Annotated in this window: 108 protein-coding genes, 4 tRNA genes and 3 pseudogenes (2 of these 115 cut by a window edge); 64 read left to right on the top strand and 51 right to left on the bottom strand. The window is 67.6% G+C overall.

Features of this window, described 5'->3' with window-relative positions:
- From ACFQBT_RS15295 to ACFQBT_RS15280, 4 genes are all read right to left on the bottom strand, one after another.
- A protein-coding gene (locus tag ACFQBT_RS15295; protein ID WP_377823941.1) for a hypothetical protein crosses the window boundary here: on the bottom strand, positions 1-160 show its start. The gene continues 680 nt to the left of window position 1, outside the view; 160 of the gene's 840 nt are visible here — the first part of the coding sequence; it begins with the start codon at positions 158-160; its stop codon lies off the left edge, out of view.
- 122 nt (positions 161-282) lie between these two features.
- Positions 283-355, bottom strand: a tRNA-Arg gene (locus ACFQBT_RS15290).
- A 113-nt stretch (positions 356-468) separates the two neighbouring features.
- The gene (locus ACFQBT_RS15285) at positions 469-1,749 is read right to left on the bottom strand and encodes a lipase family protein (protein ID WP_377823939.1); all 1,281 of its coding nucleotides are present in this window, start codon (positions 1,747-1,749) and stop codon (positions 469-471) included.
- Positions 1,750-1,840: 91 nt separating this feature from the next.
- Complete coding sequence (locus tag ACFQBT_RS15280) at positions 1,841-2,464, bottom strand: TetR/AcrR family transcriptional regulator (RefSeq protein WP_377823937.1); 624 nt, start codon at positions 2,462-2,464, stop codon at positions 1,841-1,843.
- Between the two features lie 179 nt (positions 2,465-2,643).
- Here ACFQBT_RS15280 and ACFQBT_RS15275 point away from each other — a divergent pair, with 179 nt between their 5' ends.
- The 10 genes from ACFQBT_RS15275 (at position 2,644) to ACFQBT_RS15230 (ending at position 13,650) form a co-directional block, all read left to right on the top strand.
- Positions 2,644-4,140 (top strand): MFS transporter, encoded by a 1,497-nt coding sequence (locus ACFQBT_RS15275; protein ID WP_377823935.1) that lies wholly within the window; start codon positions 2,644-2,646, stop codon positions 4,138-4,140.
- Positions 4,119-4,979 carry an MBL fold metallo-hydrolase gene (locus tag ACFQBT_RS15270; RefSeq protein WP_377823934.1) on the top strand — a complete coding sequence of 287 codons (861 nt, stop codon included), beginning with the start codon at positions 4,119-4,121 and terminating at the stop codon, positions 4,977-4,979. Before ACFQBT_RS15275 ends, ACFQBT_RS15270 begins: the two co-directional genes overlap by 22 nt.
- Positions 4,976-5,398 carry a Zn-ribbon domain-containing OB-fold protein gene (locus ACFQBT_RS15265; protein WP_377823933.1) on the top strand — a complete coding sequence of 141 codons (423 nt, stop codon included), beginning with the start codon at positions 4,976-4,978 and terminating at the stop codon, positions 5,396-5,398. The genes ACFQBT_RS15270 and ACFQBT_RS15265 overlap by 4 nt, the downstream gene beginning before the upstream one ends.
- Positions 5,395-6,543 (top strand): thiolase C-terminal domain-containing protein, encoded by a 1,149-nt coding sequence (locus ACFQBT_RS15260; RefSeq protein WP_377823932.1) that lies wholly within the window; start codon positions 5,395-5,397, stop codon positions 6,541-6,543. The genes ACFQBT_RS15265 and ACFQBT_RS15260 overlap by 4 nt, the downstream gene beginning before the upstream one ends.
- A gap of 167 nt (positions 6,544-6,710) precedes the next feature.
- Positions 6,711-8,051 carry an MFS transporter gene (locus tag ACFQBT_RS15255; protein ID WP_377823930.1) on the top strand — a complete coding sequence of 447 codons (1,341 nt, stop codon included), beginning with the start codon at positions 6,711-6,713 and terminating at the stop codon, positions 8,049-8,051.
- A 54-nt stretch (positions 8,052-8,105) separates the two neighbouring features.
- On the top strand, positions 8,106-8,867 hold the full coding sequence (locus ACFQBT_RS15250; RefSeq protein WP_377823928.1) for an SDR family oxidoreductase: 762 nt from the start codon (positions 8,106-8,108) through the stop codon (positions 8,865-8,867).
- A 28-nt stretch (positions 8,868-8,895) separates the two neighbouring features.
- Positions 8,896-10,068: an acyl-CoA dehydrogenase family protein gene (locus ACFQBT_RS15245; RefSeq protein ID WP_377823926.1), complete on the top strand. Its 1,173-nt coding sequence runs from the start codon at positions 8,896-8,898 to the stop codon at positions 10,066-10,068.
- Positions 10,061-12,208, top strand: a complete 2,148-nt coding sequence (locus ACFQBT_RS15240) for an acetate--CoA ligase family protein (RefSeq protein ID WP_377823924.1) — start codon at positions 10,061-10,063, stop codon at positions 12,206-12,208. Before ACFQBT_RS15245 ends, ACFQBT_RS15240 begins: the two co-directional genes overlap by 8 nt.
- Positions 12,205-13,056: a MaoC/PaaZ C-terminal domain-containing protein gene (locus ACFQBT_RS15235; protein ID WP_377823922.1), complete on the top strand. Its 852-nt coding sequence runs from the start codon at positions 12,205-12,207 to the stop codon at positions 13,054-13,056. Before ACFQBT_RS15240 ends, ACFQBT_RS15235 begins: the two co-directional genes overlap by 4 nt.
- A gap of 84 nt (positions 13,057-13,140) precedes the next feature.
- The gene (locus tag ACFQBT_RS15230; RefSeq protein ID WP_377823920.1) at positions 13,141-13,650 is read left to right on the top strand and encodes a gamma carbonic anhydrase family protein; all 510 of its coding nucleotides are present in this window, start codon (positions 13,141-13,143) and stop codon (positions 13,648-13,650) included.
- On the opposite strand, the gene ACFQBT_RS15225 is transcribed toward ACFQBT_RS15230, so the two are convergent.
- The gene (locus ACFQBT_RS15225; RefSeq protein ID WP_377823919.1) at positions 13,647-14,915 is read right to left on the bottom strand and encodes an AI-2E family transporter; all 1,269 of its coding nucleotides are present in this window, start codon (positions 14,913-14,915) and stop codon (positions 13,647-13,649) included. The genes ACFQBT_RS15230 and ACFQBT_RS15225 overlap by 4 nt on opposite strands.
- A gap of 183 nt (positions 14,916-15,098) precedes the next feature.
- Here ACFQBT_RS15225 and ACFQBT_RS15220 point away from each other — a divergent pair, with 183 nt between their 5' ends.
- The 3 genes from ACFQBT_RS15220 to ACFQBT_RS15210 are packed head-to-tail and all read left to right on the top strand — an operon-like array spanning position 15,099 to position 18,955.
- Positions 15,099-16,310, top strand: coding sequence for a hypothetical protein (locus ACFQBT_RS15220; RefSeq protein WP_377823917.1), 1,212 nt, complete (start codon positions 15,099-15,101; stop codon positions 16,308-16,310).
- Positions 16,307-18,703: a hypothetical protein gene (locus ACFQBT_RS15215; RefSeq protein WP_377823916.1), complete on the top strand. Its 2,397-nt coding sequence runs from the start codon at positions 16,307-16,309 to the stop codon at positions 18,701-18,703. The genes ACFQBT_RS15220 and ACFQBT_RS15215 overlap by 4 nt, the downstream gene beginning before the upstream one ends.
- Positions 18,704-18,733: 30 nt before the next feature.
- Complete coding sequence (locus tag ACFQBT_RS15210; RefSeq protein ID WP_377823915.1) at positions 18,734-18,955, top strand: hypothetical protein; 222 nt, start codon at positions 18,734-18,736, stop codon at positions 18,953-18,955.
- Between the two features lie 5 nt (positions 18,956-18,960).
- Here ACFQBT_RS15210 and ACFQBT_RS15205 read toward each other — a convergent pair whose 3' ends face one another.
- The 6 genes from ACFQBT_RS15205 to ACFQBT_RS15180 form a co-directional block, all read right to left on the bottom strand.
- Positions 18,961-19,389 (bottom strand): MscL family protein, encoded by a 429-nt coding sequence (locus tag ACFQBT_RS15205; protein ID WP_377823914.1) that lies wholly within the window; start codon positions 19,387-19,389, stop codon positions 18,961-18,963.
- Positions 19,390-19,741: 352 nt separating this feature from the next.
- Entirely contained in the window at positions 19,742-20,386 is a 645-nt protein-coding gene (locus ACFQBT_RS15200; RefSeq protein WP_377823912.1) for an SAF domain-containing protein, read from the bottom strand.
- Positions 20,383-21,201, bottom strand: coding sequence for an S-methyl-5'-thioadenosine phosphorylase (locus ACFQBT_RS15195; protein ID WP_377823910.1), 819 nt, complete (start codon positions 21,199-21,201; stop codon positions 20,383-20,385). The genes ACFQBT_RS15200 and ACFQBT_RS15195 overlap by 4 nt, the downstream gene beginning before the upstream one ends.
- A gap of 83 nt (positions 21,202-21,284) precedes the next feature.
- A complete protein-coding gene (locus tag ACFQBT_RS15190; RefSeq protein WP_377823908.1) occupies positions 21,285-22,184 on the bottom strand; it encodes an FmdB family zinc ribbon protein in 900 nt (299 codons plus the stop codon).
- Positions 22,118-23,209 carry a potassium/proton antiporter gene (locus ACFQBT_RS15185; protein ID WP_377823906.1) on the bottom strand — a complete coding sequence of 364 codons (1,092 nt, stop codon included), beginning with the start codon at positions 23,207-23,209 and terminating at the stop codon, positions 22,118-22,120. The genes ACFQBT_RS15190 and ACFQBT_RS15185 overlap by 67 nt, the downstream gene beginning before the upstream one ends.
- Positions 23,210-23,253: 44 nt before the next feature.
- Positions 23,254-23,817 (bottom strand): 5-formyltetrahydrofolate cyclo-ligase, encoded by a 564-nt coding sequence (locus ACFQBT_RS15180; protein WP_377823904.1) that lies wholly within the window; start codon positions 23,815-23,817, stop codon positions 23,254-23,256.
- A gap of 34 nt (positions 23,818-23,851) precedes the next feature.
- Between ACFQBT_RS15180 and galU the strand changes: the two genes are divergently transcribed.
- From galU to ACFQBT_RS15150, 6 genes are all read left to right on the top strand, one after another.
- On the top strand, positions 23,852-24,790 hold the full coding sequence (gene galU / locus ACFQBT_RS15175; protein WP_377823902.1) for a UTP--glucose-1-phosphate uridylyltransferase GalU: 939 nt from the start codon (positions 23,852-23,854) through the stop codon (positions 24,788-24,790).
- Between the two features lie 3 nt (positions 24,791-24,793).
- Positions 24,794-25,972, top strand: a complete 1,179-nt coding sequence (locus ACFQBT_RS15170) for a molybdopterin molybdotransferase MoeA (RefSeq protein WP_377823899.1) — start codon at positions 24,794-24,796, stop codon at positions 25,970-25,972.
- 82 nt (positions 25,973-26,054) lie between these two features.
- Positions 26,055-26,486: a cyclic pyranopterin monophosphate synthase MoaC gene (gene moaC / locus ACFQBT_RS15165; RefSeq protein WP_377825519.1), complete on the top strand. Its 432-nt coding sequence runs from the start codon at positions 26,055-26,057 to the stop codon at positions 26,484-26,486.
- Complete coding sequence (locus tag ACFQBT_RS15160) at positions 26,479-27,555, top strand: GNAT family N-acetyltransferase (protein ID WP_377823897.1); 1,077 nt, start codon at positions 26,479-26,481, stop codon at positions 27,553-27,555. The genes moaC and ACFQBT_RS15160 overlap by 8 nt, the downstream gene beginning before the upstream one ends.
- Before the next feature lie 78 nt (positions 27,556-27,633).
- A complete protein-coding gene (locus ACFQBT_RS15155) occupies positions 27,634-28,584 on the top strand; it encodes a hypothetical protein (protein ID WP_377823895.1) in 951 nt (316 codons plus the stop codon).
- A 59-nt stretch (positions 28,585-28,643) separates the two neighbouring features.
- Positions 28,644-28,719, top strand: a tRNA-Ala gene (locus ACFQBT_RS15150).
- A gap of 36 nt (positions 28,720-28,755) precedes the next feature.
- Here ACFQBT_RS15150 and ACFQBT_RS15145 read toward each other — a convergent pair.
- Positions 28,756-29,367 carry a tyrosine-type recombinase/integrase gene (locus ACFQBT_RS15145; RefSeq protein ID WP_377825517.1) on the bottom strand — a complete coding sequence of 204 codons (612 nt, stop codon included), beginning with the start codon at positions 29,365-29,367 and terminating at the stop codon, positions 28,756-28,758.
- Between the two features lie 603 nt (positions 29,368-29,970).
- Positions 29,971-30,135, bottom strand: coding sequence for a helix-turn-helix transcriptional regulator (locus ACFQBT_RS15140; protein ID WP_377825515.1), 165 nt, complete (start codon positions 30,133-30,135; stop codon positions 29,971-29,973).
- Between the two features lie 188 nt (positions 30,136-30,323).
- Between ACFQBT_RS15140 and ACFQBT_RS15135 the strand changes: the two genes are divergently transcribed.
- Positions 30,324-30,749, top strand: coding sequence for a hypothetical protein (locus tag ACFQBT_RS15135; protein WP_377823893.1), 426 nt, complete (start codon positions 30,324-30,326; stop codon positions 30,747-30,749).
- A gap of 26 nt (positions 30,750-30,775) precedes the next feature.
- On the opposite strand, the gene ACFQBT_RS15130 is transcribed toward ACFQBT_RS15135, so the two are convergent.
- Positions 30,776-31,360, bottom strand: coding sequence for a hypothetical protein (locus ACFQBT_RS15130; protein ID WP_377823891.1), 585 nt, complete (start codon positions 31,358-31,360; stop codon positions 30,776-30,778).
- Between the two features lie 126 nt (positions 31,361-31,486).
- The gene (locus tag ACFQBT_RS15125; RefSeq protein ID WP_377823889.1) at positions 31,487-32,365 is read right to left on the bottom strand and encodes a hypothetical protein; all 879 of its coding nucleotides are present in this window, start codon (positions 32,363-32,365) and stop codon (positions 31,487-31,489) included.
- A 138-nt stretch (positions 32,366-32,503) separates the two neighbouring features.
- Here ACFQBT_RS15125 and ACFQBT_RS15120 point away from each other — a divergent pair, with 138 nt between their 5' ends.
- From ACFQBT_RS15120 to ACFQBT_RS15110, 3 genes are read left to right on the top strand one after another with little or no spacing between them, the layout of a single operon-like run.
- Positions 32,504-33,232 carry a TIGR02391 family protein gene (locus tag ACFQBT_RS15120; protein ID WP_377823887.1) on the top strand — a complete coding sequence of 243 codons (729 nt, stop codon included), beginning with the start codon at positions 32,504-32,506 and terminating at the stop codon, positions 33,230-33,232.
- A complete protein-coding gene (locus ACFQBT_RS15115; RefSeq protein WP_377823885.1) occupies positions 33,229-34,050 on the top strand; it encodes a TIGR02391 family protein in 822 nt (273 codons plus the stop codon). Before ACFQBT_RS15120 ends, ACFQBT_RS15115 begins: the two co-directional genes overlap by 4 nt.
- A 15-nt stretch (positions 34,051-34,065) precedes the next feature.
- Positions 34,066-34,350 carry a hypothetical protein gene (locus ACFQBT_RS15110; RefSeq protein WP_377823883.1) on the top strand — a complete coding sequence of 95 codons (285 nt, stop codon included), beginning with the start codon at positions 34,066-34,068 and terminating at the stop codon, positions 34,348-34,350.
- Positions 34,351-34,414: 64 nt separating this feature from the next.
- Here ACFQBT_RS15110 and ACFQBT_RS15105 read toward each other — a convergent pair whose 3' ends face one another.
- On the bottom strand, positions 34,415-35,761 hold the full coding sequence (locus ACFQBT_RS15105) for a 5-methylcytosine restriction system specificity protein McrC (protein WP_377823881.1): 1,347 nt from the start codon (positions 35,759-35,761) through the stop codon (positions 34,415-34,417).
- Complete coding sequence (locus tag ACFQBT_RS15100) at positions 35,758-37,539, bottom strand: McrB family protein (protein ID WP_377823879.1); 1,782 nt, start codon at positions 37,537-37,539, stop codon at positions 35,758-35,760. The genes ACFQBT_RS15105 and ACFQBT_RS15100 overlap by 4 nt, the downstream gene beginning before the upstream one ends.
- A gap of 162 nt (positions 37,540-37,701) precedes the next feature.
- Between ACFQBT_RS15100 and ACFQBT_RS15095 the strand changes: the two genes are divergently transcribed.
- The 4 genes from ACFQBT_RS15095 to ACFQBT_RS15080 all read left to right on the top strand — a co-directional run bounded on the left by ACFQBT_RS15095 (position 37,702) and on the right by ACFQBT_RS15080 (position 42,325).
- The gene (locus ACFQBT_RS15095) at positions 37,702-38,592 is read left to right on the top strand and encodes a BglII/BstYI family type II restriction endonuclease (protein WP_377823877.1); all 891 of its coding nucleotides are present in this window, start codon (positions 37,702-37,704) and stop codon (positions 38,590-38,592) included.
- Positions 38,593-38,647: 55 nt separating this feature from the next.
- Positions 38,648-39,481 (top strand): MT-A70 family methyltransferase, encoded by an 834-nt coding sequence (locus ACFQBT_RS15090; protein ID WP_377823875.1) that lies wholly within the window; start codon positions 38,648-38,650, stop codon positions 39,479-39,481.
- Positions 39,482-39,596: 115 nt separating this feature from the next.
- Complete coding sequence (locus ACFQBT_RS15085) at positions 39,597-40,049, top strand: hypothetical protein (protein WP_377823873.1); 453 nt, start codon at positions 39,597-39,599, stop codon at positions 40,047-40,049.
- A gap of 875 nt (positions 40,050-40,924) precedes the next feature.
- Entirely contained in the window at positions 40,925-42,325 is a 1,401-nt protein-coding gene (locus ACFQBT_RS15080) for a helix-turn-helix domain-containing protein (protein WP_377823872.1), read from the top strand.
- A 657-nt stretch (positions 42,326-42,982) separates the two neighbouring features.
- Here ACFQBT_RS15080 and ACFQBT_RS15075 read toward each other — a convergent pair.
- Both ACFQBT_RS15075 and ACFQBT_RS15070 read right to left on the bottom strand, forming a co-directional pair.
- Entirely contained in the window at positions 42,983-43,213 is a 231-nt protein-coding gene (locus tag ACFQBT_RS15075) for a hypothetical protein (protein WP_377823870.1), read from the bottom strand.
- A gap of 392 nt (positions 43,214-43,605) precedes the next feature.
- Positions 43,606-43,848, bottom strand: a complete 243-nt coding sequence (locus tag ACFQBT_RS15070; protein WP_377823868.1) for a hypothetical protein — start codon at positions 43,846-43,848, stop codon at positions 43,606-43,608.
- Between the two features lie 85 nt (positions 43,849-43,933).
- Between ACFQBT_RS15070 and ACFQBT_RS15065 the strand changes: the two genes are divergently transcribed.
- Positions 43,934-44,143 carry a hypothetical protein gene (locus ACFQBT_RS15065; protein WP_377823866.1) on the top strand — a complete coding sequence of 70 codons (210 nt, stop codon included), beginning with the start codon at positions 43,934-43,936 and terminating at the stop codon, positions 44,141-44,143.
- Positions 44,144-45,594: 1,451 nt separating this feature from the next.
- Here the strand turns inward: ACFQBT_RS15065 and ACFQBT_RS15060 are convergent.
- The 8 genes from ACFQBT_RS15060 to ACFQBT_RS15025 all read right to left on the bottom strand — a co-directional run bounded on the left by ACFQBT_RS15060 (position 45,595) and on the right by ACFQBT_RS15025 (position 55,332).
- Positions 45,595-49,098 carry a chromosomal replication initiator protein DnaA gene (locus tag ACFQBT_RS15060; protein WP_377823865.1) on the bottom strand — a complete coding sequence of 1,168 codons (3,504 nt, stop codon included), beginning with the start codon at positions 49,096-49,098 and terminating at the stop codon, positions 45,595-45,597.
- Between the two features lie 21 nt (positions 49,099-49,119).
- Positions 49,120-49,365, bottom strand: a complete 246-nt coding sequence (locus tag ACFQBT_RS15055; RefSeq protein WP_377823863.1) for a hypothetical protein — start codon at positions 49,363-49,365, stop codon at positions 49,120-49,122.
- Positions 49,362-49,616, bottom strand: a complete 255-nt coding sequence (locus ACFQBT_RS15050) for a hypothetical protein (protein ID WP_377823861.1) — start codon at positions 49,614-49,616, stop codon at positions 49,362-49,364. Before ACFQBT_RS15050 ends, ACFQBT_RS15055 begins: the two co-directional genes overlap by 4 nt.
- Before the next feature lie 312 nt (positions 49,617-49,928).
- Positions 49,929-50,927, bottom strand: a complete 999-nt coding sequence (locus ACFQBT_RS15045) for a primase alpha helix C-terminal domain-containing protein (RefSeq protein WP_377825513.1) — start codon at positions 50,925-50,927, stop codon at positions 49,929-49,931.
- Positions 50,928-51,842: 915 nt separating this feature from the next.
- Complete coding sequence (locus ACFQBT_RS15040; RefSeq protein WP_377823859.1) at positions 51,843-52,415, bottom strand: NADPH-dependent F420 reductase; 573 nt, start codon at positions 52,413-52,415, stop codon at positions 51,843-51,845.
- Positions 52,416-52,495: 80 nt separating this feature from the next.
- Positions 52,496-52,921 (bottom strand): organic hydroperoxide resistance protein, encoded by a 426-nt coding sequence (locus ACFQBT_RS15035; protein ID WP_377823857.1) that lies wholly within the window; start codon positions 52,919-52,921, stop codon positions 52,496-52,498.
- Between the two features lie 54 nt (positions 52,922-52,975).
- Complete coding sequence (locus tag ACFQBT_RS15030) at positions 52,976-54,697, bottom strand: AMP-binding protein (RefSeq protein ID WP_377823855.1); 1,722 nt, start codon at positions 54,695-54,697, stop codon at positions 52,976-52,978.
- Entirely contained in the window at positions 54,694-55,332 is a 639-nt protein-coding gene (locus tag ACFQBT_RS15025) for a TetR/AcrR family transcriptional regulator (RefSeq protein WP_377823853.1), read from the bottom strand. The genes ACFQBT_RS15030 and ACFQBT_RS15025 overlap by 4 nt, the downstream gene beginning before the upstream one ends.
- A 50-nt stretch (positions 55,333-55,382) precedes the next feature.
- Here ACFQBT_RS15025 and ACFQBT_RS15020 point away from each other — a divergent pair, with 50 nt between their 5' ends.
- Positions 55,383-58,526 (top strand): acetyl-CoA carboxylase family protein, encoded by a 3,144-nt coding sequence (locus tag ACFQBT_RS15020; protein WP_377823851.1) that lies wholly within the window; start codon positions 55,383-55,385, stop codon positions 58,524-58,526.
- 14 nt (positions 58,527-58,540) lie between these two features.
- Here the strand turns inward: ACFQBT_RS15020 and ACFQBT_RS15015 are convergent, their stop codons facing one another.
- The 6 genes from ACFQBT_RS15015 to ACFQBT_RS14990 form a co-directional block, all read right to left on the bottom strand.
- Positions 58,541-59,017, bottom strand: a complete 477-nt coding sequence (locus ACFQBT_RS15015; RefSeq protein WP_377823849.1) for a GNAT family N-acetyltransferase — start codon at positions 59,015-59,017, stop codon at positions 58,541-58,543.
- A 10-nt stretch (positions 59,018-59,027) separates the two neighbouring features.
- Positions 59,028-59,720: a class F sortase gene (locus ACFQBT_RS15010; protein WP_377823848.1), complete on the bottom strand. Its 693-nt coding sequence runs from the start codon at positions 59,718-59,720 to the stop codon at positions 59,028-59,030.
- 74 nt (positions 59,721-59,794) lie between these two features.
- Positions 59,795-60,547 carry a hypothetical protein gene (locus ACFQBT_RS15005; RefSeq protein WP_377823846.1) on the bottom strand — a complete coding sequence of 251 codons (753 nt, stop codon included), beginning with the start codon at positions 60,545-60,547 and terminating at the stop codon, positions 59,795-59,797.
- Positions 60,433-61,305, bottom strand: a complete 873-nt coding sequence (locus ACFQBT_RS15000) for an anti-sigma factor (RefSeq protein ID WP_377825511.1) — start codon at positions 61,303-61,305, stop codon at positions 60,433-60,435. Before ACFQBT_RS15000 ends, ACFQBT_RS15005 begins: the two co-directional genes overlap by 115 nt.
- Before the next feature lie 29 nt (positions 61,306-61,334).
- Positions 61,335-61,895 carry an ECF RNA polymerase sigma factor SigK gene (gene sigK, locus ACFQBT_RS14995; protein WP_377823845.1) on the bottom strand — a complete coding sequence of 187 codons (561 nt, stop codon included), beginning with the start codon at positions 61,893-61,895 and terminating at the stop codon, positions 61,335-61,337.
- A gap of 130 nt (positions 61,896-62,025) precedes the next feature.
- Positions 62,026-63,396 (bottom strand): FAD-binding oxidoreductase, encoded by a 1,371-nt coding sequence (locus tag ACFQBT_RS14990; RefSeq protein WP_377823843.1) that lies wholly within the window; start codon positions 63,394-63,396, stop codon positions 62,026-62,028.
- Between the two features lie 82 nt (positions 63,397-63,478).
- On the opposite strand from ACFQBT_RS14990, the gene ACFQBT_RS14985 reads away from it, so the two are divergent.
- Positions 63,479-63,961: a PH domain-containing protein gene (locus ACFQBT_RS14985; protein WP_377823842.1), complete on the top strand. Its 483-nt coding sequence runs from the start codon at positions 63,479-63,481 to the stop codon at positions 63,959-63,961.
- The gene (locus tag ACFQBT_RS14980; protein ID WP_377823840.1) at positions 63,961-65,445 is read left to right on the top strand and encodes a PH domain-containing protein; all 1,485 of its coding nucleotides are present in this window, start codon (positions 63,961-63,963) and stop codon (positions 65,443-65,445) included. Before ACFQBT_RS14985 ends, ACFQBT_RS14980 begins: the two co-directional genes overlap by 1 nt.
- 125 nt (positions 65,446-65,570) lie before the next feature.
- Here ACFQBT_RS14980 and ACFQBT_RS14975 read toward each other — a convergent pair whose 3' ends face one another.
- Positions 65,571-67,214: a dolichyl-phosphate-mannose--protein mannosyltransferase gene (locus ACFQBT_RS14975; protein ID WP_377823839.1), complete on the bottom strand. Its 1,644-nt coding sequence runs from the start codon at positions 67,212-67,214 to the stop codon at positions 65,571-65,573.
- 52 nt (positions 67,215-67,266) lie between these two features.
- On the opposite strand from ACFQBT_RS14975, the gene rsmI reads away from it, so the two are divergent.
- Both rsmI and ACFQBT_RS14965 read left to right on the top strand, forming a co-directional pair.
- A complete protein-coding gene (gene rsmI, locus ACFQBT_RS14970) occupies positions 67,267-68,097 on the top strand; it encodes a 16S rRNA (cytidine(1402)-2'-O)-methyltransferase (RefSeq protein ID WP_377823838.1) in 831 nt (276 codons plus the stop codon).
- Positions 68,094-69,521, top strand: coding sequence for a DUF2079 domain-containing protein (locus ACFQBT_RS14965; protein ID WP_377823836.1), 1,428 nt, complete (start codon positions 68,094-68,096; stop codon positions 69,519-69,521). The genes rsmI and ACFQBT_RS14965 overlap by 4 nt, the downstream gene beginning before the upstream one ends.
- A 133-nt stretch (positions 69,522-69,654) precedes the next feature.
- Here ACFQBT_RS14965 and ACFQBT_RS14960 read toward each other — a convergent pair whose 3' ends face one another.
- Together ACFQBT_RS14960 and ACFQBT_RS14955 are read right to left on the bottom strand one after the other, a co-directional pair.
- Positions 69,655-69,990: a hypothetical protein gene (locus ACFQBT_RS14960; RefSeq protein WP_377823834.1), complete on the bottom strand. Its 336-nt coding sequence runs from the start codon at positions 69,988-69,990 to the stop codon at positions 69,655-69,657.
- Positions 69,971-70,570 carry a DUF4126 domain-containing protein gene (locus ACFQBT_RS14955; RefSeq protein ID WP_377823833.1) on the bottom strand — a complete coding sequence of 200 codons (600 nt, stop codon included), beginning with the start codon at positions 70,568-70,570 and terminating at the stop codon, positions 69,971-69,973. Before ACFQBT_RS14955 ends, ACFQBT_RS14960 begins: the two co-directional genes overlap by 20 nt.
- A 54-nt stretch (positions 70,571-70,624) precedes the next feature.
- On the opposite strand from ACFQBT_RS14955, the pseudogene metG reads away from it, so the two are divergent.
- The 11 genes and pseudogenes from metG (at position 70,625) to ACFQBT_RS14900 (ending at position 82,436) form a co-directional block, all read left to right on the top strand.
- Positions 70,625-72,411: pseudogene (metG, locus tag ACFQBT_RS14950) on the top strand (methionine--tRNA ligase).
- The gene (locus ACFQBT_RS14945; protein ID WP_377823831.1) at positions 72,408-73,256 is read left to right on the top strand and encodes a TatD family hydrolase; all 849 of its coding nucleotides are present in this window, start codon (positions 72,408-72,410) and stop codon (positions 73,254-73,256) included. The pseudogene metG and the gene ACFQBT_RS14945 overlap by 4 nt, the downstream one beginning before the upstream one ends.
- A gap of 395 nt (positions 73,257-73,651) precedes the next feature.
- Positions 73,652-74,458 (top strand): resuscitation-promoting factor, encoded by an 807-nt coding sequence (locus ACFQBT_RS14940; protein ID WP_377823830.1) that lies wholly within the window; start codon positions 73,652-73,654, stop codon positions 74,456-74,458.
- 347 nt (positions 74,459-74,805) lie between these two features.
- Positions 74,806-75,813: a peptidoglycan-binding protein gene (locus ACFQBT_RS14935; protein WP_377823828.1), complete on the top strand. Its 1,008-nt coding sequence runs from the start codon at positions 74,806-74,808 to the stop codon at positions 75,811-75,813.
- Positions 75,814-75,849: 36 nt separating this feature from the next.
- Positions 75,850-77,121 (top strand): 16S rRNA (adenine(1518)-N(6)/adenine(1519)-N(6))-dimethyltransferase RsmA, encoded by a 1,272-nt coding sequence (gene rsmA, locus ACFQBT_RS14930; protein ID WP_377823826.1) that lies wholly within the window; start codon positions 75,850-75,852, stop codon positions 77,119-77,121.
- Complete coding sequence (locus ACFQBT_RS14925; RefSeq protein WP_377825509.1) at positions 77,043-77,603, top strand: hypothetical protein; 561 nt, start codon at positions 77,043-77,045, stop codon at positions 77,601-77,603. Before rsmA ends, ACFQBT_RS14925 begins: the two co-directional genes overlap by 79 nt.
- Before the next feature lie 135 nt (positions 77,604-77,738).
- Positions 77,739-78,886 (top strand): annotated as a pseudogene (locus ACFQBT_RS14920) (ABC transporter substrate-binding protein).
- Between the two features lie 80 nt (positions 78,887-78,966).
- On the top strand, positions 78,967-79,857 hold the full coding sequence (locus ACFQBT_RS14915) for an ABC transporter ATP-binding protein (protein ID WP_377823824.1): 891 nt from the start codon (positions 78,967-78,969) through the stop codon (positions 79,855-79,857).
- Positions 79,854-80,702 (top strand): ABC transporter permease, encoded by an 849-nt coding sequence (locus tag ACFQBT_RS14910; protein WP_377823822.1) that lies wholly within the window; start codon positions 79,854-79,856, stop codon positions 80,700-80,702. Before ACFQBT_RS14915 ends, ACFQBT_RS14910 begins: the two co-directional genes overlap by 4 nt.
- Before the next feature lie 118 nt (positions 80,703-80,820).
- Positions 80,821-81,561 carry an ABC transporter permease gene (locus ACFQBT_RS14905; RefSeq protein ID WP_377823820.1) on the top strand — a complete coding sequence of 247 codons (741 nt, stop codon included), beginning with the start codon at positions 80,821-80,823 and terminating at the stop codon, positions 81,559-81,561.
- On the top strand, positions 81,525-82,436 hold the full coding sequence (locus ACFQBT_RS14900; protein ID WP_377823819.1) for a nucleoside hydrolase: 912 nt from the start codon (positions 81,525-81,527) through the stop codon (positions 82,434-82,436). The genes ACFQBT_RS14905 and ACFQBT_RS14900 overlap by 37 nt, the downstream gene beginning before the upstream one ends.
- Here the strand turns inward: ACFQBT_RS14900 and ACFQBT_RS14895 are convergent.
- From ACFQBT_RS14895 to ACFQBT_RS14885, 3 genes are all read right to left on the bottom strand, one after another.
- Positions 82,415-83,302, bottom strand: a complete 888-nt coding sequence (locus ACFQBT_RS14895; RefSeq protein WP_377823817.1) for a fructose bisphosphate aldolase — start codon at positions 83,300-83,302, stop codon at positions 82,415-82,417. The genes ACFQBT_RS14900 and ACFQBT_RS14895 overlap by 22 nt on opposite strands.
- Positions 83,303-83,321: 19 nt before the next feature.
- Positions 83,322-84,740, bottom strand: a complete 1,419-nt coding sequence (locus tag ACFQBT_RS14890; protein ID WP_377823815.1) for an HNH endonuclease signature motif containing protein — start codon at positions 84,738-84,740, stop codon at positions 83,322-83,324.
- Between the two features lie 130 nt (positions 84,741-84,870).
- Positions 84,871-85,185 carry a hypothetical protein gene (locus ACFQBT_RS14885; protein ID WP_377823813.1) on the bottom strand — a complete coding sequence of 105 codons (315 nt, stop codon included), beginning with the start codon at positions 85,183-85,185 and terminating at the stop codon, positions 84,871-84,873.
- Positions 85,186-85,361: 176 nt separating this feature from the next.
- Here ACFQBT_RS14885 and ACFQBT_RS14880 point away from each other — a divergent pair, with 176 nt between their 5' ends.
- Complete coding sequence (locus tag ACFQBT_RS14880) at positions 85,362-85,631, top strand: hypothetical protein (protein WP_377823811.1); 270 nt, start codon at positions 85,362-85,364, stop codon at positions 85,629-85,631.
- Between the two features lie 116 nt (positions 85,632-85,747).
- Here the strand turns inward: ACFQBT_RS14880 and ACFQBT_RS14875 are convergent, their stop codons facing one another.
- On the bottom strand, positions 85,748-87,511 hold the full coding sequence (locus ACFQBT_RS14875; RefSeq protein WP_377823810.1) for an ABC-F family ATP-binding cassette domain-containing protein: 1,764 nt from the start codon (positions 87,509-87,511) through the stop codon (positions 85,748-85,750).
- Between the two features lie 159 nt (positions 87,512-87,670).
- On the opposite strand from ACFQBT_RS14875, the gene ACFQBT_RS14870 reads away from it, so the two are divergent.
- Positions 87,671-88,105: a hypothetical protein gene (locus tag ACFQBT_RS14870; RefSeq protein WP_377823808.1), complete on the top strand. Its 435-nt coding sequence runs from the start codon at positions 87,671-87,673 to the stop codon at positions 88,103-88,105.
- A 128-nt stretch (positions 88,106-88,233) separates the two neighbouring features.
- On the opposite strand, the gene ACFQBT_RS14865 is transcribed toward ACFQBT_RS14870, so the two are convergent.
- From ACFQBT_RS14865 to ACFQBT_RS14840, 6 genes are all read right to left on the bottom strand, one after another.
- Entirely contained in the window at positions 88,234-89,331 is a 1,098-nt protein-coding gene (locus tag ACFQBT_RS14865; RefSeq protein WP_377823806.1) for an NAD(P)-dependent alcohol dehydrogenase, read from the bottom strand.
- Positions 89,331-90,839 carry an aldehyde dehydrogenase family protein gene (locus ACFQBT_RS14860; RefSeq protein ID WP_377823805.1) on the bottom strand — a complete coding sequence of 503 codons (1,509 nt, stop codon included), beginning with the start codon at positions 90,837-90,839 and terminating at the stop codon, positions 89,331-89,333. The genes ACFQBT_RS14865 and ACFQBT_RS14860 overlap by 1 nt, the downstream gene beginning before the upstream one ends.
- Entirely contained in the window at positions 90,836-91,237 is a 402-nt protein-coding gene (locus tag ACFQBT_RS14855; RefSeq protein ID WP_377823803.1) for an SCP2 sterol-binding domain-containing protein, read from the bottom strand. Before ACFQBT_RS14855 ends, ACFQBT_RS14860 begins: the two co-directional genes overlap by 4 nt.
- A 40-nt stretch (positions 91,238-91,277) precedes the next feature.
- Positions 91,278-92,819 (bottom strand): long-chain-fatty-acid--CoA ligase, encoded by a 1,542-nt coding sequence (locus tag ACFQBT_RS14850; protein ID WP_377823801.1) that lies wholly within the window; start codon positions 92,817-92,819, stop codon positions 91,278-91,280.
- Between the two features lie 102 nt (positions 92,820-92,921).
- Entirely contained in the window at positions 92,922-93,605 is a 684-nt protein-coding gene (locus tag ACFQBT_RS14845) for a TetR/AcrR family transcriptional regulator (RefSeq protein ID WP_377823799.1), read from the bottom strand.
- Positions 93,606-93,629: 24 nt separating this feature from the next.
- Positions 93,630-94,133 (bottom strand): MarR family winged helix-turn-helix transcriptional regulator, encoded by a 504-nt coding sequence (locus tag ACFQBT_RS14840; protein WP_377823797.1) that lies wholly within the window; start codon positions 94,131-94,133, stop codon positions 93,630-93,632.
- 85 nt (positions 94,134-94,218) lie between these two features.
- Between ACFQBT_RS14840 and ACFQBT_RS14835 the strand changes: the two genes are divergently transcribed.
- Together ACFQBT_RS14835 and ACFQBT_RS14830 are read left to right on the top strand one after the other, a co-directional pair.
- A complete protein-coding gene (locus ACFQBT_RS14835) occupies positions 94,219-95,001 on the top strand; it encodes a methyltransferase domain-containing protein (protein ID WP_377823796.1) in 783 nt (260 codons plus the stop codon).
- A complete protein-coding gene (locus tag ACFQBT_RS14830) occupies positions 94,998-95,354 on the top strand; it encodes a VOC family protein (protein ID WP_377823794.1) in 357 nt (118 codons plus the stop codon). Before ACFQBT_RS14835 ends, ACFQBT_RS14830 begins: the two co-directional genes overlap by 4 nt.
- On the opposite strand, the gene ACFQBT_RS14825 is transcribed toward ACFQBT_RS14830, so the two are convergent.
- Positions 95,351-96,004 carry a TetR/AcrR family transcriptional regulator gene (locus ACFQBT_RS14825; protein WP_377823792.1) on the bottom strand — a complete coding sequence of 218 codons (654 nt, stop codon included), beginning with the start codon at positions 96,002-96,004 and terminating at the stop codon, positions 95,351-95,353. The two genes, ACFQBT_RS14830 and ACFQBT_RS14825, sit on opposite strands and share 4 nt — an antisense overlap.
- Positions 96,005-96,091: 87 nt before the next feature.
- Between ACFQBT_RS14825 and ACFQBT_RS14820 the strand changes: the two genes are divergently transcribed.
- A tRNA-Gln gene (locus ACFQBT_RS14820) sits at positions 96,092-96,170 on the top strand.
- A gap of 50 nt (positions 96,171-96,220) precedes the next feature.
- Here the strand turns inward: ACFQBT_RS14820 and ACFQBT_RS14815 are convergent.
- From ACFQBT_RS14815 to ACFQBT_RS14800, 4 genes are all read right to left on the bottom strand, one after another.
- On the bottom strand, positions 96,221-97,276 hold the full coding sequence (locus ACFQBT_RS14815) for a zinc-dependent alcohol dehydrogenase family protein (RefSeq protein WP_377823790.1): 1,056 nt from the start codon (positions 97,274-97,276) through the stop codon (positions 96,221-96,223).
- Between the two features lie 130 nt (positions 97,277-97,406).
- Positions 97,407-97,958, bottom strand: coding sequence for a P1 family peptidase (locus ACFQBT_RS14810; RefSeq protein ID WP_377823789.1), 552 nt, complete (start codon positions 97,956-97,958; stop codon positions 97,407-97,409).
- Positions 97,856-98,266, bottom strand: coding sequence for a P1 family peptidase (locus ACFQBT_RS14805; RefSeq protein ID WP_377823787.1), 411 nt, complete (start codon positions 98,264-98,266; stop codon positions 97,856-97,858). The genes ACFQBT_RS14810 and ACFQBT_RS14805 overlap by 103 nt, the downstream gene beginning before the upstream one ends.
- Positions 98,266-98,949, bottom strand: a complete 684-nt coding sequence (locus ACFQBT_RS14800) for a Pr6Pr family membrane protein (RefSeq protein WP_377823785.1) — start codon at positions 98,947-98,949, stop codon at positions 98,266-98,268. The genes ACFQBT_RS14805 and ACFQBT_RS14800 overlap by 1 nt, the downstream gene beginning before the upstream one ends.
- 126 nt (positions 98,950-99,075) lie before the next feature.
- Between ACFQBT_RS14800 and glmU the strand changes: the two genes are divergently transcribed.
- From glmU to ACFQBT_RS14725, 15 genes and pseudogenes are all read left to right on the top strand, one after another.
- Positions 99,076-100,605, top strand: coding sequence for a bifunctional UDP-N-acetylglucosamine diphosphorylase/glucosamine-1-phosphate N-acetyltransferase GlmU (gene glmU, locus ACFQBT_RS14795; RefSeq protein ID WP_377823783.1), 1,530 nt, complete (start codon positions 99,076-99,078; stop codon positions 100,603-100,605).
- Positions 100,602-101,582, top strand: coding sequence for a ribose-phosphate diphosphokinase (locus ACFQBT_RS14790; RefSeq protein WP_377823781.1), 981 nt, complete (start codon positions 100,602-100,604; stop codon positions 101,580-101,582). Before glmU ends, ACFQBT_RS14790 begins: the two co-directional genes overlap by 4 nt.
- 308 nt (positions 101,583-101,890) lie before the next feature.
- Positions 101,891-102,556 (top strand): 50S ribosomal protein L25/general stress protein Ctc, encoded by a 666-nt coding sequence (locus tag ACFQBT_RS14785; RefSeq protein ID WP_377823779.1) that lies wholly within the window; start codon positions 101,891-101,893, stop codon positions 102,554-102,556.
- A gap of 22 nt (positions 102,557-102,578) precedes the next feature.
- The gene (pth, locus tag ACFQBT_RS14780) at positions 102,579-103,178 is read left to right on the top strand and encodes an aminoacyl-tRNA hydrolase (RefSeq protein ID WP_377823777.1); all 600 of its coding nucleotides are present in this window, start codon (positions 102,579-102,581) and stop codon (positions 103,176-103,178) included.
- Positions 103,175-106,713 (top strand): annotated as a pseudogene (gene mfd, locus ACFQBT_RS14775) (transcription-repair coupling factor). Before pth ends, mfd begins: the two are co-directional and overlap by 4 nt.
- An 11-nt stretch (positions 106,714-106,724) precedes the next feature.
- Positions 106,725-107,243, top strand: a complete 519-nt coding sequence (locus tag ACFQBT_RS14770) for a hypothetical protein (RefSeq protein WP_377823775.1) — start codon at positions 106,725-106,727, stop codon at positions 107,241-107,243.
- Positions 107,244-107,247: 4 nt separating this feature from the next.
- On the top strand, positions 107,248-107,664 hold the full coding sequence (locus ACFQBT_RS14765; RefSeq protein WP_377823774.1) for a hypothetical protein: 417 nt from the start codon (positions 107,248-107,250) through the stop codon (positions 107,662-107,664).
- Positions 107,601-108,170: a MazG family protein gene (locus ACFQBT_RS14760; RefSeq protein ID WP_377823773.1), complete on the top strand. Its 570-nt coding sequence runs from the start codon at positions 107,601-107,603 to the stop codon at positions 108,168-108,170. The genes ACFQBT_RS14765 and ACFQBT_RS14760 overlap by 64 nt, the downstream gene beginning before the upstream one ends.
- Before the next feature lie 54 nt (positions 108,171-108,224).
- Entirely contained in the window at positions 108,225-109,343 is a 1,119-nt protein-coding gene (locus ACFQBT_RS14755; protein WP_377823771.1) for an LLM class flavin-dependent oxidoreductase, read from the top strand.
- A 95-nt stretch (positions 109,344-109,438) separates the two neighbouring features.
- Entirely contained in the window at positions 109,439-110,719 is a 1,281-nt protein-coding gene (gene eno, locus ACFQBT_RS14750; protein WP_377823769.1) for a phosphopyruvate hydratase, read from the top strand.
- A gap of 228 nt (positions 110,720-110,947) precedes the next feature.
- A complete protein-coding gene (locus ACFQBT_RS14745) occupies positions 110,948-111,370 on the top strand; it encodes an FtsB family cell division protein (protein ID WP_377823767.1) in 423 nt (140 codons plus the stop codon).
- Positions 111,367-111,858: a DUF501 domain-containing protein gene (locus ACFQBT_RS14740; RefSeq protein ID WP_377823765.1), complete on the top strand. Its 492-nt coding sequence runs from the start codon at positions 111,367-111,369 to the stop codon at positions 111,856-111,858. The genes ACFQBT_RS14745 and ACFQBT_RS14740 overlap by 4 nt, the downstream gene beginning before the upstream one ends.
- A 25-nt stretch (positions 111,859-111,883) precedes the next feature.
- Positions 111,884-111,960 (top strand) — tRNA-Leu (locus ACFQBT_RS14735).
- A gap of 60 nt (positions 111,961-112,020) precedes the next feature.
- The gene (locus tag ACFQBT_RS14730) at positions 112,021-112,359 is read left to right on the top strand and encodes a hypothetical protein (RefSeq protein WP_377823764.1); all 339 of its coding nucleotides are present in this window, start codon (positions 112,021-112,023) and stop codon (positions 112,357-112,359) included.
- Positions 112,360-112,462: 103 nt separating this feature from the next.
- Positions 112,463-112,638 carry the beginning of a VOC family protein gene (locus ACFQBT_RS14725; RefSeq protein ID WP_377823762.1) on the top strand. It continues 724 nt past the right edge of the window, so only the first 176 of its 900 coding nucleotides appear in the window; the start codon lies at positions 112,463-112,465; its stop codon lies beyond the right edge, outside the window.

Here is a 112,638-nt window from a genome sequence, read left to right as displayed (position 1 = left end):
AACCCTGGCCCAGGGTCAGTAGAAAAGTACCGACGATGGGCAGTAGAACGACGACCAACGGTAGTAGCCACGACCACGGCCTCCGCCGGCGTGCTAGGCGTTCGTCGATCGTGAGTTGGATCGCCCAGCCGCCGCCTGCGCTCGAATTGGACTCGCTCACTCGCGCACGGTACTAGGTTCTACGGAAACTGAGGACTGATTGAGGATTGATCATCGGAAGGGGGAAGCGTCCCAGGTGCAGTCGGCCCAAGAATCTGCATGTTGGCGGTACCTCTTGGGAAGTGCCCCCGGCATGATTCGAACATGCGACACCCGCTTTAGGAGAGCGGTGCTCTATCCCCTGAGCTACGAGGGCGGGGAACGTACGCCGATCGCTCGCCATACGCGCCACCAAGAGTAACCGCCGCGCACAAGACGGCCCGACCCCGCTTGCAACCGAGAGGGCAAGCGAGGGCCAGGCCGAAGCGGCTACTTCAGCAGCGGCAGGAACAAGCAGTTGCCGTATTCCGGCACTCCCGCCAGGCGCGCAGACACCCAGTTCAACGCCGGCTGCCAGCTCTCGACCATTCCGGCCACGTGGTGCAGTGCGAGCTTGTCACCGTCCTGGACGTTCAGCCCGTACGTCGTGTAGTTGACCCGGGCGCCCTTTGCGCACCAATCGACGGCCAACTGCCGCACCTGGCTGTGCGGCACCGTCTGGTCGGCCAGGTCGGTGGTCAGCAACACCGGTGATGCCGGCCTGAGCCGTCCGATGCGCTGGGAGTCCACGATCTGTTGCGCAACCGGGTTCGCCGCGATGACGTCGCTGAGTGAGCGTCCGCCGGTGATCCACTGCGTGCTCTTCGCGCCACCGTAAGACAGCACGGTGTCGGCGATGCACTGTGTCGACAGCGATTTCAGCACTGCCTTGCCGGCGTCGTTGGTGTTCGCGTCGAGGATCGGCTGCAGCGCCGGGTAGGACCGGGCCAGGCCGTTGATCGCGTAACCGAGCACCCCGGCGATCGCATTGCCCTCGATGCCCTTGATGACGACCCCCAGGTCGGCCGGGGGAGCGCCGACGAATGATCCGGCCAACGGCACGTCGGGTGCGTAGCTGGGCTGCAACTCCGCTGCCGAACCCGTTGCGCCGCCACCCTGGCTGTAACCCCAGGTGGCGACCCGCGAGGATGTCGTGATGTCGGTGCCCGGCAGATTCCGGGCGGCCCGCACCGCATCGAGTACGGCGTGACCCTGGTCGAGACGGTTCATGTAGGTATGGACCCGGTCAGTGGTGCCGAGGCCGACGTAGTCAGTCACGACGACCGAATAGCCCCGGTTGAGAAGGTCGCCCACGAAAATGGCGTCATACCCCAGTGCCGTCGTGATGCCACCATTGCCGTTGCCGGAGATGCCGATCGGGTTCTGCAACAACTTGGACGGGGCGCATTGGTCGCCCTGACCGATCGTGCCGAATGCGTAGGACACCAGCGGGCGGGAGCCGGACCCTTTCCACGCAACCCTCGGCTGCAGGTACATCCCCGTCACGGCTACCGGTTGCCCGTTGGAGTCGATCGAGGAGTACATGATCTTCGTGGCGGTGGCCGCATAGTTGGTCGACACCTGCTGGGAATCGATCACCGTGCCGGGGGCAGACGGGATCGAGGGCGGCGGGTCGTAGAACGACGCGGCCGAAGCATTCGGCGCGAGAGCGGTGAGGCCTCCCGCGGCAAGGACTGCCGCGGCGGCGGCAGTGGAGACAGTGCGCAACATTGAGCAGGTCCTCTCCCTAGTTACCAAGTAGTAGGTAGCGTAGCGGAGAGTGACCCGCATCACAGTCTGCGCGCGGAAGGGGCCCCGTCGCCTACACCGCGACGCGGGCGATGAACTGCAGCGTCGCGTCCACGATCTGCGACATCTCCTCTTCGGATTCCAGCAGGATGATCTCCCGCGCCCCGTCGCCGACGATCGAGGTCAGCACACTCACCCGCACCCGGCTGAGGGGGCTGTCGTCGACGGCCAGCAGCATCGAGTTCTGCCGGATCCAGGTCTGGCTGCGTTCGCGTTCGAGCGCTCGCAATTGCGGAGGACCGTAGTCGGAGAGGAACATTCGCACTGCGACGCGGTTCTGCCACACGGCCAGCAGATACGCTTCGGCGCCGGCGGTGAAGAGCGCCGCCGGGGAGCGCTCGCCGCGAGCACGTGTCTGCGCCACGGCGGTGGCAGCGGCAGCGAAGTAGCCGTCCTGCGTGCTTTCCCACAGGGCGATGAACAGTTCCGGCTTGCCGCCGAAGTGGTGGTAGATGCTCCCGACGCTGCGCCCGGAGCGCCGCACGATGTCGGCGACGTTGGCCTCCTCGTACCCCGCTTCCAGGAACACCTCGAGCGCGGCGTCCAGGATCGCCGTACGGGTCGCCGACGTGCGACCCCACTGACGCGCGGGCCGTGGCGCCTGGTCGGCGCTCTCCGGCGTGAGGGCGGTGCTCATGATCCGGCCAGCCTATCGGCGGACAGGCCGGACCGAAGGCTGCAGCGGAATCCGCCGCCGCGCCCGCCTTCCACTGTGACCCACATCATGATAGAAGTCATTCTAGAACGCATTTCAAGTAGCGGGTGGCGCCGAACGGGTGCCAGCACCCGGGTTGCAGAGCTGAGGTCGGAGCAACGGTGCCGGAAGATGTCGGATACGCCTGGCGGGCGCTGTCGGTCGTCGGTCTCGCCAGCATCCTCACCTCCCTGAACGCCAGCGCACTCAACACCGCCCTCCCCGCGATCTCCGCTCACTTCCACGCTTCTGCCAGCGCGACGTCCTGGGTGCTGCTGTCCTATCTGTTGGTCGGGACCGCCTCGACCCTGGCGTGGGGCCGCTGCGCCGACCTCTTCGGTCGCCGCACGATGTACCTCGTCGGACTGGCCCTCTACACCGGCGCCAGCCTGGCCCTCGGTTTCGCTCCCAGCATTCAGATCCTGCTCGTCGCACGAGTCGTCCAGGCCGCCGCCTCCGCGATGCTGTTGACCAACAGCGCCGCGATCGTCAGCGCCGCCTTCCCGCCTCGTCTGCTGAGTACGGGGATGGGCATCTACCTGTCCTCCTTCTCCCTTGCGGCACTCGTCGGCCCCACTGTGGGGGGTGCGCTGGTGACGGTGTGGGGCTGGCAGTGGGTCTTCTGGTTCAACGTGCCCGTCGGATTGGCCTGTCTGATCTGGGGTTTCGTCGTTCTTCGTCGTACGCCGGGTGCGGACGGGCCGCGCAGCCTCGACCTTCGGGGCAATGCTCTCTTCGCAGCGGCCATCGTCGGTCTGCTGCTGGCCCTCTCGGAAGTCGGACTGGCCGGCTGGAACAGCCCGGTGGTACTGATCGGACTGGCTGTGTTCGTGGTGCTGATGCCCGCGTTCGTGGTGCTCGAACGCCGGATCGCCAGTCCCGTGCTCGACCTGCAGTTGCTCACCGACCGGACCTTCGCGATCGGCAACGCCGCGGCCTTCCTCAACGTGCTCGCCCGCTCGTCGGTCGTGCTGGTCGTGGCCCTGTACTTCCAAGCCGTGCGCGGCGACACCGCCCTGCACGCCGGCATCGCGGTCCTGCCGTTGTCGGGGGCCGTCGTGGTCGGGTCGTTGTCGATCGGCCGGCTCTCGCGCCGGTTCAGTCCGCGGGTCATCGCGGCGGGCGGCAGCGCAGTCGCCACGGTCGGGTTGCTCCTGCTCCTGGTCACCGTGGGCCCGCACGTCGACTACGCCCTGATGCTGCCCGGCATCCTGCTGGTCGGCCTGGGCTCGGGAATGTTCATGCCCGCCAACGTGACCGCGATCCTGGACGGCACCCCGCCGGACCGGCTGGGCGCCTCCAACGCGGTCCGGCTCGTCCTACAGAACACCGCGATGGTCATGGGCTCTGCCGTGTCCCTGACCCTGCTGGCCGCTCCCTTGCCCGCAGCCCAACGGGCCGCCGTGTTCACCGGTGGGCTGACCGGCGTCGACCCGCACACCGCCGCCGCCCTCGTGCGCGGTTACCGCGCGACGTACGTGTTCATGGTGATCGTCTCGTTGGCCGGCACCGCCCTATCAATCCTGAGCAGCCGCCGGTCGCCGGCGGAGGAAACCGACGCCGCGAGTGCGGCACCCGACGTCCGAGAGGGGACACCATGCGGCGTACCGACCCAGTGACCGGGCAATGGTTCGATATCGAACCGGGCACCGCCCACCAGGTAACCGACCACGCCGTCCACCTGTTGGCACCCAACGCCAGCGCGTGGACCTACGAGGGGACCAACACCTGGTTGATCGGTGCCCCCGGCGGAAACGCCTGTGCCGTGGTCGATCCCGGTGACGAGGCGCCCGAGCATCTGGCGGCGATCATCGACACAGCGCGCCGTCGCGGGTGGCAGATCGCGGCCATTCTGGTCAGCCACGGGCACCCCGACCACTTCGGCGGAGCCCGCCAATTGGCTGAGTTGACCGGCGCGCCCATCTACTCGGCCATCGTCGACGAGCGGGTCGTCCTGCATCTGCCGACCCGGCCCATCGGTCCTGCCTGGCAGCTGGACCTCGGCGGAGTGACCATCACGGCGCTGCGAACCCCGGGCCACTCCGACGATTCGCTGACCTTCCAGGTGCCCGGTGATGACGTCCTGCTCACCGGCGACACCATCCTCGGCGGGCGGTCATCAGCGGTTTTCGGACCGCTGGCGGACTTCCTGGATTCCCTGACCCTGATCCGCGCGGCGGCAGATTCCGGCAGTGCGGTCATTCTGCCCGGTCACGGCACCCCGGTCGGCGATCCGGTCGCGACCATCGACCGGCTCACCGAGGTCCGGCTGGCCCGCGTCGCCCAGATCGCCCAGTTGGTCGACGCGGGCGTCACGTCGATCGGGGCCATCACCGACGCGATCTACCCGCACCTGCCGGCCCAGCGCCGACCGGCGGCCGAAGCGTCCGTCCAGTCCCATCTCGCCTACCTGGTCACCACCCGTGACCGGTCCGACTCCGGAGGTGTGCCCGCATGACCCCACCACTGACCAAACTCCTTCCGGTGCCGACGCCGGAGACCCAGCCGTATTGGGACGCCGCTCGCGACGGCGAGCTGCGTCTGCAGCGGTGCCAGGAATGCGCAACCGTCCGCGCCTACCCGCAGAGCTCGTGTGCGACGTGCGGTTCCCAGAAGTACGACTGGTTCGCCGCCTCCGGGCGGGCCACCCTCTACTCCTACGTGATCAGCCATCGCCCAGCGCCCGGCTTCACCCCGCCGTTCGTCATCGCCCTGGTGCAACTGGAGGAAGGTCCGCGAATGCTCAGCAATGTCGTCGACGTGCCGCCCGATCCGGAGCACCTGCCGCTCGACCTGCCGCTCACGGTGCGGTTCGAGGATCGCGGCACCATCGTCGTACCCGTCTTCGCGCCCAGCGGGAAAGGGGACGCGGCATGAGCGCCGCCATCGTCGGCGCGGCCGAAACCGACCGCGTCGGCGTGCTGCCCGAGCACAGCACTCTCGAACTGCACCTCGAAGCCGCCCGCAATGCGCTCGCCGACGCGGGGCTCACCAAGGACGACATCGACGGCGTGGCCGGTGTCACCTCGCCCGGCCCGGTCACGGTCGCCTACTCGCTGGGTATCACCCCCACCTGGATCGACACCACGAGTGTCGGCGGCACGTCGTTCCTCTTCCACGTGCGCCACGCGGCTGCGGCCATCGCGGCCGGCTACTGCACCACGGTCCTGATCACCCACGGGGAGTCCGGTCGCTCGCGGGTCGGCGCCCCGCCGTACCGGATGGACCCCTCGTCGATCAGCGGCCAGTTCGAACTGCCGTACGGCGTGAGCGGGCCCCCGACGAGCTTCACCGTCCCCGCGCTGCGCTACATGAAGGAAACCGGGCTCACCCACGAGCAACTCGCGAACGTTGCTGTCGTGCAACGGAAATGGGCCGCGCTCAACCCCCGCGCCATGTACCGCGACGAGATCACGGTGCACGATGTGCTTGCCTCCAAGGTGATCGCCTACCCGTTCCACATTCTCGAGTGCTGCCTGGTTACCGACGGCGGGGGAGCACTGATCGTTACCTCCGCGGAGCGGGCCGCCGACCTGTCCAGCGGCCACCGGGCCGTGCACCTACTCGGTTCCGGTGAGGCCTGCGACGGGCCGGCGGTGTCGACGATGCCGGATCCGACCAGTTCCCGCGGTTTCCGGCTGTCGAGCCGCGCTGCTTTCGACAGCGCCGGGGTCAGCCGCGACGACATCGACCATCTGATGATCTACGACGCGTTCGCCCACGTGCCGATCTACGGGTTGGAGGACATGGGATTCGTCGGTCGCGGTGAGGCGGGTGCGTTCATCGAAGAGGGCCACACCGCGCCGGGCGGCCGGCTGCCGATGAACACCAACGGCGGCGGCCTGTCCTACACGCACACCGGGATGTACGGCATGTTCGCGATCCAGGAGGCGGTGCGGCAACTGCGGGGCGAGGCCGCAGCACAGGTGCCGGGTGCGCGGGTATCGGCGGTGCTCGGCAACGGCGGAATGTTCATGGCGGCCTCGACCCTGGTGCTGTCAGCCGAGTCCGAGGCGGCGTGAAAGAGGTGGTGTCCGCAGCAGCCGACAACGGCCGAAAACACACGCGTCAGAACCATTGACGTGATGTAGATCACGAGTAAGCTGAACGTATTCTAGAATTCGTTCTAGTCCGCTCCTCGCGAGCCATCCCCGAAAGTCAACGACGACTCACTGGAGGACTTCATCTCATGGCCGGACTGAAACGTCGGGAGCTGACCGTCTACCCGACCGGTGCTTATCGCTGGACCCTGCTCATCCTGACCACCCTGGTCACCGTCTCGCTGTACTACGTGCTCTACGTGTTGGGCTCGGTCAGCACCCTGGTCATCTCCGAGTTCCACTGGACGCTGGACACCTACGTCTACCTGGGCCTGATCTCCTCCTTGTGCGGGATGTTCAGCGCCGGCGCGGGCGGCCTGGGCGACCTGTTCGGACGCAGCAACCTGTTACTCGTCTCGACCGCCCTCAGCGTGGTCATCGCCTTCCTGCTCGGCTCGGCGGGTACCGGGCTGCAGTTCGGAATCCTCTACTGCCTGTTGGGATTCTGCGAAGGCTTCGCCCTGGTCATGAGCTCGGTACTGATGCGCGACTTCTCCCCACGCGTCGGTCGAGGCGTCGCCATGGCGATGTGGACGATCGGTCCCGTCGGCGGCAGCCTGCTGGCCTCCAAAGTGGCCTCGGCCGTGTTGTCCGACGGTGGCGACTCCTGGCGCACCCTCTACCGCATCTCGGGGACCGTGGCACTGATCGTCTTCATCCTGTGCCTGCTCTTCCTGCGCGACCTGTCGCCGCAACTGCGCAACGAGATCATCGTCAAGGCCGAAGCCGACGGTGCCGTCGACGTCGCGCGCAGCTCGGCGATGCGTCCGCGCACCTGGGGTGAGCGGATCCCGTTGCGGATCATCCTTCCGTCGCTGGGCGTCTCGTTGTACCTGCTGGTCTACATCACCGCGGTCTCGCTCTTCCCGCTCTACCTGGAGAGCCAGTTCGGCTTCACCCTGGCCACGGCCAACTCGATGATGGCCGGCTTCTGGCTGGTCAACATCCTCGGCGCGCTGTTCTTCGGAGCGGTGAGCGACCGCTTGCGGGTGCGCAAACCGTTCATCCTGGCCGGCGCCGTGCTGATGTTCATCGCCACGGCGATCTTCGCCAGCCGCCTGGGCAAGGAGACGAGCCAGGGCATGATGCAGGCCCTGCTGATCGTCATGGGCCTGGTCATCGCGTGCGGTTTCTCCCCGTGGCTGGCGGCGGTGAGTGAAACCGCCGAGGACCTCGACCCTGCCCGGGTCGCCGCCGGCATGGCGTGGTTCGGCACGGTCAACCGCGTTGTGGTCGCCGTCGCCTCGCTGATCCTGCCGCACGTGGTCACCTCGCAGAGCGGTTGGCGCGCCTGGTGGGTGGCCTGTCTGGTGGGCATCGTGCTCTTCATCCCGACCATTCCGTTGCTGAGCGGGTCGTGGCGGCGTATCCGCAGCGGACGCACCGGTGACGCCAGCAAACGGTCGGTGACCGCCACTGCCCACCCGTGAGCTCCAACGGATTCCGAAAACTCCACTCGCACAACGAAAGGACAGTCCAGCACCATGACTGATCTCAGCGGAAAGGTGGCTGTGGTGACCGGCGCCGGACGAGGTATCGGCGCCGCCGTCGCCCACCGGCTCGCCACCGACGGTGCCGCCGTGGCACTGCTCGACATCTCCGAAGCGGCCACCAAGGAGGCCGTGCAAGACATCGAAGGCGCCGGCGGCCGCGCAGTGGGGATCGGGTGCGACGTCTCGGACGAGACAGCGGTGCGGGACGCCTTCGACGAGGTCGCCGACCGGCTCGGTAGCGCCGACATCCTGGTCAACAACGCCGGGATCCTGCGCGACAACCTCATCTTCAAGATGAGCACCGATGACTGGGACCAGGTGATGGCGGTCCACCTGCGGGGCACCTTCCTGTGCTCGCGAACCGCGCAACGCTGGATGGTCGAGAAGAAGTGGGGTCGGATCGTCAACCTGTCCAGTACGTCGGCCCTGGGCAACCGCGGTCAGGTCAACTACTCGGCGGCGAAGGCCGGGATCCAGGGCTTCACCAAAGCGCTCTCGATCGAACTCGGACCCTTCGGTATCCGGGTCAATGCGATTGCGCCCGGGTTCATCGAGACCGACATGACCCGGGCCACCGCCCAGCGCGTCGGCGTCGACTTCGACCAGATGAAAGCGGCGGCCGAGCAGACGATCCCGCTGCGCCGGGCCGGACACCCCGAGGACATCGCCTCGGTCGCCTCGTTCCTGGTGGGTGAGGACTCGGCGTACGTCACCGGGCAGGTCATCTATGTCGCCGGTGGACCCAAAGCATGAGAAACATTGACACGAAAGGGGATTCAATATGATCGACTTCTCGCTCTCCGAAGAGCAACGCGAGGTCCGCGACACCATCCGGCGCTTCATCGAGCGGGAGGTGATGCCACTGGAGCCCCAGGTCCTACGCAACGAGCGTGCCGGCCTGCCCGGCATCGAGCGGGACCAGTTGCGTGAGCTGCAGGCCAAGGCCAAGAAGGCCGGCTACTGGGGGATCAACACCCCCGAGGAGTACGGCGGCATCGACCTCGGGCCGGTCATGTCGGCGATCGTGGCGATGGAGTCCGGCCGCACGTTCGTACCCTTCCGCTTCGGCGGATCGGCGGACAACATCCTCTACGCGGGCACGCCGGAGCAGAAGCAGGAGTACCTGATCCCGACGATCAACGGCGAGCGGATCAGCTGCTTCGCGATCACCGAACCAGGCGCCGGCTCCGATGCCCGCAACATCCGCACGCGCGCGGTCCGAGACGGTGACGACTGGATCATCAACGGCGAGAAGATCTTCATCACCGGTGGCAATGACGCCGACTTCGTCATGGTCTTCGCCGTCACCGACCCGGCCAAGGGCGCCAACGGCGGGGTCACGTGCTTCCTGGTCGATCGGGAGATGGGCTGGAAGTCCGATCCGATCCCCACGATGGGCGAGTGGGGCCCGGCCTCTCTGGTCTTCGAGGACGTCCGGGTGCCCTCGCGCAACATTCTCGGCGAGGAAGGGCAGGGTTTCGCCCTGGCCCTGCAGTGGATCGGTAACGGCCGCTTCATGATTCCCGCGGGAGCGATCGGCGGGGCCGAGCGCCTGCTGCAGATGGCGATCGACTACTCCAAGGTGCGCCATTCGATGGGTCACCCGATCGCCGACTACCAGGCCATCCAGTGGCAGATCGCCGACTCCTACGTGGAGATCGAACAGGTCAAACTGCTGACTCTGTACGCCGCGTGGCAGCTCGAGACCGGGCGCGACAACCGCCACGCCTCATCGGTGGCCAAGCTCAGCGGTGGTCTGATGGCCAACCAGGTCGTGGACCGGGTGCTGCAGATCCACGGCGGTATGGGATACACCAAGGAGCTGCCGATCGAGCGGTGGTACCGCGAGTTCCGTCTCCTGCGTATCTTCGAAGGCACCGACGAGATCCAGCGGCGCACCATCGCGCGCAACCTGCTGAAGGGTCACGTCCAGGTGGGAGGCATCGGTGACTGACCTCGCAACGCAGCGAACGTCCCAGTCCGCGCAGTTCGACGGCATCGACCGGGTGGCAAGGCTTTTCGCACCTCGTTCGATTGCTCTGATCGGTGCAACGGACAAGTCCTGGTGGTCCCGGGCGATCTTCGACAACCTGCACAACCACGGGTTCACCGGAGCCATCCATCTGGTCAACCCCAAGGGCATCGAGGTGCACGGCCAGCAGAGTGTGGCGGCGATCAGTGATCTGCCGGACGACGTCGACCTCGCCTTCGTGATGACTCCGACGCCGGTGACCCTGGAGGTCGTGCAGAAGGTGGCCGACCACGGGATCCGGTCCGCCGTCGTCCTCACCTCAGGTTTCGCAGAGGTGGGGGAGGAGGGAGCCCAGCTCGAGCGCGCCCTGGTCGACCTCGCTCGAGAACGTGACCTGACCATCCTCGGGCCGAACGGCAACGGGTTCATCAACGCGGCCGACGGCATCACGCCGTACGGGCTGACGATTCCGTCGCCGTTGATCAGCGGCCCGGTGGGCGTGGTCCTGCAAAGCGGTGCCCTGGCCAGCGCGGTGCTGGGGTTCGCCCAGGCGCGCAACGTCGGGATCAGCCTGCTGGTCTCCATGGGCAACGAGTCGATGCTGACGATGACCGACGTCATGCGGCACCTGGTGCACGACGACAACACCAAGGTCATCGCGCTCTTCATCGAGTCAGTCCGTGATCCCGACCAGTTCCTGGCCGTGGCGCGCGAGGCGCTGGCCATCGGCAAACCGATCGTGGCGATGAAGGTCGGGCGCAGCGAGACCGGGGCCCGTGTGGCCAAGGCGCACACCGGTTCGCTGGTGGGCAACGACCGGGTGGTCGATGCCGTCTTCCGCCAGCACGGCATCGTGCGGGTGGACTCGTTGGAGGATCTGGTCACCACGGCTGCCGTGCTCGCGCACTGCCCGCTGCCCGGTCCGCGTTTCGGGTTCGTCACCGCATCCGGGGGTGCCTGCGAGATCATCGCCGACCGCGGCGAGGACGAGGGCATCGTGATTCCCCCGTTCGCCCCGGAAACCGAGGAGCGGTTGCGCGAGATCGTGCCGCCGTTCGCCTCACCGCACAACCCGATCGACGTGACCGGCTACATCCTGGTCAAGCGCGAGATGATGGCCCAGTCGCTGCAGGCCGTCGTCGACGACCCGAACGTCGACGTCGCCGTCGTCATGGCGGATCTGCCCCGCGAGGAGCCGGCCGACCCGCTGCCGGCGCTCGACTCGGCGACCCGGTTGTCCGAGCTGGCTCACGCCGCGCGCAAACCGGTCTTCGTCATGCAGAACACGCTGACCGACATCACCCCCTACGGACGCATGGTCGCCGAAAAGTCCGATTACCCAACGGTTCTCGGCGGCATTGAGCACGGTCTGACCGCGCTGGGCCGGGCAACGCAGTGGTCCGCGGCGTACCGCGGCCAGCACCACGCCACGGCGACGCAGTCGGAGCCGCTCGCGGTCGACGTACCACCAGATGGCATCTGGGCCGAGCACGTCGCGGCCGGGTTCCTGCAGGCGCACGGGGTGCCGGTCGTGCCCTACCGGTTGGTGACCGACGCCGACGCCGCCGTGGCGGCGGCGGAGGAGTTCGGCTATCCGGTCGTGGTGAAGCTGGCGGCGGACGTCGAGCACAAGAGTGACATCGGCGGGGTCAAACTCGGGTTGGCCTCCCCACAGGCGGTGCGTTCGGCGTACGACGCGGTGACCGCCGCGGGTCGGGCGGCGGGCGCGCAGGTGGCCGGCGCCGTCGTACAGCCGCAGCGCTCCGGCGGCGTCGAACTGCTGGTCGGCATCGTGACCGACCCGGTATGGGGGCACGTCCTCGCGCTCGGCATGGGCGGTATCTGGGTCGAGGTGCTCAGCGACACCACATTGCGCGTGCTGCCGGTGACTCGCGACGAGATCCGTACGGCGCTCGGCGAGTTGCGCGGCGCTGCACTGCTGTCAGGCGCGCGTGGCACGACGGCGGCCGACATGGACGCGCTCGTCGATGCGGTCATGGCTACCGCGGACCTCGCGGGGCGGCTGGGTGACCGGCTGGAGTCCCTGGAGATCAACCCGCTGGTGGTCGACGGAACCCGCATCGAGGCGCTCGATGCCCTGATCACCTGGCGGCAACCGTGAGCCTCGACCTGGCGGCGGTCGGCCGCCAATCCGAAGCGGTGGAGGTCAGCTGGACTCCCGACGACTGTGCGCTCTACGCGCTGGGAGTCGGCGCCGGGCAGGACAATCCCGGGCAGGAACTGGCCTACACCACCGACAACACCCACGAGGTGGCTCAACAGGTGCTGCCCGTGTTCGGGGTGGTGCTGACGCAGTTCCGCGCTCGCGGGCACCGCATCGACATCGGCAGTTACGACCCGGCGCACCTGGTGCACGCCGAGCAGGAGGTGTCGGTCTCCGGGCCGATCCCGGTCAGTGGCACGCTGCAGGTGTCGTCACGGGTGGCCGGGATCTACGACAAGGGATCCGGTGCGCTGGTGGTGACGGAGACGACCGGCACCGTGGCCGGAGCCGCGCAGCCGCTGGTGACGACCCGTTCGTCGGTCTTCATCCGGGGCGAGGGCGGATTCGGTGTCAAAGGCCCGTCTGCGGCCTGGCAGCGGCCGGATCGCGATCCCGACAAGACGCTGGAGTGTGCCACCCGGCGCGATCAGGCGTTGCTCTACCGGTTGTCCGGGGACCATAACCCGCTGCACACCGATCCGTGGTTCGCCGGGCGGGCCGGATTCCCGCGCCCGATCCTGCACGGTATGTGCACCTACGGGGTGGTTTCCCGGGTTCTGTTGAATGCCTTTGCGGGCGGGGAGGTCTCGGCCTTCTCATCGATGTCCGCGAGGTTCAGCCGGCCCGTCTTCCCCGGAGACTCGCTGCGGGTCCAGGTGTGGAACGAAGCCGACGGTCTGCTGTTCGTCGTCGAGAACGCCGAGGGGACGGCGGTGCTGGACCGCGGCCGCTTCGTCACTCACTGACGAGCGGCGGCGGTGCAGGGCGGCGCGACCGGGTCGGGTGTCCCTGCGTGGTGACCGCTCTCACACGCATGGTCGAATGACCGGATGATCCTCACTTTCGACGACCACCAGCCCGCCATCGACGACACCGCCTGGCTGGCGGGCAATGCGACCGTCGTCGGCGATGTCACCCTTGCGGCGAACGTCGGCATCTTCTACGGCGCGGTCCTGCGTGCGGACATGGACAGCATCCAGATCGGGGAGGGCAGCAACATCCAGGACAACTGCGCGCTGCACGTCGACCCGGGCCACCCGCTCACCATCGGCCGCAACGTGAGCGTCGGCCACAACGCCACCCTGCACGGCTGCACCATTGAGGACGACGTCCTGGTCGGGATGGGTGCGACCGTCCTGAACGGCGCCGTCATCGGCCGGGGCAGCATGATCGCCGCCGGTGCCCTGGTGACCCAGGGGGTCGTCGTACCCGCCGGATCCTTGGTCGCGGGCGTGCCGGGCAAGGTGCGCCGCGAACTCTCCGACGAGGAGAAGGCGGGCATCCTGCTGAACGCCGAGGTCTACCGCGAGCTCACCCGCAAGCACGCCGCGATCGGCTAGTCCTCGGAGGCGGTGCGGGCCGCGGCTTCCTGCGCCAGCTTGCCTTCCGCGGTGAGCGGGGTCAGATCCTCCGGGGCCGCGTCCCCAGTGCGCAGATCGATCTGTTCACTCAGATAACGCCACAGGACCGCTGCCGTAGCGGCCAGCGGAACCGCGAGGAACGCGCCGATGATCCCGAAGGTGTCACCGCCGGCAGCGATCGCGAGCAGCACGATCGCCGGATGCAACCGCATCGAGCGGGACTGCAGCAACGGTTGCAGCACGTGCCCCTCGATCTGTTGCACCGCGATGATGATGATCAGCGCGATGATCGCGGCGGTCAGCCCCTTGGTCACCAGGGCTACCAGGACCGCCAGCGTGCCGGCGACGAAGGCACCGACGATCGGGATGAACCCGCCGAAGAAGGTCAGGACGACCAGCGGTCCCACCAGTGGAACGCCGAGCAGGATCAACCCGATGCCGATGAAGGTCGAGTCGACGGCACTGACGATGGCCTGGGTGCGGATGAAGCCCCCGAGCGTGCCGTAGATCCGGGTCAGCACCTCGGTCAGGTGCGTACCGGCCCCGCGGCCGAAGGTGTGCCGCGCCCACGGCAGGAACCGGTACCCGTCCTTGACGAAGAAGAAGGTCAGGATCAGGGCCACGACCAGCGTCACCAACACCGACCCGGCGGTCGCGACCCCGCTGAAGACGCCGCTGGCGATCTGTTCGCCGCTGGATTGCAGCCGCTCGGTGATGGCTTTCACCGCGTCGTCGATCTGGTCGGGGCGCACGTGCAGCGGTGGTCCCTGCAGCCAGTTGCGGATCTGGTTCACACCCGTGATGGCGTTGGCACTGAGTTCCGGTGCCTGGTTGATCACCGACGGCGCCAGCGCCGCGAAGATGCCGATGATCAGGGCCAGGCCGGCGACCAGTGCGGTCACCGCCGACCACGTCACCGAGAAGCCGTGCTTACGCAGCCACCGGGTAGGCGGCCACAGCAACGTGGAGGCGATCAGAGCCAGCAGGACCGGCAGCACGGCGCTCCAGAAACGACCGACGATCTGCAGCAGCATCCAGGTCGCGATCAGGATGATGATGATCCGCAAACCCCAGCTGGCCATCCACCGCACGCCGTCACCGATGATCTCGGCCCGGTCGACGCCACGATTGTCCGAGCGGTCGACGGCCAGCGCGGTGTCGAGGTCCTCCTCCTGCGCCACCAGCGGGTCCGGATCGGCTTCGGAGCTCGGCACCGAACGCACTCCTTTCAGAGGCAGTCGCATGGACGTCTCCTGTCTGCGCCGAGGCACACGATGAGCGAGCGCGGGTCACGGCGTGAGCCGGTTGTGAGCGACGACACACTACGCGTCGGTGCCGTCGGCGTGCTCAAGGGTAACGACCGGCTGGCCGCTCGGGACCCTGAGGACGACCACGGCCTCAACGTCCCGGCGGGATAGCCTGTGGCAGTGAACGATCGACCCGACCGGAACGCCCTCGTGGACGCAGCGGTCGACGGTTGGTCGCGTCACCTCGTGGAGCTGGGCGGTCCGAACAATCTCCTGTGGGCCGCGCCGGGCGAAGCCACCGAAGTCGACCTGTCGCGGGCGCATCCCGGTGGCCTGGCCCGCCTGTTGTCCGGTGCCGTGGTCGGTCTTCCGGAGCTGGTTCGTGAGCCGAGCGCCCTGGTCACCCTGACCGCCCGGGCCGAGGCATTGCATCACCGGGTCGGCGTCCTGCGCGAGCAGGTCGGGCTGCACACCTGTTATCTGGCCATGGGTACCGCGACCTGGCACCAACCGGGTAGCACCCCTCGCGCTCCGGTCATCCTGTGGCGCGCTGACATCGGCCGCGATCACGGCGGACGGATCACGATCCAGCTGGTCGGTGACATCGAGGTCAACCCGGCGCTCACCTCCTACCTGCGGGCCCAGGGGATCGACCTGGACGACGGTGAAGTGCTTCGCGCATCCCGGTCCGGGGATGTCTTCGACCTCAGCTTCGCCTTCGACATCGTCGAGCGGGCGGCATCCCTGCCGCAGTTCCGCATCGAGCGATCCCGGCTGATCGATTCCTTCAGCTACGTGAAGGCGGCCAATGCGCGTGACCTGACCGGGCAACGAGCCTGGATCGGCACGCACGACGTCGTCGCGGCCCTGGCCGGCGACCCCGAGGCCGCGCAGCAGGTGGCTGCAGAGCCGCCGCGCGCCGTCCCGCTCCCCGTGCAGGAGGAGTTCGCGCCGCTGGACCTGGACGCGGACCAGCAGCGCGTCGTCGAGGCTGTCCGGGCCGGCGCCCAACTCACCGTGCACGCGCCTGCGGGGTGTGGCTCGAGCCAGACGATCGCGGCCCTGGTGGCCGGGTTGGCAACAGATGGCCGCCGCACACTGGTGGTGACCCAGGCCTGGGCCGACGGTGACGCACTGGTCGAACGGCTGGGGGAGGCCGGACTGGGCGACGTGCTGCTCGACGTACGTTCGCAGACGGCGGCCGACCTGACCGACCGGTTGCGCCGGCAACTGGCCGACCTGGCCGCGGGCGCCGATGAACCGGCCGCCGCGGAGCCCCCGGCCTGCCTGAGGAGGTCGCCGCACTGGAGCGACGGTGGGCGGCCGAGCACGACCTGCGTGCGCCGTGGGGCGTCAGCCCGGCACAGTGCCGCCGCGCGCTGGCGGACATGAGCGGTCAGGAGTACGTCGGGAGCGAGCGCCGGTTGCCCATCGACGAGTTGGTCGCGGTGAGCGTCGAGCGCGTCTACGGCCTCTCGGAAGCCCTGCAGGCCGCCGTCGACGCCGGTGCCTGGACGGGCGGATCGGCGAACGACCCGTGGTTCGGCGCCCGGGTGGTGGGATCCGATCACCGCGAGCGCACCGCACAACTCGTCGCCGAACTCGCCGGCGGCGGTCTGGACGCCGAACGCGAGACCATCACGGCACTGTCCGACGAGGTCGGGCTGGCCCGGCCCCGGTCGCTGCGTGAGGCTCAGGACCAGTTGGATCTGATGGCCGGGGTCTTCCAGACCTTGGAGGCGTTCACCCCGCAGGTATTCGGAGCCGGACTGCCGGAGATGGTGGCCGGCACCGCCGAGGGCGAGGACGCGCCCACCGATCTTGGGCTGTTCGAACGGCGCCGGTTGCGCAGTCAGGCCAAGCGGTTGCTGCGGCCCGGGACGAGCACGCACAACCTGCACGGGCTCCTGCAGCGGGCACTGAAGCAGCGCACCCGGTGGCAGGCGCTCGCCGGCAAGGGCAGCGTCCCCACGGCGCCGCTGCGCACGCCGCAGGTTGCTGCGCAGGTGGAAGCGTTGCGCGGCCGGTTGGAGTGGCTCGAGGCGCGGCTGGCGGGAAGCGCATCGGCCCGCAGTCTGGTCGACGCGGATTTCGATGAGATCCAGGTGCTGACCGAGCGGCTGCGTGACGCCGACGATCGGTTGGCCGTCGTGCCACACGTAATCGGTACCCTGGATCTGTTGCGCGCCAACGGTTTTGGCGACCTGTTGGACGATCTGGCCGCGCGCGACGCAAGCCCGGAGGAGTCCGGGTGGCAGGTGCGCTGGGTGTGGTGGAGTTCGGTGCTGGCGCACGCCCAACGAACGGATCCCGTCCTGGCGGCCCACGACGCGGACACGGCACGGGCGCTGGAGCAGGCCTTCCGCGCCGACGATGCCGCGCACGTGCGGGCAGGTGCGGCTGCGGTGCGTGAGCGGGTGCGACGACAGGTCGAGCGGGTGCGAGCCGACCTGCCGGATCAGGTCGTCACGGTTCGCAGCCGGGTCCTGCACCCGGGCGCCCTGCTGACCCAGGCTCCCGAACTGCTCACCGCGCTGCGGCCGGCGTGGCTGGTCAGCCCGCTCGCCGTCGCCGCGACCGTGGCCACCGGTCTGTGGTTCGACGTCGTCATCTTCGACGGCGGCGGCCAGTTGCCGCTGCCTGAGGCGCTGCCCGCGATCACCCGCGCGGGGCAGGTGGTCGTCTTCGGCGACCGTACGCAAGAGGTGGTGTTGCCGCGCGCTCTGAAGTCGCCACCGGCCACGTCCTTGTTCCAAGCGATGGAACCCCTTGCACCGCAACTGAACCTCGCCCACGACTACCGCAGCCGCGATGAGCGGTTGTCCGCGTTCGCGGCCGTGCGCCGGTACGCCGGGGAGGTCGGCGGCTTCCCGGCCGCCGGCGACGCCACCCCGGTCGCAACGATGACGGTGCATGAGGACCGCGTCGTAGCCGCCACCGTTGCGGCCGTCCGCGAGACGGTGGCTGCGCAGCCGGAGCGGTCGTTGCTGGTGGTGACCTGGACCCCGTCGCTGGCCGAGCAGGTCCGTGGCGAACTGCTGCGGCGCTTGGACGACCCGGAGATCCGCCGCCGGTTGAGTGCCGCCGAGCCGAGCATCGTGATCGGCGACCCGGTGACGACGCGTGCGATCACCGCGGACACCGCGATCGTGCTGCTCGCCGACGAGCGCGGTGGTGCGGCGCTGGTGCAGGCGATGGGCGCCGAAGGTGCCATGGTGCGGTTCTGGAGCGCGGTCAGCCGGGCGCGCCGGCGACTGATCGTCCTGAGCACCCTTGATCCGCAGACCTTCCCCGAAGACCGGCTGCGCACCGCCGGCGCGCGGACCCTTCGGGACTACCTGCGCTATTGCGCGGCGGGTGGCGATCCGCAGGCGTTGCAGGTCCAGTCACTGGAGCAGAGCACCCCGCGCCGCCGCCGACGGACCGCGTCGACCGGCAGCGTGCTCGACGCTCCGGTGCTGCCGGTCATGGTCCGGCACGAGGTGCCGGCGTTGATCGAAGCGTTGGCTGCGCAGTTGCGTTCGCGCGGGCTGACGGCGATCCCGTCGTATGGCGTGTCCGGGCGCCCGGTCGAGCTCGCAGTGGGCGGGGCGGACGGCCAGCTCGTGCTGGCGGTGGAGTCCGACGACAGCGACCACGGCGAGACCCTCCGGTTCCGACTGCGGCTACGCCCCGAGCAACTCGCAGGGCGCGGGTGGCACACCGAGACTGTCTACGCCCAGGACCTGCACCGGGACTTAGCCGCAGAGGCCGACCGGTTGGCGACGGTGCTGGGGTCGCTATGAGGCCGGGGTTGCCATGAGCAGGGAGTCGACGTGAATTCGCCCCGCCGGCGTCGCCGGGCGGTGCGACCGGCGACCGGAGGCGATCCGCAGCAGGAGGTGGCGATCGTCGCCGGCGACGACGACACCGATCAGCGCGAGCCGTCCGCCGACAACGCGAAAGCGGCGGCCCGTCGGACCGGAAGATCCGACGAACCGCCGCTCAGCGCTGCAGACCGGTGGCTACTGGAGCAGCGACCACCGCATTGGGACTAGGCGGTTCAGCCGTCCGCGGGGTCAGCGACTGGGCGGCCGCCGTTGTCATCACGCCCGTCGCGCAGCAGGGCGCGGATGTCGGCCAGGATGTCCTTGTCGGTCTCTTCCTTCTCGGGCTCTTCGATGCCGATCAACTTCTTGGAGCGCTCGTAGGGAACGATGAACAGGAAGTAGAGCACTGCTGCCGTTAGCACGAAGGTGATCAGGGCGTTGAGGATGGCTCCGATGTTGATGAACGTCGAAGGATTGCTCGACAGGATGCGGAAGCCGAAACCGTCGACGGCGTTCTTGCCGCCGAACGCGTTCAAGACCGGCTGGATGATGTTGTCCGTGAGCGACTTGACCAGCGCTGTGAACGCGGCGCCGATGACGAATGCGGTCGCCAGTTCGATGAGATTGCCTCGGAAGAGGAAGTCCTTGAAGCCCTTCAGCATGAAGTCTCCTTGATCGGGGTTATACGGTCCACGCCGAATCTATCGACTACGGCTCCGCCGATTCGACCGCATCACCCGCGTGATCGTGTGGTCCACGCCACAATGCGTCACGGAATCGGCCACAAGTGAACATCACGCAGCAGGATGCAACGCAAGGGTCAACCGGCCGCTGCCCGGCGCCTCTCGGTCCGGCCCGGGAGTGTGGCAGTTTCGTCGCATATCAAGGGCGACCGAAGCCGTTCCGCATGGATCACTGCCGGTTTCGTCGAAGATCGAGGTGTCCGGGGGCGGTGGCGAGCGGCTCAGACGTTGAGGGCACGACGGCTGCTGATGGGCTGCTCCGCGGCGAAGGTCATGCCGCCGGATGCAGGGCAAGGGTCAACCGGCCAGTGCCGGAGTCGTCACCGCCGGAAGCGACTGCGGCTGCGTCGGATCCACTCACCGACAGCAGGACTCGCGGCTCGTCCTGTTCGGTCCACGAGGTCGGCTCGGTAGCAGCGGAGGCCTGCACCACGACGGCGCCGGCGGCGGCCAGTTGCGCACCGGCGTACACATCGACCCGGTCACCGCGCTGCAACACGGCAGCGAGCGCCGGCTCGACCGGAACGCTGAGGACCACCCGGGAACCGGTTCCCGGCCACGTCCTGGTGTCGCGCACCCGCGCCGTCGTCACCGGCTCCCCGGCCCGCATCGGTGCATCGACGACGGCGCCGACGGCCTGGGCCGTGCTCAGCGGATCGGGGAGCGGCACGCTCGCCGGCCATGCCACGAATCGCAGATCGGCCGCGGTGAGACGTTGCCCCGCCGTCAGATCGTGCGCGGCGACGGCCACCGGCCGGGTGGCACCGGCGGAGCTGATCCGCTGGACGACCGCCAGCGCGGCGATCGCGACCAGGAGCGCGGCGAGGATCCGGCGAGCACGGTGCCGGCGGGCCGTCGCCGCGACACTGCCGCCCTGCCAGGAGTCCGGAAGCAGGCGGTGAGCCGCGAGTTTCACGGCAGGTCGAACGGCAACGCCAAGCCGTCGAGCGCGTGGCGACAGGCGCAGGACGGCGGCTCGGCGGTCGGGAGGGCGGGAATGGCGGCTGAGATGACCGCCCGCACCTGCTCGAGGTTGCGCTCGAAAGCGGCCATGACCTCCTGATGGGTGACGCCGTCGTCCTGCTCGAGCCCGGCGTCCAGATCGGTGACCAGGCAGATGGCCGAATAGCACAGGGCCAATTCGCGGGCGATCGACGCCTCCGGCATCCCGGTCATCCCGACCACACTCCACCCGGCGTGCTGATGCCAGCGGGATTCAGCGCGGCTGGAGAAGCGCGGACCGTTGATCACGACCAGCGTGCCGCCGTCGACGCACGGGTTGGGGATCTCCTGCGCGGCCCGAAGGAGCGCGTCCCGCCCGAGCGGGCAATAGGGATCGGCGAAGGCGACGTGCACGACGGGGCCCGGGTCGTCGTACACCGTGTGCGCTCTGCCCCAGGTGCGGTCGACCACCTGGTCGGGCACCACGAAGGTGCCCGGGCGCAGGTGCGGTTGCAGGGAACCCACGGCGCTCGGCGCCAGGACCTGGCGCACGCCCAGGCTGCGCAACGCCCAGAGGTTGGCGCGGTAGTTGATCCGGTGCGGCGGGTAGCGGTGTCCGCGGCCGTGGCGGGGTAGGAAGGCCACCTCGCGTCCGCCGATCTCGCCGATCACGATGTCGTCGCTGGGCGCACCGAACGGGGTGTCGACGCTGTGCCGCGCGGCGTCGTCGCCGAAGAAGGAGTACAGCCCGGAGCCGCCGATGATGCCGACGAGGGATTCGCTGCTCATGCCCCCGAATCTAGGGGCTGGCCGTAGCCGCGGCGATCAGACCCCGCGCCGGTGTGGACGACGCTCGCCGCCCTGTGGATGAGTCAGGCCGCGCCGCTGGCGGAGGCCGACGACGAGCCTGACGACGACGAGGACGACGAGGACGACGAGGATGCCGATGACGTCGAGGACGACGTCGACGACGCGCTATCCGACGACGCGGACGTGCTCGACGAGCCGTCGGAACCGCTGGAGCTGTCCGAGGTCTTCTTGTCGGCGGAGCTGCCGGCGGACTTCTTACCGGAGTCGCGGCTGTCGTTGCGGTAGAAGCCCGACCCCTTGAAGACGACACCGACCGCGTTGAACTGCTTGCGCAATGTGCCGCCGCACTCGGGGCAGACGGTCAGCGCGTCGTCGCTGAATGACTGCACGACGTCGAAGGCGTGCCCGCAGTCCTTGCACGCGTACGAATAAGTGGGCATGCCGTCAATTCTACGAACGATCGGGGGTGCTTTGCGCCAGCCCGCCAGGCGGCCCCCGGCGCTGACCGCCTGGATCCGTCGCAGAGTCGCGGTGCGGGAATTCGACGTGGTAACGACCAGCAGTTCGTCGCCGTGGCGCAGGACCGTGTTCGGCCCGGGTACGGCGCTCGTGCCGTCGCGCACGACGAGCGTCACCGCCGCGCCGGCGGGCAGCCGCAACTCGTGGATCTCGACACCGCTCAACCTGGACTCGGGGCCGACGCGCACCTGCAGCAACTCGGCGTGCAACTCATCCAGCGGCGTCGACTCGACCTCGACGGCGACCGTGTGCGCAGTGGTGGCAATCCGCAGTTTGCGAGCCAACCAGGGCAGCGTCGGCGCCTGCACGATGGTGAAGACCACGACCAGGACGAAGACCAGGTCGAAGATCCATCCGGTGTCCGGGGTGCCGACCGTCAGCGGAACGGTCGCGAGCACGACCGGCACCGCACCGCGCAGACCCGCCCAGGACAGGAACGCCATTTCGCGGGGGTGAAGCGGAACGGGGCCAGGCTGACCAGCACCGACAGCGGCCGGGCGAGCAGGAGCAGGACGACGCCGATGACGATCGCGGGGACCAGCTGGTCCATCAACCGCTTCGGTGAGGCCAGCAGACCCAACATCACGAACAACCCGATCTGTGCCAACCAGCCCAGGGCCTGGGCGAAGCTGCGAGTCGCCTGCCGGTGCGGCAGCCGTTGGTTGCCGATGACCAGGGCGCACAGGTACGCCGCGATGAAGCCGCTGGTGTGCGCGAGGTCGGCCACGCCGTACGCCAGCACGGTCAGACTCAGGATGGCCAGGGAGAACAGAGCCGAGGAGGTCGGGGTGACCCGGTGGGCGATCCACGACCCGGCCCACCCGATGGCCAGACCGATGGCGGCGCCGCCGACCAGTTCCAGGCTCGCTTCGATGACGACCAGCCACCACGGGCTCTCGTTGCGGTGGGCCGCCCCTTCGGCCAGGGCGACGACGATCAGGACCACCGGGGCGTCGTTGAAACCGGACTCTGCTTCGAGGACTCCGGTCAGGCGGTGCGGCAGGGGCACCCGCCGCAGTACGGAGAAGACCGCCGCTGCGTCGGTGGAGCTGGTGATGGCACCCAGCAGGAAGGCGACCTGCCAGTTCAGGTCGAGCAGATAGTGCGCGGCGACACCGACGACGGCGACCGACACCAGCACGCCCACGGTGGACAGCACGGCGGCCGGGGCCACACTGCGCCGGATCGAACTCCAACTGGTGGTCAGACCACCTTCGGCCAGGATGAGCGCCAGCGCGGAATACCCGAAGACCTGGGTCAGCCGGGGATCGCTGAACTGGATGCCCAGCCCCGCCTCGCCCAGGATCAGACCGATGCCCAGGTAGAGCAGCAGCGTCGGCAGCCCTGATTTGTTGGCCAGCCGCACTGCCGCCACCGACACCAGCAGGACCAGCGAACCGATGACCAACGTGCGGGTCAGGTCCTCCGGCGTGAAGGAGGTGATGGCGCTCACAGAGGAGGGCAGCATGCGGCAGGCCTCCTCGTGCGTTTGGGGTCGGTACGCCGATTCTCTCAGCCGGGCAGCGGTAGCCGCCGCACGCCCCGCTGCGGGGTCAGGACGGCGTGCACCGCTTGGTCGTGGTCATCCGCAGGTACGGCGTCGCGCACTTCGGACTCGAACACCACTGCCAGCCGGACCGCTTCGGGGTCGGCACGCAGCAGGGCTCGGTCGTAGGAACCGCCGCCCTGGCCCAGCCGGTGGCCGGTGGCATCGACCGCAAGCGCCGGCAGGACGATCACCGTGACGTCGGCGATCGCGTCGACCCCGAGGTCCTCTCCGCTGGCCAGGTCCCGCCACGACAGGTCCTTGTCAGCCAACATGATCGGAGCGATCACCGTGTGCCCGGCGGCCTGGAGGGCGGCGATCATCTCCTCGGTGGGCGGCTCGGTGGGGAGGGACTCGAAAACCGCCACGCGCGCCGTACCTGAACCGGCCAGGTACCCCATCAGGTGCGCCGCGAGACGGTCGCCCAGTTCGCGCCGGCCGGCTTCGTCGGCGGCGGCGACCCGCTCCCGCCGCGCCGTCCGCAGTTCGCGGCGTAATGCGACCTTCGCCGCAGCTTGTGACTCGTCCACCTGATGAGTGTCGCGGACCGCATAGGGTGAGCGCATGATCTCGATCGAGGACCCGGTCCGCAAGGCAGTCATCCCGGCCGCGGGATTGGGGACCCGGTTCCTGCCGGCCAGCAAGGCGATCCCCAAGGAGATGTTGCCGGTCGTCGACAAACCGGCCATCCAGTACGTCGTGGAGGAGGCCAACCGCTCCGGCATCGACGACGTGCTGATGGTCACCGGCCGCAACAAGGCGGCGTTGGAGGACCATTTCGACCGGCACTGGGAGTTGGAGCAGGCGCTGGAGAAGAAGGGTGACAAGCTGCGGATGGCGCGGGTGCAGAAGTCCGCGAATCTCGGCAACGTGCACTTCATCCGCCAGGGCGAGCCGCTGGGCCTCGGGCACGCGGTGCTGTGCGCGGAGGCGCACGTCGGGTACGAGCCGTTCGCGGTGCTGCTGGGCGATGACCTGATCGACGAGACCGAGCACCTGCTCCTGGACATGATCGCCGCCCGCCACGAATTCGGTGGCTCGGTCGTGGCGTTGATGGAGGTCCCCGAGGACCAGATCCACCTTTACGGCTGCGCGGAGGTAGAGGAGCTCGACGGTGACGTCGTGCGGGTGAAGTCGCTGGTCGAGAAGCCGGCTGTGGGCGAGGCACCGAGCAACCTGGCCATCATCGGTCGCTACGTGCTCGACCCGTCGGTCTTCGAGATCCTCAAGCACACCGAACCCGGCCGCGGCGGGGAGATCCAGTTGACCGACGCCCTGGTGGAGTTGGCCGGTTCGCAGGAGAAGGGCGGCGGCGTCACGGGAGTGATCTTCCGCGGGCTGCGCTACGACACCGGTGACCGCCTGGACTACCTCAAGGCGGTCGTGCGGCTGGCGGTCCGGCATCGCGACATCGGACCGGAGTTCCGGGCCTGGTTGCAGGCGTGGGCCGGCTCCGACGAGGCGCTCGGCCGCTCGGGCAAGACTGCGCACCTGGGGCATTGAGGGGTGCTGACCCCGGAGGAGTACCGCACACTGCTGTGCGAGCGCGTGCCGCTGCTACCGGCAGTGCAGGTGCCGCCCGCGCTGTCGGTGGGTTCGACGCTGGCCGCCGACGCGGTCTCGAGCGTCCTGCTACCCGGCTTCGACAACTCGGCGATGGACGGGTACGCCGTGCGGGCCGCCGATCTGCCGGCGACGCTGCCGGTGTCGCTGGACATCCCGGCCGGTGACACCCGCACCCTGCGCCTGGAGGCCGGCCAGTGCGCCCGGATCATGACCGGGGCGCCGCTGCCCGCGGGGGCCGATGCCGTGGTCCAGGTCGAAAACGTCGTCGTATCAGGCTCTTCGGTGCAGTTCCCGGCGGCCGTCCCGGTGGGCACCGCGGTGCGCTCGGCCGGTTCCGACGTGAAGCCCGGTGACCTCGTGCTCGCCGCCGGGACCCGGATCGCGCCCACCCAGCTGCCTGCGTTGTTGTCCTGCGGCGCGTCCGCGCTCTCGGTCCGCCGGCCCGCCCGGGTGGCCGTGATCTCGACCGGCGATGAGTTGCGCGATTCCGGATCCGACCTGCTGCCGGGGCAGTTGGTGGACTCCAACGGACCCACGATGGCGGCGCTGGCAACGGCAGCCGGGCACGAGGTGACCTTCGTGGGACGCGTCGGGGACACCGCCGAGGAGGTACGCCGGGTGCTCAGCGCCGTCGCCGAGCGCGCCGATGCGGTCATCACCTCCGGGGGTGTGAGCGCCGGCGCCTACGAACCGCTGAAACTGGCCTTCCAGGACTCCGGCGAACTGGACTTCTACTCGGTGGCGATGCAGCCGGGCAAACCGCAGGGCTTCGGAATCCTCGACGGCACACCGGTCTTCGCGTTGCCGGGCAACCCGGTCAGTGTGGTCGTGTCCTTCCTGGTGCTGGTGGCGCCGGCGCTGCGGGCGATGAGCGGCGACGACGCACCGATCCGCACCGTGCACGCGCAGGCCGCGGCGCCGTGGCGGCGGGTCGATCATCGCTCCCAGTTCGCCCGGATCCGTTTCACCGACGACGGGCGCGTCGAACCCGCCGGGGGTCACGGTTCTCACCTGATCGGCGGTCTCGCGGGAGCCGACGGACTGGCCATCGTGCCTGCCGGATCACCGGACATCGCGGTCGGCGACTGGGTCCGCGTCATTCGGTTCCCCGGCCGCTGAAGGTGACGGGCGGCACAATAGGCACGTGACCAGCAACGAGGCTCCCCGGCTGACCCACGTCCGGGCCGACGGCACGGCCGCGATGGTCGACGTGTCCGCCAAGCCGGTGACCGCCCGCAGCGCCTCGGCCCGCGGCGTCGTCCTGCTGTCGTCCGCCGCGGTCGCCGCCCTGCGTGACGGGACCGTGCCCAAGGGAGATGCCCTCGCGGTGGCCCGGATCGCAGGGATCCAAGCCGCCAAGCAGACACCGGCACTGATCCCGCTGGCCCATCCGATCGCCGTACACGCGGTGTCGGTGGATCTCGTGGTCCACGACGACGGGGTGCAGATCGACGCCACGGTGCGCACCGCGGACCGCACCGGAATCGAGATGGAAGCGCTGACCTGTGTGAGCGTCGCCGCGCTGGCGCTGATCGACATGGTCAAGGCGGTCGACAAGCACGCCCGGATCACCGACGTGCGCGTGGTCGCCAAATCCGGTGGCCGGTCGGGGGATTGGGCCGAAGATGCCTGAGGCCGTGGTGATCACCTGCTCCAACCGCGCCGCCGCCGGCACGTACGCCGATCGCTCCGGTCCGCTCTTGGTGGACGCTTTGCGGGGCTGGGGTTTCCAGTGCGCGGCGCCGGTCGTCGTACCCGATGGGGATCCGGTGGGTGAGGCGCTGCGAGCGGCGATCGCGGGCGGCGCGGACGTCGTACTCACCACGGGCGGTACGGGATTGACGCCCACGGATCAGACTCCGGAGCAGACCCAGCCGCTGCTCACGCGAGAGGTGCCGGGCATCGCTGAGGCGCTGCGGGCCGCGGGGGTCGCTGCGGGGGTTCCCACGGCGATGCTGTCCCGGGGGCTTGCCGGACTGGCCGGCCGCACGCTCGTGGTCAACCTGCCGGGTTCGTCCGGGGAGTGCGGGATGCCATCGCCGTGCTGGAGTCGGTGCTGGCGCACGCCGTCCAGCAGATCGGCGGCGGTGACCATGGGTAGGGCCTGGCCGGTGCGGCTGGCCCAGGACTGGAACGGCACGCAGGTCGTCTTGCGGCCGTTGCGGGTCTGGGCCGACAAGCGGGAGTTCATGGCCTTGCGCGAAGCCAACGCGGCGTGGACGCGGCCGTGGGATTCGACCTCACCGCGCGGGCCGCGGATCGTCAGCTTCGCCGAGCTCGTGCGGGAGCAGAACGTCGAGGCGCGGCACGGCCGGATGCTGCCGTTCGCGGTCGAGGTGGACGGGCAACTGGCCGGGCAGATGCACCTGTTCGGGATCACCCGCGGAGCGCTGCTCTCGGGGGCGGCCGGCTATTGGATCAGCCAGCGGTTCGTCGGGCGCGGGATCACCCCGTGCGCTCTGGCCATGTTGATCGATCACGCGTTCAGCGCCTGCGGACTGCATCGGGTCGAGGTCAACATCCGGCCCGACAACGCCCGATCCCTCCGGGTGGCAGCCAAACTCGGGTTGCGCGACGAGGGGACCCGCGAACGCTACCTGCACATCAACGGGGAATGGCACGACCATCGCAGCTTCGCGATCACCGTGGAGGAGACCGGCGGCGTGCCGGTGCTCGAGCGGCTGCGAGCAACGGTCGGTTAACACACATTGCAGGCACAGAATCCCCGACACACCAGGCAAATCCGCGGTTTCCACGCCGGCAGACCATAACGTCGGAGCGTGCCCGCGCCCAGCAGTTTGATCTTCGTCGTCATCATCCTGATCTGGGCTGCCTATCTGTTGCAGCACTGGATCCGTCGCCGCGAGGCGCTCGCGACCGCGCGGTCGGTGGATCGCTTCTCGGAGGCGATGCGCGTGCTGGACCGACGCGGTGTGATTGCCGACAGCGGCGCGGTCGCCATGCAACTCGACGGTGCGCAGGCGCGGCCCGCGCTACCCGCGGTGAGCGTCAAACCCGAACGCATCTCGTTGCGTGCGGGATCCCTCCCGGCGGCCCCTGTCGCCGCGGTCACAACGACGGAAGAGGTTGCCGTGCAGGAGAAATCGACGATCATGCAGGCGCCGGTCCGGGTCGGCAACCGGGTGATGAAGGCACTGGGCCGGTTGGACCGTCGCAAGGTGCGCGGGATCTGCCTGCTCGCCTCGCTCGTGCTGCTGGTGATCACGACGGTGCTGTCGCCGTTCGGTTTCGTGCCGTGGTGGTCCCCGGTCGTGATGCTGCTGGTGACCGCCGGTGTGGTCGCGTGGTTGCGTTCGGCGGCGCTGAAGCAGCAGGGCGCATCGGGTGTACGCCGGCCTGTGACGCCGCGCCCGGCCGTGCGGGCCTCGGCGCAGGTGGGTGCGCGCCGCCAGCCGCTGCAGGCGCCGGTCGCGCCTGCGGCCGTCAACACGGTGGAGCCGGTGTACGCACCGGTGCACGAGGTGTACGACGTCGCTCCCGCTGTGACGGCGTCCGTGGCCGAAGTGCCTCAGCCGTTCGATAACTCGTGGGAGCCGGTCCAGGTCCCGCGACCGACGTACACGATGAAGGAAGCGGCGCCGCGTCCCGCGCCGGCGCCCGCCGCGGTCACCCCCTCCTACGCCCAGGTGCCGGTCGAGGACCTGCCGTTCGACGGGCTGGCTCTGGACCTGGAGGACGACGACGTGCGTCCGGTCTACCGCGCCGGCTGAGGTCCCTGCGCCGATTCGGAGCCGCGGCGGCGGCGGTGTTATGGTTGCTTCCGCTTCAAGGGGCTGTGGCGCAGTTGGTAGCGCGTCTCGTTCGCAATGAGAAGGCCAGGGGTTCGAATCCCCTCAGCTCCACCAATCAAAATCCCCGGAATACCGGGGATTTTTGGCGCTCTACGCACCATCCTCCTTTCGTGTTGTTTCGGGTTGTGTGCCCCCGGTGTGCCCCGGGGTGTTCAGGAGGTCGAGCGCGGCTCGGTCAGCGCCCGTGCCCAGGTGATGCAAGTAGATGTTGGTGGTGGCGATTGATGCGTGCCCCATCCAGGTTTGCACCGTCACCACATCGACACCGCGGGCAAGCCAGAGGCAGGCGGCGGTGTGGCGCAGGTCATGGATTCGGCGCCCGTTCGCAACCTTCGCCCAGTGAGATGTCCGCTTGAACGCTGAGGCGTGCAGCTGCGAGCCACCGCTTGTGGTGACCAGGAGGTCGTCTAGACGTTTCCCTTCGGTCATTGCGTCGAGGAGTGGGGTGACCCTGTTCGCTATGGGGACCCGGCGCACGCGACGCGATTTCGTGGTCTTTACTTCGACGCCTTCTGGGGCCGCGCGCTCCACGATCAGCATGCGCATGGGGACCCTGATCAAGTCGCGCACCCGCAACGCGCGAAGCTCGGACCAGCGCAGTCCCGTCCATCCGGCGATAAGTGTGATGTCGGCGAGGCGGTCGTCATAGACACGAATTGCGGTGGCTAGCGACTCCAACTCGACCTCGCTGAACGGGCGCATCCCCGTTGGGGTCGCAGAAGACCGCGGCACTTTGGCCTCAAGGACCGGGTTAGTCGTGATCAGGCGCTCCCGGACACACCATGCGAAAAACGCCGACAGCGACGCCCGGTACCGCGACACGGAGGACTCGGCCAGACCGCCCTGGGACAGAGTCACTAATGCGCGCTGCACCTCGCGTTGTGTGACTGCGCCAACAGACAACGCAGACAGCGACGGGGGAGTGAGCCGAGACAAGGCCGCGTCTGCGGTGGCAGTCTTCGTCGCGACAGTCGCCCTGCGATGCTCAACCCATTCGGGGAGCAACGCGCGCACGGTCTGCCTCCCCCACGAACGTCGAGGCCACCTCTGATAGCTGCGGATTGGCGGCGCTCCCACTCGATCGCTTCCCGGCGCGTATCGAAGGTCCTGCCCGTGACGTACTCGCGGCCCGATTTGATCACCGCCCGCCACCGACCGGACGGTTCTTTACGGACAGTCACGACAATGCGTCGGCTAGCAGGGCTTGAACCTCGCGAGCTTCCGACCAAGTGAGCGTGGTCGTTGTCCCGTCAGGGAGCCACAGGCGTACCCCGGACCCGGACACGGAGATGGAGATGGACATAGTCATCTCCGTGTCCGGTTTCCGACCCACGCATCGACGTCCGCGCGGCGATATCGCGGCGAACTGTCGGTGAGGGCGACCCATCGTGGGCCTCTGCCTTTCTGCCGCCAGCGGCAAAGGGTGGCCGAGCTGACCGCCAATAGTTCAGCGACCTCTGCGGAGGTCATCAGGCGGTCATTGGTCCCTATGACGGTCGTCATCGTCGCCCTCCCTTTCCGGTGCGGCCTGCTGGCGTGACACCTGCTATACTAAAAAGAACCGGTATCGTCTTTTTTCGCTAACAAGGCGATATTACATCAGTTTGTAACGAGGGCAACCGTGGCCCGCCCATGTAATAGTTCACGAGGGGGAGTCTGTGACGGGTAACGAGGCCGACGCGGGTGGACCGTTGATCGTTCCAGCGGGACTCCTGGCCGATATGGTGTCGCAGCTCGGGGCCGCCACCGCGGAATTGATCGCCGCCGTCGAGGCTTGGGAACAGGCACCCACCGACCGACAACGGGTCGCAGCCCTCGAGGACGCGATGGCTGCGCTGAAGATCGTGCGCAACGGAGCGGAGCTGGCCGGGGAAGGCCTCGCACCGCATTTGCACGCGGCCGGGGTCTCTGACCTTCGGGTCTCCCGTCTCGCTGGAATCTCCACCACGAAGGCTCGGGCGTGGACCCGCGGGGTCCGTGCCCCCGCGCCCATTCGGGGACATCAGCGCCGGGATGATTCCCTCGTGGTTCTGCCAGCGCCACCGGAGAGTGGGCAGGGTGGTTCGCTGTCAGGTGATTCGTGAGTGGTGTCCCTGAATCAATCCCCCGGCTAGGCGGCGTGGTCACATCCCGGGCGGGTACGGGTATTGCGTTGGTGAGGGGGTGGGGTTCGCATGACCGTGGGTGTTTCGGAGCGGACAGGGTCCACTAGTCCCCACCGTTCCCATCGAACGCCGACGGCGTCCACGAACGTGATGTTGATGCTCGGGTCGTAGCCGGTGTCGTCCATGTCGAGGGTCAGCGGTGTGCGCCGTTGATCGGCGTAAAACGCCACCTCCACTTGCACCGTTGTACCGGCCGGGAGGAGCCCACCCCACATAGTTAGGGGCAGCCCGTCGTAGTCACCGTCGGGGACGAAGGCTGTCGCGTAGAACCCTTTCGCTGCGCACACGGTGTGGGAGGGCGCCCACGCACCAACGATTTTCAAGGCGCGCACGGGCTCGGCGCTGGCGTTGTGCACCTCAAACAAGGCACTTCCCGGTTGCGTCGCGACCCCGGTGAGTAGCTGGGAGGTGATGAGGCGTGCCTGTCTGCTGTCGGCCGCGAGACGCTCGTCGCGGGCCATCTGCACCTGTTCGGTCGCCGCCTCCACTGCCTTCTTCGATGGGCCTAGCTGCCGGACCGCGGCCCACACGGCCGCGACGGTCCCTACGGACGCAACCCAGGTCGGGACATCACCCCAATTCACTGCCACCCAGGACCTCTCTTGGTGACGTAGGAACGATCCGGTCCCCGCGAGTCGAGATGGCTTTGTGGGGGCTCACGGGTTAATCAACCCAAGGACGGCGTCGGTGGCCTCCGTGATTTCCTTGCCAACTTCCTTGCCCAGGCCGTAGGCCGTGAGTCTGGCAAGGACCGGCAGGGTCTGCTTCACCCGGTCCCACAATCCGCTGCGCGCGTCGGCTTCGACAACATCTGCCTGAGCAACGATGATTTCGGTTTCGTGGGGGTCGTCGGCTGCGCGGTCGGCGGCGTGTTCGCGGATTGTCTGTAGCAGTGCGAGCACCTGGGCGAGGTGGTCCTCACCGGCGCCGATCGACACGTTCGCGGTGTTGTGGTCGCCCTGTTGCACAGCGGCCACGTTGCCGGTGAACTGATTGTTGTACGTGTTCCCTGGGCTGACAGCGTTCCCATTCGATCTCAGTTCGATGAAGTCGGCTGGGGCGTAACCGGATTCGATACACGCCAAGCCCAGGTCGGTGACTTCTGGTCTGAGTAAACCTGGGCCAGAGTGCGGAAACCCGTTGATCAATCCTGCGTCGTGCAGAGTCTTCGTGGCGCGGCCCAGCTCCTCCTCGGTGAACGGCCCGCCGGGCCCTTCGATTGCGGTGCTCGTAGTCTCCGTGAGCTGAGCGCCGTTGACGGTTCCTGAGGTGACGGCGTCAAGCAGCGCTTGCTGAACCTGGCGGCGCCTCAACCCAACTTTCACTTTCTGGGCGCCCGCGCTGCGTCCCTCCGGGGTCAATCCGAACGTCCACCCTCCCGAAAGACGGCTGTCTTTGACGATCCAGCCTCGCTCGGTGAGGGCGCGGTGTGCGTCCGCCTGGTCGGCCTCGGAGAACTCCCGGTCGGACAGCGCGACGTCATCGGTTTCGGCAGCGAGCAACGAATCCAGCACAAGCCACGTCGAGAACTTCATTGGGGACACCACTGCGACCTCCTGCTATACGAAATGCTGGCTCTGTGAACCATCCAACACCGGGGCGCCGACAGCGGTGGCCGTGAATGCGGTGAGAGGCACGCGGGGTGGCGGGGTGTTGGGGCACACTTCAGAACTGTGACGAAGCTGGATGTTGACTGGGCAGTCAAAGAACTCGACGCGTTCCTCAGCGTGACCGCTCAGGTCGGCTACGCCAACACTGGCGGCGTAATGGTTCTCGGCACCCACATGAGAGGCGCGGGGACCGAAGCAGCTGAGCGGGCGTATGTCGTCGAATTGATCCTCGATCAAGCCATTCCCGGATGGGCAGTTGACCGGCCCGTCAACGACCGCGATTACAAGTGGTTGCGGGAGCAGGCTTCTCGCGGGAAGGCGGCGCTCCAGTGGGCCGCGGAACTGCGCGACCGGCTGGGGGACGGCGCGCCCGAAATGGACGCCGGGAAGCTACATCCATGGGCGTGGGAGAGTGCGTCCGCGCTGTGGCGGACTGGCCATTACCACCAAGCGGTGATGCAAACCGCGATCCGTGTGAACGCTGAAACCCAAGCGAAGCTGGGGCGTCGCGACATCAGCGAGGTGGACCTGTTCAACCAGGCGTTCTCGCGTGACGATCCGAAACCGGGTGCGCCGCGGCTGCGGTTGCAACCCGACGATGGCGGCGATACCTACAAGAACCGGCACCGGGGTGCGCGAGCCTTCGCCGACGGGCTCTACTCCGCGATCCGCAACCCAGGGATGCACGAACTCGCAGCCCACCACGGTGAGGAGCAAGTTGCTCTCGAACAGCTCGCCGCGTTCAGCATTCTCGCTCGCTGGGTGGACGAAGCGGCCGTGGAGACAGGGTGAGCGAACAACCATGGGGCGAAGCCGTGATCACCGAGGTGGCAGTGGTTCTCGGCGACACCGACACTGGACTGACCGGCGGTCAGATCGGTGGCCTCCTCGCGCGCCTGAGGATCGCCGACCCATCGCCCGCCGCCTCTAAACGGGTGCGGCTCGCTGACGCACTCATCACTCGGCAAGCCCGCGACGGTAATCCGCAGCGAATCATCACCTTCATCAACGCCGCGATGGAGCCGGTCGCCTATCGGGACCGACCCGAGCTATTCACTCTCCGCCGGGACCGGTTGAATGAACGGCTCGCGTTCGTGGGTTTGCGGGTCAACGATGAAGGCAAAGTCGCCCGCGGCCGACAGGTCTCCACACTGGATGAGGCGACCCGGGTGGCGACCTCGCTGCGCGACGAACTGCGGCGGAGAGCGACCCATCCCGAGGTCCTGCGGTACTGCACCATCGAAATTCTGAAGAAGGCGCACTTCCACGCTTGCCTGGAAGCAACTAAGAGCATCCTCGACAGGCTCCGCGACCTCACCGGCGCGGCAGGTGACGGCGCCGACCTAGTAGACGAGACCCTCGCGCTCGGCAAGAGTGGCGTCCCCCGACTGGCAATCAACACCCTCCGCACACGAACCGAGCGAGACGAACAGACTGGCCTGGTGAACCTGATTAAGGGGCTGATCGGGCTGTACCGGAACCCGACCGCGCACGACCCGCGGCTGCGACGACCCATGAGCGAAGCGGAACTATTGGAAGTGCTCACGATGATCTCGATGGTCCAGCGCCGCCTCGATGACGCTGCGGTTGTTGCCGCCCCCGAGGAGTAGCAGCCGGTGGGGACCGTGTTGGATCACGCTGAAATGGGCGACGTGCGTGCCCTGGCGGTGTTGCTGCGGACCATGGGTAACCCGGATCGGCTGGGCGTGCTCGCGGCGGTGGTGGAGCCCTGCACCGTCCCCGAACTGCGGGCGAACCCCGCACTCCCGGCATCCCCGCAAAACCACCTCGAAGCCCTCGAATACATCGGGCTAGTGGTGCAACACCCCGGCGTCGCACCCCGCGCGTGGCAACAAATCCCAGGAGCGGTGGAGCGGGTCAGCAGACTCGTCCAGTCCCTCGGCGCGTGAGGGTAGGTGCCTGACACGCCGACTTGCGGCCCCGACGTCCCGGTCCGCCCGGGTGGCGCTCAAGCTAGGCGGTGAGGGTCATCGTCTGCTGATCAGCGAGTCCGCGAAGGACACTCAAGAACGCGGGCAGGTTGGTCGAGGCGCGTCGGCCGATGTCGATGAAAAGCACTAGCACTTCGTCCCCGAAGCCGCGGACCTGCATCGGGGCGGGAAGTTCGTCGCCGTCGGCCAGGACGAGAGGGTAGAGCAACGCTGCTTTCGATGACGGCCAGGTCTCGTGTTGTCGATAAGCAACGACTTGGTAGATGTCGGAGCGGCTGATCCTGATGCGGTGCCTTTCGGCGACCGCGGTAACGTCCTCGTCATCGGAGGTGTGATCACTGGGTAGTGCGTTCTTGTACTTGGTGTCTACCAGAAGGGTTTTCCCGTTGCTGCTCCGTAAGACCAGGTCAGGGTCCACCTTGGATGTGCGGCGTCGAGTCCCGTCGGCAGCGTGGATGCTGGCGGTTCCGGGTTTGCTGTTGACGAGTTGCAGGTCGGGCGCAGCATCAAGGATTCCTCGGACTGCCTCTTGGAACAGGATGGGCATCTGCCACATGAAGGCGGATGTTGTTGGTGTGGTGGAGGATTCGTCGCCCATGAATTGAGACCTGAGCAAGGCGATCGTGGCGTCTAATACGGTGGCGTAGTGCCGTTGAGGTCCGCGCGTGGATAAGGCGCGTATGTCGCTAGGTGAGACGCGGATATCCGAAACCTGTGCGAACAACGGCAGTGCTGCGCTGACCTGGCGCAGGACTGCTCGACGGGCAGCGGGAACCGGCAAGTCATGGCTGACGGTGGCGATAAACCGAAGCCCAGCTTTCAGGAGTCGGTTGTTGGGAGTGTCCTGCGTCCGCTCTTGGATACGGCACGGAATGCGCGCGGCATCGCCGACAGCAAGGTGCCCGCTTACATACCGGTTGACGAGGATTCGACCTCGCACTTTGCCGTCGAGGACCCGCGTTGTCTTTTGGTAATCGCGGCGCAGCCACCTCGCGGCGAATCGGCGGATGGCGTGTGCATGCCATACCAACAGGCAGGCTGTTGGGTCCCGCGCGGCCGACTCCAGTCCCACGTCGTCGTAGTCGAGCAGCCTGAGCGGTTCGTGCCGCTGTTCGTATGCGTAGTCGGCCAGAAAGAAGGCGTCGGCCGTATCGAGCTTAGGTTTGACCTGGAGGTTGACGTAGCCCTCGGGAGTGCGGATGCGGGCGACTCCGACGCTATTTCCGGCTTTCAGGATCCATCTGTCGTCGCCGGAGTTCTTTGTTACCTCGCAGTCGACACTCTTCCAGAACTCCGTTGGTGTTGCGTCAACTACGGCCGTCGGGAGCGGAGTCCGGCCGTGCTCGCGGACGTCGATGTCATAGTTCATGGGCCATCGGGGCCATCGTTAGCCGCGTCATCGTTGGCCTCGCCGTCGGTTGTAACCGCCGTCACCCAGGGCTGCCCAGACAGATGATGGACCAAGCCGGTGACTTGATCGCGCTGAGCGAGGCCGTTGAGGATAGCGAGATCGTTTCTGAGGCCGCTGACAATCCCCGGATCCAGCTCGCCCTCCATTTCGTACTCGTTGAGCAACGGAAGGACTTCGTACACGTACCTGGCCGACAAGACCTGCAAGCTTGACTCGCTTCCGTCCGGTGTTGCCAGGAAGTAGGACGGGCCGACTTGGAGCCCGGATGGGGCATCGCTGAGCGCTGCGGCCGTAATGGAATACAGGTGTAGCGCTGCTTGCCGGGTGAGATCAGCATCGAATGCGAATGCGTTGATGGGTTCAGCGGTTGCCGCAATGTCGAGGAACACGAATCGGCGGCGTAGCGCGTAGTCGATCACGGCGATGCTGCGATCAGCAGTGTTCATCGTGCCAAGCACACGTAGGCGACTAGGTACCGTCAGGGATGCATCGCCGTCGATCGCGTACGGTGTCGCCACGGCCTGACCGCGATATTCCAGGGCGTACAACAATTCACCGAAGATGTTGGGGATATCTCCGCGGTTGACCTCATCGAGGATGAGCACGAGGTCCGCTTCGTGACCGCGCCGCGCGAGTTCTTCACCGATTGCGCATATCAGGCTGAAGATGCGATGGCGGGGAACAAATGAGACGCCGTCGCCTTGAGGTTGCGCGACGAGCGCGCGCACAAAATCGGTGTAGTCGTATCCGGGGTGGAACTGCACAATGTCCCAAACGCATGTCAGTCCGCGGCGTTCGACTTCGGTCGCGATGTCGGTAACGTTGCGCTGATTGGTTGGGAGGCCGTCGATGATTGCCTGCAATCGACTGTCTTCTAGCCGATTGCTTGTCGCCCATTCAACGTACTCGGTGGCGACGTAGGTTTTTCCTGCGCCTGGCGGCCCTTGGAGAACGACCTGTCCCTTGCGTCGCAACTGTGCATCGAGTTCAGCCAGCGAGTCAGGCAACGTATCCCGGTGGCTTTGGGCGGTGACATTATCTGAAGCCTCGTAGGCTGATCGGAACTCTTCGACGCTGAGGTTGAGCCACGCGTTGACGCCGATGCTCACGGCAAGGTCAACCGCACGGTCAGGCACCGCTTCGAAGCCCTGATCCGCAAGTCTCTCACCGACCAGCGCGACCGCCCCTCGCACTGCGTTCGCCGTCGGCAAAACCTGCGCGATACCGACTGTCGAGCCTCCGTACTTGTTCGGCACGATCAACTGGCACCGTTCCAGCAAGCTCAGGATGTTAGATGTCGCCTTGGCACCCTGCGCGCCTTCACTGCGCTGATCGAGTGTTGCTCGGAGCTTGACGGCGTTGATCACCGCCGGGTCGAGGTGACCGTCGGCGTCCGTGAGAATTTCGCGGGTGATTGCGTCGAGGCGAGCATCGGCCAGGCAGAGCGCCACCCAAACTAGAAGGAAACGGTCGCCCCGGTCGGTTCGCGCCGCACGCAGCAACTCGTTATCGACCACAAGGTGGTCATCATCCGCGGTGACGTTCGCCGATACTAACGGCGGTTCGTAAGCGGCAAGATCGTTCCACAGCGGTCCCGGTTGTCCGGCTGCGTCGAGATTGGTCTGCAATTCGAGAGCTGTTGTCGATCCAGGCTCGACGTCGCGGAGCACATCAAGAACGTGCTCAGGCGAAGTGAACTTGGTGAGCGAGATTTCACCGAGGCGCGGGAAGGTCACATGCGGCAGTGTGCCCGATCTCAGCCGCTTGTGGGTGTAGCGGGGGATGGGTGTGCCCGGCTCGGAGTGGTGTCCCTCCGGCAGGGTGTCAACGAGACCGGCGCGCGTCGAGACGCTCGTCCAGTCCCTCATCGGGGCGGGGTGACCCGATACGGTGACCGCGTGACCAGCGACGCGTCCGACCACGAAACTGTCGAGGACACCGAACTGGATGGCGAGCCGACCGGTGCAATCGACGTGGCCGGTGCGGTCCGCTACGTCCATGATCGCAGCTGGCCGATTGGCTACGTATACGGTGCCACCCGGTACGCCGACGTCATCCTCCGGCAGTCGTTCCCCGGCCGGTACATCGACCTCCTAGCCGCCCTGAACGGCTTTCGCCCGACGCTCACCGAACTCCGCACCGGCGGCGGGGGCCGCACAGTCTTTGTAGCTCGGTTCGACCAGTCCCTGGCGGACATGCGCAACCCCGACGGGAGCCTCGTGTGGGGCAAACAGAATGTCACCATCGAAAAGTCTGTCGGCCTCGACGGGACACCGTTGCGGACAGTGCGCACCCGAGGCCACGAGATCGACATGTTCGGGAAGGGAACGGCATCCGAACCGCTTCCAGGGATCGCAGTCGAGATGGAGTGGAACAACAAGGACCCGTTCTTCGATCGGGACCTGATCAACTTCCAAGCGTTGCACCACGAGGGTGCGATCGCGATCGGAGTGATCGTGACCCGTGGGCCCAAACTTCAGCGGCTGATCGGTCCGACCATCCGAAGCAAGGAGGAAGGGCAGAAATACGGGCAGTCCAGTACCCACTGGGACAAGCTGATCCCAAAGGTCAACCTCGGTGGTGGCGGCGAGTGTCCGCTGCTCCTGATAGGAATTGAGCCCGAGCGAATCGACGGGATCAGCTTGGTCTATGACGCGAAGGCAAAGCTGGACGCGGCAGCCGCGTTCAAGCGCGATTGGCGCGAGTCGTTCGCCAAGTGGGCCGACGCCAAGCCGCACCACGACGACCTACTGCGTCAAGCCGCGGAGCTACTACCACCTCTTCGATGAAACACGCCCAGTTTTAGATCTCATATGAGATCTAAAACTGGTAGGGTCTATCGTCATGACCACTGCCCCGCCATTGCGACCGGAACTCGAAGCCCCAGCCCTCCCGCACATCGACGGCGGATTCAAAACTGTTCTCGCCGACCCCCCATGGCGATTCGCAAACAGAACAGGCAAGGTCGCCCCGGAACACCGCAGGCTCGACCGGTACTCCACGATGTCGCTCGAAGCAATCCAAGACATCCCCGTGGCGGACGTCCTCGCTGACAACGCCCACCTCTACCTTTGGGTCCCCAACGCGCTCCTCCCGGAAGGGCTGGCGGTTATGGAGGCATGGGGGTTCCGGTACGTCTCCAACGTCGTGTGGGCCAAGCGACGCAAGGACGGCGGCCCCGACGGTCGCGGCGTCGGCTTCTATTTCCGTAATGTCACTGAGCTACTGCTGTTCGGCGTCCGTGGCCGCATGCGGACGCTCGCTCCCGCCCGCAGCCAGGTGAACATGATCGAAACGCGCAAGCGGGAACACTCTCGCAAACCCGACGAGCAATACGACCTAATCGAGGAGTGCTCGCCTGGTCCGTTTCTCGAACTCTTCGCGCGTCACCCGCGCGATGGTTGGACCCTGTGGGGCGATGAATCGGACGCCGAGGTCAGCCCCCGTGGGCGGAGTCATAAGGGCTACGCGGGTGGCCCGATCCTCGCTCCGGTACTGGCACCCCGAGAGCGGATGACCCCGGCTGCGAAGCACAAGGTGGCCGAACGGCTGCGCAGCGAGTATGAAGCTGGCACGAGCATCCGCGATATTGCTCATCAAACCGGGTACTCGATCGCTAGGGTCCGCACTTTGCTGTCCTCCGTTGATACGCCCCTCAGGCCGCGCGGGAGGCACTGAGTCCGATGGTCCGCTGGTCCGCCTCGTCGGCAGATTGCTGACGCTCCTAGCTGCGACGGCTCCCCGAGATCGCAGACATGGAGCGTCCGCGATTGGAGGTCATAGATTTGCTCGCATGGGTGACGACAACGAAGACCGAGACCTTGCCGCCGACCTGATCGCGGCCGCGGGTGCGGGTGAGGACGAGGTGGGCCGGCTGTTGCTTGCTCGGTTGCCCTGGATGAAGCACCTAACCGAGCACGAGCGGGTCCAGATGCGGGATGAACTGGTCGCCAGCGCACGCGCGGGTGTCGAGGCCGAGAACCTGGACCTGTTCCTCCTCGATGTGAGTGCGTGGGAGTCCACCGCGGCCGCCAAGGCCACCGGGGACACCCCCAACGAAAACCTCACACCCCTAGCGCAACCCATCGTCGTAACCCGTCCCGACCCGGGGACTGACAGCGAAGCGCAGCGCAGCTTCGACACCGCACCAGACGTGGTAGCTGCCCTGCACGCGGCCATGACCGACATCCGCCCCGGACGCGCCTACGCACCCCGTGGGTTCGATCCGGACTCGACGAACGACTGAGAGGCTGTGGTGACGAAGCATCTGCTTCGTCACCACAGCCGAGGCAGGCATGGCCCCCGCCTATGCGGGACGGGGCAGTTCCTGCGAGCTTCGAACGTGTTGAGAGAGCGGAGCACCCCCACCTGCGCAGGGAAAGGAACTGCTTGTCCTCGACTGTAGGCGAAATCGACGCCTAGTGCAAGGCGCTCACTAGTCGAATGTCGTTGTAGGGCAATGGTTTTCGCGTTCCAGGACATGTTCCACTACGTGCCCTATGGCATGTAGTGGTACATGCCATAGGGCACGTAGTAGGGCCTGCCATGCTGGTTGTCCCAGCGCATGTCCTAGTGCGTGTGGTGATCCGAAATCGTTGCGGTTACTGGCTTTTGGGATTACCCCGTGCCTACTGCGTGAACCATGGCACGCATCAGGACATGCCTCAGGGCGTGGCCTACTACGTGCACCATGGCAGCGGTCATGGCAGTGCTCCGTGGCATGCAGCAGGTTCCGCACCAGGGCGCGGTGGGCGCCCGAGATTTCCGAGAATGCAATGGTTGCAACGGTTTACGAGGTCCTACGTCGGTCCACCCGTGCAGTCGCCCAATCTGGATAACGTTGTTTATCGGAGGTAATCCGCGATGGGGGAGTGCCGCATGCCCGTCGCCGCCCATCAACCGTCGGTCCCAGTCGGGTCCGGTTAAGGGTTCGTGATTGGCACAGTCCTTGGCGGGTCCAGGTTTTGATTCCGCACCGCTCGATCGCGTCACGGCCGGGTTGGGGGCGGGGATCGACGGGCCGGTCCTTGTGTTCTCCTGCGTGGCCGAGCGCTCCGGTACAGGGCGCGGCCCAGCGTGGCGGCGTTGTGATTTTCCCAACGCCGCCGCTAGGCTCGGTACATGAGCGGGATTGGCGAGCGTGTCCTTGACCGCATGAACACAGTGTGCCCTGAGGCATCCCACCGAGAGATCGCTGCCGCTGTCGGACTAGCGCCCGACGCGTTCTCGCGCTCCCTGAACGGTCAACGCCGCTTCTCCTCCCTTGAACTCGCCCGGTTGGCGGACCACCTCGACACGGACTTGCACTGGCTCATCACAGGCGCCGAGGACCCCAACCGGCTCCGGGTTGCGGCTCGCCACAACTTTGATCCGAACACCGGCCGTCGGGACGTGCCCGGTAGCGGCGGTGATGCCGCGATCCTGGGTGACATCGCGCTGGCCTACCGTCAGGCATACCCGGCGGAGACCGGTGAACTGGCGCCGTTACCCACGACCATCGAGGGCATCCGTTCCGCGCTCGGCCCCGCGTTCGTCCGCCCGTTCGCTGACCGCCTCGAACAAGTCCTGGGAATCGGTGTGGTGAGAATCAGCGGGCTCAGCACCGCTTACTCGTTCACCGCGTGTGGTCACAGAGTGATCGCCATGGGAGCCACAGGCAACTGGTTCTTTGAGAACTGGAGCATGGCTCACGAACTGGGGCACCTGGTCTTCGGGCACCACGCTGAGGACGAGGCGGGGGACCCAGGCCGTGAAGCAGCGGCGAACGCCTTCGCGGCAGATCTGCTGATGCCCAAAGAGACTCTGACCGGCACCGATTGGGCGACGCTCACCGATGCCGCCCTCGCTCAACTCGTCTGGGACCTCGGCGTGTCCACAAAATCACTGGCGCACCGCCTGGACAAAGTGTATGGCCGCGCCCCTGATCGAGTTAACGAATGGGCTTCGCGCCCCACCCAGCGACTGATCCGGTTGCACCTACCCAGTGATCCTGGGGTAGGTGACGAGTTGACGGAACGTATGGACGCCGCGTCTCAGCGTCGATTCCCCGTCACGTTACAACTGGCGCACCTTGACCGGATCGCGTCCGGGGAGATTGGTAAGGAGACGCTCGCCTGGATGCTTGGAGTCCAACCGGAATCGTTGGAGGTCGATACGCCACAGGCGTCGGCGGTGCCCCCGACGACTTCGCCGACGCCATGGGGCTCTGACAGCGCGGGATGGTTCTGCTGTTCCCGGACAACACTGTCCTCATCAACTTCGCCATCCTCAACCGGTTCGATCTGTTGGCGTGGCTCGCGAACGGAAAGGGCCAATGGTGCGCCACTGTCGCGTCAGAGTGTGCGGAATCGGCAGGCGTTGAGGGACTGGGAACTCTTCGCAAAGCACCCGACATTTTCGGTGAGGCGCTGCGCCCTGATCCCGCCGAGTTGCAGGACATGCTTGCGTTCCGCAACACGCTCGCGCAGCCCGGGGACCCACCGAGCAAGCACCTCGGGGAGGCAGAGACATTGGCGATCATGACTAGGCGATCACTTCGCGGGTTCTTCGTCACCGACGACCGCGACGCCGCTCGGCTCGCCAAAAGGCACGACATCCAGTCCCCCACAACGTGGGACCTTCTCCGTGTGGCATGCCGTAAGAACCAGATAGATGCCAACACCTCTTGGGGTTACACCGAGACACTCCACGGCAAGGGACGCGGTTGGCCACCGCAGGTTTTCGACCGAACCTCATTCGACGAGTGGCTGCGCGGGTAACCGCCGCCGACGTGCAACGCTGCCAGCAACTGCGCAGAGTAGACCCGGAGCCGGCCACGGCGAGTCCTCGCCAGGGTTTGCCCCGGCGTGGGAGGTGGCGGAGCGCATGTCCTTCCTGGTGATGCGGATCACGAACAGGGGTGGGGGCTACCAAAGTATTCGTCGGTATAACAAAGTCGTATACACATCCCGTCCCCCTGGTCGGGGCGGCGGGTGTTCAGATGGTTCCGAGCTGCACGTGCGGTGGCATGGACCACCACCAAGCTCGCCCGTGCACGGAGGGCGAGGGCGGCATCATCCGGTCCCCCCTGGTGCCGAGGACGACAACGATCGGGGTGGTGGCGTCGGTGCGGAGCGCGAACGTCCTTGTTGGTTGGAATGGTTCGCACTAGTCGCAGCCGGAGGGCGCGACTCATCCCGCTCATCCGATGATCGCGACCAGGTCGTGGGCTACAAGGACGGGGTCCACCCCGTGCGCTAAGGCGGCTCTGCGTTCCTCCCGAGCAACCCACACCTGGTGTGTTGCCGCGACCACGGCGTCCCGGGTGCGGGCGCGAGTCTCATGCAACCACAAGCAGATTCCCAACGGAACCCCGAGCAGCACGAAACCCACTACCGCGCCGAGCATGCCCAGAATGATCGCGGGTCCCATCCCCGCCACTGCGTTCTCCGGGTGGCGACTCGCATATATGGCCCACGTGATCCCAGCCGCGGCGAGGCCTCCAACTGCGGCGCCGACGACCCACGACCCTACGTAACAAGCAAAAAGGCCCCGCTGGTGGCGGGGCCTTGGGCGGGCGGGTTCGGGGACCGGGGGAAGGGGCCGGCCATCACGCAGCACCATCAAGTCGTGCTGCGCGAGTTGGCGTTCCCACACGAGGACCGGAGCCATCGCACGCACCCCGTACACGGCGCCCGCGGCAGCGCCGCCCAGGCCCGCAACACCAAGTCCCACAGCGTTTCCGTACCGCATGCTGACTCCTCTACGCCGTGGCTTCCTGTCGGTCCTGAGGTTGTATCACCGGGGTCCGACAGGGTCCCGGGTTACTGGTTGGCGGGGTCCCCGCCCAGCGCGTCGAGGACGGCACCGACGAGGGCATCCGCGGCCACCAGGGCATCCCACCCGGGGGCACCGGCGCGGAGCGCGCGGTCGTCTGCGATGCGGGCAAGGTGCTCCCTCGCGGCGGCCAAAGCGGACGCTGCCGCGCCCACGCCAAGCTCGCCCGCAGCCACCTCCTCGGCGTCCAGTTCCTCACCGGTGCTGAAGTCAATCACTGTCGCGGTCATGCACTGAGCTTAGCGCGCTAAACAGTCAGTGTAAAGCGCGCTAAACTCTGGGTTAGTCAGCTAAACCGACCGCTAGGATTTCGCCATGTCGTCCGCCAATCCGCCGTCGCTGCGACGGCTCACCGCAGCAGTGCGGAGGGTTGAGGAGCGCACTGCTGCCCTTGCCGACGCCACCGCCGAACGCGACACCCTGATCCGCGCCCTCGCCGCCACCGGCGTCACCAACGCCGAACTGGCCTCCACATCCGGGCTCACGCGCGGCCGGATCAGCCAGATAATCAAGGGCGGAAGGTAGACCCGATGCCGCCGGGTAGAGGCAACCGGGGTCGCGACCCGGCGCGGGGTCGCTACCGCGATAGCGCACGGCTCAGGTCGCCGTTGTTCGCAGCCCAGGGTCCGGGGGAAGGGGTCGGTGCGGGCGGCGGGGGAGGTGACCGGGGGCTTGGCAGGGGGTGACCCCGTGCCCGACCACCCCGCGCGGTGGTCGGGTTTCGCCGCTCCGCGGCGGGTGTGCCCTTCAGGGCACAAGGCGCACCGTGCGGGGGTGGCCGGGTTCCGAGGGGCCCTCACCTCCGCCCTCGCCTTCGGCTCGGGCAGCCGCTCGGGGTGCCCCGCGCAGCCCCCAGGGGGCTGCGACGGGATGCACCCCAGCGGCGCCGTGTCACCGTTTCCCACCTAGCGTTGGTGGGGCGGAGTTCGTCGCCGCGCACGTCCCGCCCGGCGAGCCCCCAGGGCGAGTCCGTGGCGGTGACGGCGCGCGACGACGACCGACCCACCACGCGCCCCAACCACGGCAACACGGTCACCTCCGCGGGCACGGTCACCCAGCCATGTACGCACGTCGGGAGGCCCCCTAGGCAAAGAACCCAGCCCCGAGACCGACCAGTCGCCCGTCGCCGAAGCCGTCCACACGGAGGTTCACCAAGGACACCAAGCACACCCGCCGCGACCATGAAAACCAGCCCAGCCACGGCGCCCCGTCACGGACCCAGCCACCTTCAGAGACCCACCGATGAATCTCGACTCACGCACACGGCCAATTCGTCCTCGCCTGTGAGCTATTCGCGGAGGCGAGGTCCACCGATGATCCGGTCCGCTATTGCTTTGGGGTTCCCCAGGTGCGCTAGCAGCCGCTACTGAGAGGCGCACCTCCCCTGGTGCGTCCACCAGTACGGGCACCACTACGAGGTCCACCACGGCCACCAGGACAGCCACCAGAGCGGGCACCAATGGCAACCACCACTACGCCCGCGGGCACACCGCACACCGCCCACCACACGCCAACCCGAGCACACCCGAAAACCCCGGCAGAACCACATTGGGTGCATTTGGGTCGGCGCGGGTCTGGGGCGCGCGTTTCGTGCACCATACGCACGCACTCATGGCGAGCTGGGAGTCGCAGAATCGCACGGGGAGAGAGGAATTCGCGCGCTCGGTCGCGCACCGTACGCGATCGGCGCACGCGAGCAGCGGATAAGTCCTAACCACGAATCCGACAATGGACAGGGGGATGGACAAGACTTATGACAGAACTAATGGCGGAGTCTGCACGCCTGCCTGGCCACTCGGGGCTGGCGTGTCACGCCCTACGTCACGCGTTACGTGACGCGTTACTCTCGCGGTCCGCGGGGCGTGCACGGAACCTCCGGGGCGGCCTCCAGATGGGGTTCTCGGGGGACGAAACGGGCGGCCCGGGCGACCATGCTGGTCCGCCCGGGCCGCCCCTTTCAGCGGCGCTCGTATCGGTTACTCGGTGTCGTCCTCGTCGCCCTCGGAGCCTCCGAAGAGATCGTCGTCAACGCGCTCCTCGTTGCGGTGAAGCTTCCCGGGTTGCATCGGATTCGTCACCGGGGCAACTGTGTTCGCGTCGTCTTCGGTGGTCGTGTTGGCGTCACCGGAACCGTCCCGGTGGTGACCCGGTGCGCGGTCTTTTCGTTGCGGCGCGAACGGGTCCGCGACCTCGCGACGGGCGGGTGCTTCGGATGGGTTGCTGTGCAGCGGTGGCGTCCGGTCCCGCAACGACGCGCGGTGTTCGGGTGCACTCGGTGCCCCGTTTTCGACACCGCTACTCGGCCCCCATGTCGCATCAACAATCGGGTCCGCGTCACTGCCCGGTCGTGCGTTCTGCGCACCGGGTTCGGCTGCATCAGGTGCGGGTTGTGTGCGCGAAACGCCCAGGCGTCCGTCAGGCCGCACACCCCGCGGAGGAAACATTTCGGCTTGCGCTACGTCCCGCGGTGCAGGCTCGTACGCCGCGCGGTATTCCTCGTTGATCATCAAACTTGACCCGGGGTGCACGGCGTCGTAAATGAATTCTCGTGCGACGGCGAGGTCCGCTGGATCGGCGCCCGGATCGTTGATCAGGCCCTTGTACCAGGTGACCGCGTCGGCGGCTGGGTGGTCCTCGGGCACCTCGGCCGCGGCGGCCGAAAACTCATAAGCCGCGGCCGCTTTATCCTCCCACGAGAGCGTTTCACTGGGGTGAATCGTCGCTGCGAGAAGCCGGTCAGGGGTGAAGTTCGCGGCCGTCACCCCGGTCGAGTGAATCGCCGAAATCTCGTCCGGGATGCCGTGTTCAGCGATCACCCCACCCGCGAACGCACACGCTTCTTCGTACTCGTCCGGGGTTCCCAGATCGACCGCGAAAGCGAGGTTGGTGAGTGCCGGGGTGGCCGGGTGCGCCGGGTCCATCCTGCTCGGCGAAGCGCTGTAGGCGGTCCCCGCGACTGCACTTGCGGGGTTGGCTGCGACCTCCTCGATGCTCATGTCAGAGTTCTGGAGGAGCTCGGCACCCGTATTCACGACGGTGGTGACAATGTCTGGGTTGCGCGGGCCGCCGGGCGTGACGGGGAGTCCCTGTGTTGCAGCGGTTTTGCCAAACTTGGTGCCGCTCAGCGGCGTTCCGGGTGTGCCTGGTGCACTGGTCGGGGCGTCGCCGCCGTCCACCGGCCCCAGCCCGTTGAGGCCGGTTCCGGGTGCACCTGGTGCACCGGTGAGCGGTACCTGTACCCCACCATCCTGTGCACGATCAGCGTCGATCGCGTGCCCGTGAACGCGCTTGTAGGCGTTCGCGATCGGGGCGATGTATTTGTTGTTCCGCAGGTTCATTTCGTGCTCCTCGCTTAGGTGGAGTGCTTTCTGGGCGGCCGTCCGCCGACCACTCTCAGTGAGTTTTCCGTTGCCGTCCCGTTCGACGTTTTTGCGGCCCCACGGGGAGGCGGCGACCGCCTGAATCACCGCCTCGCCACCCTCGACGGCGTCACGCTGCGCGGCTGTCTCCGCGGTCTGGGCGGCCATGGCGCGCCGCGTGCGCATCTCAGCAGCCGCCGTTTTCGCCCCGAGCTGCGCGACCCGGTGGCCGGTTTTGCCCCCGAGCATTTGCCCGACGGCGGCGATCCCGCCGCCGAGTGTTTCCCCATCCGGGGAGAAGCCACGGAGCGCTGTGGCGGTTTTCCCGGCGAGCCCGGTGCTCTTCGCGCCCGGGTTGGCGGGTTTCGCCGCCATCGCCGCCAAACCGCTCAGCCCTCGTCCGGTCCCCGCCCCCGCGCTTACGAGGGAGGAGGCCCGGCTCGCGGTTCCGGCTTTCGCGGCCGCAGCACCCAGGCCGCCCGTGGCGGCCGAGACTGCTGCGGTTCCCACTGCTTTCCCAGCAAATTTCGCGATCTGCTTGGGTGCGTCCGCGGTCTTGTTGACCAGAGTGGTGTCCCCGCTAGCGGCCGCCTTCGCGAGACGTGCGAACGGAATCACAAGCGCCGCCATCGCCGCGAAAGCGACCACCAGGAGCATTGGGCGCAGATTCAGCGGGACCGCCGATATTGCATCTTTCACAATCTCGTTCTGCGGGGCAAGAATGTTCGTCGTGAGCCGCAGAAACAAAAGCAGGAAAGCGACAGCGGCGGCTTGTTTCAGAACGTTCGCGAACAACAGTTCGCCGTACTTTCGCGCGAACCGTTGATGTTTCTTGCTACCCACCATCGCGATCGTTAGAAACAGTGCCGAGAACATCAGTAGGTACACGAGCAGGAAGCGTTGGATCGTGATGTACGCGGCGATACCAGCGGATGCGACGGTGAAGACAATGGCACCGACGGAACCCATCACCAACGTGGATACTCGGGAACCAATGTTTTGCCCGGTAACCGCTGAAACAATATTACTCGTTCCTGCCGTGTCGGAATCGCAGTTCCCTTCACGCAAGAACTTCATGTTGCCAATATCTCCGGGGTCCTGTCCCTGCACCCCGGGATCGGCGCAAAGAATCTTCACGTTCCCCAAGAAGGGGATCGATGACCATTGGTGCGCACCGGAGCCTTTCCAAAGGAAAGCCTTGTTTCCGCCACCATCGGAATCGGATGCGGCGGCGTAATCGCCCGTATTCCAGCGTGCAAGGGACTTCCCGAGTGCTTTCCCCGAGTTGTCGTTGTGGTTGACGTACATCGCGTTCGCCATCGCAGCAGCCCACGTGATGCTGCTCCCATCAGAAACGCTCGCGGCGTCGGCCTCGTCGTCACCGACCTCACCCGCCGCCCAGGGATGGTAAACGAGACCGCGCCAAATTTGGTTGTCAATTTGCCCCAACCCGTTGTCGTGGGAGCACGACTTACCGTCCGCCGTGTCGAAATTGCACGAAATGCTGGACACCCCTTTCACGACAACCCCGGAAACGGCGTCCATTGCCTTCCCGCCGCTGTACGTGGTGAGAAAACCAATGCTCCCGATCATTGTGAAAACCCAGATCATGTACTTGATCAGCTGCATACTGGATCGTGTTTTTATGAAAATGGCGACCCCTGAACAGAAAATGATTCCCATCCAGTAAGGGGCAGCAACGTTCGTCAAGGCGTCCGTCACGGGGGATACGATCGATGACGCAACTTTCCCGATCGTGGGGTCGAGAGCCCACCCCAAAACCGCCATCGAAATCGTGACCGGAAGCTTTATCCCGATCGTGAAGAACGCGTTCTCGCCACCGGCAAGGTAATGCTCAACGCCTCCACAACTCGCCCCATAAGATGTCCATTGCAATGTGGACATGCCATACCGGTCGTAGGACGGGTCCAGTACGTAATCGGGTGCGTTCGTGTAAAGCTGCTTGAGGCGCGCAGACGGGTTTTCAAGGTCACCCCCTATCTCCGGGTTCCCCTCCTGCTGAAAACCTAACGGAATATAGGTCTGCCTCTTCTTCGCCACACTTTTCGCATCCGTGAGCGGAAGGACTTTCTGATCAATCCCGGCGGGGGAGGTGACCACCCCATCCAGATTCAGGGGCCCTCAAAAATTCGCGACCGAATCCGTTATCGAGAGTGGGTCGTCGGCGTGCGCGACGGCACCACCGCCGTACGCGAACACGCCCAGCAGCAGCGTTACGACGATGAATGCCTTACGGGCCCAGCGCCGTGCAGCGGCCACCAGGGATGTCACACGGCCGGGCGCCGGTTCGACCACGGGCGCAGCCAGGCGCAGCGCTGACAGCTTCGAGGACTGACCGAAACTCATCACGACCGTTTCGGCGCTCATTTGGGGGCCTCCTCGTCGTCCCACATCAGCGTGGGGGAGGGGTTCCCGGGGTTCACTGGGGGTGCTGAGGTTGCCCTCGCGGCCCGGGCCTCAATCGCACGAACCGCACCCCCGCTCGCTCCCATCGCCATCGCGATCGCGCCCGTACTCCACCCCGCAGCCCGTAGGAGGGTGACGGCCGCGGCCCGTGCCTCTGCGCGTTCCCTCCGGGCCGCCGACGCCGCCGCCGTGGGGGCTGCGAGCCCGCTCATCGCCGCTGTCCTTCACGCAGGCGGGCCAGCAACGCCGTCAGGTTGGTTTGCGCCGCAGCGTGCCGCGCAGCGCGATCACGCTGCGCGGGGCTGGGGGCGTTCGGCGAGCTGCTGAGACGCGGCGTCGGCATGTTGAGAGGTCCTCCACTGAACACGCGCAGCACAGGACTGCGCAACCGGATTCTCGGCACCTTCACCCGCGGGCTATCCGCGGCGGCGCTCATCCATGACGCCGTTCATCGCCTGGTACCACGCGGGGCGTGACCAGACTGGTCTCGCCCCGCGCACTCTCAACGCCCTCAGTTTAGCGCGCTAACCGCGTACGCCACAACCACCGCAACGCATCAGTTTCGGGCCGAAGCCTCTGGGGGACTGGACGATTCGCTTGCGCGCCGCCGTCGGAGGCGAGCGCGCGCGACGGGTGCGGCCGACCCCGGTGGGTGCGTGTACTGCGCGGTGGAGGGCTGGTTGCGGTGGGTGGGGGTGGGGGTGGCGGTGCCTCGGGCGGCGGGGTCTTGGGTGGTGGGATTGTGGGTGGGGGTCGGTAGACCCTGCGGGGGCCCTGTCCCATATAGACCCCTGATTAGGGGTCCATTGTGAAACACCCTCGGGCGCCCCCTGTCCCCCCTCGCCGGAACCCTGGCCACCCACCGCGCGCATGGCTCGCGAGAGGGTCGCGGGGCTAACACCGAGAGTCGTGGCGGCCGCCCTGAGGGAGGACCCAGCGGCCACGAGCGGCGCGGCTGCCACGCCGAGCGCCGCGTACCGCTCCCTGGCCTGCGCGGTGCGTGCGGCGGGGCCGAGCGCCCGGCCCTCGGCCTGGGTGATGGTGGGAACGGGCACGTGGGCGTCTTGGACCGCTTGGGTGGCACCACGGTGACGTCCGAGGCGGTGCTCACGACAGAACCGGTCGATCGACCGGGCGATGGTCTCAACCTCCGCGGCGGGCAGCGGGGGATTACAGAACTGCGAATTGGCCTGCGCCGCGATCGTGCACGGGTCGTCTCCCCGGTATGCGCGAACGCGCACATAGTCGAAGAGCGCCGAATTGCGCTGGCCAGCGGTCCATTTCGCGGTTTCTACTGAGGATGGTGGGACCGGCGTCGGCTCTGGTGGTCTGGGTGTGGGTGCGATTATTTCGGCGGCGCGGAGTGCGGCGAGGAGGTCTCCGGCCCCGCGGTTTCCGGTGCGGTCGCCGCGGGGCCAGGAGACTGGCGCAAAGGCGCAGAGTGGGTTGCGGGAGCGTGCTCGGACCTGGTGTGCGCGGTCTCCCCAGCACGCGGCGACCAGGGCTGTGTGCAGGTCGCGCACCAGCGAGGTGAGGGCTGGTGCTCGACCCACGATCGGCTGGGCGAGAACCCACCCGAGCTGCACACGCTCAGGGGCGCCATCACCACGAACCCGCGTGGCTATCACGTAGTCCGGGACGGGCAACCCAGGGCGGCTCAGCGGATAGAGGGAACCGTCGACATCCACGACGATCACGCGCACCGTCGTGGAATCGTTGGGATGCCAAAACGGACGATCCCACAGCGAATCTGGGACAGTCCAGGCGGCGCGGGCGCCTTTACTGCGCGCTGTCTCCACGGAGGCGCCGCGAAGCAGGGCGCGAGGGTCGGGGCGCCAAGCCTCCGGGTCGTGGGCGGCGACACGGAGGCCCTTGAGCCAGCACGGCCCGGTGGCTCGCTTTGCGAGACCAGGGGAAGGGGTGGCGGCGACGAATTGTGGTGCGTCGGACGCGGCCGACGATGCGCGCGTGTAAAATCGCACGTAGCTGGTAAGGCTTTTGTGGCTCCGGGGGCAACCCGGGATCACTCTCCGTAGGGCGGGCGAAAGCCCGCCCTACGTCGTTTTATTGGGTGATCGCGCCACGCCAGCCGCGGCCCTCTAGGCCGCGGTCCTGGGGATCGGCATGGTGTGGTGTGGTGCGTGGCGTGTGCCCCTGGCGTGCCCCCACGATGCAACTAGGGCATCGTGACGCACGCACTGCAACGGGTGAAACGAGTGAAATTAGCCGTCCTGCAACGACATTCACCTTCGCAATGAGAAGGCCAGGGGTTCGAATCCCCTCAGCTCCACCACGTGAAGAAGGACCGGGCATGTTTTTCGCCCGGTCCTTCTTCACGTTATTGAACGGAGTGATTCGAGGAGGAGTGAGGGCGAAGCCCGAACGAGCCGCGACACCTGGGCCGCCCGGTCGGCCGCCGTCGCCCGGAGCGGCAGCGCTCAGTTGACCAGCGCGAACCCGCCGGTCCAGGAGATCTTTCCGGCCGCCGCAAGGGTGAGCTGCAGGAAGCCCACGGACTCCAACTCCCGCGCCCGGCTCAGCGAACCGGCGTCCACTGCGTCCAGGCCGCCGGCGGTGACCACGTCGGCGAGCGCCTTCTTGGCCGCCTCGTCGTCACCGGCGATCAGGACGGTGGCCTTCTGCGGGCCCACGGTGCCGGCCTCGAGCACGCCGGAGAACGTGGTGTTGAAGGCCTTGAGAACTTGCGACTCAGGCAGCGCGGCTGCGACCTTGGCGGCGGCAGAACTGTCGGCCGGCACCAGCAGGGAGTCGAACGTCTCGAAATTGAGCGGGTTGGTGATGTCGACGACGATCTTGCCCGCGAGTTCACCGGCCCGCTGGGCGATGACGTCGTCCAGGGCGCCGTACGGCACGGCGAGGACGACGATCTCGCCGGAAACGGCCTGGGATGTGGTGTTGTCGAGCAGCTCGACCGTGTTGCCTCCGCGGGTCACGATCCCCGCGATGGCCTGGCCCATCTTCCCGGCGCCGACGATGCTGATGTGTGTCATGGCTGATCTCCGTCTCGGTAGAAGTACTTGAACATTCAACTACATTACTCGAACCTGCGCGCCGACGCACCCCGGCAGGTTCAGCCGACCTGCACGTCCAGCGTGACCTCGATGTTGCCCCGCGTCGCGTTGGAGTAGGGACAGCCCTGGTGAGCGGCCTCGGCCAACGCTTCGGCGTCCTCCTGGCTGAGCCCGCCGAGTTCGATGTGCAATGTCACCGCCAAGCCGAAACGGTTCTCCTCGATCTGCCCCAACGAGACGTCCGCGGTCACGGCCGAGTCGCTGACGTCTAGGCCCAGGCGTTTGGCGTTGCCCTTGAGGGCGGAATGGAAGCACGCGGCGTAGCCGGCCGCGAACAACTGCTCGGGGTTGGTGTGCGTGCTGTGCTCCGATGGCGGCAACAGGTCCAGGTCGAGGACGCCGTCGCTGCTGCGTACGTGCCCACTGCGGCCGTCACCGGTGGAGGTGGCTGACGCGGTGTAGAAGGTCTTTGCGAGCGTGTCCATCAGGACTCCTAGGGAATGAAAGGTCAGGGTCCTGTCGATCATGGCACTGGCGGTTCAGGGTTGGTGCGCACGCTCCCGGGCCCGCTCGAACAGCTCGCCCTTCTTCACCTTGCCCGTCGCCGTCATGGGCAGTCCGCTGACCAACTCGATGACCGGCACCTTGTACGGCGCCATGTTGTCGCGCGCCCAGGCCGAGAGCTCCTCGGCAGTGAGGCGGGCGTCGGGCAGCAGTTCGACGAACGCCAGCGGACGTTGCCCGCGGTCCGGGTCAGGCATCGGGACGACAGCCAGCGTCGCCACCTGGGGGTGCAGCCGCAGGATCGATTCGACCTCGGAGGGAAAGACGCTCATCCCGTTGACCTTGATCATTTCCTTGTTCCGGCCGAGGTAGTGCAGGGCGCCCCACTCATCGAGCCGTCCGGTGTCGCCGGTGTGCAACCAGCCGTCGTGCAGAGCTTCCGCAGTCTCCTCCGGCCGGCCGAAATAGCCCTTGAGCAGCGACGGGCTGCGCACGATGATCTGTCCGGCCGTGCCCACGGGCACCGGCGCCAGCGCGTCGTCCACGATCAGGATGTCGGTCCCGGGCACGGGCAGGCCGCAGAACACCGGCTCGGCGGTCAGGTCGCGGTCGTCGTCCTGGAAGCCGAGGGTGATCGTGTCGCCGGTGTGCGTCTCCGTCATCCCGTACGACGCCTCCCGGATCACGTGGCCCGTCGCCTCCCGCCACTGCTGGCGGATCTGCGGAGTCAACTTGAGGACGAAGGACATCGCCAGCGCGGTGTGCAACGAGGACAGATCGCGGCCGCCGGCCTGCTCCAGTAACTCCACGTAGTTGTCGACCGTGCCGAGCATGGTCGTCGCGCGGTCGCGCTCGATCAGATCCAGCACCAGCGACACGTCCCAGCGGCGCAGCAGGTGCACCTGGCCGCCGTTCACCAGGGGCGCGAGAATGCCGAAATCCTCTCCCGCGATCCAGAAGATTGGCACGAAGATGATGCTCGCCGACCGCTCCTGCCCGACCCGGTGGCCCTGGGCGGCGGTGATGGTGACCGCCGTGTAGACCATGTCGCCCTGGGTGTGTTCGCAGCCCTTGGGCATTCCGGTGGTGCCGCCGGTGTAGTTCAGCGCCGCGAGAGCATCGGGGTCCGCGGGCTGCGGGTCCAGCGGTGCTGAATCCGCAACAGCTGCATGCCATTCCAGTTCCGCGGCATCTGGGATGGGGGCTGTGAGTACGCCGGGTAGCGGCAGCCCGGCTGCAACCAGGGGTGCGCCGGGCGCCAGACGCAGCACTCGGCGTACCGGCGTGCCGTCCACCACCGAACGGACCAGGGCAAGGAGAGGTTCCTCGGCCACGAGCACCTCGACCCCGGCGTCGGTGAGTTCGTGGACCAGCTCGTGCCCCTTGAACATCGGGTTGATCGGTACGTGCACGCACCCAGCGGCCAGGGTGCCCAGCATGATCGCCGTGAACTGCGGGCAGTTGCCGGCGAGCACGCCCACCCGCGCGCCGGGCTCGATCCCGGCGCCCTGCAGCCAGCCGGCCCACCGCAGCGCGTGATCGGCCAGTGTCCGGTAATCCCAGGTGAGCCCGTAGAACGACACTGCAGGCGCTTTCGGAGTGTGCTGCGCCCAATGCCACAGGTAGTCGGTGATACCGGTCAGTCCGGGCAGTCCCGTGGGGTCGTGAGGCACCTGCGGTGGCCAGTTCGCACTCTGCAGTGCGCGAATCTGCTCGACGGCAGAGTCATAGTCCGGCGGCAGCGGCGTTGCTGTCATGACGGCTCCTCACGGTTGCGGGCGGGCGGCTCGATGCCGATGAGAGTGGCGCCGACGTCGATCACCGAGTCGACGAATCTGGTTTGAGTCGAACGAGACTGCGTACGCCGATCCAGGGAGCCGGTGCGCAGCGTCGAGGAGATGAATTCGGCGACGATACTGCTGGTCCCGACGGGGTGGACCCGGCCTGCTGCTCGTTCTCGCTCGAGGTACCGGGCGAAGCGCCGGACCGGGCGGTGCCACAACTCATCGTGCAGCGCCTGGACCCCCTCGTCGCGGCGGGCTCGCTCGGCGATGATCTCCAACAACGGACCGTGTGCCCACAGGGCCTGCGCGGTACGGCGGCAGGTCTGGGACAGGACGTCCCACGGATCGCCGGGCGGTACTTCCTGTGCAGCGATGAAATCAGCCACCACTTGTTGTGCCAGCGCCCGCAACACCGCGTCTTTGGAGGAGAAGTAGACGTAGGCGGTGGCTCGCGAAACTCCCGCGCGCTCCGTGATGTCGGCGATCGTGGTCTCGTCGTAACCGCGCTCGGCGAAGACCTCCTCGGCCGCGGCCAGGAGTTGCCGGTGGCGCTGGGTCTGGCTGCGCTCACGGGCATCGCGCACTGCCCACCCGCTGCCGTCACTCACGTGGACATCGTCATTGACATTGACGTCAATGTCAATGAGCATGACTGACCGTGACTGTGTTGATAGCCAATCGCGGTGAGATCGCTGTCCGGATCATCCGCACCGCTCGGGAACTGGGGCACCGGACCGTCATCGTCCACGCGGCGGACGAGGCTGACACGATGGGCGTGCGGCTAGCGGACGAGGCGGAAGCGCTACCGGAGAGTGGCCCGGCCGCCTACCTGGACTTCGCCGCCATCGTCGCCGCCGCACCGAGCGGTGCGCTGGTTCACCCGGGCTACGGATTCGGTTCGGAGAACGCTGATTTCGCGCGTCTGTGCCAGACCGCGGGTCTGGTGTTCGTCGGCCCCGACGCGGATGCGCTCGAGCTCTTCGGCGACAAGACGCGGGCACGCGAAGCAGCCACGATGGCCGGTCTGGACCTGCCGCCGGGCACCGGGATCGACCCCGACCCCGGCCAGGTCCGTGCGCTCCTGGCCGCGCACCCGGGCGGGGTCATGATCAAGGCCGTCGCCGGTGGCGGTGGTCGCGGTATCCGCGAGGTCACCGACCAGCAGGTGGTCGAGACTCAGATGCAGCGGTGCGGGGATGAGGCGCTGGCGGGTTTCGGCGACGGACGGATCTATGCCGAGGCTCGCATCACCGCTGCACGGCACATCGAAGTGCAGGTGGTCGCCGACGGTCACCGCGCGATGACCGTTTCCGACCGCGACTGCTCCGTCCAGCGCCGCCACCAGAAGGTCGTGGAGATGGCGCCCGCGCCGGCGCTGCCGTCGGCGCTGCGCGAGCAGATCCACGCCGGTTCGATTCGGCTGGCCGAGCAGGTGGGCCACCGCGGCGTGGCCACGGTGGAGTTCCTGGTGACCGATGACGCGGCGTACTTCCTGGAGGTCAACCCGCGACTGCAGGTGGAGCACACCGTGACCGAGGAGGTCACCGGCAGTGATCTGGTCGCGGCCCAGATCGAGCTGGCCCGGGGCGTGACCATCGCTGACCTGATCGACCGCGAGGTGCTGCGCACACAGATCCGCGGAACGGCCATCCAAGCGCGGTTGAACGCCGAAACCATCACACCGACCGGTGAGTTGCACGCCACGTCCGGCACCGTCGAGACGCTTCAGTGGCCCGGCGGGCCGGGGGTGCGCGTGGACACCAGCGCGTATGCCGGTCTGCGGCACAGTCCACGCTACGACTCCCTGCTGGCCAAGATCATCTGCTCGGGGCCGTCCGGGCAGGTCGCGCAGCGACGGCTGCAGCAGGCGCTGGCCGAGACAAGCGTGACCGGAATCGGCACCAATCGCGCACTGCTGCAACGGATTCTGCAGGACGAAGGCCTTACCCGGGGTCTGCTGGCGACGTCCTGGCTGGAGGACAACTGGTCCAGCATCGCGGCAGGAGCGGCGACGCCGGAGCCGGAAGGGGCCGACCGGGCCGATGAGATCCTCGAGCCGGGTCAGGAACTGATCTGCGCCCGGATGCCGGGCGTGGTCGTGGCACTGGCCGGGGAGGGCAACCGGGTGCTTCCCGGGGCAGATCTCGCGGTCGTGGAGGCAATGAAGATGGCCCATCCGCTCACCCGGGACGTGACGGTGCGCGTGGTGCGGCAGCTGGTCTCCCTCGACGAGCAGGTCGAGGTGGGTCGTCCCCTCCTGGTGGTCGAGAGCGCGCAGGCTGACGGGGGGCAGCAGGCCGCGCCCCGGGTGGACCTCGATGCTTCCCGCGACGACCTGGACGTCGTCCGCGCCCGACGGGCGCGGTTGCTCGACGAGGCCCGGCCCGAGGCGGTCGAGCGCTGGCACGCCAAGGGCCGGCGTACGGCCCGGGAGAACATCGCCGATCTGGTCGACGACGGATCGTTCGTGGAGTACGGCGGCCTGGCCATCGCCGCACAACGCGCCCGACGCAGCGAAGAGGACCTGATCGCGAACACCCCGGCCGACGGGCTGATCTGCGGGACCGCGGTGATCAACGGCCACCCGGTTGTCGTGCTCTCCTACGACTACACCGTGCTGGCCGGCACCCAGGGCGTGCGCAATCACGCCAAGACCGACCGGATGCTGGAGTTGGCCCACCGGCGGCGGCTGCCGGTGGTGTTCTTCACCGAGGGCGGCGGCGGCCGGCCCGGCGACACCGACGTCTCCGGCATCACCGGCCTGGATGTGGGCACGTTCCGTGCGATGGGTGCGTTGTCCGGGCTCGTACCGCTGGTGGGTGTCGTCTCCGGCAATTGTTTCGCCGGCAACGCCGCCCTGCTCGGGGTGTGCGACGTCGTCATCGCGACGCCCGAGGCGAGTATCGGGATGGGCGGTCCCGCGATGATCGAGGGCGGCGGTCTGGGGGTTGTGCGCGCTCAGGACGTCGGACCGGTCGAGGTCCAGCGGCGCAACGGGGTGGTCCACGTTGTGGCCGCCGACGACGCGGATGCGATCGCGACCGCGCGCACGTACCTGTCCTATTTCCAGGGTGATTCAGTCATATGGACAGCTCCCGACGGGCGGTTGGCGCGGCACGCCGTACCCCAGGACCGGATGCGGTCCTACGACGTGCACGCAGCGTTGGCCGGTGTGCTCGACGAGAACTCGTTCCTCGAGCTGCGTGCCGATTACGCCCCCGGGATCCGGACCGGGTTGGGCCGGGTCGCCGGCGCGGCGTACGGCATCGTCGCCAACGACTGCCGACACTTCGGCGGAGCGATCGATGCGCCCGGTGCGGACAAACTGCGTGACTTCCTGCGAGTGTGCAATGCGCACGCACTACCGATCGTGACCTTCTGTGACACACCGGGTTTCATGGTCGGCCCGGACGCGGAGAAGGATGCGACGGTCACCCGGTTCGGGCGGTTGTTCGCCGACACGGCCGCGTTGCGCGTGCCGATGGGGACAGTCATCCTGCGGAAGGCTTACGGTCTGGGCGCGATGGCGATGGCCGGCGGGTCATTCCGCGCTCCGCAGTTCACCATCGCCTGGCCGACGGGGGAGATGGGGCCGATGGGTCTGGAAGGTGCCGTCCGGTTGGGCTACCGCAAAGAACTGGCAGCCATCGAGGACCCGCAGCGGCGGCAGGAAGAGTACGACCGACTCGTCGCGGCGGCGTACGCCCAGGGCAAGGCGATGGTCGCGGCCGCCGTCTTCGAACTGGACGACGTCATCGATCCTGCGGACACTCGGCGATGGATCCAGACGCTGCGCAGCTGATCGAGGGATCGGGGTCAGTGGTGCACCCGTTTGGCATACCAGTTCGTCGCGTTCGGGTTGTCGTTGTAGGCGTCGACGTCCTCGAAACCACTACTGCGGTAGAGCTGTTGAGCCGCGGTGAGCGTTTCGTTGGTGTCGAGCAGCAACCAGTGCGCGCCGTACTCGATGCCCGCCTCCTCCAAACCGGCCATCAGCATCCGGCTGATGCCGCGGCCCCGCTGGTCGGGCTCGACCCACAAATGCTTGATCTCGAAGGCGGGTTCGCCCAGGTAGTCGTGCACGCGGCGTACGCCGCCACACCCCACCGGCTCGTCCCGGTCGTTGCGCACCACCACGAAGACCCCCTCCGGCGGCGTGAACGCGGCCGGGTCGGGGTCGACCCGACGGTATCCTTCCGCGTGCGTCACGAAGCCGAGCTCGCGGCTGGTGAAGTAGTCATCGAGTAACTTCTGGGCGACTTCGTCGTCGACCCGGGTAGGAACCAACTGCATGGTTCCCAGCCTAAGACGCGGACGCAAGCCGGGCGTACACCACCGTGTTGTCGTCGAAATGTCCTGTGGAGCGGTCGAACTCGCCACCGCAGGTGATCAAGCGCAACTCGGGGCCGGCGGTGTTGCCGTAGACGTCCCCGGTGGGGAACGCGTTCTTGGGATAACGGGCCACCCGGTAGATCGTGAACGCTACCGAGCGACCGTCGGATAACCGCACGCTGGCTCGGTCGCCGTCGGCCAGGCTCGCCAACCGGAAGAATGGTCCCTTGCCGGTCGCCGTGGTCACGTGCGCCTCGATGACGGCCGGCCCGTTGCCGCCGGGCACCGGCGATCCGGTGAACCACGCGCCTTTGCCGACCTGCGCACCCGAGGGGACCGCGAGGGTTCCGTCCGACTGCAGGCCCAGCTCGATCAGCGGCAGTTGCACGCCGATCGCGGGGACGCTCACGCTGACCGGCCGGGATCCCGCACGTACGCCGGTCGCCGGGCTGCCGCTCGCCGTACCTGCGCTCGTCGGGCTCCCACCCGACGTCGGCGCCGGCACCTCGGAGGTGGGACCCTGCGGGCCGGGGGCCGCGGCGCTCGGTGGGGTCGGCGCTTCGTACCGGTGGGTCACGGCCCAGATACCGGCCGCGACGGCAAGCACCGCCGCCAGCGCGGCAGCGATCAACCATCGCGCCGTTGCGGACAACCTGAGGTTCATGCGGGCTCCTTGGGGCCGGCGGCTGGTGGGTGGCCAGGGGTGCGCCCACCAGCCGCCGGCGGTCGGGGGATCGGTCAGATCCGGTTGGCGGCGCGTCGGCGCAAGCCGACGTAGCCGAACCCGACGGCCGCGGTCGCAGCGGCCGCCGCACCGCCGAAGGCGATCGCGGAGGCGTCGTCGGAGGCGCCGGCACCGGTCTGCACACCGCCGGTCGGCATCCCGCTCATCTGGCTCACTTCGAGGCGCCCGCAGTTGGCCGGGTCGGTCGCCTCCTCGGGCAGCGAGGGGTCCAGCTCTGACTTGGAGCTGCCGGAGTACTTCCCGTCGCCGTTGTAGTCGACGCCGTGTTGCACGACAACGCCCTTGCCCTCCCGGATCGACACCGCGGTCGCGTCCGACACGGTGATGGTGCGGGAGTAGGTCGTCGAACCGACCGGGAACCGAGTGACGGCCAGGCCGCTGTTCGGCGAGGTGTCACCGGAGGTCGTCAGCGACACGGCGATCATTCCGTAGTCCTTCATCGCATCGGCTACCCGCAGGTGGCCATCGACGCCGGTGCCCTTGGTGTCGTTGCTCGGGCACGTGTTGGACCCGCCGAGGTGGATGTGCTGGGCGTGCGGTGCGCCGGCCAGCAGACCATGCGACACGATCTTGATGCTCAACTGGTCGCCGGTCAGCGATGCGGTGACCGTCCCGGTGGCGCCGCTGTTGTTCAGTTGGTTGAGCTTGCCCCACAGGTGGGTGGTGCCGGACTGAGCGGGGACCGAGGCGTGCGCTGACGGTGCCAACGCGATCGCCGGTAGGGCGATGGCGGGCAGGGCGACCATGCTGGCCGCCGCCGCAGAAAGTGCGAGTGTGCGAGATGCCATGACTGCTTCCTTCCTGAAGTGCCCACCGCGGCTGCGGAGGACGTCAGGAGTTCGGCGCGCGGCCGGCGACGGATGGGTCTATCCGAAAGAAACCGACGCAACGGGCTTGGTGGTCGGTTGCTGAGACCCCCGGCGGGCTCCACCGTGACCGCCGCACCCGTTGCCGCAGCGAGCGATCCCTTCATCACGGTGTCTTCGCCGGGGTTGATCACCCCGGCGCTGACCGGGCCGGTGTCGGCGAGCATCCAGGCCTGGTAGACCCGTCCGGACGGCGGCGCCGACACGTCGGAGAGGCGGATCACGCTGCGGTTGAGGGATTTCGACGCGATGACACGCATCGATCCGTCACCCAGCGGCGCCGTGAAGGTGGTGGCGTCCGCGGCGGACTCGACTTGTTGGACCGCCGAGACGGTCGTCGGCGGCTGCGGCCACAGGGCCACCGTGGCGGCTCCGCCCGCGAGTACGACAGCCGCAGCGGCCGCCGCCAGCCACCGGGTGCGGCGGTGCGGCCGAAGAACCCGCACGTTCTCCTGAGGGGTCGTCGCCACCTGGGCCAGCACGCGATCGCGCAGCTGCGGCGGCGGCGCGATCGGTGGCACCGACTCACCCAACGCGCCGGTGAGCTCCTGGAGCTCGCTCACCTCATCGCGACACTGCTCGCACGTCGCGATGTGTTGCTCGGCCGCTGAGCGCTCCGCCGGATCCAGTGCGTCCATGACGTAGTCCACAGCCTCGATGTGCTCGCTCACGCCTCACCGCCCAAGACGCCGCGTAGACACAGCAAGCCGTCCCTGATCCGGGACTTCGCGGTGCCCAGGGCAATACCCAGCTCTGCGGCGACCTGGGCATGACTCAGCCCGCCGAAGTACGCCAACTCGACTGCCTCGCGCTGCACCTGGGACATTCTGCCCATCGCGCCGCGCACCCGCTCGGCATCCAGCCGCTCGGTCACGACATCGACCGTGCTGTCGAAGTCACGATCCTGGTGCTGCACGCCGTACGCCGCGTCCCGCTTGCGCGCGGCCACCACCGACCGCACCCGGTCAACGGAGCGGCGGTGGGCGATGGTGAAGATCCACGACAGCCCGGAGCCCTTGGCCGGATCGAACCCGCCGGCGCGCCGCCACACGTCAAGGAACGTCTCCTGGGTGACCTCTTCGGCCAGCGTCTGATCGGCCACGATGCGCAGGACCAGACCGAAGACGCGGGCGCTGACCGCGTCGTACAGCCGCGCGAAGGCTGCCTCGTCGCCGCGCGCCACGGCGGTTAGCAGATCCTGCAGCGGATCGGAGTCGGCGGTGTGCATCGGCCGTATCGTTGCAGGCCGCGCGGTCCTGGCCGACACCCGAAAGCCGGTCGTCAGGGCCGCTTCGATCGTCATACCGGTGATTCGGAGCGGTGGGGGTCACCGGATGGCGCCGCCCGTACGGGCGCTTCTAGTCCAACATCGTCCCGGGGTTCATGATCCCCGCCGGGTCGAGGGCCTGCTTGATCCGCTGGTTCAGGGCCAGGACGTCCGGGCCGAGGTAGTCCGCCAACCACGGCTTCTTCAACCGCCCGACGCCGTGCTCACCGGTGATGGTGCCGCCCAGGCCGATGGCCAGATCCATCACCTCGCCGTACGCCGTGTGGGCGCGTTCGGATTGAGCCGCGTCGGAGGGGTCGAAGACCAGGAGTGGGTGGGTGTTGCCGTCCCCGGCGTGAGCGAGCACCGCGATCAGGATGTCGCGACGCCGCGCGATCTCGGCGATGCCGCGCACCAGATCGCCGAGGCGCGGCACCGGGACGCCGACGTCCTCCAACAGCAGTGACCCCTTGCGCTCGACCGCCGGGATCGCCATCCGTCGAGCGACCACGAACTGTTCACCGGTCTCAACGTCGTCGGTGTCGAAAACCTCTGTGGCACTGTTCTTTTCGCAGATCTTGGTGATCTGGGCAATCTCGACGCCTGCGTGCCCGGCCGGTTCGTCGGACTGCACGATCAGCATGGCCTCGGCGTCGCGGTCCAACCCCATCTTGGTGACGTCCTCGACCGCATTGATGGTCGGCTTGTCCATGAATTCCAGCATCGAGGGCCGCAACCCGCTGGTGATGTCGACGACGGTCTGGGTGGCGTCGTCGAGTCGGGCGAAGGTCGCCACCAGCGTGGCCGGCGGCCGTTGCGCCGGAACCAGCCGTAGCAGCACCTTGGTGATGATGCCGAGCGTGCCCTCGGAGCCGATGAAGAGTTTGGTGAGGGACAGGCCGGCGACATCCTTCAGGCGCGGACCGCCGAGTTCGACGGCGGTTCCGTCCGCCAGGACCACGGTCATGCCCAGCACGTAGTCGGTGGTGACGCCGTACTTCACGCAGCACAGCCCGCCGGCGTTGGTGGCCACGTTGCCGCCGATCGAGCAGAACTCGAACGAGCTCGGATCCGGTGGATACCACAGGCCGTGCTTGGCGGCCGCCTGTTTCACGTGCGCATTGAGCGCGCCGGGCTCGACCGTCGCGATCCGGGTCAGCGGGTCGATCTCGATGGCGGTCATCTCATCGACGGCGATGACCAGGCACCCGTCGATGGCACTGGAGCCACCGGACAGTCCCGAGCCCGCACCCCGTGGGACGACCGGGACGCCGTTCTCGGCGGCCCAGCGCACCCCGGCCTGGACGTCCTCGGTGGTTCGCGCGCACACCACTGCGATCGGCGTACCCGCGTCCGGGTCGAGCGCTCGGTCCCAGCGGTAGCCGGCCATCTTGGTGGGATCGGTGAGCAGCCGGCCGGTCGGGAGAAGATCGGCCAGTCGGCCGGGCTCAGGGGAGGACACGAGGGCTCCTTCGCACATCGGCGTACGACGACACGGACCCTTGCAACTTAACCCTGCCGCACGCAGATGGTTGGGTGAGGTCATGCAACTGCCGCAGCCAGAGCGCCGGGTGGCGTCTCGCGCGCCCGCCTACTGGCGGCTGCGCGGCGCACTGGTCTGCCTGGTGGGGTTAGCCGTCGCCGGCGTCGTGCAGTTCACCGTGCACCCGCCCACATCGGTGGCGGTCCTGATGTGGCTGGTGGTCGCCGGCGTGGCGGTGGCCGAAGTGCTGGTGATGCCTCGCTGGCGGTACGCGGTGCATCGATGGGACATCAACGACGAGGCCGTATCCACCCAGATCGGTTGGTGGGTCAGCGAATTGCGGGTCGCGCCGATCAGTCGCGTGCAGACCGTCGACACCGAACGCGGTCCGCTGATGCGCTTGTTCGGGCTGAGTACGGTCACGGTCACGACGGCCTCAGCCAAGGGCGCGCTGCACATTCCGGCCCTGGAACACGCGGTGGCCACCCAGCTGGTGTCCGATCTGACAGCGATCAGTGCGGCGGATCACCGGGACGCCACGTGATGGACGGCTATCCCTGGCGGCGGCTGTCTCCACGGATGCTGCTGGTCCACCCTTTCAAGGAGATCGGCCGGTTCCTGCCCGCGTTGGTGGCGGCGGCGATCTTCGGCAGCAGCACTGGCGACCCGTGGTGGTTCGTCGTGATCGTGACGGTGGCCTTCCTGATCGTCGGAGCCCTGCGGTGGTGGACCACGCGCTACCGGTTCACCGCGGACCGGGTGGAACTGCAGCACGGCCTGTTCACCAAGCAGTTGCTCACCACGCCGATCGACCGGGTGCGCAGCGTCGACGTCACGGCCTCACCCCTGCACCGGGTACTGGCGCTGGCCAAAGTGCGGATCGGTACCGGCGCCGGTGAGAGCGATCTGGTGCTCGACGGGTTGACCGGTGCCCAGGCTGCGAATCTGCGAGCGGAGTTGCTGCACCGTGATCCACAGCTGCGAGCCGGTGGCGGGGCGCAGGAGGACCTCGAGCAGCCGCTGGGTGAGCGGGTGCTGCTGACCTGGAATCCCACCTGGGTACGGTTTGCGCCGTTCAACCCCTCGAACATGGTCATCGTCCTGGTGCTCGCCGGTTTCGTGTTCCGCATCGCGAACGACCTGCACCTCAACCCGAGCAGCAACCCTGAGATCCACGACGCGATCGACTGGCTGCGCGGGTTGGTGCTGCCGTTGGCCGTGCTCCTGGCGACGGTCGCGGTCCTGGCGCTCGCGGCGGTCCTGGCGATGGCCGGGTATCTCCTGGCGTTCTACGGGTTCCGGCTCACCGCCGATGAGGTCGGCCACACCTGGCATGTGACGCGCGGTCTGCTGACGACGCGCTCGACCTCGTTGGACACCCGTCGCATCCGGGGCGTCACGATCAACCAGCCGGTACCGCTGCGCTGGGTCGGTGGTGCCCGGCTGAGTGCGATCACCACCGGGCTGCATTCCCGTCACGAGGAGCGCCGCTCCCGGGATGAGGCGGATCTCCTGTCGCCGCCTGCTCCGTTGCCGGTCGTCGCGGCCCTGGCGTCCGATGTCGTCGCCACCGCCGTCCTGACGCATCCGGTCAAGGCCCACGGCCCGGTGGCCACCCGGCGCCGCTTCACCCGGGCGCTCTGGCCGACCCTGGTCGTGGTCGCCGGGTTGGTGATCGCGGCCACGATCGGTCCGCTGCCGCACTGGGTGGCGTACGCCGCGCCGATCCTGCTGCCCGCCGCCGCCCTTCTCGCGTGGGACCGGGCCCGTCGTCTCGGGCACGCGATCGCGGGGGACTACCTGCTCAGCCGCACCGGCGGCCTGGGCGGGGCCATGCACGTGGTGCGGACCGACGGCACGGTTGCCGTGGTGATGCGCCGCTCGTACTTCCAGCGACGGCAGGGTGTGGCCAGCGTCGAACTCGCGACCGCGGCCGGCGCCCAGGGTTACACCGTGCTGGACGTGCCCTTGGCCCAGGCCACCTCGCTGGCCGCGACGCTGATGGCCTCGGAGCGCCGTACGATCTGACGCTGCACGGTGCCTGAGCTGCTGCCCCGGGACAGGATCGTGGCCGTCTCGTCACATATCGGGGGTGCCGCGGCCGGGCACCCATGGATTGCTGCCGGTTTCGTCGGAAATCGGGGTGCGACCGGTCAGATCCAGCTCGGCAGCCACATGCGCGCTTGCCAGTGGGTGTAGGGGATCACCTGCGCGGTCCAGATCGGCCAGAAGAAGACGAACAGCGCCACCGTCAGGACGGTGAAGGTGCCCACGGCGATGCGCCCCGCTCTGACCCGCCGAGCGGAGGCGTCCGGTGCGCCGAGGATCAACCCAAGCACGAAGACGCAGGCCAGCACGATGTACGGCACGAAGACCACCGAGTAGAAGGTGAAGATCGTGCGGTCCTGGTAGCTGAACCACGGCAGCCAGCCGGCCGCCACCCCGCCCACGATCGCACCGGCCCGCCAATCGCGACCGAAGAGCCAGTAGAAGATGCAGATGACCAACGCGATCGCCCCGAACCACCAGATCAGCGGATTGCCAAGAGAGGTAATGGCTTTGGAGCACTGATCGACGGTGCACCCGGCGTCCTTGCCCGGCGACTCGTAGAAGAAGGACGTAGGTCGTGTCTGCAGGATCCACGACCACGGATTGGACATGTACGGGTGGCTGGCGGTGATGCTCTTGGCCGAGTTGTACATCTCGGTGTGGTACTGCCACAGGCTGCGCAGCGAATCCGGCAGCCACGCGAACAATGAACTGTCCGGGGAGAACCCGCTGTCCTTGTTCGCGGGATTGGCGAGCGCCCAGGTGCGGTTGTACCCGTCGTCGCTGCGGAACCAGCCGATCCAGCACAGCAGGTAGGTCAGCACGCTGACACCCACCAGCTTCACCATCGCCGGTAGCGCATCCTTCAGGAACGTCCCGGCGATCCAGTTACGAGCGCCCGCCGTCCGGCGTGCGCCCAGGTCCCACCACACGGTCATCAACCCGAAGATGGCCAGGTAGAAACCGTCGGACCATTTGGTGGCCATACCCAGCCCCAGGCAGACGGCGGCGACCCAGCGCCAGGGCCGCCAACCCAGCCACGGACCCAGGCTCGAGACCGGAACTGCGGCCTCGCGCGCCGCGGCAACCTTGTCCGCGAGGATCCGCCGGCTGCGATCCCGGTCGGCCAGCAGCGCCGCGAACGCTGCCAGCGGCCAGAACATCACCAGCCCGTCGAGGATCGACACCCGCGACATCACGAAGGCCGCGCCCTCGAAGCACAGCAGGATCGAGGCGAGCGTCGCCAGCAACGGCGAGCGGAACAGGTGCCACGCGCAGCGGCCGATGAGATAGATCGCGATGGTCCCGGCGAGCGCCACCCCCACCCGCCAGCCGAAGGAGGAGTTGATCCCGAAGATCCACTCGAAGAAGCCGATGACCCATTTGCCGAACGGCGGGTGCACCACGAAGTCGGCCTGGCTGCCGTAGATCTGCGGGCTGCCCATCGTGAACAGGTTGTCGGTCTGGGTGCCGAAGATGTTCTGCTGACGCTCGATGCCGTACTGGACCAGCGACCAGCCCTCTTTGACGTAGTACGTCTCATCGAAGATCAACTGGTGCGGACGGCCGAGGTCCCAGAACCGCAGGATGCCGCCGATGACCGCCACCAGCGCCGGACCGAGCCAGGCCCACATCTTCTCCCGGGCCGTGCGGGGGCGACCGAGCAGCCGGCGACGCAACTGGTATCGCAGCGGCAACGGTGAGTCGGCGACCGGTCGCTCGGGTGCGTCGAGGGTCGTGGAGCTCACTCGCGACAGGGTAACCGAGCCGTCTCGGTGCGGTCCGTGCAACGCTAGCGCCATGTCGGACGGTCTCCTGGTGCTTGCGGGTACGCCGATCGGTGACCCCCGTGACGCCCCGCCCCGCCTGGTGTCCTGGCTCGGCCGGGCGGACGTGGTCGCGGCCGAGGACACCCGGCGGTTGCATCGCCTCGCCGACCAGCTCGGGGTGTCCCCTCATGGCCGGGTGCTCAGCTATCACGAGCACAACGAGCGGGCCCGCACCCCGGAACTTGTCGAGCGACTGACCTCGGGGGAGAGCGTGCTGCTGGTCACCGACGCCGGGATGCCGTCGGTCTCCGATCCCGGCTACCGCCTGGTGACCGCGGCCATCGCCGCGGGAGTGCGGGTCACCTGCGTGCCCGGCCCGTCCGCGGTCCTGATGGCGCTCGCGGTATCCGGCCTGCCGACCGACCGCTTCTGCTTCGAGGGCTTCCTGCCCCGCAAACCGGGTGAGCGGGCCCGGCATCTGGCGACCCTTGCCGCCGAACCGCGCACGATGGTGTTCTTCGAGGCGCCGCACCGGTTGTCCGAGATGCTCACCGCGGTGGCCGACGCGTTCGGCGCGCAACGCCCAGCGGCGGTGTGCCGTGAACTGACCAAGACCTACGAGGAGGTACGCCGCGGCGGACTGGCCGAGTTGGCCGACTGGGCGCTCGAGGGCGCTCGCGGTGAGATCACGGTGGTCGTCGCGGGAGCACGGGGTGCTTCTGTGAGCGTCGAGGAGGTGCTGCCGAAGGTGCTCACCCGGGCCGCATCCGGCGAACGGTTGAAGGACGTGTGCGCCGACATCGCTTCTGCCACGGGCCTTTCCAAGAAGGCGCTGTACGACGCGGCGGTCGCCGCACGGTGAGACGTCGGGCGGCGGTGTTGTGGCTGGTCGCCAGTCTCTGGTTGGCGATGTGGTCCGTCGCGAGGTACAACGCCGGTCTGGCCACGTCGTACGATCTGGGGATTTTCAGCCAGTCGGCCAAGTCCTGGTCCCGGGGCCACTGGCCGCACTCGGACATCCGCGGGCTGGATCTGCTCGGCGACCACTTCAGTCCGATCCTGGCGCTGAACGGTCTGTGGTGGCGCATCTGGCCCGACCCCCGTGTGCTGCTGATCGTGCAGGCGATCCTGATCGGCGCCGCCATGGTGATCGTGTGGTGGGTGGCCCGGAGGTTGGTGGGCGGTCGAATCGCCTTGGTGCTCTTCGCGATCGGGCTGCTGGCCCGGGGCACCGTCGCGGCGGACCTGTTCGATTTCCACGAGGTGGCGTACGCCGCGCCCATCGTCGCGCTGTTGGCGTCGGCTCTGGTCTGCGGCCGCTTCCGCCTCGCCGTCGGAGCAGCGGTCGTCCTGGTCCTGGTGAAGGAGGATCTGGGGCTGACGGTGATCGCGGCCGCGGCTGCGTGGTGGCTGCTGCAGCGGGACGGGTGGCGACGGCCGGTGCTGCTGGCCGGTGTCGGCGTGGCCGGCCTGGTGGCTGCGACGGTGGTGTTGCGGCTTGTCGGGGGAGGTTCGGGCTACGGCGTCTTCTTCGGCGGATCCGGCAGTACGCCGCTGGGTCAGCAGGTCGACACCGGGTGGTCGTGGTGGCGATTGGCGCCGCTGGCGTTGTTCGCCGCCACCGCACTCTTCGTCGGACTGCGTTCTCCCGTAGCAGTCCTGGCCGTCCCGACCCTGGCGTGGCGGATGGTCGGCAACAACCCGTCGTACTGGCGGCTGGACACCCACTACGACGTGATCCTGGTGCCGATTGCGCTGATCGCCGCCGCCCACGCCCTGAGCGGGGCACCCTCCTACCGCCACTTCTGGAACGGAATTCACCCCGCGGCGGCCGTTTCGGGTGGATCGCGTTCCACAAGTTCGGGTGTCGCAGTGGCTGCCGTCACCGGTGCGGCCATCAGCGTCGGGCTCGGCGTCACCCAACTGGTCGAGGTGGCCGCCGCGCCATGGCATGCGATCGTCCCCGCGCAGCGGTATCGCGACCTGCAGGAGATGAGCGAGCGGATTGCGCGGGATGCGCCGATCGCGGCCAGCAACACCACCGGCGCGTACCTGGTCGCCACCCATGATCAGGTGTGGTCGATCGGGTCGGCGCCGGCGGTGCGCTACCTGGTGTTCGCCAGGGACCGGGGGCCGCTGGACGAGGTGTCCGGCTGCCAACGCGATGCCCTCTTCGATGAGGCGACCGCGCGCCGGGACGTGACGGTGCTGACCGCCGGTCGTGGCGACATCGTGGCGATTCGCTACCTGGATCCCACCCCGGTGCGGCTGGCTGAGTGCGGGTGAGCAGGCCGAACGCGCTGATCAGACGGGTACGGCGGCGCTCACCAGGGTGTCGACAATTCAGGGACTCTCGACCCGGCGGGAGGGGCGATGTGGCCGGGGTGCTGACAACACAGGGACTCTCGACCCACAGGGCTCAGCCGCCGTTCGCGCACAGCGGGTCCATCGGCAACCGCAGCACCGTCTCGGACGCCGACGCGGGATTGAAGCAGACCCAGACGATCTTTCCCTGATGTGAGAACTCGGCCGCTGGCACCGTTCCGGTGGTTTGCAGCTGACGCCCGCTCGCGACGTACTCGACGGTGAGTTGCACATCGGCACCGGACCGGGTCGCCGACAACACGGTCCCCGCCGCCATCGCGCGGGTCGTCACCTGGGGCGTCTGATGGACCTGTCGCCACACCAGTACGCCCACCAGGAGCAGAAGGAGCACCAGGGCCGGCAGCAGCGACCTAGGCGAGAGTTTCGGCATGACGCGATCTTCGGGTGAACCGGCGGATCCGGCGGACCAGGACGTACCCCGCCCAGGCCATCAGCGCCAGGATCACCACCACCAAGATCGGGATGAAAACCGCAGCGAGGCTCAGCAGCAGCGACGACAGGTCCTCGGTCACCGACAGGACGGGGGCCGCGATGCCGCCGGTCGACACGTTCGCCACCGGGCGCACGGCGGTCTTGCCGCTGTGCATGATCCCGGCGATGACGAGGCCGCCGACGAAACCGATCCAGGAGTGTTCCTGCATGAACTGGGAGTGGTCCAGTTGCGACGACGCCTGCACGCCTGCGCCGATCACGCCGCCGGTCAACGGCCGGATGATCGTGCCGGCCATGTCGTTGACACTGTCGACCGCGGGGATCTTGTCCAGGACGACTTCGGAGATCAACAGCAGCGTCGCGATGCCGATCGCCCACCAGGATCCGATCCACGAGTAGTCCGCGGGCAGATCGATGACCGTGGTGAACCGGTCGAGCAGACCGACGATCAGGAAGGGGATGTAGGCGTTGAGCCCGGCGGCTGCCGTCAGGCCCAAACCGGTGAGCAACGCGAACATGCTCCAAGAATTGCAGGTCAGGAGCGTTGCACGCGAACGCCTAGAATTCAGCGTGTGAAGGTTCTCTCCGCTGTCGCTTGGCCGTACACCAACGGGCCACGCCATATCGGCCACGTCGCCGGTTTCGGTGTGCCCTCCGATGTGTTCAGCCGGTACATGCGGATGGCGGGGCACGACGTACTCATGGTCTCCGGCACCGACGAGCACGGCACCCCGATCCTGGTCCTGGCCGATCAGGAGGGCGTCAGCGTGCAGGAGGTCGTCGACAAGTACAACGCGGTCATCGCCCAGGATCTGGTCGATCTCGGCCTGTCCTACGACCTGTTCACCCGCACCACGACGCGCAACCACTACGCCGTGGTGCAGGAGATGTTCCGCACGATTCACGCCAACGGCTACCTGGTCGAGCAGACCACGACCTCGGCGATCAGCCCGTCAACGGGCCGCACGTTGCCCGACCGCTACCTCGAAGGCACCTGTCCCATCTGCGGATTCCCCGAAGCCCGGGGCGACCAGTGCGACAACTGCGGCAACCAGCTGGACCCTTCCGATCTGATCAATCCGCGCTCCAAGATCAACGGGGAGACCCCCGAATTCGTCGAGACCCAGCACTTCTTCCTCGACCTGCCGGCGCTCGCCGACGCGCTGCAGGAATGGCTGGCCGCCGTCGACGAGCGCGGTGACTGGCGCCCCGGGGTCATCAACTTCGCCAAGAACATCGCCAACGACATGAAGCCGCGCGCGATGACCCGCGATATCGACTGGGGGATCCCGGTGCCGCTGCCCGGCTGGGAGGGCAAGCGGCTGTACGTGTGGTTCGACGCGGTGATCGGCTATCTGTCCGCCTCGATCGAGTGGGCGCGTCGCCTCGGCGAGCCCGAGCGCTGGCGCGAGTGGTGGAACGACCCCGAGGCCGTCTCCTATTACTTCCAGGGCAAGGACAACATCACCTTCCACGCGCAGATCTGGCCCGCGGAACTCCTCGGCTACGCCGGCGCCGGCGCCAAGGGCGGAACCCCGGGGGAGTACGGCGTCCTGGACCTGCCGACCCAGGTGGTCGCCTCGGAATTCATGACGATGGAGGGCAAGCAGTTCTCCACCTCCCGCGGTCACGTGATCTACGTGCAGGACGTGATCGCGCGTTACGGACCCGACCCGTTGCGCTACTTCATCAGCGCCGCGGGCCGGAGACCGCCGACGCCGACTTCACCTGGGCCGAGTTCGTGCAGCGCAACAACTCCGAACTGGTGGCCGGCTGGGGCAACCTGGTCAACCGCACCGCCACGATGATCAACAAGTCGTTCGGGCAGATCCCCGAGCCAGGTGAACCGGAGCCGGTCGACAAGGAACTGCTGTCGGAGATCTCCGAGGGCTTCGGCACGGTCGGCGAGCTCATCGCGCGGCACCGCCAGAAGGCGGCCCTCGCCGAGGCGATGCGCTTGGTCCGCCTGACCAACGCCTACGTCTCGGAGACCGAGCCCTTCAAGCTGAAGTCCGAGGACCAGCGGGAGCGACTGGCCACCATCCTGCACACGCTGGCCCAGTCGGTGTCGGATCTGAACACGATGCTGGCGCCGTTCCTGCCGCACGCTGCCAACCGGGTTGCCCGGGTGCTCGGAGCGACGCAGGAGTTCATGCCGATGCCGCGCCTGGAGCAGGTCCGCGACCTGGACGACGATGCCCGCAGCTACCCGGTGATCACCGGGTCCTACTCGGCCACCCCGCGCTGGGCGTCAGTGCCGGTCGTGCCCGGTACGCCGATCGGCAAGCCCGCGCCCGTGTTCACCAAGCTCGACCCGTCCGTCGTGGATGAGGAGATCGCCCGGCTGGGCCGGTCATGACCCACCATTCAGCGCGGCGGGAGGCCCCGGAGCCGCCGACGCCGTTGCCGCTGCCGGTGGTGGACAACCACACCCACCTCGACATCGGCCGTGACGGAGCAGCGCCCCCGGACGTCGCCAGCGCGATCGCGGCCGCCCGCGCCGTCGGCGTGGACCGCCTGGTGCAGATCGGCTGCGACCTGTCCGGTGCCCGGTTCACGACCCGGATGATCGAGCAGTACGCCGCGTTGCTGGGCGGGGTGGCCATCCACCCCAACGAGGCCCCTCGCCACGCCGCGGCCGGCGATCTGGAGTCCGCCTGGGCCGAGATCGAGGCGCTCGCGGCCCATCCCCGGATCCGGGTGATCGGCGAGACCGGCCTCGACTACTTCCGCACCGGCCCGGAAGGCGTTGCGGCACAACAGGATTCGTTCCGCTGGCACATCGACCTGGCCAAACGGACCGGCAAGGCGCTGCAGATCCACGACCGGGACGCCCATGACGACGTGCTGCGGATCCTCGCGGAGGAAGGCGCGCCCGACAAAACGGTGCTGCACTGCTTCTCCGGCGACGTGTCGATGGCTCGCGAGTGCGTCGAACGCGGCTACTACCTGTCCTTCGCCGGCACGGTGACCTTCAAGAACGCCCGCAACCTGCGAGATGCGCTGGCCGTGACCCCGCTGGACCGCCTGCTGGTAGAGACCGATGCCCCCTACCTGACCCCGGTGCCGTACCGCGGGGCCGGCAACGCGCCGTACCTGATCCCGATCACGGTCCGGGCGATGGCCGGCACGCTGAACGTGGACGTCCCCACGCTCTGCCGGGCGCTCTCGGTCAACAGCGAGGCGGTGTACGGCCCCTGGTGACGCCGGTCTCACCGTTATGAGTTCGCAAAGTTGTGATTGTGATCACCGGTGTTACAGCCGTCTCACCTCGCGATGAGATCCGCGGAATACCGCGGCAGGATCGGTGTCGGGCTTTTACCAGCAAAGCGTTACAACGCCAAGATGTGAACTATCTTTCGTTATCCAAATTTGACCAACGCCGGTTGCGTCGTTCACGGTAGACGTCGTTAGCCCGAGAGCGGACTCCTTCTCGGATGGACCTGAAAACGGGTCGGGACGCGTGACGCACCGTCGTCAGAGCAGTCCCACAAGCGCCGAAACCCTTCACCGAGGGTGATCGTGTGCCTGTCATCCACGCCGCCCGAGGGGAAGTACGACATCGGAGAATCGTGACCTTTCGCATCACCCCAGCCCGCATGACCATGGCGGCTTCCAGCCTGATCGCTGCGTCCGCGCTTGCCGCGTGTGGCACGAGCGGTTCGGACTCCGCAGCGAACCTGCAACTGAAGCCGTCCACGAGCACCACCAGCAGCTCGTCCGCCGCAGCGCCGTCCTCGGCGGCCCCGAGCACTTCGACCCCGTCGACGACGACGTCGAGCAAGCCGGCGGTCAAGCCGACCAAGAAGGCGACCAAGCCGGCATCGCGTAGCGAGGCCCGCCCCGCGACCACGACGCGCACCGTGACCGACACCACGACCCTCGGCTTCTCGACCGTGAAGAAGTACGACTCGACCATGGCCAAGGGCACCGCCAAGGTGACCACCGCCGGTCGGATCGGTTCGGCGAAGCTGACCATCAAGCAGACCCTGGTCGGCGGCAAGGTCGTCAAGTCCCAGACGGTCGACCGTGACGTCCTCAAGGCGCCGGTCAACAAGGTCATCACCATCGGCACCAAGAAGGCCGTGGCCGCACCGGCTCCGTCGTCGAGCGGTTCCACCTCGGGTGGTTCCTCCAGCGGCGGCGGCCTGAACCTGGCCCGCGCGGCCATGTGGGACCGCATCGCGTGGTGCGAGTCCGGCCAGCGCTGGAACCTGGTGGCCTCGAACAGCACCGGTACCTACTACGGCGGTTTGATGATGACCCGCGACGCATGGCGGATCGGTGGCGGCCTGAAGTTCGCGTCGGTTGCCAGCCAGGCCTCGCGCGCCGAGCAGATCACCGTGGCCAACAGCCTCTACGCTCAGCTCGGTCTGAAGCCGTGGAGCTGCCGCGGCGCTGCCTGATCGGTAGCAGCACACCGGGCGAAGGCCCTCGCACCCGACATGGGTGCGAGGGCCTTCGCATCTTCAAATCTCAAATGGTGAGACGATCGGGAGCGTGATTTTCCGCGGGATTCCGCGGAAAATCACATCGTTGTCGTTTCAACGGTGCGAAATCTCGGACTAAGGCGGAATTCCGCCGATCGCGACGTGCGCCCCTATGGTCGGCCACTGCGGCGGGGCGCGGTTTCGAAGTCACGTCAGTCACACCAGTCACATGGTTCCCATCTTTCGCAACGGTCACAGGCGCGTCATAGTCCTACGAGAGAAGCCCGCCGAGAGAACTGACGAATGACCGACCAGGGAGCATCATGACCAGCGCCACGCTCGAAGCGTCCCGCCGGCGGCCCGCGCCGCGGCACCAACGGCCCCGACCGAACACGCTGAACAACCTGGCAGGTAAGGGCCTCATCTCAGCGGTGGCGATCCCCGCCACAGCGGGTACGGCGGCCGGAGCCTCGTTGCTGGCGGCCGGTACCGCCGATGCGGCGACACTGCACCCGGCGGCCACCGCTCAGGCCAGCGTCCGGGTGAGCACCTCGGTGCAGGCCGCGACCAGCAGCACCGTGGTGAGCGTGAGCTACGGCTCGACCGGCTCGTTGGTGAAGACCGTGCAGCAGCGCGTGGGCGGTCTCACCGTCGACGGCATCTTCGGGCCCAAGACCCTGGCCGCGGTCAAGTCGTTCCAGTCCGCCAAGCATCTGGTCGTCGACGGCGTTGTGGGCCCGTTGACCTGGAAGGCGCTCGGCGGCTTCCCCGCCACCGGCGGCGGCACCTCACGAGAGGGCGGCCGCACGTGCTCGGTCGGCTCGACTCTGCGGTACAACGCCACCGGAAGCTCGGTCAAAGTCCTGCAGAAGGCCCTGGGGCTGGAGACCGACGGCTGGTTCGGCCCGGTGACCCTGGCCGCCGTCAAGTCCTTCCAGTCCGCCAAGGGTCTGGTGGCCGACGGCGTCGTCGGTCCGGTGACCTGGAAGGCCCTGGGCTGCACGTCGGCGACCCCGCCGCCCACAACGCCTCCGCCGCCCACTACCGGCGGTGGTGGCACGAGCACCCCGCCGCTGAACCTGGCCCGCGCGGCCATGTGGGACCGCATCGCCTGGTGCGAGTCGGGACAACGCTGGAGTCTGGTGGCCAGCAACAGCACCGGTACTTACTACGGCGGTCTGATGATGACTCACGACGCGTGGCGCATCGGCGGTGGGTTGGCGTTCTCCTACAACGCCAACCAGTCCTCCCGCGAGGAGCAGATCACCGTGGCCAACAACCTCTACGCGCAGCTCGGCCTGAAGCCGTGGAGCTGCCGCGGGGCCGCCTGATCGGATCCTCGCCGGGCGCCCGATTAGGGTGGTGCCATGGGTCTGCTCAGCGCCGCTGACGTCCGCGCGCTCGCGGCGCAGCTCGACGTACGGCCCACCAAGCAGTGGGGGCAGAATTTCGTCATCGACCCCAACACGGTCCGCAAGATCGTCCGGCTGGCCGGTGTCGGGCCGGACGACGTGGTGTTGGAGATCGGCCCCGGTCTCGGCTCGCTCACGCTGGCGTTGTTGGAGCAGGTGCGGCACGTCACCGCGGTGGAGATCGACCCGAGGCTCGCCGCGCAACTGCCGCACACGGTCGCCGAGCACGACGACGCACGCCGTCTGACCGTCGTACCCGGTGACGCCCTGCACATCACGGCGCTGCCCGACCCGGCGCCCACGGCGATGGTCGCCAACCTGCCCTACAACGTGTCGGTGCCGGTCGTGCTGACCTGCCTCGAGCGGTTCCCGAGCATCCAACGGGCGCTGGTCATGGTCCAGCTGGAGGTCGCCGAGCGGCTCGCCGCGCGGCCCGGATCCAAGGTCTACGGCGCGCCGAGCGCGAAGGCGGCGTGGTGGGCCGACGTACACCTCGCCGACCGGGTGGGCCGCAACGTCTTCTGGCCCGCGCCGAACGTCGACTCGGGGCTGGTGTCGTTCGTACGCCGTGACCCACCGGTCACGACCGCCTCCCGTGAGCAGGTGTTCGCCTGCGTGGACACGGCGTTCGCGCAGCGCCGCAAGACCCTGCGCTCGGCCCTGTCCGGCTGGGCCGGATCGCCCGCCGCCGCCGAGGCCGCCTGCCGCGCAGCGGGATCGACCCGGGGCTGCGCGGCGAGCGGCTCACCATCGAGCAGTTCGCGGCGATTGCCGAGAACCTACAGTGAGCGGCATGGAGCCCGTCACCGCTTCCGCTCGCGCCCCCGGCAAGATCAACCTCGAGTTGCGCGTGGGCCCGCGCGGCGACGGCGGCTACCACGAGTTGGCGACGATCTTCCACGCGGTCAACCTGTGGGAGCACGTCGAGTTGGAGGTGGCCGCGGACCTGACCTGCCGGGTGGACGGACGCCAGGCGGACGCCGTACCCACCGATGCGACCAACCTGGCTGTCCGCGCGATCGAGGAGCTGCGCACGCTCACCGGTATCACCGAGGGTGTGGCGATCACCATCCACAAGGGTGTCCCGGTGGCCGGCGGCATGGCCGGGGTCCGCCGACGCGGCCGCGGCACTCCTCGGAGCCGACCAGCTGTTCAACCTCGGCCTGCCGCTCACCGAGCTCGAGCGCGTCGCGGCCCGGCTGGGCAGCGACGTTGCGTTCTGCCTGACCGGGGGTACGGCGCTGGGCACCGGCCGCGGGGAACTGCTGGCTCCCGTGCTGGCCACGGGCGCGTTGGAGTGGGTACTGGTGACGCACCCGGAGGGCCTGTCAGCGGGTTCGGTGTACGCCGAGTGCGACCGTTTGCGGGGCGATCGCGAGGTGCCGGCGCCTCAGGTGGATCCGTTGTTGCTCGGAGCGCTGCGGCAAGGCGACCCCGCACAGATCGGCCCGTTGCTGCACAACGACCTACAGCCCGCCGCCTTCTCCCTGCTCCCGGCCCTGCGTGACACGGTCGACACCGGACTGTCGGAGGGAGCGCTCGGCGGGCTGGTCTCCGGCTCGGGTCCCACCTGTGCCTTCCTGGCCCAGGGCGCCGACGACGCCGACGACCTTGCGAACGTGTTGGCGAGCAAGGGTTTTCCCGGCGATGTGTTGCGCGCGACCGGCCCGGCGCACGCCGGAGTACTGGGCGTTGCGGATCTGCTCTGACGGCAATCAGACGGTGACCAAGACGATCGATGGCCGTTACCGCCGGGAAATCTGGTTGAAACGGGCCGTAGCTAGCGTCTGCGGGTAGCTTCCCCGCCATTCCGTCCGGGGAGCGATGCCGGCCCTGGTAGCCGGATGTCCGATCGCTTAGGAGTTCCCTTGACCGCTTCTCATCGTTCCCTCGGCCCGTCACTCGACCGCCGTGGCCTGCTGCGTTACGCCGGACTCGGCGGCGCAACCCTCGTCGGCGGCGCCCTGCTGTCCGCCTGCGGCAGCTCGTCCAGCTCGTCGTCACCGTCCGCGACGGGTTCCGGCGGCGCCGGTGGCTCGTTCGGCGATATCGGGGTCCAGTTGTCCTGGATCAAGAACATCGAATTCGCCGGCGAGTACTTCGCCACCGAGAAGGGTTACTACAAGGACGCCGGGTTCGGCACGGTCAACCTCTTGGCCGGCGGTGGCAGCACCGGCGCCGAGGAAGCGGTGCTTTCGGGCAAGGCGCTGGTCGGCCTGTCCTCGCCGTCGATCACCGCGCCGCAGGTTGGCAAGGGGCGGACCTGAAGATCATCGGGTCGACGTACCAGAAGAACCCGTTCTGCTTGTTGTCCCTCGAGGAGAAGACGCCGATCAAGACGGTGGCCGACCTCAAGGGCAAGAAGATCGGTGTGCAGTCCGGTGGCAACCAGACGATCTTCGAGGGCTTCCTGAAGGCCAACGGCCTGTCGCCGAGCGACGTCACGATGGTGACCACGTTGTATGACCTAGCACCGCTGTACGCCGGCAAGTACGACGCGCACATGTCCTACATCACCAACGAGCCGATCCTGGCCAAGGGCAAGGGCTACACCCCGGTCGTCCTGGGGCTGGCCGACAACGGGCTGCCGTTCACCGCGGAGACGTTCACCGTCACGGGCGCCTCGATCAAGTCCGACCGTGACAAGCTCAAGGCCTTCCTGAAGGCGGAGATCAAGGGTTGGACCGATGCGGTCAAGGACCCGGCCCAGTCGGCGAAGTACGCCGTGGACAAGTACGGTGCGGACCAGAAGCTGGACGTCACGGAACAGACCGCGGAGGCCACGGCCCAGAACGGCCTCATCCTGACCGAGGACGTGAACTCCAACGGCCTGTTCACGATGACCGACGACCTGGTCGCCAACAACATCAAGGCGCTGAAGGCGATGGGCACCGACGTCACCGCCGAGCAGTTGTTCGATCTGTCGTTGATCAAAGAGGTCTACAAGGAAAACCCGGACCTGATCACCAAGTTCACCATCCCGACCAGTTGACGTCGTGAGCGCGGACCTCCCGATCACCGGAGGTCCGCGCTCGTGACGTTGGGCCTCGCGCCTGAAAGGTATTGCGCTGCATGACTTCTGAGACGACTCTGGCATCGGACCTGGCGACCGGTGATCCGGCGGCCAACCCCCACCTGGCGACCGGCATCAACCTGCAGGGTCTGACCAAGACCTTCTCCCTGGGTCGCAAGTCGGTGCATGCGCTGGCCGAGGTGAACCTCGGCACGAAGCGTGACTCGTTCATTTCCCTGCTCGGCCCGTCCGGGTGCGGCAAGTCCACGATCCTGCGGATCATCGCCGGGCTCGAAACCCCCAGCACCGGTGAGGTCCTGGTCAACGGGATGTCGGCCAGGGAGATCCAGCGGGCACACGAGATCGGGATCGCCTTCCAGGATTCAGCGCTGCTGCCCTGGCGGACGATCGAGCACAACATCCGGCTACCGCTTGAAGTGGCCGGCATCAAGGCCGACCCGAAGCTCATCGCCGACCTGATCTCCTTGGTGGGACTGTCCGGCTTCGAGAAGGCCAAGCCCGCACAGCTGTCCGGCGGCATGCGGCAACGGGCGTCGATCGCCCGGTGCTTGGCGGTACAGCCGACACTGATGCTGCTGGACGAGCCTTTCGGGGCCCTCGATGACATGACCCGGCAGCGGATGAACTTGGAGTTGCAACGGATCTGGACGGAGCGGCCGGCGACCACCCTGATGGTCACGCACGGCATCTCCGAGGCAGTGTTCCTGTCCGATGTGGTCGCGGTCATGAGTCCCCGGCCGGGCAAGATCGACCAGATCGTGCCGATCGACCTGCCGCGACCGCGGACGCCGGACCTGCAGCGAGCACCTGAGTTCCATGCCTACGTCGACCAGTTGTCGGAGATCCTCTTCGGCCATCACGGCGGGGACGACCCGCACGGTGAGATCGCGGACGGCGAACTCGACGCCGCCGAGGAGACCTCGGCATGACCGTGAGCACGGCGCCGGCGGCCGGGCTGACAGATCGCCGACTGTCCTGGCGAGCGCTGGCCAGTCTGCCGCCGTGGGTGTCGGGGTTGATCGGGACCGTGCTGATCATCGCCCTGTGGTGGCTGGTCTCTGCGATCTTCTTCGGGCCGGAGGGCGCGGTGCCGTCACCGGTCAACGTGGTGAAGGAACTGTTCTCCGACTTCGGTTCGCAGATCTACTGGAAGGCGGTCGCGGCCACCGGCGGCGCGGCGCTGATCGGGTACCTGTGGGGCACGCTGATCGGCCTGGTAATGGCCGTGATCGTGCTGCTGCTGCCGTGGACCGAGGGTGTGATCACGCAGCTGGCGGTGGTGTGTTCGTGTATCCCGCTGACCGCGATCGGGCCGATCGTCACCTTGATGACGCCGGCCGGCAGTCGCGGTACGAGTGTCTTCCTGGCCGGGATCAGTGTCATCTTCACCACCGTGGTCGGTGCCATCCTCGGTTTCCGAGCGGCGAGCCAGACCCAGTTGGACGTGGTCAGTGCGTACGGCGGCGGCCGTCTCAAGCAGCTGACCAAGGTGCGGTTGATCGCGGCGCTGCCGGCGATTCTGGCTGCGTTGAAGATTGGTGCGCCGGCCGCGTTCCTGGGTGCGGTGCTGGGGGAGTACTTCCTCAGCGGCGTCGACTCCGGTGTCGGCATCCAACTGCTCGCCGCTCAGGCCGACAACGCTTCGGTGCGGCTGTGGGCGCTGGCCATTACCTGCGGCGCGATCGCCGGTCTGGCGTACGCGGTGATCGGGTTGCTAGGTCGCCTGGTGGCGCCGTGGTCGTCCGGTTCCGATGAAGCGCAGGGGGTGCTCTGATGGCCACGGTCACGGCGGCCGCGTCGTCCAGCACCACGAACGAATGGCGCTACTTCGTTACCCGGTCGCTGAAGACGCTTGGTGCAGTGGTGATCTCGGGGATCATCCTGCTTATCCTGTGGCACGTCATCGTGTCGCGCAGCGGGTCAGCCCGTTCATCGCCAAGAAGCCGGTGGACGTGTGGAACTACCTGACTCAGGACGGTCTCGACGGCAGTGCCGCGCAGCACCGCTCGAATCTGCTCTCGCTGTTGTGGGTGACGCTCGGGCACGCAGCCATCGGCTTCGTGTTCGGGGTGCTCGCGAGCGTGCTGGTGTCGGCGATCTTCGTGCTGGTGCGACCGGTCGAGTTCATGTTCATGCCGATCGCGATGCTGCTGCGGACAGTTCCGCTGCTGGCGATGGCTCCGGTGATCTACGTGATTTTCGGCAACGGCCTGGTGACGTGTGCGTTGATCGGGACCATCGTGGTGTTCTTCCCGCTGCTGGTGAACGTCACCCTCGGATTACGCAGTGTCAGTAGGCAGTCCGCCGACCTCGTGAGTGTCTACGGCGGCAACCGGTTCACCATTCTGCGCAAGGTCGCGGTGCCGACTGCGCTGCCGTACTTCTTCGCGGCGATGCGGATCGCGGTGCCGGGGGCCATCACAGGCGCGATGCTGTACGAATGGCTGTTCACGTTCGAGGGGATGGGGGCCGCTGTCCAGTCGGCCAAGGCACAGGGTGATTACGCACAGATCTGGGCCGTCACCTTCACGGTGACCGTGGTGGCGATCGCGCTCTACATGGTGGCGACGTTCATCGAGTCCGCCGTGCTGGCCAAGTGGGGTCCGAACGCCGGAAAGGCGACCGGCTCCTGAGCGTTCCGCTGGTTATCGACACCGATCTGGGATCCGATCCTGACGATGAGCTGGCGCTGGCATTGGTCTGGGGCTCATCGGAGTTCGATCTCCGGCAGCTGATCGTGTCCTACGGCGACGTACGACTGCGGGCGTCGATCGCGCAACGGATGGCTGCCTTGACCGGTCGGTCATTACGAGTCGCGGTGGGGAAGGACCTTCCCCTTTCGGGTGCTCCGGTGTGGTGGGCGGGTCACGAGGGATCGGCGTACGGCGATCTGGTGCCACCCACGGATCTGGTGCCGGTCGATCTGGGGCTGGCAGGTGGGGGAGTGCTTCTGGCCATCGCTCCACTGAGCACGATTGCCACCGAGTTTGCAGCGTCGCCGGCTCTGCCTGCCGCGTTGGCCCGGTTGGTGGTCATGGGCGGCGACTTCCGGGCGCACGCCGCCCCGGAGCACAACATCGTGTCCGACGTTGAGGCCGCACGAGCGGTGTTCGACGCGGACGCAACGACACTCGTCGTCGGACTCGACATCACAAGGCAAGTTCGGCTTTACGCGGATGCCTTGCGGCTGGTAGCCGGTGCGGGTCCGCTGGGCGCCGTGCTCGGACGGGAGATCAACGATTGGTTGGCGCGGTGGGACGAGGACTACGAGGTTCCGCACGATCCGGTTGCGGCGCTGGCGTATCTCGAGCCCGATCTCTTCGAGTTCTCGCGTCCCGGTCGGGTGGTCGTATCCAGCGACGGGTCAACGCGATTCGCGCCCGGCGAGGGGCGCACGAAGATTGTGACCGCGGTCAACGCCGAGGCCGCGGCGCGCAGTGTGACGCGGCGGATCCTGCTGGGCTTGCAGTGTCAGACGCGCGACTCTCAGGCGACGGACGCCTGGTAGATCTGCTCGATGGAGTGCTCCAAGGTGGCGTTGAACTCTTCGTCGGTCTGGTGCACGTTCAGCCCTTCGAGGAGGGCGCGGCTGAAGCTGGCGATGAGACCGGGGTTGCGGCGTAGGTGCTCGTCGGCTTCCTCGCGGGAGTAACCGCCGGAGAGGGCAACGACGCGCGCGACGTTCGGATGCCGCATGAGGTCGTTGTAGAAGCCGTCGACGCTCGGCAGGGAGATCTTGATCGCGACCTGACTGTCACCGATCCGGGGCAGCCATTCCAGGATGCCGGCCTTGAGGAGTTCTTCGGACCGTTGCTTGTCGGGTGCATGGATGTCGATCTCGGGCTCGAGGATGGGCAGCAGACCGGCGGCGATGACCCGCTGAGCGACGGCGAACTGTTGGTCGACGATCCGGGAGATTCCGTCGGGGTTGGCTGAATGGATGACGGAGCGTTCCTTGGTGCCGATGACCCCCTGCGCTGCTGCTTTGGCGAGGGTTTCATCGAGCCCGGGAATGTCCTTCATGAGTTGGACTCCGTCGGCCTCGTCCTGCAGACCTTTGTCGATTTTCAGGAACGGGATGACGCCCTTCACCGACCACAGGTAGTCGGCGGTGGGGCGTCCGTCGACCTGGCGGTCCATGGTGTCCTCGAACATGATCGCGGCGAGGACCCGGTCGCCGGTGAAGGCCGGGCTGGTGACGATGCGGGTGCGCTCGTCGTGGATGAGGTCGAACATCTCTGCGTCGGAAGAGTATTCGGACGGTTCGATGCCGTACTGCTCCAAGGCTTTCGGGCTGCTGCCACCGCTCTGATCCAGGGCCGCGAGGAATCCGGGGGCGGTGCGGAACCGGTCGAGTTTTGCGGTGTTCGGCATGAGGGCCTCCGTCGATGGGTCACGCGTCTCCTGTGAGACTACGACAGCCGGTCGACCCGAACGTCGGCTCAGTCGCCGGGGTGGGTGGTGTAGGTGTGGCCGGCGGGGCTGGTCCAGGTGCACACGCCGTGGGGGTCATGGTGACGGTCCAGCCGCCTTCGTGTTTGGCGCGGTGGTGGTGGCGGCATAGGCATTGCAGGTTGTGGGCGGCGGTGGGCCCGTTGGGGTAGCGGGTCACGTGGTCCAGGTCGGTGAGTTTGGCGGGTCGGGTGCAGCCGGGGAAGCGGCAGTGTTGGTCGCGGGCTCGCACGAACCGGGCTAGGCGGGCCCCGGGACGGTAGGACCGGTCACTGGTTTCGATGACGGTGCCGGTGGTCGCGTCGGTCAGGGCGCGGGTCAGCTTGATCCCGAGCACGTGGGTCATCTGGGTGATCACCTCCGCGGGGATGACCCCCACCCGCGGCAGCAACACGTCCCCGATCCCGCAGTGAGGGTGACCGGCTCTGGTGCTGGCGGGGTGTTCCAACCGGCCTGCCTGCACTGCAACCTCGCACGGCGGCCCGCTACCCGGTGGTGCGGTGTCTGGTGGTGCGGTGTCTGGTGGTGCGGTGTCTGGTGGTGCGGTGTCTGGTGGACCGCTGCCCGGTGGGTCCTGACACCCAGTGGCCGGTTCCCTGGTGTCCCGTTCGTCGGTTTCCCGGTCCCTTGCTTCCCGTTGCCTGCTTTCGCGGGCGGTGGTGTTGAGGTCGGCTAGTTCGCCGGCGATCAACGCCTGTAGTTCCTCATCCAACTCATTGAGCCCGTTGACTGGTTCCAGACCGTCTTCGTGCCAGTGGTAGTCCTGGCAGGCCTCATCGAACGCATCGTTCAGCTCCGACCAGTCCGGTTCCTCACACAACAACTCACCCACTACCAACTCCGGTATCTGCCCGGGTCTCTCGCTGATGGGCGGGGTGATGGGTGGGGTGAGGGGGATCAGGAACGTCAGCTGGGTATCGACACCCACCCCGCGCAGCGCTAGGTCGGTCAACGCGTCGACCCGGCACTGCGGCAACGTTTTGTCGGTGGTGGTGACCTGGTGCAACTCCCTAGCCAGTTCATCGACCGCGGCCATCAGTTTGGCTGCCTCCAGGGTGGGTAGCAGCGCCGTCAACTGGGACAGGCCGGGTTCGTGGTGCGGGCTGACCCACACCCCCACCGCCGACCGGCGCCGCGCCGTTGATGCCTGGTCGGCCCCGACCGGGTCCAGACGCACCCGGACCCGGCGGGCCATCGCCCGCACCTTCGTCGCGGTCAAACCCTCGGGGTCTGTGCTGAGGATCTTGTCCTCGATCGCCTGGGCCACGTGGTCGGGGGCGCCGGTGCTGATCTGGGCTACCGCGCACGCTTTGGCCGGGTCCAACCCCCGGCACCGACCCGATCCAGCAACCGCGGGCACCCGGTGAGGGTGTCCAACGCATCGGTCAGGCGGGTGTGGGTTTGCCGGTCGGACCAACCCAGACCGGTCGCGACCTCCACCGGGAACCACTCATCGGTGAACGATCCTGGTGCGTGGCGGATCACCCGGGTCACCAGCTTCGGCAACCCGCCCTCCAGGGGTTGGGTTCGTCGCGGTACTCGATCGCCGCGGCTTGGGCCAACCGGTGGGTTTGCACCGCCCAGGCACTGTTCTGCACCCGCTGCGCGGCCACCACCTGATCCAACAACACCTCCAGCGACAACCCCGCAAAGTCCTCCTGCACCCGCTGGTAGGCGACCGCTAGCAACTCACCCGCCGCCACCAACAACTCCGCCACCGAAGCGTCTGCTGGCACCACCACAGAACCCGGTGCAGGGCGCGCAACACCAGCCGCTGCGGAGTCCTCAGTGACGGTCACGGACATACCACGAGTGTACTGGTGTACGAACCCCGAAAACAGATATGCACAACCCCAAATCCACGGAAAACACTGCGCTGCAGGCGTCATCGGGCCGACCCGTCTGCCCTTGCGGCCGAGCCGGGAGTGCGATCGTCCGATTCACACGTCCGACTGTCAGACCCAGGACCTACCGTCCCCCCATGACGTCGTGGGACACCATCCTCGAAGCGGTGGCGGTCGGCTCGGCCGGGCCGAGTGGGCCGGCGAGGCACGCGTTGCAAGAGTGTTGGGATCGCACCAGGGTGAGCGATCACGCCGAGCGTTGCGTGCTAGCTCACTTCCTCGCGGACCAACAGGCGGACCCCGCTGCGGAGTTGGAATGGGATGCCCGCGCGCTGGCTGAACACGGCCAGGTTGCTGAGACGGCCTTCACGGCGATCGGCATCCCCGCGGCGGGATCGACCGCCTGAGTCGCCGGTTGGATGCTGCGATTGGCGGGGGAGTGTCAGGCTGATCCTGTCGTCCACCCGCGCGCCGGCCACCGCCGCCGAGACGTTCGGGCGGATGACCGCTGCGCGGTCGTGGCTCACTCCAACGTGTCCGACAGCTCCAGCCACCGGTCCTCGAGCCCGGCCTTCTCGTCCTCCAGTTCAGCGACTTGCGTTGTGAGAGAAGCCAAGCCGGCGTAGTCGTTCTGGTCATGGGCGGCCATCTGCTTGTGCAGACCGGCAACGAGATCATCGATCTTGCCCATCCGTCGCTCGGCGGCGGTCAGTTCCTTGCGAAGCGCTTGCCGCTCAGCTCCGGAGAGCTCGGCCGATAGTGATTGCGACGCAGCGGTTTTCGTCGGTTCCGACGTCCGCAGCGTCAGATACTGCTCCACCCCGCCCGGCAAGTGACGCAGGCCGCCCTGCCACACGGCGTACTGCTGATCGGTTACCCGCTCGATCAGATAACGGTCGTGCGACACCACGATCAACGTGCCCGGCCACGAGTCGAGCAGGTCCTCCATCGCCGTCAGCATGTCGGTGTCCACGTCGTTGGTGGGCTCATCCAGGATCAGCACGTTGGGCTCAGCGAGCAGGATCAGCAGCAGCTGCAACCGTCGCTGCTGCCCACCCGACAGCTCGCCGACCCGGGTCGACAACTGCTCGCGCTGGAAGCCGAGCCGCTCCAGCAACTGTGCCGGCGTGAGTTCGCGACCATCCACGACGTACGTTGTCTTCGTCCGGGCCAATACGTCGCGCACCATCTCGTCGCGGACCGGCTCAAGCTGGGTCATCCGCTGGTCCAGAATCGCCAATTGCACTGTCTTGCCGCGTTTCACGCGTCCTTCGGTCGGCTTGACGACGTCCGCGATGACACCCAACAGGGTCGACTTTCCGGCGCCGTTGGCGCCCAGGATCCCGGTGCGCTCACCCGGCGCTATCCGCCAGGTGATGTCGTGCAGCACCCGCTTGTCGCCGAAGCTCACACCGACGTCGAGCAGGTCGACGACGTCCTTGCCCAGGCGGGCGGTCGCCAGTTTGGTCAGCTCGATGCGGTCGCGGACCGGAGGCACATCCTCGATCAGCTGGTTGGCGGCGTCGATGCGGAACTTGGGTTTCGACGTACGTGCCGGAGCGCCTCGCCGCAGCCAGGCCAGCTCCTTGCGCATCAGGTTCTGCCGTTTGGCCTCGGTCGCGGCTGCCTGCCGGTCACGCTCGACCCGGGCCAGCACGTACGCCGCGTAGCCGCCTTCGAAGGGCTCCACGATGCCGTCGTGCACCTCCCAGGTGCTGGTGGCGACCTCATCGAGGAACCACCGGTCGTGGGTCACCAACAGCAGTGCACCGGCGCTCGGCCGCCAGCGGCGCTTGAGGTGATCGGCCAGCCAGGTGATGCCTTCGACATCGAGGTGGTTGGTGGGCTCGTCCAGCATGAGCACGTCCCAGTCGCCGACGAGCAGCGCCGCGAGTGCGACCCGGCGCTGCTGGCCACCGGACAGGGACGACAACGGCGCATCCCACGGCAGGTCGGATACCAGGCCGTTGATCACGTCGCGGATCGCCGGGTCGCCCGCCCAGACGTGGTCGGGTGTGTCACCGACGATCGCTGCGCCGACGGTGGTGTCGGTGATCTGATCCGCCTGATCGAGTACGCCGATCCGCAGCCCGCCGCGGTGCGTCACCCGCCCGGCGTTCGGGGTGAGCCGTCCCGCGAGCACGGAGAGCAGGGTGGATTTGCCGTCACCGTTGCGGCCGACGATCCCGATCCGGTCGCCCTCGTCGACGCCGACGGTGACGGAGTCGAAGACTCGACGGGTGGGGAAGTCGACCGCGATGTTCTCAGCGCCGAGCAGATGTGCCACGAGGATCAAGCCTAAGGCCGTTGAACGGCTCGCCCGAACGCCGTGATTCTGGAGCGATCGAGGTTCCGGGAGGTCCATGGCGACAGCTTGGCCTCCCACAACCTGACTTCCTCCGGAATCCGGTTGCTGCTTCCTACTCACCCCGACCAATCTGGGTGCGTGGACAGCATCACGTTCCAGGCGACCGATCTGGAGTACGGCACCGGTCGGCACCGCGGCATCCTGCCGGTGGTCAACGGGGTGTCACTCATCGAGCGGGCCCGCCGGGTGGAGCAGCCTGCGGCTAACGCTGAGAAGCATCCGGATCTGGCCGGCAACTACGCACCGCTGCTGTCCGAGGGCCTGCCCCGCGAGCATTTCCTCGGCCAGCCGACGCTTTCCTGGTTCGACGATGGGGACACGGTGCTGCTCGGGTGCTCCTGTGGGGATTGGGGTTGCTGGCCGCTGACGGCGAGGGTCAAGGTCGATGACCGGTTCGTGCACTGGAGGAACTTCCGCACTGGGCATCGTGATTGGGATCTCAGCGAGCTCGGGCCGTTCCGCTTCTCACGAACGGCTTACGAGCAGGCGCTGAGAACCGTCGGACTGCCCTGATCACCGGAGTGCGCAGGTGCCGCGCGCACCGATCGTGTAGCGATCCAGGCTCTGCAGAATCGTCGATCACCTGCACAACGGCACGGCCGACTCCGGGTGGTACGTGCTGGTCATGGCCCCGGGGAGGGTTAGGCCATGACCAGCACGGGTTTGACGACGCGCCCGCTGGCAGCTGCGTCGATAGCTTTGTCGATCTCCTCGAAACCGAACGTCTCGATGAGCCGGTCGAAGGGGAACTTCCCGTCCTGCCAGAGCTGGATCAGCTGCGGGATGAAGGTGCGGGGGTCGGCGTCGCCTTCGATCACGCCGGTCAGCGTGCGTCCGATGAGCAGGTGACCCTGGTCGATGGTGATGTCATTCTCCAGCCCCTGCAGGCCGACGGTGGCGCAGGTGCCCGGAGTCCGCAGGACGGCCAACGCTTCGCGGATGACTGAGCCCAGCCCCACGGCGTCCACGCTGAAGTCCAGCCCGCCGTCGGACACCTCGAGCACGTCCCAAGCGACGTCGGAGGTAGCTGTGGGGTCGATGGTGTGCGTCGCACCGAGGTCGGCAGCGATCCGGCGGCGCTCCTGGTTGGGGTCGACGCCGACGATCACCGAGCAGCCGGCGGCTTTGGCGGCCATGATCGCGGCCAGTCCCACCGCGCCCAGTCCCCACACGCCGATGCGCTGTCCGGGCTGCGGCCGCAGGACGTTGAGGACTGTCCCCGCTCCCGTCAGCAGGCCGCAGCCGAGCGGACCGAGCAGTTCCAGAGGCAGCGACGGGTCCACCCTGACGGCGTTGCGCGCGCTCGCCACGGCGTGGGTGGCGAAGGAGGATTGCCCGAACCAGCTGCCGTGCACCGGCTCGCCGGCCTCGTCGCGCAGTGTCGCTTCGCCGTCGAGTCGGGTGCCGAAGTAGTTCATCGCGGCGAACAATTCGCAGTACGCCGGGTGGCCGGCCCGGCATTGCGAGCACTCGCGGCAGCAATCGAAACTCAGGACGACGTGGTCGCCGACGGCCAGGTCAGTGACGTCCGCGCCGGTCTGTTCGACGACACCCGAGCCTTCGTGCCCCACGACGGCCGGCAGCGGCAGTGGCACCGCGCCGGACAGGGCCGCGAAGTCGGTGTGACACACCCCCACGCCGACGATCCGCACCAGTATCTCGTCCGGTTCCAGCGGCGACGCGCTGACCGGTCGGACCTGTAGCGGCTCACCCGGCGTGGTGAGGACGGCCGCGCGCATCACGACGACTCCGGCAGCACGATGTCGTAGACCCGGCGCGACTTGTCCCGGCTGAGGTCGATGTGGATGAACTTCTCCTCGGTGTACTCATCCAGCGCGTGTGGCCCCAGCTCGCGGCCCAATCCGCTTTGTTTGTAGCCGCCGAACGGGTATTCGGCGTTCACCATGTGCCAGTCGTTGACCCACACGGTGCCGGATTCGAGTTGCCGTGCCACGTCCAGCGCTGCGTCGACGTCTTCACTCCAGACGCCGGCGGACAGGCCGTACTCGGTGTCGTTGGCGATTGCGATCGCCTCGGCGACGGTGTCGGCCTTGAGCACGCACAACACCGGGCCGAAAATCTCCTCGCGCGCCACAGTCATGTCGTTGGTGACGTCAGTGAGGATGGTCGGCGCGACCCAGAACCCCGGTCCGTCCGGGGCTGTCCCGCGGTAGGCAACGGTTGCGCCCTCGGTCTCCGCGAGCGCGATGTAGTCCAGGATCCGCTGCTTCTGCTTGGCGTTGATGATCGGACCCATGTCCGTGTCGAAGTCGGCGGGGTCGCCCAGGCGGATGTCGGCAGCCCGGCGCACCATGCGCTCGACGAACTCGTCGTGCAGGCAGCTGGGCAGGATCAGCCGGGTGCCGGACTCGCAGGCCTGGCCCTGGTAGAGACAGCAGGCGAAGAGGGCGGCATCGACCGCCGTGTCCAGGTCGGCGTCCTCCAGGATCACGTTCGGACCCTTGCCGCCCAGTTCCAGGGTGGTGCGCTTGACGTTGACGCTGGCCCGCGCCTGGATCTCGCGGCCGACAGCGGTCGAGCCGGTGAAGGCGATCTTGCGTACGTCGGGGTGGTCGGCCAGTCGTCCACCCACCTCCGGGCCGTCCCCGGTCACGACATTGAGTACGCCGGCCGGCAGTCCCGCTTCTTCGGCGGCTCGTGCGAACTCCAGCAGGGTGAGCGGGGTCTGCAGGTCGGGTTTGATCACGATGCAGTTGCCGGCCGCCAGGGCCGGGCCGATCTTCCAGATCGCCAGCAACAGAGGGAAGTTCCACGGCACGATCCCGGCGACGACACCGATCGGCTCACGCCGGATCAGTCCCGCGGCGGCGGTCGGATAGCTCAACAGCTTGCCGCTGCGCTCGAATTCGTAGCTGCGGGCCAGATCGGCGAAATACTGCAGATGGGAGATGGCGTAGCCGACGTGGAAGGCCATCGCCTGCCGGATCGTGACGCCGTTCTCGCGGACGTGCAACTCGACCAGGTCATCCATCCGCTCGTTCAGGATCTCGACGATGCGCTCCATGACCTCGGCGCGTTCCTCCGGGGTCCGCGAGCGCCAGTCGCCGCGGCGGTGGGCCGCCAGAGCGGCGGCGACGGCACGGTCGGTGTCGGCGACGCCGCCCATCGGCACCGTCCCGATGACCTCCGCGGTGGCCGGATCGATGACGTCGGCCCGCTCGTCGGCATCTACCCACTGCCCGTCGATATACATCGGGTAGTGACGCACATCGGTGATCGTGCTCACTGTGCGGCGTCCTTCTCAGCGACCAGGTCCTTGTAGAGCGGGAAGACGGGCTTGGCCGCCGGGATGAGCTTCAGGATGGTGGAGACCGGTCCCTTGGCCTTCACCTGTCCCTTGGCCAGACCCACGGCGACGTTGTATTCACCGCGCCAGAACTTGTTGCCGTTGTCGGCCGACATCGACATCCGCACGTCGGGCGTCAGATCACTGTCGCCCTCGATGACCTCGATCGCGGGCTCCTTCAGGACCACGGTGATCGAGGAATCCGGCTGGGAGTAGTCCAGGCGTAGCACGATGTTCGAGGCGCGCAGCTTCTCGCCGACACCGGCGGTGTCGTTGGCCACCCGGAACACGCCGCCGAGGTATTTGTAGACCTCGTTGTCATCGGCGAAGTAGCTCATAGCAGGGTCCTTTCACAGTGAATTCCATTGATGCACAGAGTCATTGGTTGACCAGCTGCTCGGCCCGGTCACGCAACGGTTGTTTGAGGATCTTGGCCATGGCGTTGCGCGGTAGCGCTTCGAGCACCACCACCGACGTCGGGCACTTGTAGTGCGCGAGGCGCTCGCGGGCGTAGGTGATCAGCGCGTCGGGGTCGATCTCGCGCCCCGGTGCCGGCACGACGTACGCCACCGGGGTCTCGCCCCAGGTCGGGTGCGGAGCACCCACGACAGCCACCTCCGCGATGTCGGGGTGCTCGGTGAGCACCCGCTCGACCTCGGCCGGATAGACGTTCTCGCCGCCGGAGATGAGCATGTCCTTGGCGCGGTCGACGACGTAGACGTAGCCCTCCTCGTCGATGCGCACGATGTCGCCGGTGTGCAACCAGCCGTCGGTGATCGTGGCCGCGGTCGCTGCCGGGTTGCGCCAGTAGCCGCTCATGATCTGCTCGGAGCGGATCAGCAACTCGCCCGGCTGACCCACCGGGACGTCATGACCTGTGGCCGGATCGACGACGCGGGCCTCGTTGCCGGCGATGACCCGGCCTGCCGAGCCGAGCAGGTGCGGCCGGTCGGCATCGCGGTGGTCTTCGGGGCGCAGAACGCAGAAGGTGCCGGACATCTCGGTCATGCCGTAGACCGAGTACAGCCCGGAGGGGAAGGTGGCCACTGCTGCCTGCGCGGTGGGTAGTGGCATCGGCGAGCCGCCGTACCCGAGCACCTTCACGCTCGCGAACGCCTCCCCGATCCCGGGCACCTGGGTGAGCATCCCGATCACGGCCGGCACCAGGAAGACGTGGGTCGCCTGCTCGCCGGTGATGAGCGCAAGCAACTGGTCGGGGACCAGGTCACGTACGACGATCGTGCGCCCCCCGGCGTACATGCTGCCGAGGGCCCAACAGGTGCCGCCGACGTGGAAGAGCGGCATGGCCACGAGGTTCACCGTCCGGGCGTCCATGTCGTAGGCCGGAGCGACGCGGGCGGTGTGTGAGCCGACGCTGCGGTGGGTGAGCATCGCGCCCTTGGGCCGGCCGGTGGTGCCGGAGGTGTAGAGCTGCAGGAACGCGGTGTCGTCGTCTGCGGCGAACACCTCGGTCAGCGGGTCCGCTCCGGCGAGGAACGCTTCGTACTCGTCGTCCTCGCCGCCCAGCGCCACGATGCGTCGCAGGTGCGGCAGTTCGGCCGCGAGACCAGCCGCGATGGGGACGAAGTCCGGCCCCGCGAAGAGGAGCACCGCCTGCGAATCGTCCAGTACGTACCGGATTTCTTCGGAGGAGAGCCGGAAGTTGACCACGGCGTTCACGGCGCCGATCAGTGAGGCGGCGAAGGTCAACTCCAGGCAGGCGGCGTTGTTCTTGTCCAGGGTCGCGATGCGGTCGCCCGCTTCGACGCCGGCATCCCGCAGAGCCTGGGCGAGTCGGCGGATCCGGTCATCCACCTCGGTCCAGGTCCAGCGGTGGTCGCCGTACTCCAGGGCGGGTGCGCTCGGCTGGCTGGCCAGATTGGCCGTGATGACGTCGTAGATCCGCACTGGCTGTTGCATGACCTCTCCCCGGTGAGCGGACGTGATGTCCGTCACGGTATTGGCCGTACGTACGGTCAGTCAACGAGAATCAGGAAATCGACCCCCGGGCCCGCGGCCGGATCAGGGCGTGGTCAGAAGTCGCTGGGTGGTCAGTGCCACGGTGCCCTCAGGGTCGGCGAGCGTGGCCAGGTCCGAGCGATCGGCCAGGATGCTGCCGAGCAGCACCCGGACGAGGTCGGCTCCGACACCGAGCGCCGAGAGACCGCCCTCGGGGCGGAACCAGGTCCAGGCCCACTGGCTGCTGCCGAAAACCAGCAGGCTGGTCACGTCGACGTCGATCGGCAGGAAGGCGCCGTTCTCGATGCCCCGGCGAAAGACGTCCCGGAAGAGCTGCAAATACTGCGCACGCAGCCGCCGTCCCTCGGCAAGTGCGGGATTAGTGGCCAGTGTCGCGGTCTCGCGTTGGAAGGCGATCGTCGAGTCGCGGTCGATGACCTGGTAGAGCATGAAGGCGTAGAGCAAGGCGCTCAACTGCTCGGCGGAGGAGTCGAACGCATCCAGCAGCGTGTTCGCTTCGGTCAGCCGTCGCTCCATGTACCGCTGCAGCATGGCCGCGAAGAGCCGGTCCTTGGTGCCGTAGTGGTGCACGATCGTGCCCTTGGAGATCCCCAACTCGGCTGCGATATCGCTGAAATTCGCTCCCGCATAGCCTTTTTCGGCGACGGCTCTGGTGAAGACGGCCAGGATGTCGCCGGACCGACCGGCGACCGGGACGCGGAACGACGCGTCAGCAGAGGGGGCCATGGTTCGAGTCTAGGCAGACGGGCGTCAGCCGGACTCGACCGCCGACAGCAGGGCGCGCAATGCCCCCGCCAAGCGTTCGCGATCCCGTGCCGGCATCCGCGCAAGGAGTTCCCGCTCGTGTTCGAGCAGATCGGCCATGGCCTCGTCGACCAGGGTGCGGCCGGCGGGGGTGAGTTGCACCAGGACTCCGCGACGGTCGCGCGGATCGGGCAGTCGGCGTACCAGTCCCCGTCGCTCGAGCCGGTCCACCCGGTTGGTCATCGTTCCGCTGGTCACGAGCGTTTGCTGCACGAGCACGCCGGGGGAGAGCTGGTACGGCGCTCCGACCCGGCGCAGCGCCGACAGCACGTCGAACTCCCAGGTCTCCAGGTCGTGCTCGTCGAAAGCCGCCGCGCGCGCTTGTTCCAACAACGTGTCGAGCCGCGAGATCCGCGAAAACACCTGTAGCGGATCGACATCCAGGTCCGGTCGCTCGCGGTGCCATGCGGCGACGATGCTGTCGACCTCGTCGGCGAGCGGTGCACCCATACGGTCATCGTAGCGTCAAGTCTCTTGACATCGAGATATCTCGAAAGTATCTTGACGTCAAGATACTTTCTACGAGGAGGCAACGATGCCGACCTGGGATCCGACGCAGTACGAGAAGTTCGCCACCCTGCGCGACCGGCCGTTCATTGATCTGCTGTCGCGGGTGGGGGCCGAGGATCCGCGGTTGGTCGTTGACCTCGGCTGCGGCAACGGTCCGCTGACGTTGCTCATGGCGCAGCGCTGGCCGGATGCGCGCATCGTCGGGATCGACTCCTCGCCGGAGATGATCGAGCGGGCCCGCGAGATCGACACCGACGGTCGGGTGGAGTGGCAGGTGAGCAGCGTGGAGGACTGGGATCCCGCCGCCACCCCGGACGTCCTGATCACCAACGCCACGCTGCAATGGGTGCCGACCCATCGTGCCCTGATCCCGCGCTGGCTGCAGGCCATGCCCGAGGGCGGCTGGTTCGCGATGCAGGTGCCCGGCAACTTCGACGCCCCGTCGCACCGGCTGATCCGCGAGACCGTCGCGCAGCACCCGCGGGCGCAGGACCTGGTAGGCGCCCTGCGGTCCGACGCGGTCGAGGACCCCACCGGGTACGCCGATCTGTTGGCTACCCGGTGCTCGCACCTGGACGTGTGGGAGACGACCTATCTGCAGATGCTGGATCCTGCTGGGACACAACGCAGTCCGGTGTTGGAGTGGGTGCGCGGCACGGGCCTGCGGCCGGTGCTGGACCGGCTGCGCCCGGAGGAGATCGAGCCCTTCCAAGCGGCGCTCACCGCGAAGTACGACCAGGCGTACCCGCGCAAGCCCTACGGTGTGCCGTTCGAGTTCCGCCGCGTCTTTGCCGTGGGTGCGCTGTGATCACCGGCCTGCATCATGTCCAGATCGCCTGCCCCGGCGGCCGCGAGGACGACCTGCGCGCGTTCTACGGCGCAGTCCTCGGCCTTCCGGAGATTCCCAAGCCGGCGATCCTGGCTGCCCGGGGCGGCTGCTGGTTCCGGGTCGGCCCGCAGGAACTGCACTGCGGCGTTGAGCCGGACTTCCGGCCGGCGCGCAAGGCGCATCCCTGCTTGCTGGTGGACGACCTGGAAACCGCGGCGAGCGCCGTACGGGCAGCGGGACACCAGGTGACCTTCGACGACTCGATCCCCGGGGTGCGGCGGTTCCACACCGTTGATCCGGTGGGTAACCGACTGGAGATCCAGCAGGTCTAGACCGCGCTGGCCGCTGCCGTCTCGCGGGACTCGTCGCGTGCGTGCAGGTGCCCGCTGTACTTCAGCGTCGGGTTCTGCTGAAGGCCGCGCATGCCGTTCCAGGTGAGGTTCACGATGTGCTGGGCCACCTGCTCCTTGTCGAAGTCCGCGCCTCTCTCCAGCCACCAGTCACCGGACAGGGCGATCTGCCCGACCAGCATCTGGGTGTAGATCGGCACCGGTGTCGGGTCGATCTGGTGGCGGTCGAACATCGGCACCAGCGCGCTTTCGACCGCACGCGCGACCTCCGACATCAGGCTGGCCAGCGAGCCGGTGGTGTGCCAGCTCGGCGCATCACGGGTGAGGACGCGAAATGCTGCCGGTTGCTCCTCTACGAAGGTCAGCAGTCCCCACACGGCCTGCTCGAGCAACTCGCGCTCCCCGTCGCAGTCGCCCAGGAATTCGGTGACCGCGTCGGCCAACTCGCGCATGGAGCGGTCGATGACCACGGCGTACAGCCCTTCCTTGCCGCCGAAGTGCTCGTAAATGACCGGTTTTGTGACCGACGCACGGGACGCGAGTTGCTCGACGGAGACGCCCTGGACACCCTCTTCAGCGAAGACCTCGCGGGCGACGGTGATCAGCTGTTCGCGGCGCTCGGCTGCGGTCATCCGCTGACGTTGTGGCTTCATGGCGTTTATTGTCCACCCAATACGTCGTTTACGCTTGCCCGTGGCCTGCCCGAGTGGATAGGTCGTTCCCCGGTTGCTCTGCTGGCAGGGGCCGCCTGACTTTGAATCAGGATTAGCGACGTTGGTTCGATTCCAACCCGGGGAGCCCTGCACACAGGTCGGCCCGCCGCTGGGAAGTGGCGGGCCGACGCGGTGCTACGCCTCCAGGATGACCTTCAACGCTTTGGTTTCCGCGGCGCGGGAGAAGGTGTCGTAGGCATCGAGGATGTCGCCGAGAGCGAACCGGTGGCTGATGAAGTCCCCGGCATCGATCTTGTGCTGCGCGAGCATCTTGATCAGCATCGGCGAGGTGTTCGTGTTGACCAGGCCGGTCGAAACCATGATGTTGTCGATCCACTTGGTGTCCAGGGGGAACTCCACCGGCTTGCCGTGCACCCCGACGTTGGCGACGTGTCCGCCGGGCCGCACCAGGGACAGCGCCATGTCCCAGGTCGCCGGGACCCCGACCGCCTCGACCGAGACGTCCACGCCGAGCCCGTCGGTCATGGCGAGGACCTGCTCGCGCCAGTCGGCGTCGGAGGACACCACCCCGTCGGTCGCCCCGAACCGTTTGGCCTGCTCGACCCGGTTGGGGTCCAGGTCGACGGCGATCACCCTGCTGGGCCCGTAAAGTCCTGCGGTCGCCATCGCTGCCAGGCCGACCGGCCCGGCCCCGATGATGGCCACCACGTCACCGGGCTGCACGTTGCCGTAGCGGATCCCGATCTCGTGCCCGGTCGGCAGGATGTCGGAGATCATCACCGCTTCCTCCGCTGCGACACCCTCGGGCAGCTTGTAGAGCGAGGTCTCCGCGAACGGCACCCGCACGTACTCCGCCTGCGTGCCGTCGATCAGGTGCCCGAAGATCCAGCCGATCCCGCTTGCGCCCTCGTCGGCCAGGCAGTGCGAATAGATGCCCTTTTTGCAGTAGCTGCACTTCCCGCACGAGGAGATGCACGAGATGATGACTCGGTCACCGACCGCGAGATCGGTGATGGCAGAGCCTATTTCGGTGATGACGCCGACACCCTCGTGGCCGAGGATCCGCCCGTCGGTCACCGCCGGGACGTCGCCCTTGAGGATGTGCAGGTCGGTCCCGCAGATGGTCGTGCGCTCGATCTGCACGATGGCGTCGGTGGGTTTGAGGATCATCGGGTCGGGGACCTCTTCCCAGTCCTTCTGGCCCGGTCCGTGGAATACGAGCGCCTTCATGATCGCCTGCCTTTCGCTCACGCCGCGGTGTTGCGGCTACGTCGCGTCCGGCGGATGTCGGGCGCGCGTTTGGTGCGATAGAAGTCGGGCTCAACTCCAGGTTAGAACGGCCACGGGCGGCGCGGAATGCTCAATCCACGGCGCGGACGGCGGTGCACACGGCGTCCACCGCGAGCAACCGCACGATGTCGACGTGGGTCGGCACCTGGCCGGTGGCCGCGGCCACGAAGGCGTCCCCGTCGAAGCGGGTGTGCGGCGGCGTGATCGCCCGTGCCAGCCCGTCGTGGGCGCCCTGGGCCACCACGAAGCAATCGGCCTTGTTGAGCGAGGCGTTCGTCACGACGACGCCGATCGTGGTGTTGGTGCGTTCCGAAGGAACTGCCGCCATGAGCGCATCGACGATCGACAGATCGACCGGATCGGTGCCGGGGTCGACGTCACCGAATGCGTTCACCGCGCACAGCGCACCCACCACCAACTCGCCTACCTGCACCTCGGCGTACCGCAATCCACCCGGTCGGCGCGCCTCCCCGCGCCAGTTCGAGACGCAGGCACCCGTGCCGGCGCCCAGTGCACCGTTCAGCACGTACGCCGTGTCCTGGGCCGCCGCGTACCCCGCGTCCGCGTCCGGATAGGCGTCGGGCGAGCCGACGAGGCGATCGAACAGGGCGAGGGTGGGCACCACGGGAACGTTGCCCGCCGGGGTCGGCACCCCCGGCCCTGGTCGGCGTAGAAGCGCATCACACCGTCGGCGGCCGCCAGGCCGAAGGCGGATCCGCCGGCCAACAGCACACCTTCGAAGGTCTGCACGGTCTTGTCCGGTGCCAGGGCGTCCAACTCCCGGGACGCCGGAGCACCGCCGCGCACCTCCACCGAGGCGACGCTGCCCGGCGGGAGGTCCACCAAGGTGCAGCCGGTGCGGGCCACCTCGTCGGTCCAGTGCCCGACCCGGACACCCGCGATCCCCACGACATCGGTGACGGTCGCCATCACTGGCTCCTTTGCTGCAGCGCCGGTAGGCGGTCATCCAGAAGTTTGTAGGCGGACGCCAGCAGGATCCCCAGCGCCAGGACCAGGGCAGTGTTGCGCAGCGCCACGGGGTAGCCGAGTTCGGTCACGTCAAGGAACGGATACGGATACCAACCGCTGACGGCGCCGTGTACGAACGTGTAGAGCAGCCACGCCGCGGGCCAGATCATCGCCCGGGCGACGGTGCTCCACCTGATCCGGGGGCGGGGGCCGAACAGCAGCCAGCCCAGCAAGGTCAACCACGGGGCGAAGACGTGCAGCAGGGTGTCGGTCCACCAAGCCAGGCCGTGCAGATCGAGCAGGCTGCGCAACGCCACCTCGTAGACCAGGCCGGTGACCACGATGCCGAGCAATCCGTCCAGCCGCAGCACGCGCCACAGCGGCCCATCCCGCCGCGGGTCGATCGCCAGGGCAAGGACGCTGACGAAGACCAGGATGTTGCTCTGGATGGTGAAGTAACTCAGCAGACGCACCAGTCGCGTGCCCAGCGGCACAGCCGTGCCGGAATCACCGGAGTTGACGTCGGTGCCGCCCGCGAGCACCAGCCACAGCTGCAGCAGCAGACCAACTCCGACCCCGGTCGCGACGACGAGGTGCCACACCCGGGCCGTGCGTACCCTCGCGGTACCGGCTCGCTGGCTCATCACCGTCACTGTAGGCCAGCGCCCATCGGCAACGGGTGGCCGAACCGTGGGTGTCCAGCCGGTAACATCGCCTGTGGTGATGCCCGTCGACGGGCGACCGGCCGCTCGATCAAAGGAGTCTCGCGAGTGAGCGCCACCCCTGCCGCCGTGATCGTCCTCGCAGCCGGTGACGGCACGCGGATGCGTAGCCAGACCAGCAAGATGCTGCACAAGATCGCCGGCCGCACGCTGATCTCCCATGCCGTGCACGCCGCTGCCGGCACCAACGCCCCGCACATCGCGGTCACCGTCCGGGCCCATCGCGATGCGGTCGCCGCCGAGGTGCTGGCCACTTTCCCCGAGGCCGTCATCGCCGACCAGGACGACATCCCCGGGACCGGCCGGGCCGCCGAGTGCGGGCTGGCCGCGCTGCCCTCGGACCTTGCCGGCACCGTCATCGTCACGTACGGCGACACCCCCTTGCTCTCCGCCGAGACGCTGGTGTCGCTGACGCAGCAGCACGAAGCCACGGCCAACGCCATCACGGTGCTCACCACGCACCTGCCCGACCCGGCCGGCTACGGCCGGATCCTGCGCGACGCCGACGGCAGCGTCACCGGCATCATCGAGGACAAGGACGCCCGCGCCGCCCAGGCCGAGGGCGGCCCACTCGCGCACGCGGTCGAGATCAACGAGATCAACTCGGGGATCTACGCATTCAGCGTTGATGTACTGCGCGAACTGCTGCCGCAGGTCGGCACCGACAACAACCAGCGCGAGAAGTACCTCACCGACGTGCTCGCGCTGGCCAGGGACCGCGGCGGCCGGGTCGAGGCCCTGGTCATCGATGACACCCCGCAGATCCTGGGGGTCAACGACAAGTCGCAACTGGCGCAACTGGGCAAGGAACTCAACGAGCGCCTGGTCAAGAAGCTGATGGTGGAGCAGGGCGCGATCGTCATCGATCCGGCCACGACGTGGGTGGACGCCGAGGTCACCGTCGGAGCCGACACCGTCATCCACCCCGGCTGCCAACTGCTCGGCGCCACCAGCATCGGTGTCGAATGCACCATCGGGCCCGACACCACCCTCAAGGACACCGAAGTCGACGACGGGGCGAGCGTCGTACGCACGCATGCCGAACTGGCCGTCATCGGCCCGCAGGCCACGGTGGGTCCGTTCTCCTACCTGCGTCCCGGCACCACCCTCGGCGCTCGCGGCAAGATCGGCGGATTCGTCGAGACCAAGAACGCGCAGATCGGTGACGACGCGAAGGTGCCACACCTGACCTACTGCGGCGACGCCACGATCGGTGAGGGAGCCAACATCGGCGCCGGCACGATCTTCGCCAACTACGACGGGGTCACCAAGAACCACACGAATGTCGGGCGGTACAGCTTCGTCGGGTCCAACAGCGTGATCGTGGCGCCCGGATCGATCGCCGACGGCACGTACGTCGCGGCGGGTTCAGCGGTCACGGCGCCGGTCGGTCCGGGCGAGTTGGCGGTCACGCGTGCCCGGCAGCGCAACGTCGAGGGCTGGGTCGCCCGTCGCCGCGCCGGGTCGGCGACGGACGCCGCTGCACAGGCAGCGGTCGCCCATGGGATCGCCGCAGTTCAACAGGGATTGGAAGAATCAGCGCCATCGGCGTCGGCAGTCACGGAAGAGAACGCATGAACATCGGCATGAAGCGCACCACCGAGAAGAACCTCATGGTCTTCAGCGGGCGGGGCCACCCCGATCTCGCGCAGCACGTGGCCAAGGAGTTGGGCACCGAGTTGGTGCCGACAGCGGCCTACGACTTCGCCAACACCGAGTTGTACGTGCGTTATGAGGAGTCCGTGCGCGGCTGCGACGCGTTCGTCATCCAGAGCCACACCGCCCCGATCAACACCTGGATCATGGAGCACCTGATCATGGTCGATGCGCTCAAGCGCGCCTCGGCCAAGCGGATCACCGTGGTCATGCCGTTCTACGGGTACGCCCGCCAGGACAAGAAGTCCCGCGGCCGCGAGCCGATCAGCGCGCGGCTGATGTCCGACCTGTTCAAGACCGCCGGCGCCGACCGGTTGATCGCGGTCGACCTGCACACCGACCAGATCCAGGGTTTCTTCGACGGCCCGGTCGACCACCTTCAGGCGCTGCCGATCCTGACCGACTACGTGTCGGAGAAGTACGCCGAGGAGGATCTGGTCGTCGTCTCTCCCGACGCGGGCCGGATCAAAGTGGCCGAGTCGTGGTCGCGGCGCTTGAACAACGCCCCGTTGGCCTTCATCCACAAGACCCGCGACGTCACCCGGCCCAACGAGTCGGTGGCCAACAGGGTCATCGGTCAGGTCCACGGCCGCACCTGCATCCTGGTCGACGACATGATCGACTCCGGCGGGACGATCTGCCACGCCGCCGAAGCCCTGATGAAGGAAGGCGCCGCCAGCGTCATCATCGCCGCGACGCACGCGATCTTCTCCGGCCCCGCGGTGCAGCGACTGCGTGACTCGGTGGCCCGTGAGGTCATCGTCACCGACACGTTGCCCGTCGGCCCGGACAAGCAGTTCGAGGGTCTGACGGTGCTGCCGATCGCGCCGCTACTGGCCGAAGCGATCTCGCAGGTCTTCGGCGACGGTTCGGTGACCAGCATGTTCGCCGACCACTGAGCTGCTGACTCCTACGGCTGGCCGACCTCCGCTATTGCACAACAGCGGCAATCCGCAATCCAGCGGTTGTCCCGGGCGGGAAACAACCGCTGGATTACGGACAACCGTCAATCGGACGGCACCCGGGATTTGGGCGGGTGCTGCCGTTCGCCGTACGATGAACGACGTTGCCTCGGCGAGGGATGCTGCATGAGCGGCTCCGTGATCGACAAGGTTCAGGCGAGATTTCGTGCCTGCACGCGTCGGTTCATGCCGCGTCCCGCGTCGAGGCGCCACCGAATCCATCCGAGAAGCCTGAAGGACCTGTCATGGCCACGAAGTCCGATAACCGCCTGATCGCCGAGAAGCGCACCGAGTTCGGCAAGGGTGCCGCTCGGCGCATCCGCCGCGACCACAAGATCCCCGCCGTTCTCTACGGGCATGGCACCGACCCGCAGCACCTGACCCTGCCGGGCCACGACACGATGCTGGCGCTGAAGAACCCCAACGCCATCCTCACCCTGGTCATCGACGGCGACGAGCAGCTCGCCCTGGCCAAGGACGTGCAGCGCGACGCCATCAAGCCGGTCATCGACCACGTCGACCTGATCATCGTCAAGAGGGGTGAGAAGGTCACCGTCGACGTGCCCGTGCACATCGAAGGCGAGGCCGGCCCGGAGACCAACGTCGTCCTGGAGAACAACACCCTGTCCATCGAGAGCGACCCGCTGTCGATCCCCGAGAACATCGTCGTGTCCGTCGAAGGCCTCGAGGCCGGCAGCCAGATCCTGGCCAAGGACGTCACCCTGCCCGCCGGCTCCACGCTGGTCGCCGACGAGGACCTGCTGGTCGTCAACGTCACCGCTCAGGTCACCGCCGAAGAGCTCGAGGCCGAGCTGGAAGAGGCCGAGGCCGAGGCCGGCATCGAGAAGGACGAGCCGGAGGCCGCCGAGGGCGACGCCGAGGACTCCGACGAGGACTCCGACGAGGAGTGACCATGTCCCGCGAGTTGTCCTGGTGAGCCCCTGGTTGATCGTCGGGCTCGGTAACCCCGGATCGACGTACGCCGGCAACCGGCACAACGTCGGTGCGATGGTCATCGACGAACTCGCGAGTCGTTACGACGCGACGCTACGCGCCCACAAGGCGCGTGCTCGCGCCGCCAGCATTCGACTCGGGCGGCCCGGCACCTCCGGGCCGCCCGCAGTCATTGCCGTCCCCACGACGTACATGAACGAATCCGGCGCTGCCGTCAAAGGATTGGCCGATTTCTTCAAGGTGCCGGCCGAGCAGATCATCGTCATCCACGACGAGCTCGACATCGATGCCGGCGCGATCCGGCTCAAGCGCGGCGGGGGAGAAGGCGGCCACAACGGGCTGCGATCCATCACCTCGGCACTGGGCACCAGGGACTACCTGCGGGTGCGTGTCGGCATCGGGCGCCCACCGGGCCGGATGGACCCGGCGGCCTTCGTGCTGAAGGACTTCAACTCGGCCGAGCGCAAGGAACTGCCGTTCGTACTGGACGAAGCAGCCGATGCGACGCAGCTACTGATCGAGCGCGGACTGACCGACGCGCAGAACACCGTGCACGCTGGAGGATCAACCCGCTCGTGACTCTCGACCCGCTGCTGACGCTGCTGCGCTCCGACGCCGGAGTGCAGCGCACGCTGAGCCATCTCAATGCCGACATCGTCGACGTCGCGACCGCCCCCGGTCTGCGGGCGCCGCTGCTCGCCGTCCTCGCCGGTGGTGAGACCGGGGTGCCGATCCTCGCGGTGACCGCCACGGGCCGGGAAGCAGACGACCTGGCGACCGCGCTGCGCTCCTTCCTGCCTGCCGAGCGCATCGCGGAGTTCCCCAGCTGGGAGACCCTTCCGCATGAGCGGCTCAGCCCGCGCAGCGACACCGTCGGCAAGCGGCTGTCCGTCCTGCGCCGGCTCGCACACCCTTCACCCGACCACGGCCCGGTCGATGTCGTCGTCGCGAGCGTGCGTGCGCTCCTGCAGCCGATCGCCAAGGGTTTGGGCGACCTGGAGCCCGTCGCGTTGGCAGCCGGGCAGGACGCGGACCTGTCCGACGTCGTCGCGCGGCTGGCCGCGGCGGCCTACACCCGCACCGACCTGGTCGAGCGACGGGGCGAATTCGCTGTCCGCGGAGGCATTCTCGATGTCTTCCCGCCGACCGAGCAGCACCCCCTGCGTGTGGAGTTCTGGGGCGACACCGTCGAGGAAGTGCGCTACTTCAAGGTCGCCGACCAGCGCAGCATGGAGATCGCCGAGGGTGGCCTGTGGGCGCCGCCGTGCCGCGAACTGCTGCTGACCGACGCCGTCCGCGACCGGGCCCGCGCGCTTGCGGACCAGTTGCCGGGTGTCGCCGACATGCTGCACAAGGTCGCCGAAGGCATTGCGGTGGAAGGGATGGAGTCCCTGGCCCCCGCTCTGCTGGGCTCGCAGATGGAGACCCTGCTCGACGTACTGCGACCGGGCACCCACGTGATCCTGTGCGACCACGAGCGGGTGCGCACGCGGGCCCACGACCTCGTCGCGACCAGCGAGGAGTTCCTGGAGGCCAGCTGGGGCAACGCGGCGGCCGGCAACCAGGTCCCGGTGGACCTGCGCGCGGTGCTCGGCAGCGCGTCGTACTGGACCCTGCAGGAGTTGCGCGAGCACGCCCTGAAGACCGGACGACCCTGGTGGTCCTTCGCCTCCTTCGCGACGGACGAGGACCTGATCGCCTTCACTGAGGACGAATTGCCCGGTGAGAGAGTCAATCTCGGCAGTACGCCGGTTGCGGCCTACCGGGGAAACACCGAGTCAGCGATCCACGACCTGCGCGAGTACGTCGCGGACGGGCAACGTGTGCTGATCGTCACCGAGGGCCCCGGGCTGGGCCGGCGGATCACCGAGGTGCTGGCCGAGCACGACCTGGCCACCCGCGGTCTCGGTGACCTGACACCCGGTTCGATCGAGCTGTCCACCGGCTGCCTCGGACCCGGATTCTCCCTACCCAGTAGTCAATTGGTGGTCCTCACCGAAGCGGACCTGACCGGCGGAACCGGCGCCGAAGGCTCCACCAAGGACATGCGCCGGATGCCGGCCAAGCGGCGCAACGTCGTCGATCCGCTGCAGCTGCGCCCGGGCGACTTCGTGGTGCACGAGCAGCACGGTGTCGGCAAGTTCGTGGAGATGGTCCAGCGCACCGTGCAGGGTGCGACCCGCGAATACCTGGTGCTGGAGTACGCCCCGTCGAAGCGCGGTCAGCCCGGTGACCGGCTGTTCGTGCCAACCGACCAGCTCGACCAGGTCACGCGCTACGTCGGCGGCGAGGCTCCGTCGGTCAACAAACTCGGTGGATCCGACTGGCAGGCAACGAAATCCCGGGCTCGTCGGCACGTGCGGCAGATCGCCGCGGAGCTGATCCGCCTCTACAGCGCGCGCATGGCCACCTCCGGCTACGCGTTCAGCCCGGACACGCCCTGGCAGCGGGAGCTGGAGGATGCGTTCGCCTACGTCGAGACTCCCGACCAGCTCTCCAGCATCGACGAGGTCAAAGCCGACATGGAGAAGCCGGTCCCGATGGACCGGTTGATCTGCGGTGACGTCGGATACGGCAAGACCGAGATCGCCGTACGCGCGGCGTTCAAGGCGGTCCAGGATGGCAAGCAGGTCGCCGTCCTGGTCCCGACGACCCTGCTGGTCAAACAGCACGTGCAGACCTTCAGCGAGCGGTACGCCGGGTTCCCGGTCACCGTCAAGGCGTTGTCCCGCTTCCAGAGCGACAAGGAGGCCAAGGAGGTCATCGAGGGCGTGGCCTCCGGGGTCGTCGACATCGTGATCGGCACGCACCGGTTGCTCGGCAACGAGGTGAAGTTCAAGGACCTCGGGCTGGTGGTGATCGATGAGGAGCAGCGCTTCGGTGTGGAGCACAAGGAGCAGCTCAAGGCCTTGCGCACGGCGGTCGATGTGCTGGCCATGTCGGCAACCCCGATCCCGCGGACCTTGGAGATGGCCGTCACCGGAATCCGCGAGATGTCCACTCTCGCAACGCCTCCCGAGGAGCGACACCCGGTCCTGACCTTTGTCGGTGCCTACCAGGAGCAGCAGGTCGCCGCCGCGATCAAGCGGGAGCTGATGCGCGAGGGTCAGGTCTTCTACGTGCACAACAAGGTGCAATCGATCGAGAAGACCGCCTCCCGGATCCGCGAACTCGTGCCGGATGCCCGCGTGGTCACCGCCCACGGCAAGATGTCCGAGCACCGCCTCGAGGACGTGGTCGTCGACTTCTGGGAGCGGCGGGCAGACGTGCTGGTCTGCACGACGATCGTCGAGACCGGCCTGGACATCTCCAATGCCAACACCCTCATCGTCGAGAGCGCGGACCGCCTCGGGCTGTCCCAGCTGCACCAGTTGCGCGGCCGGGTGGGCCGCGGCCGCGAGCGCGCCTACTCCTACTTCCTCTACCCGGGTGAGAAGCCGCTGACCGAGACCGCCACCGACCGGTTGCAGACCATCGCCAGTCACACCGACCTCGGTGCCGGCATGGCCGTGGCGATGAAGGACCTGGAGATCCGCGGTGCGGGCAACCTGCTGGGCGGAGAGCAGTCCGGGCACATCGCCGGTGTCGGGTTCGACCTCTATGTGCGCATGGTCGGTGAGGCCGTGGCCGACTTCCGCGGCGAGGAGAACACCCAGCCGGTCGAGATCAAGATCGAGTTGCCGGTCGACGCGCACCTGCCGCACGACTACATCCCCGGCGAGCGGTTGCGCCTGGAGGCGTACAAGAAGCTGGCGACCGTCGAGGACGTCAGCGCCCTGGAGGAGATCGGCGCTGAGTTGAAGGACAGGTACGGCGAGCCCCCGAGCCGGTACGCAACCTGTTCGAGGTGGCCCGGCTGCGTACCGTCGCCCGCAAGGCCGGGATCGGCGATGTCGCGGTGCAGGGCAAATTCGTCCGGTTCAGCCCGGTCGCGCTGCGCGAGAGCCAGCAGCTGCGGTTGGAGCGGCTCTACAAGGGCACCATGGTCAAGGAAGCGATGCAGCAGATCCTGGTCCCGATGCCGCGCACCGCACCGGTCGGCGGGGAGCCGCTGCGAGACACCGAGATCCTGCACTGGGCCACCCAGCTCATCGAACAGGTCCTTTTGGCATGATGCAGGGTGTGATGGGCGCGAAGATGAAGCTGGCAGTGGCGGCGACGATGGCGGCCGGCGCGATGGCGCTGAGCGGCTGCGGTTCCAACAGTCTGGTCCAGAACGGCTACGTCGCCGCCCGCTACGACGGCACGACCGTCACCAACGACCAGGTGCAGGACGCCCTGATCGATGTGCGCAAGGTCAACGCCGAGTTCGACTCCCAGTCGGCTGCGGTGTTCTTAGCCCTCAACCCGCAGTTGTCGAAGCTGGCCGGCAAGTACGGCGTCGCGACCTCCGCCGCGCAGGCCAAGGCGGCCTTCCCCGCAACGGTGAAGAACCCGTCGACGTCCGCGATCAGCGTCGTCCAGTCGAGCATGGACTTCCAGGCGTTGCGCTCCAGCCAGCAGGGTCAGCCCGCCCTCGCCAACCTGATCAACACCGCGGACGTGCAACTCAACCCGCGCTACGGCACCTGGCAGAAGGGTGTCGGCCCGACGAGCGTCGCGCCGAACTGGATCTCCGCGTCGCCGGCACCCGCCGCTTCCTGATCCCGTGCCCCGGCTGACGCTGCTGGTCACCAGCCCGCGTCTGCCGGCCGGGTTGCTGACCCGCGACGCGTGGGCCGCTCTGTCGAACGCGCAGGTGGTGAGAGCCGCCGACCTGGACGACCCGACGACCGCCGCCGTCGCGGCGTCCGGGATCCAGGTCAGAGCGGGAGCCCCCGATGCGCGCGAACTGGCGCGATCGACGTACGACGTGGTGTGGGTTGGTTCCCCCGACGGCGACCCGGGTCTGACCGACGCCCTGGCTCAGGAGTTGTCGGCGCTGGACGAGCCGCCCGAGGTCGAGGTGCTCGTGGGCTCCTGGGATCCGCCGGGGGCCGGCTGCTCGATGCGGTGGCCGCGATGGACGCGTTGCGGTCGCCCGGCGGTTGTCCATGGGATGCGAAGCAGACTCACGAGTCGCTGACCAAGTACCTCCTGGAAGAGGCGCACGAGACGGTCGAAGCGATCGAGACCGGCTCGACGGAACATCTCATCGAAGAGCTCGGCGACGTGCTCCTGCAGGTGCTCTTCCATTCCCGGATCGGTGAGGAAGCCGAAAACCCCTGGGACATAGACGATGTCGCTGCCGGCCTCGTTGCCAAACTGGTCCGCCGGCACCCGCACGTCTTTGCCGACGGCTCGGCGCAGACGCCCGAAGAGGTCGAGGCGGCGTGGGAGCAGATCAAAGCGGCAGAGAAACCGGAGCGCGGTGCGGACGATCTGCTGGCCGGGATCCCGGTGTCGCTGTCGAGCCTGCTGATAGCGCAGAAGGTGCTGGACCGGGCCGCGCGTCGTGGCGTCGACGTCACCCCCGGCGACGATCTGGGCGGTGCGCTCCTGGCGCTGGTGGCGCGGGCGCGGGCGGCTGGCGTCAGCGCGGATGCGGCCCTACGGGACGCCCTGCGCAGCCTCGCCGGCCCGGCCGTCTGACGCGCCCGGGGGACGGCACAACAGGTCGCGCAAAACCTACTAAAGTTGTCGGGTATGACGGTCCGGCTGCACTGGTTCCTGCCTACGAACGGCGATTCGCGGACGGATCTGAGCCTCGGTGACGCGGTCAGTGCGGTCAGCGGCAGCGCGGGTTCGCGCGCGACGTCGCCGGTCACCAATCGCCCGCCCACCCTCGAATACCTCGGTCAGATCGCCCGCGCCGCAGAGCAACTCGGCTTCGACGCCGCACTGACTCCTACCTCCAGCGCGTGTGAGGACGCGTGGGTCACGACGGCCGCGCTCAGCCAGGAGGCTCGACGGCTGCGCTACCTCGTGGCCTTCCGGCCCGGCGTACTCAGTCCCACCCTGGCCGCCCAGATGGCCGCCACCTACCAGCGCGTCACGGGCGGACGGCTCTTGCTGAACGTCGTGACCGGGGGTGAGGACGTGGAGCAGCGCCGGTTCGGCGACGCGCTCGACAAGGACGCTCGCTACGCCCGCACCGGCGAGTTCCTGCACGTTCTGAGGGCGCTGTTCACCGGCGAGCCGGTCACGTTCCATGGCCGGCACCTGTGGGTCGAGGGCGCCGTGCTGCCCGGTGAGCTGCACCGCCCCGACATCTACTTCGGCGGATCGTCGGCGGCCGCGATCGACGTCGCGGCGCAACACAGCGACGTCTACCTGACCTGGGGCGAGCCGCCGGAGCAGGTCACCGAGAAGCTGGACCGGGTGCGGCTGGCCGCCGCCCGCTACGACCGGTCGCCTCGATTCGGGATCCGCCTGCACGTCATCGCCCGACCCACCGCCGAGGAGGCCTGGCAGGTCGCCGATCGCCTGCTGGCCGGCTTGGACCCGGCGCAGGTCGCCACGGCGCAGGCCGCGCAGTCCGGCGCCCAGTCCGAGGGCCAGCGGCGGATGACGGCGCTGCACGGCGGCCGTCTGGACCATCTGGAGATCTACCCCAACCTGTGGGCCGGCATCGGCCTGGTGCGCGGCGGCGCGGGTACGGCGCTCGTGGGCTCCTACGGCGACGTCGCCGACCGGATCGGCGAGTACCACGCCCTCGGGCTGGAGGAGTTCATCCTCAGCGGCTACCCCCACCTCGAAGAGGCCTACCACGTCGGCGAAGGCGTACGCCCGGCGCTAGCCGCCCGCGGGTTGCTCGCCGGGTGAGCGCACGTCTCAAAAGCCTGCCGGCCCGGTTGTTACCCATCGGTCACGCGTTAGTCTCGAAACAGCCCGTGCAACCCTCACACTCAGGAGATCCAGTGGCCAGCATCGACGGCATCATTGCGCGTGAAATCCTCGACTCCCGCGGCAATCCGACGGTCGAAGTGGAGGTCCTGCTCGACGACGGCATCGTGGGTCGCGCTGCCGTGCCTTCCGGCGCCTCGACCGGTGCGTTCGAAGCGGTCGAGCGACGCGACGGAGACAAGAAGCGCTACGGCGGCAAGGGCGTTCAGGATGCCGTCGACGCGGTCACCGAAGACATCGCACCGCACCTGCTCGGCTTCGACGGCAGCGAGCAGCGCCTCGTCGACCAGGAGATGATCGAGCTCGACGGCACCCCCAACAAGGGCAAGCTCGGCGCCAACGCCATCCTCGGCGTCTCCCTGGCCGTGGCCAAGGCCGCCGCCGATTCGGCCGGTCTGCCGCTGTTCCGCTACCTCGGCGGCCCGAACGCGCACCTGCTGCCGGTGCCGATGATGAACATCCTCAACGGTGGCTCGCACGCCGACTCCAACGTCGACATCCAGGAATTCATGATCGCCCCCATCGGTGCGGCCAGCTTCCGCGAGGCGCTGCGCTGGGGCGCCGAGGTGTATCACGCGCTCAAGGGCGTGCTGCACGACAAGGGCCTGGCGACCGGCCTCGGCGACGAGGGCGGTTTTGCACCCAACCTGGAGTCCAACCGGGCGGCGCTGGACCTGATCCTCGAGGCGATCAAGAAGGCCGGTTACAAGCCGGGCGAGGACATCGCGCTCGCCCTGGACGTAGCGGCCAGCGAGTTCTACGACAAGGGCAAGTACACCTTCGAGGGCGAGAAGAAGACGGCCGAGCAGATGTCGGCCTACTACGAGGAGTTGCTGGCGTCCTACCCGCTGGTCTCCATCGAGGACCCGCTGGACGAGGACGACTGGGACGGCTGGAAGACCCTCACCGACCAGATCGGCGACCAGGTGCAGATCGTCGGCGACGACCTCTTCGTCACCAACCCTGAGCGGATCGCCAAGGGGATCGACACCGGCACCGCCAATGCGCTGCTGGTGAAGGTCAACCAGATCGGTTCGCTCACCGAGACCATCGATGCGGTGACCCTGGCCCAGTCCAACGGCTATCGCTGCATGATGTCGCACCGTTCGGGCGAGACCGAGGACACGTTCATCTCCGATCTCGCAGTCGCAGTCGGCTGCGGTCAGATCAAGAGCGGTGCCCCGGCCCGCAGTGAGCGCGTCGCCAAGTACAACCAGCTGCTGCGCATCGAGGAGGAACTCGACGACGCCGCGGTCTACGCCGGGCGCAGCGCGTTCCCGCGTTTCAAGGGCTGACCCGCTGCACCCTCTTTCCGACGCCGTAGCGACCTCGGATCTGCGGATCCAGGTCGCTACGGCGTCAATAACATCCGAGGGTCCGCGCGCCTTTTCGGCCAGACCCAGCCGCCGTCGTACATTCTGATGGTGGTGAGTGCCGGTCCGAGCAGTCAGCGCCGCACGGGCAAGAGCGCGTCGCGGCCCTCCAGTCGACCCCGTTCCGGTACGCCGCCCACCCGTCCCGCCGTGAAACCCGCCTCCGTGTCTGCGCCGGCGCCCACCCCCGGGCGCACGCCTCGTTCGATGCGGCGGATGGTCGGAATCGGCGCCCTGCTGCTGTTCCTCGCGGTGCTGCTGACCCCCACGGTCCGCGGCTACCTCAGCCAGCGCTCGCAGATCAACCAGGCGCAGGCGCAGGTCGATGCCCAGGAGCAGGACATCGCGGCCAAACAGTCCCAGCTCAAGCAGTGGAACGACCCGAAATACGTTGAGCAGCAAGCCGAGTCGCGTCTTGGTTTCGTCAAACCGGGGCAAACCCTGACGGTCACGGTGGACAAGAACGGTCAGGCGCGCCAGTCCGCGGGCACCGATGTCGTGGCAGCCAAGCCGACGCAGCCGTGGTACGACCAGTTGTGGTCCTCGGTCCAAGGCGCTGCCACCCGCAAATGACCGTTTCCGATGAGGACCTCGCTGCGGTCGAGCAGCAGCTGGGTCGTGCCCCGCGCGGTGTGGTCGCGATCGCCGCACGCTGCCCCTGCGGCTGCCCGGCCGTTGTCCGGACGCTGCCGCGACTGCCGGGCGGCACGCCGTTCCCGACGACTTTCTACGCCACCTGTCCCCGGTTGACCGGTGCGATCAGCACGCTGGAGGCCAGTGGTCTGATGCGCGAGATGACCCAACGCCTGCAGGAGCACCCCGAGCTGGCCGCGGCCTACCGCGCGGCGCACGAGGACTACCTGCGCCGACGGGCCGAGCTGGGCGATGTCCCGGAGATCGAGGGCATCTCGGCCGGCGGCATGCCCGATCGCGTCAAATGCCTGCACGTCCTCGTCGCGCACTCGCTGGCTGCCGGCCCGGGCGTCAACCCTCTGGGCGACGAGGCGCTTGCGGCGCTGCCGCAGTGGTGGGCCGACGGTTGCTGCGGCGTTCAGGGATAGGCCCCACTCGTCGTACGCTAAGCCCGCCCTCGTAGCCCAATCGGCAGAGGCAGGCGACTTAAAATCGCTCGAGTGCGGGTTCGAGTCCCGTCGAGGGCACCAGGACTTCCGTACTCGAACCCGCACGAAAGTAGTCGGGAGATCTGACGTAGGCGGAATGTGATGGCCGGAGCTATTTTCTTCGAGGATGGGCGCGGATGGTCGAATGCGTCGTGGTCTTTCGACTGGGTGCTGGAGGTCATTGCCCGCAATACCGCGGATGCAGAACTGGCACACGATCTGCGTTTCATCATCAAGAATAATTTCGGCGGCCTGTTTCTGGAGCAGCTTCCTTCCGAACATCGACAGGAAGTGCTCCGGATCATGGATCACGTCCTCATTCCGTACTCTCAGGCAAACCTGCCCGCCGACATGCCCGACCGCCAGCACTACATCGAGAAACAGCTCCAGGAGCTGGTGGATCTGTCACACGGCAGTGCCACCGCCGGCGAGGGTGGATAGGAGCGGACGTCACGCCCAGAGCAGCACCCCGCGACGGCGCAGGGGGTGCCAGAACGACCGGTTCCTGGCAGGCTGGAAAGCCCGAGGCGAAGGAGCTCCGGTCATGCCCAACATCACCCCCTGTATCTGGTTCGACAGTGACGCGGTAGGGGCCGCCGAGCTCTACGTTTCGCTGTTCCCCGACTCGCGGATCGTCCGCACCGTCGACTACCCGGCCTCCGCCAACGACGGACTGGCCGACTTCCAACTCGACCGCGCGGGAACGGTCCTCACCGTAGA

Source organism: Branchiibius cervicis (assembly GCF_042661605.1).
Classification (GTDB): Bacteria; Actinomycetota; Actinomycetes; order Actinomycetales; family Dermatophilaceae; genus Branchiibius; species Branchiibius cervicis.
This window is presented reverse-complemented; position numbering and strand designations above follow the sequence as displayed.

What these genes read in the sequence shown, in the direction of transcription:
- ACFQBT_RS15160 (WP_377823897.1), top strand. Translation starts at nt 26,479, where the DNA reads ATGCCTGAGGCCGTGGTGATCACCTGCTCCAACCGCGCCGCCGCCGGC.
- ACFQBT_RS14800 (WP_377823785.1), bottom strand. Translation starts at nt 98,949, where the DNA reads ATGAGCCAGCGAGCCGGTACCGCGAGGGTACGCACGGCCCGGGTGTGG.
- ACFQBT_RS14850 (WP_377823801.1), bottom strand. Translation starts at nt 92,819, where the DNA reads ATGCAACAGCCAGTGCGGATCTACGACGTCATCACGGCCAATCTGGCC.
- ACFQBT_RS15090 (WP_377823875.1), top strand. Translation starts at nt 38,648, where the DNA reads ATGACCACTGCCCCGCCATTGCGACCGGAACTCGAAGCCCCAGCCCTC.
- sigK (WP_377823845.1), bottom strand. Translation starts at nt 61,895, where the DNA reads ATGCACACCGCCGACTCCGATCCGCTGCAGGATCTGCTAACCGCCGTG.
- ACFQBT_RS14980 (WP_377823840.1), top strand. Translation starts at nt 63,961, where the DNA reads ATGGACGGCTATCCCTGGCGGCGGCTGTCTCCACGGATGCTGCTGGTC.
- ACFQBT_RS14835 (WP_377823796.1), top strand. Translation starts at nt 94,219, where the DNA reads ATGCCGACCTGGGATCCGACGCAGTACGAGAAGTTCGCCACCCTGCGC.
- ACFQBT_RS14955 (WP_377823833.1), bottom strand. Translation starts at nt 70,570, where the DNA reads ATGTTCGCGTTGCTCACCGGTTTGGGCCTGACGGCAGCCGCCGGGCTC.
- ACFQBT_RS15140 (WP_377825515.1), bottom strand. Translation starts at nt 30,135, where the DNA reads ATGACCTCCGCAGAGGTCGCTGAACTATTGGCGGTCAGCTCGGCCACC.
- ACFQBT_RS15035 (WP_377823857.1), bottom strand. Translation starts at nt 52,921, where the DNA reads ATGGACACGCTCGCAAAGACCTTCTACACCGCGTCAGCCACCTCCACC.
- ACFQBT_RS15010 (WP_377823848.1), bottom strand. Translation starts at nt 59,720, where the DNA reads ATGAACCTCAGGTTGTCCGCAACGGCGCGATGGTTGATCGCTGCCGCG.
- rsmA (WP_377823826.1), top strand. Translation starts at nt 75,850, where the DNA reads ATGGGTCTGCTCAGCGCCGCTGACGTCCGCGCGCTCGCGGCGCAGCTC.
- ACFQBT_RS14840 (WP_377823797.1), bottom strand. Translation starts at nt 94,133, where the DNA reads ATGGGTGCACCGCTCGCCGACGAGGTCGACAGCATCGTCGCCGCATGG.
- ACFQBT_RS15125 (WP_377823889.1), bottom strand. Translation starts at nt 32,365, where the DNA reads ATGAAGTTCTCGACGTGGCTTGTGCTGGATTCGTTGCTCGCTGCCGAA.
- ACFQBT_RS15055 (WP_377823863.1), bottom strand. Translation starts at nt 49,365, where the DNA reads ATGAGCGCCGAAACGGTCGTGATGAGTTTCGGTCAGTCCTCGAAGCTG.
- ACFQBT_RS15070 (WP_377823868.1), bottom strand. Translation starts at nt 43,848, where the DNA reads ATGACCGCGACAGTGATTGACTTCAGCACCGGTGAGGAACTGGACGCC.
- ACFQBT_RS14865 (WP_377823806.1), bottom strand. Translation starts at nt 89,331, where the DNA reads ATGCGCGCGGCCGTCCTCACCACGCCGGGTGAGCCGCTACAGGTCCGA.
- ACFQBT_RS15265 (WP_377823933.1), top strand. Translation starts at nt 4,976, where the DNA reads ATGACCCCACCACTGACCAAACTCCTTCCGGTGCCGACGCCGGAGACC.
- ACFQBT_RS14740 (WP_377823765.1), top strand. Translation starts at nt 111,367, where the DNA reads ATGACCGTTTCCGATGAGGACCTCGCTGCGGTCGAGCAGCAGCTGGGT.
- ACFQBT_RS15280 (WP_377823937.1), bottom strand. Translation starts at nt 2,464, where the DNA reads ATGAGCACCGCCCTCACGCCGGAGAGCGCCGACCAGGCGCCACGGCCC.
- ACFQBT_RS14940 (WP_377823830.1), top strand. Translation starts at nt 73,652, where the DNA reads ATGACCATGGCGGCTTCCAGCCTGATCGCTGCGTCCGCGCTTGCCGCG.
- ACFQBT_RS14825 (WP_377823792.1), bottom strand. Translation starts at nt 96,004, where the DNA reads ATGACCGCAGCCGAGCGCCGCGAACAGCTGATCACCGTCGCCCGCGAG.
- ACFQBT_RS15075 (WP_377823870.1), bottom strand. Translation starts at nt 43,213, where the DNA reads ATGGGACCCGCGATCATTCTGGGCATGCTCGGCGCGGTAGTGGGTTTC.
- ACFQBT_RS15270 (WP_377823934.1), top strand. Translation starts at nt 4,119, where the DNA reads ATGCGGCGTACCGACCCAGTGACCGGGCAATGGTTCGATATCGAACCG.
- ACFQBT_RS14785 (WP_377823779.1), top strand. Translation starts at nt 101,891, where the DNA reads ATGGCCACGAAGTCCGATAACCGCCTGATCGCCGAGAAGCGCACCGAG.
- ACFQBT_RS15000 (WP_377825511.1), bottom strand. Translation starts at nt 61,305, where the DNA reads ATGGACGCACTGGATCCGGCGGAGCGCTCAGCGGCCGAGCAACACATC.
- ACFQBT_RS15205 (WP_377823914.1), bottom strand. Translation starts at nt 19,389, where the DNA reads ATGCTGAAGGGCTTCAAGGACTTCCTCTTCCGAGGCAATCTCATCGAA.
- ACFQBT_RS14910 (WP_377823822.1), top strand. Translation starts at nt 79,854, where the DNA reads ATGACCGTGAGCACGGCGCCGGCGGCCGGGCTGACAGATCGCCGACTG.
- ACFQBT_RS15030 (WP_377823855.1), bottom strand. Translation starts at nt 54,697, where the DNA reads ATGACAGCAACGCCGCTGCCGCCGGACTATGACTCTGCCGTCGAGCAG.
- ACFQBT_RS15080 (WP_377823872.1), top strand. Translation starts at nt 40,925, where the DNA reads ATGAGCGGGATTGGCGAGCGTGTCCTTGACCGCATGAACACAGTGTGC.
- ACFQBT_RS15190 (WP_377823908.1), bottom strand. Translation starts at nt 22,184, where the DNA reads ATGGCGTTCCTGTCCTGGGCGGGTCTGCGCGGTGCGGTGCCGGTCGTG.
- ACFQBT_RS14960 (WP_377823834.1), bottom strand. Translation starts at nt 69,990, where the DNA reads ATGCCGAAACTCTCGCCTAGGTCGCTGCTGCCGGCCCTGGTGCTCCTT.
- ACFQBT_RS14805 (WP_377823787.1), bottom strand. Translation starts at nt 98,266, where the DNA reads ATGGCGACCGTCACCGATGTCGTGGGGATCGCGGGTGTCCGGGTCGGG.
- rsmI (WP_377823838.1), top strand. Translation starts at nt 67,267, where the DNA reads ATGTCGGACGGTCTCCTGGTGCTTGCGGGTACGCCGATCGGTGACCCC.
- ACFQBT_RS14770 (WP_377823775.1), top strand. Translation starts at nt 106,725, where the DNA reads ATGGGCGCGAAGATGAAGCTGGCAGTGGCGGCGACGATGGCGGCCGGC.
- ACFQBT_RS15145 (WP_377825517.1), bottom strand. Translation starts at nt 29,367, where the DNA reads ATGCGCCCGTTCAGCGAGGTCGAGTTGGAGTCGCTAGCCACCGCAATT.
- ACFQBT_RS15255 (WP_377823930.1), top strand. Translation starts at nt 6,711, where the DNA reads ATGGCCGGACTGAAACGTCGGGAGCTGACCGTCTACCCGACCGGTGCT.
- ACFQBT_RS15215 (WP_377823916.1), top strand. Translation starts at nt 16,307, where the DNA reads ATGAGCGGTCAGGAGTACGTCGGGAGCGAGCGCCGGTTGCCCATCGAC.
- ACFQBT_RS15245 (WP_377823926.1), top strand. Translation starts at nt 8,896, where the DNA reads ATGATCGACTTCTCGCTCTCCGAAGAGCAACGCGAGGTCCGCGACACC.
- ACFQBT_RS15195 (WP_377823910.1), bottom strand. Translation starts at nt 21,201, where the DNA reads ATGAGCAGCGAATCCCTCGTCGGCATCATCGGCGGCTCCGGGCTGTAC.
- ACFQBT_RS15260 (WP_377823932.1), top strand. Translation starts at nt 5,395, where the DNA reads ATGAGCGCCGCCATCGTCGGCGCGGCCGAAACCGACCGCGTCGGCGTG.
- ACFQBT_RS14790 (WP_377823781.1), top strand. Translation starts at nt 100,602, where the DNA reads ATGAACATCGGCATGAAGCGCACCACCGAGAAGAACCTCATGGTCTTC.
- galU (WP_377823902.1), top strand. Translation starts at nt 23,852, where the DNA reads ATGATCTCGATCGAGGACCCGGTCCGCAAGGCAGTCATCCCGGCCGCG.
- ACFQBT_RS15285 (WP_377823939.1), bottom strand. Translation starts at nt 1,749, where the DNA reads ATGTTGCGCACTGTCTCCACTGCCGCCGCCGCGGCAGTCCTTGCCGCG.
- ACFQBT_RS14915 (WP_377823824.1), top strand. Translation starts at nt 78,967, where the DNA reads ATGACTTCTGAGACGACTCTGGCATCGGACCTGGCGACCGGTGATCCG.
- ACFQBT_RS14880 (WP_377823811.1), top strand. Translation starts at nt 85,362, where the DNA reads ATGACGTCGTGGGACACCATCCTCGAAGCGGTGGCGGTCGGCTCGGCC.
- ACFQBT_RS14895 (WP_377823817.1), bottom strand. Translation starts at nt 83,302, where the DNA reads ATGCCGAACACCGCAAAACTCGACCGGTTCCGCACCGCCCCCGGATTC.
- ACFQBT_RS15050 (WP_377823861.1), bottom strand. Translation starts at nt 49,616, where the DNA reads ATGAGCGGGCTCGCAGCCCCCACGGCGGCGGCGTCGGCGGCCCGGAGG.
- ACFQBT_RS15250 (WP_377823928.1), top strand. Translation starts at nt 8,106, where the DNA reads ATGACTGATCTCAGCGGAAAGGTGGCTGTGGTGACCGGCGCCGGACGA.
- ACFQBT_RS14760 (WP_377823773.1), top strand. Translation starts at nt 107,601, where the DNA reads ATGGACGCGTTGCGGTCGCCCGGCGGTTGTCCATGGGATGCGAAGCAG.
- ACFQBT_RS14855 (WP_377823803.1), bottom strand. Translation starts at nt 91,237, where the DNA reads ATGAGCTACTTCGCCGATGACAACGAGGTCTACAAATACCTCGGCGGC.
- ACFQBT_RS15225 (WP_377823919.1), bottom strand. Translation starts at nt 14,915, where the DNA reads ATGCGACTGCCTCTGAAAGGAGTGCGTTCGGTGCCGAGCTCCGAAGCC.
- ACFQBT_RS14730 (WP_377823764.1), top strand. Translation starts at nt 112,021, where the DNA reads ATGGCCGGAGCTATTTTCTTCGAGGATGGGCGCGGATGGTCGAATGCG.
- ACFQBT_RS14885 (WP_377823813.1), bottom strand. Translation starts at nt 85,185, where the DNA reads ATGTCCGTGACCGTCACTGAGGACTCCGCAGCGGCTGGTGTTGCGCGC.
- ACFQBT_RS15065 (WP_377823866.1), top strand. Translation starts at nt 43,934, where the DNA reads ATGTCGTCCGCCAATCCGCCGTCGCTGCGACGGCTCACCGCAGCAGTG.
- ACFQBT_RS14935 (WP_377823828.1), top strand. Translation starts at nt 74,806, where the DNA reads ATGACCAGCGCCACGCTCGAAGCGTCCCGCCGGCGGCCCGCGCCGCGG.
- ACFQBT_RS15005 (WP_377823846.1), bottom strand. Translation starts at nt 60,547, where the DNA reads ATGGTCGCCCTGCCCGCCATCGCCCTACCGGCGATCGCGTTGGCACCG.
- ACFQBT_RS15105 (WP_377823881.1), bottom strand. Translation starts at nt 35,761, where the DNA reads ATGAACTATGACATCGACGTCCGCGAGCACGGCCGGACTCCGCTCCCG.
- ACFQBT_RS14815 (WP_377823790.1), bottom strand. Translation starts at nt 97,276, where the DNA reads ATGAAGGCGCTCGTATTCCACGGACCGGGCCAGAAGGACTGGGAAGAG.
- moaC (WP_377825519.1), top strand. Translation starts at nt 26,055, where the DNA reads ATGGTCGACGTGTCCGCCAAGCCGGTGACCGCCCGCAGCGCCTCGGCC.
- ACFQBT_RS15230 (WP_377823920.1), top strand. Translation starts at nt 13,141, where the DNA reads ATGATCCTCACTTTCGACGACCACCAGCCCGCCATCGACGACACCGCC.
- ACFQBT_RS15085 (WP_377823873.1), top strand. Translation starts at nt 39,597, where the DNA reads ATGGGTGACGACAACGAAGACCGAGACCTTGCCGCCGACCTGATCGCG.
- ACFQBT_RS14755 (WP_377823771.1), top strand. Translation starts at nt 108,225, where the DNA reads ATGACGGTCCGGCTGCACTGGTTCCTGCCTACGAACGGCGATTCGCGG.
- ACFQBT_RS14985 (WP_377823842.1), top strand. Translation starts at nt 63,479, where the DNA reads ATGCAACTGCCGCAGCCAGAGCGCCGGGTGGCGTCTCGCGCGCCCGCC.
- ACFQBT_RS15015 (WP_377823849.1), bottom strand. Translation starts at nt 59,017, where the DNA reads ATGCAGTTGGTTCCTACCCGGGTCGACGACGAAGTCGCCCAGAAGTTA.
- ACFQBT_RS14845 (WP_377823799.1), bottom strand. Translation starts at nt 93,605, where the DNA reads ATGGCCCCCTCTGCTGACGCGTCGTTCCGCGTCCCGGTCGCCGGTCGG.
- ACFQBT_RS14945 (WP_377823831.1), top strand. Translation starts at nt 72,408, where the DNA reads ATGACCCACCATTCAGCGCGGCGGGAGGCCCCGGAGCCGCCGACGCCG.
- ACFQBT_RS15040 (WP_377823859.1), bottom strand. Translation starts at nt 52,415, where the DNA reads ATGACACACATCAGCATCGTCGGCGCCGGGAAGATGGGCCAGGCCATC.
- ACFQBT_RS15185 (WP_377823906.1), bottom strand. Translation starts at nt 23,209, where the DNA reads ATGCTGCCCTCCTCTGTGAGCGCCATCACCTCCTTCACGCCGGAGGAC.